Annotated in this window: 100 protein-coding genes and 2 pseudogenes (2 of these 102 only partly in view); 52 read left to right on the top strand and 50 right to left on the bottom strand. The window is 70.2% G+C overall.

The genetic code is table 11. From position 1 onward, the window contains the following. Both ACIO3R_RS09635 and ACIO3R_RS09630 read left to right on the top strand, forming a co-directional pair. Positions 1-1,330, top strand: partial view of a Tox-REase-5 domain-containing protein gene (locus ACIO3R_RS09635; RefSeq protein WP_402104822.1) — the 3' portion only. It extends 1,196 nt beyond the left edge of the window; only the last 1,330 of its 2,526 coding nucleotides appear in the window; its start codon lies beyond the left edge, outside the window; the stop codon is at positions 1,328-1,330. 17 nt (positions 1,331-1,347) lie between these two features. Beyond that, positions 1,348-2,079, top strand: coding sequence for a hypothetical protein (locus ACIO3R_RS09630; protein ID WP_402104819.1), 732 nt, complete (start codon positions 1,348-1,350; stop codon positions 2,077-2,079). Between the two features lie 58 nt (positions 2,080-2,137). On the opposite strand, the gene ACIO3R_RS09625 is transcribed toward ACIO3R_RS09630, so the two are convergent. Continuing rightward, positions 2,138-2,728 (bottom strand): hypothetical protein, encoded by a 591-nt coding sequence (locus ACIO3R_RS09625; protein WP_385034137.1) that lies wholly within the window; start codon positions 2,726-2,728, stop codon positions 2,138-2,140. A gap of 403 nt (positions 2,729-3,131) precedes the next feature. Between ACIO3R_RS09625 and ACIO3R_RS09620 the strand changes: the two genes are divergently transcribed. The 5 genes from ACIO3R_RS09620 (at position 3,132) to ACIO3R_RS09600 (ending at position 7,850) form a co-directional block, all read left to right on the top strand. After that, positions 3,132-4,757: a Hint domain-containing protein gene (locus tag ACIO3R_RS09620; RefSeq protein ID WP_402104815.1), complete on the top strand. Its 1,626-nt coding sequence runs from the start codon at positions 3,132-3,134 to the stop codon at positions 4,755-4,757. 137 nt (positions 4,758-4,894) lie between these two features. After that, positions 4,895-5,254 carry a hypothetical protein gene (locus ACIO3R_RS09615; protein WP_402104812.1) on the top strand — a complete coding sequence of 120 codons (360 nt, stop codon included), beginning with the start codon at positions 4,895-4,897 and terminating at the stop codon, positions 5,252-5,254. Then, the gene (locus ACIO3R_RS09610; RefSeq protein WP_385353776.1) at positions 5,251-5,643 is read left to right on the top strand and encodes a hypothetical protein; all 393 of its coding nucleotides are present in this window, start codon (positions 5,251-5,253) and stop codon (positions 5,641-5,643) included. The genes ACIO3R_RS09615 and ACIO3R_RS09610 overlap by 4 nt, the downstream gene beginning before the upstream one ends. Before the next feature lie 114 nt (positions 5,644-5,757). Further along, positions 5,758-6,963 (top strand): hypothetical protein, encoded by a 1,206-nt coding sequence (locus tag ACIO3R_RS09605; protein ID WP_402104809.1) that lies wholly within the window; start codon positions 5,758-5,760, stop codon positions 6,961-6,963. Between the two features lie 107 nt (positions 6,964-7,070). Further along, on the top strand, positions 7,071-7,850 hold the full coding sequence (locus ACIO3R_RS09600) for a hypothetical protein (RefSeq protein ID WP_402104807.1): 780 nt from the start codon (positions 7,071-7,073) through the stop codon (positions 7,848-7,850). Between the two features lie 109 nt (positions 7,851-7,959). On the opposite strand, the gene ACIO3R_RS09595 is transcribed toward ACIO3R_RS09600, so the two are convergent. Further along, the gene (locus tag ACIO3R_RS09595; protein WP_385034154.1) at positions 7,960-8,343 is read right to left on the bottom strand and encodes a DUF192 domain-containing protein; all 384 of its coding nucleotides are present in this window, start codon (positions 8,341-8,343) and stop codon (positions 7,960-7,962) included. A gap of 103 nt (positions 8,344-8,446) precedes the next feature. On the opposite strand from ACIO3R_RS09595, the gene ACIO3R_RS09590 reads away from it, so the two are divergent. The 3 genes from ACIO3R_RS09590 (at position 8,447) to ACIO3R_RS09580 (ending at position 10,710) form a co-directional block, all read left to right on the top strand. Further along, entirely contained in the window at positions 8,447-9,304 is an 858-nt protein-coding gene (locus ACIO3R_RS09590; protein WP_385034157.1) for a prepilin peptidase, read from the top strand. A gap of 65 nt (positions 9,305-9,369) precedes the next feature. After that, positions 9,370-10,182, top strand: a complete 813-nt coding sequence (locus ACIO3R_RS09585; protein WP_402104803.1) for a class I SAM-dependent methyltransferase — start codon at positions 9,370-9,372, stop codon at positions 10,180-10,182. Between the two features lie 69 nt (positions 10,183-10,251). Next, complete coding sequence (locus tag ACIO3R_RS09580) at positions 10,252-10,710, top strand: hypothetical protein (RefSeq protein ID WP_385034163.1); 459 nt, start codon at positions 10,252-10,254, stop codon at positions 10,708-10,710. A gap of 338 nt (positions 10,711-11,048) precedes the next feature. On the opposite strand, the gene mgrA is transcribed toward ACIO3R_RS09580, so the two are convergent. After that, the gene (gene mgrA, locus ACIO3R_RS09575; protein WP_385034166.1) at positions 11,049-12,089 is read right to left on the bottom strand and encodes an L-glyceraldehyde 3-phosphate reductase; all 1,041 of its coding nucleotides are present in this window, start codon (positions 12,087-12,089) and stop codon (positions 11,049-11,051) included. A 190-nt stretch (positions 12,090-12,279) separates the two neighbouring features. Between mgrA and ACIO3R_RS09570 the strand changes: the two genes are divergently transcribed. From ACIO3R_RS09570 to ACIO3R_RS09555, 4 genes are all read left to right on the top strand, one after another. After that, positions 12,280-13,041: an isoprenyl transferase gene (locus ACIO3R_RS09570; protein WP_385034169.1), complete on the top strand. Its 762-nt coding sequence runs from the start codon at positions 12,280-12,282 to the stop codon at positions 13,039-13,041. Positions 13,042-13,447: 406 nt separating this feature from the next. Next, entirely contained in the window at positions 13,448-14,770 is a 1,323-nt protein-coding gene (locus ACIO3R_RS09565; protein ID WP_363030732.1) for a PhoH family protein, read from the top strand. A 391-nt stretch (positions 14,771-15,161) separates the two neighbouring features. Then, complete coding sequence (locus ACIO3R_RS09560; RefSeq protein WP_385034173.1) at positions 15,162-15,866, top strand: transglycosylase SLT domain-containing protein; 705 nt, start codon at positions 15,162-15,164, stop codon at positions 15,864-15,866. A gap of 136 nt (positions 15,867-16,002) precedes the next feature. Further along, entirely contained in the window at positions 16,003-17,415 is a 1,413-nt protein-coding gene (locus ACIO3R_RS09555) for an AI-2E family transporter (protein ID WP_402104797.1), read from the top strand. 120 nt (positions 17,416-17,535) lie between these two features. On the opposite strand, the gene ACIO3R_RS09550 is transcribed toward ACIO3R_RS09555, so the two are convergent. Together ACIO3R_RS09550 and ACIO3R_RS09545 are read right to left on the bottom strand one after the other, a co-directional pair. Further along, positions 17,536-18,069: an alkyl hydroperoxide reductase gene (locus ACIO3R_RS09550; protein ID WP_123461342.1), complete on the bottom strand. Its 534-nt coding sequence runs from the start codon at positions 18,067-18,069 to the stop codon at positions 17,536-17,538. 12 nt (positions 18,070-18,081) lie between these two features. Next, positions 18,082-18,636, bottom strand: a complete 555-nt coding sequence (locus ACIO3R_RS09545; protein ID WP_356535201.1) for a peroxiredoxin — start codon at positions 18,634-18,636, stop codon at positions 18,082-18,084. Positions 18,637-18,768: 132 nt separating this feature from the next. Here ACIO3R_RS09545 and ACIO3R_RS09540 point away from each other — a divergent pair, with 132 nt between their 5' ends. After that, positions 18,769-19,734, top strand: a complete 966-nt coding sequence (locus tag ACIO3R_RS09540) for a hydrogen peroxide-inducible genes activator (protein ID WP_385353792.1) — start codon at positions 18,769-18,771, stop codon at positions 19,732-19,734. 22 nt (positions 19,735-19,756) lie between these two features. On the opposite strand, the gene ACIO3R_RS09535 is transcribed toward ACIO3R_RS09540, so the two are convergent. The 5 genes from ACIO3R_RS09535 to ACIO3R_RS09515 form a co-directional block, all read right to left on the bottom strand. Further along, on the bottom strand, positions 19,757-22,153 hold the full coding sequence (locus ACIO3R_RS09535; RefSeq protein WP_402104793.1) for an ABC transporter permease: 2,397 nt from the start codon (positions 22,151-22,153) through the stop codon (positions 19,757-19,759). After that, positions 22,150-22,836, bottom strand: a complete 687-nt coding sequence (locus ACIO3R_RS09530; RefSeq protein ID WP_385034187.1) for an ABC transporter ATP-binding protein — start codon at positions 22,834-22,836, stop codon at positions 22,150-22,152. The genes ACIO3R_RS09535 and ACIO3R_RS09530 overlap by 4 nt, the downstream gene beginning before the upstream one ends. Next, positions 22,833-23,357, bottom strand: a complete 525-nt coding sequence (locus ACIO3R_RS09525) for a PadR family transcriptional regulator (RefSeq protein WP_024492144.1) — start codon at positions 23,355-23,357, stop codon at positions 22,833-22,835. Before ACIO3R_RS09525 ends, ACIO3R_RS09530 begins: the two co-directional genes overlap by 4 nt. Positions 23,358-23,445: 88 nt before the next feature. Then, entirely contained in the window at positions 23,446-23,688 is a 243-nt protein-coding gene (locus tag ACIO3R_RS09520; RefSeq protein ID WP_402104789.1) for a hypothetical protein, read from the bottom strand. Beyond that, positions 23,685-24,656: an SPFH domain-containing protein gene (locus ACIO3R_RS09515; protein WP_385353796.1), complete on the bottom strand. Its 972-nt coding sequence runs from the start codon at positions 24,654-24,656 to the stop codon at positions 23,685-23,687. Before ACIO3R_RS09515 ends, ACIO3R_RS09520 begins: the two co-directional genes overlap by 4 nt. Positions 24,657-24,878: 222 nt before the next feature. Here ACIO3R_RS09515 and ACIO3R_RS09510 point away from each other — a divergent pair, with 222 nt between their 5' ends. Further along, positions 24,879-27,176 (top strand): transglycosylase domain-containing protein, encoded by a 2,298-nt coding sequence (locus tag ACIO3R_RS09510; RefSeq protein WP_385034194.1) that lies wholly within the window; start codon positions 24,879-24,881, stop codon positions 27,174-27,176. A 78-nt stretch (positions 27,177-27,254) separates the two neighbouring features. Here the strand turns inward: ACIO3R_RS09510 and ACIO3R_RS09505 are convergent, their stop codons facing one another. The 4 genes from ACIO3R_RS09505 to ACIO3R_RS09490 all read right to left on the bottom strand — a co-directional run bounded on the left by ACIO3R_RS09505 (position 27,255) and on the right by ACIO3R_RS09490 (position 33,390). Further along, positions 27,255-28,724: a catalase gene (locus ACIO3R_RS09505; RefSeq protein WP_385038899.1), complete on the bottom strand. Its 1,470-nt coding sequence runs from the start codon at positions 28,722-28,724 to the stop codon at positions 27,255-27,257. 123 nt (positions 28,725-28,847) lie between these two features. Next, complete coding sequence (locus ACIO3R_RS09500; RefSeq protein ID WP_385038896.1) at positions 28,848-30,764, bottom strand: SpoIIE family protein phosphatase; 1,917 nt, start codon at positions 30,762-30,764, stop codon at positions 28,848-28,850. A gap of 386 nt (positions 30,765-31,150) precedes the next feature. After that, positions 31,151-31,870, bottom strand: coding sequence for a DUF402 domain-containing protein (locus ACIO3R_RS09495; RefSeq protein WP_385355391.1), 720 nt, complete (start codon positions 31,868-31,870; stop codon positions 31,151-31,153). 95 nt (positions 31,871-31,965) lie between these two features. Beyond that, positions 31,966-33,390 carry a class II fumarate hydratase gene (locus tag ACIO3R_RS09490; RefSeq protein WP_402104781.1) on the bottom strand — a complete coding sequence of 475 codons (1,425 nt, stop codon included), beginning with the start codon at positions 33,388-33,390 and terminating at the stop codon, positions 31,966-31,968. Positions 33,391-33,507: 117 nt separating this feature from the next. On the opposite strand from ACIO3R_RS09490, the gene ACIO3R_RS09485 reads away from it, so the two are divergent. After that, positions 33,508-35,034: a ricin-type beta-trefoil lectin domain protein gene (locus tag ACIO3R_RS09485; protein ID WP_402104779.1), complete on the top strand. Its 1,527-nt coding sequence runs from the start codon at positions 33,508-33,510 to the stop codon at positions 35,032-35,034. Positions 35,035-35,101: 67 nt separating this feature from the next. Here ACIO3R_RS09485 and ACIO3R_RS09480 read toward each other — a convergent pair whose 3' ends face one another. Further along, positions 35,102-36,403 (bottom strand): M18 family aminopeptidase, encoded by a 1,302-nt coding sequence (locus tag ACIO3R_RS09480; RefSeq protein WP_402104776.1) that lies wholly within the window; start codon positions 36,401-36,403, stop codon positions 35,102-35,104. Between the two features lie 478 nt (positions 36,404-36,881). Then, positions 36,882-38,066 (bottom strand): MFS transporter, encoded by a 1,185-nt coding sequence (locus ACIO3R_RS09475; protein WP_402104890.1) that lies wholly within the window; start codon positions 38,064-38,066, stop codon positions 36,882-36,884. Between the two features lie 199 nt (positions 38,067-38,265). Here ACIO3R_RS09475 and ACIO3R_RS09470 point away from each other — a divergent pair, with 199 nt between their 5' ends. Beyond that, the gene (locus ACIO3R_RS09470; RefSeq protein ID WP_402104773.1) at positions 38,266-39,282 is read left to right on the top strand and encodes a LuxR C-terminal-related transcriptional regulator; all 1,017 of its coding nucleotides are present in this window, start codon (positions 38,266-38,268) and stop codon (positions 39,280-39,282) included. Positions 39,283-39,324: 42 nt separating this feature from the next. On the opposite strand, the gene ACIO3R_RS09465 is transcribed toward ACIO3R_RS09470, so the two are convergent. Further along, on the bottom strand, positions 39,325-40,992 hold the full coding sequence (locus tag ACIO3R_RS09465; RefSeq protein ID WP_402104771.1) for a fumarate hydratase: 1,668 nt from the start codon (positions 40,990-40,992) through the stop codon (positions 39,325-39,327). A 240-nt stretch (positions 40,993-41,232) separates the two neighbouring features. Between ACIO3R_RS09465 and ACIO3R_RS09460 the strand changes: the two genes are divergently transcribed. Then, positions 41,233-41,898, top strand: a complete 666-nt coding sequence (locus tag ACIO3R_RS09460; RefSeq protein ID WP_402104768.1) for a DUF1707 domain-containing protein — start codon at positions 41,233-41,235, stop codon at positions 41,896-41,898. A gap of 161 nt (positions 41,899-42,059) precedes the next feature. Beyond that, on the top strand, positions 42,060-42,431 hold the full coding sequence (locus ACIO3R_RS09455; RefSeq protein ID WP_123461359.1) for a WhiB family transcriptional regulator: 372 nt from the start codon (positions 42,060-42,062) through the stop codon (positions 42,429-42,431). Positions 42,432-42,579: 148 nt separating this feature from the next. Here the strand turns inward: ACIO3R_RS09455 and glpX are convergent, their stop codons facing one another. Then, positions 42,580-43,611 (bottom strand): class II fructose-bisphosphatase, encoded by a 1,032-nt coding sequence (gene glpX, locus ACIO3R_RS09450; protein WP_402104764.1) that lies wholly within the window; start codon positions 43,609-43,611, stop codon positions 42,580-42,582. 141 nt (positions 43,612-43,752) lie between these two features. Between glpX and ACIO3R_RS09445 the strand changes: the two genes are divergently transcribed. Continuing rightward, the gene (locus tag ACIO3R_RS09445; protein ID WP_385027217.1) at positions 43,753-44,271 is read left to right on the top strand and encodes a DUF4245 domain-containing protein; all 519 of its coding nucleotides are present in this window, start codon (positions 43,753-43,755) and stop codon (positions 44,269-44,271) included. A gap of 190 nt (positions 44,272-44,461) precedes the next feature. Here the strand turns inward: ACIO3R_RS09445 and ACIO3R_RS09440 are convergent, their stop codons facing one another. From ACIO3R_RS09440 to ACIO3R_RS09425, 4 genes are all read right to left on the bottom strand, one after another. Then, complete coding sequence (locus ACIO3R_RS09440; RefSeq protein ID WP_385027220.1) at positions 44,462-45,052, bottom strand: malonic semialdehyde reductase; 591 nt, start codon at positions 45,050-45,052, stop codon at positions 44,462-44,464. 124 nt (positions 45,053-45,176) lie between these two features. Then, the gene (locus tag ACIO3R_RS09435; protein ID WP_402104760.1) at positions 45,177-45,455 is read right to left on the bottom strand and encodes an exodeoxyribonuclease VII small subunit; all 279 of its coding nucleotides are present in this window, start codon (positions 45,453-45,455) and stop codon (positions 45,177-45,179) included. Between the two features lie 199 nt (positions 45,456-45,654). Further along, the gene (xseA, locus tag ACIO3R_RS09430) at positions 45,655-46,866 is read right to left on the bottom strand and encodes an exodeoxyribonuclease VII large subunit (RefSeq protein WP_385027226.1); all 1,212 of its coding nucleotides are present in this window, start codon (positions 46,864-46,866) and stop codon (positions 45,655-45,657) included. 183 nt (positions 46,867-47,049) lie between these two features. Then, positions 47,050-48,438, bottom strand: a complete 1,389-nt coding sequence (locus ACIO3R_RS09425) for an APC family permease (RefSeq protein WP_402104757.1) — start codon at positions 48,436-48,438, stop codon at positions 47,050-47,052. A 74-nt stretch (positions 48,439-48,512) separates the two neighbouring features. Between ACIO3R_RS09425 and ACIO3R_RS09420 the strand changes: the two genes are divergently transcribed. Both ACIO3R_RS09420 and ppgK read left to right on the top strand, forming a co-directional pair. Beyond that, positions 48,513-49,502, top strand: coding sequence for a 4-hydroxy-3-methylbut-2-enyl diphosphate reductase (locus ACIO3R_RS09420; protein ID WP_385027232.1), 990 nt, complete (start codon positions 48,513-48,515; stop codon positions 49,500-49,502). A 153-nt stretch (positions 49,503-49,655) separates the two neighbouring features. Beyond that, positions 49,656-50,393: a polyphosphate--glucose phosphotransferase gene (gene ppgK, locus ACIO3R_RS09415; protein ID WP_402104753.1), complete on the top strand. Its 738-nt coding sequence runs from the start codon at positions 49,656-49,658 to the stop codon at positions 50,391-50,393. 38 nt (positions 50,394-50,431) lie between these two features. Here the strand turns inward: ppgK and ACIO3R_RS09410 are convergent, their stop codons facing one another. Continuing rightward, a complete protein-coding gene (locus tag ACIO3R_RS09410) occupies positions 50,432-50,998 on the bottom strand; it encodes a DUF6542 domain-containing protein (protein WP_385027394.1) in 567 nt (188 codons plus the stop codon). Between the two features lie 338 nt (positions 50,999-51,336). Here ACIO3R_RS09410 and ychF point away from each other — a divergent pair, with 338 nt between their 5' ends. After that, on the top strand, positions 51,337-52,425 hold the full coding sequence (gene ychF, locus ACIO3R_RS09405; protein WP_123461369.1) for a redox-regulated ATPase YchF: 1,089 nt from the start codon (positions 51,337-51,339) through the stop codon (positions 52,423-52,425). Positions 52,426-53,187: 762 nt separating this feature from the next. On the opposite strand, the gene ACIO3R_RS09400 is transcribed toward ychF, so the two are convergent. Together ACIO3R_RS09400 and ACIO3R_RS09395 are read right to left on the bottom strand one after the other, a co-directional pair. Next, a complete protein-coding gene (locus ACIO3R_RS09400; RefSeq protein ID WP_385027238.1) occupies positions 53,188-53,451 on the bottom strand; it encodes a type II toxin-antitoxin system RelE/ParE family toxin in 264 nt (87 codons plus the stop codon). Continuing rightward, positions 53,444-53,713: a type II toxin-antitoxin system Phd/YefM family antitoxin gene (locus ACIO3R_RS09395; protein WP_385027241.1), complete on the bottom strand. Its 270-nt coding sequence runs from the start codon at positions 53,711-53,713 to the stop codon at positions 53,444-53,446. The genes ACIO3R_RS09400 and ACIO3R_RS09395 overlap by 8 nt, the downstream gene beginning before the upstream one ends. A gap of 691 nt (positions 53,714-54,404) precedes the next feature. On the opposite strand from ACIO3R_RS09395, the gene ACIO3R_RS09390 reads away from it, so the two are divergent. The 4 genes from ACIO3R_RS09390 (at position 54,405) to ACIO3R_RS09375 (ending at position 56,210) form a co-directional block, all read left to right on the top strand. Next, positions 54,405-54,656, top strand: coding sequence for a type II toxin-antitoxin system VapB family antitoxin (locus ACIO3R_RS09390; RefSeq protein ID WP_148020499.1), 252 nt, complete (start codon positions 54,405-54,407; stop codon positions 54,654-54,656). Beyond that, entirely contained in the window at positions 54,653-55,069 is a 417-nt protein-coding gene (locus tag ACIO3R_RS09385; RefSeq protein ID WP_385027245.1) for a PIN domain nuclease, read from the top strand. The genes ACIO3R_RS09390 and ACIO3R_RS09385 overlap by 4 nt, the downstream gene beginning before the upstream one ends. 461 nt (positions 55,070-55,530) lie before the next feature. Next, the gene (locus ACIO3R_RS09380) at positions 55,531-56,013 is read left to right on the top strand and encodes a hypothetical protein (RefSeq protein ID WP_402104747.1); all 483 of its coding nucleotides are present in this window, start codon (positions 55,531-55,533) and stop codon (positions 56,011-56,013) included. Between the two features lie 32 nt (positions 56,014-56,045). Further along, the gene (locus tag ACIO3R_RS09375; RefSeq protein WP_385027251.1) at positions 56,046-56,210 is read left to right on the top strand and encodes a hypothetical protein; all 165 of its coding nucleotides are present in this window, start codon (positions 56,046-56,048) and stop codon (positions 56,208-56,210) included. A 718-nt stretch (positions 56,211-56,928) separates the two neighbouring features. Here the strand turns inward: ACIO3R_RS09375 and ACIO3R_RS09370 are convergent. From ACIO3R_RS09370 to ACIO3R_RS09355, 4 genes are all read right to left on the bottom strand, one after another. After that, positions 56,929-58,167 (bottom strand): hypothetical protein, encoded by a 1,239-nt coding sequence (locus tag ACIO3R_RS09370; protein ID WP_385027253.1) that lies wholly within the window; start codon positions 58,165-58,167, stop codon positions 56,929-56,931. After that, entirely contained in the window at positions 58,164-60,137 is a 1,974-nt protein-coding gene (locus ACIO3R_RS09365; RefSeq protein ID WP_385027256.1) for a hypothetical protein, read from the bottom strand. The genes ACIO3R_RS09370 and ACIO3R_RS09365 overlap by 4 nt, the downstream gene beginning before the upstream one ends. Further along, on the bottom strand, positions 60,134-60,928 hold the full coding sequence (locus tag ACIO3R_RS09360; RefSeq protein ID WP_385027259.1) for a toll/interleukin-1 receptor domain-containing protein: 795 nt from the start codon (positions 60,926-60,928) through the stop codon (positions 60,134-60,136). Before ACIO3R_RS09360 ends, ACIO3R_RS09365 begins: the two co-directional genes overlap by 4 nt. 273 nt (positions 60,929-61,201) lie before the next feature. After that, positions 61,202-62,428 carry a helix-turn-helix domain-containing protein gene (locus ACIO3R_RS09355; protein ID WP_385027262.1) on the bottom strand — a complete coding sequence of 409 codons (1,227 nt, stop codon included), beginning with the start codon at positions 62,426-62,428 and terminating at the stop codon, positions 61,202-61,204. 336 nt (positions 62,429-62,764) lie between these two features. On the opposite strand from ACIO3R_RS09355, the pseudogene ACIO3R_RS09350 reads away from it, so the two are divergent. Next, positions 62,765-63,177 (top strand): annotated as a pseudogene (locus ACIO3R_RS09350) (ATP-binding protein); the annotation flags it as partial. 12 nt (positions 63,178-63,189) lie between these two features. On the opposite strand, the pseudogene ACIO3R_RS09345 reads toward ACIO3R_RS09350, so the two are convergent. Together ACIO3R_RS09345 and ACIO3R_RS09340 are read right to left on the bottom strand one after the other, a co-directional pair. After that, positions 63,190-63,360 (bottom strand): annotated as a pseudogene (locus tag ACIO3R_RS09345) (CPCC family cysteine-rich protein); the annotation flags it as partial. A gap of 291 nt (positions 63,361-63,651) precedes the next feature. After that, positions 63,652-64,269 (bottom strand): Uma2 family endonuclease, encoded by a 618-nt coding sequence (locus ACIO3R_RS09340; RefSeq protein WP_402104888.1) that lies wholly within the window; start codon positions 64,267-64,269, stop codon positions 63,652-63,654. Here ACIO3R_RS09340 and ACIO3R_RS09335 point away from each other — a divergent pair. After that, positions 64,152-64,553, top strand: a complete 402-nt coding sequence (locus ACIO3R_RS09335) for a DUF234 domain-containing protein (RefSeq protein ID WP_402104742.1) — start codon at positions 64,152-64,154, stop codon at positions 64,551-64,553. The two genes, ACIO3R_RS09340 and ACIO3R_RS09335, sit on opposite strands and share 118 nt — an antisense overlap. A 162-nt stretch (positions 64,554-64,715) precedes the next feature. Here ACIO3R_RS09335 and ACIO3R_RS09330 read toward each other — a convergent pair whose 3' ends face one another. Further along, positions 64,716-65,576 carry a helix-turn-helix transcriptional regulator gene (locus tag ACIO3R_RS09330; protein WP_402104739.1) on the bottom strand — a complete coding sequence of 287 codons (861 nt, stop codon included), beginning with the start codon at positions 65,574-65,576 and terminating at the stop codon, positions 64,716-64,718. A gap of 126 nt (positions 65,577-65,702) precedes the next feature. On the opposite strand from ACIO3R_RS09330, the gene ACIO3R_RS09325 reads away from it, so the two are divergent. Then, entirely contained in the window at positions 65,703-66,698 is a 996-nt protein-coding gene (locus ACIO3R_RS09325; RefSeq protein ID WP_385027271.1) for an aldo/keto reductase, read from the top strand. A gap of 617 nt (positions 66,699-67,315) precedes the next feature. Continuing rightward, positions 67,316-68,104 (top strand): SDR family oxidoreductase, encoded by a 789-nt coding sequence (locus tag ACIO3R_RS09320; RefSeq protein WP_402104736.1) that lies wholly within the window; start codon positions 67,316-67,318, stop codon positions 68,102-68,104. Positions 68,105-68,176: 72 nt separating this feature from the next. Here the strand turns inward: ACIO3R_RS09320 and ACIO3R_RS09315 are convergent, their stop codons facing one another. Together ACIO3R_RS09315 and ACIO3R_RS09310 are read right to left on the bottom strand one after the other, a co-directional pair. Beyond that, positions 68,177-69,103: a LysR family transcriptional regulator gene (locus ACIO3R_RS09315; RefSeq protein WP_402104732.1), complete on the bottom strand. Its 927-nt coding sequence runs from the start codon at positions 69,101-69,103 to the stop codon at positions 68,177-68,179. After that, on the bottom strand, positions 69,100-69,345 hold the full coding sequence (locus ACIO3R_RS09310) for a hypothetical protein (RefSeq protein WP_402104729.1): 246 nt from the start codon (positions 69,343-69,345) through the stop codon (positions 69,100-69,102). Before ACIO3R_RS09310 ends, ACIO3R_RS09315 begins: the two co-directional genes overlap by 4 nt. Positions 69,346-69,495: 150 nt before the next feature. Here ACIO3R_RS09310 and ACIO3R_RS09305 point away from each other — a divergent pair, with 150 nt between their 5' ends. The 3 genes from ACIO3R_RS09305 (at position 69,496) to ACIO3R_RS09295 (ending at position 72,362) form a co-directional block, all read left to right on the top strand. After that, positions 69,496-69,816, top strand: a complete 321-nt coding sequence (locus tag ACIO3R_RS09305) for an ArsR/SmtB family transcription factor (RefSeq protein WP_385027284.1) — start codon at positions 69,496-69,498, stop codon at positions 69,814-69,816. Next, entirely contained in the window at positions 69,813-70,406 is a 594-nt protein-coding gene (locus tag ACIO3R_RS09300) for an SRPBCC domain-containing protein (protein ID WP_402104725.1), read from the top strand. Before ACIO3R_RS09305 ends, ACIO3R_RS09300 begins: the two co-directional genes overlap by 4 nt. Positions 70,407-70,736: 330 nt before the next feature. Next, positions 70,737-72,362, top strand: coding sequence for an FAD-binding oxidoreductase (locus ACIO3R_RS09295; protein ID WP_402104722.1), 1,626 nt, complete (start codon positions 70,737-70,739; stop codon positions 72,360-72,362). A gap of 53 nt (positions 72,363-72,415) precedes the next feature. Here the strand turns inward: ACIO3R_RS09295 and ACIO3R_RS09290 are convergent, their stop codons facing one another. Both ACIO3R_RS09290 and ACIO3R_RS09285 read right to left on the bottom strand, forming a co-directional pair. After that, complete coding sequence (locus ACIO3R_RS09290; RefSeq protein ID WP_385350739.1) at positions 72,416-73,306, bottom strand: LLM class F420-dependent oxidoreductase; 891 nt, start codon at positions 73,304-73,306, stop codon at positions 72,416-72,418. Positions 73,307-73,543: 237 nt separating this feature from the next. Continuing rightward, complete coding sequence (locus ACIO3R_RS09285) at positions 73,544-74,080, bottom strand: MarR family winged helix-turn-helix transcriptional regulator (protein ID WP_385027296.1); 537 nt, start codon at positions 74,078-74,080, stop codon at positions 73,544-73,546. Between the two features lie 39 nt (positions 74,081-74,119). On the opposite strand from ACIO3R_RS09285, the gene ACIO3R_RS09280 reads away from it, so the two are divergent. Continuing rightward, on the top strand, positions 74,120-75,046 hold the full coding sequence (locus ACIO3R_RS09280) for a DMT family transporter (RefSeq protein ID WP_402104717.1): 927 nt from the start codon (positions 74,120-74,122) through the stop codon (positions 75,044-75,046). Here ACIO3R_RS09280 and ACIO3R_RS09275 read toward each other — a convergent pair. From ACIO3R_RS09275 to ACIO3R_RS09265, 3 genes are all read right to left on the bottom strand, one after another. Beyond that, positions 75,033-77,684, bottom strand: coding sequence for a discoidin domain-containing protein (locus ACIO3R_RS09275; protein WP_402104715.1), 2,652 nt, complete (start codon positions 77,682-77,684; stop codon positions 75,033-75,035). The genes ACIO3R_RS09280 and ACIO3R_RS09275 overlap by 14 nt on opposite strands. A 128-nt stretch (positions 77,685-77,812) precedes the next feature. After that, the gene (locus ACIO3R_RS09270) at positions 77,813-78,925 is read right to left on the bottom strand and encodes a threonine synthase (protein WP_402104713.1); all 1,113 of its coding nucleotides are present in this window, start codon (positions 78,923-78,925) and stop codon (positions 77,813-77,815) included. A gap of 115 nt (positions 78,926-79,040) precedes the next feature. Continuing rightward, positions 79,041-80,468, bottom strand: coding sequence for a glycoside hydrolase family 18 protein (locus tag ACIO3R_RS09265; RefSeq protein ID WP_402104710.1), 1,428 nt, complete (start codon positions 80,466-80,468; stop codon positions 79,041-79,043). 284 nt (positions 80,469-80,752) lie between these two features. On the opposite strand from ACIO3R_RS09265, the gene ACIO3R_RS09260 reads away from it, so the two are divergent. The 6 genes from ACIO3R_RS09260 (at position 80,753) to ACIO3R_RS09235 (ending at position 87,779) form a co-directional block, all read left to right on the top strand. After that, on the top strand, positions 80,753-81,505 hold the full coding sequence (locus tag ACIO3R_RS09260) for a GntR family transcriptional regulator (protein ID WP_385037652.1): 753 nt from the start codon (positions 80,753-80,755) through the stop codon (positions 81,503-81,505). A gap of 259 nt (positions 81,506-81,764) precedes the next feature. Further along, the gene (locus ACIO3R_RS09255; protein WP_385037649.1) at positions 81,765-83,522 is read left to right on the top strand and encodes a purine-cytosine permease family protein; all 1,758 of its coding nucleotides are present in this window, start codon (positions 81,765-81,767) and stop codon (positions 83,520-83,522) included. Positions 83,523-83,725: 203 nt separating this feature from the next. Next, on the top strand, positions 83,726-83,926 hold the full coding sequence (locus ACIO3R_RS09250; RefSeq protein WP_385037646.1) for an SPOR domain-containing protein: 201 nt from the start codon (positions 83,726-83,728) through the stop codon (positions 83,924-83,926). 65 nt (positions 83,927-83,991) lie between these two features. Next, complete coding sequence (locus ACIO3R_RS09245) at positions 83,992-84,396, top strand: (deoxy)nucleoside triphosphate pyrophosphohydrolase (protein ID WP_385037643.1); 405 nt, start codon at positions 83,992-83,994, stop codon at positions 84,394-84,396. Between the two features lie 190 nt (positions 84,397-84,586). Continuing rightward, on the top strand, positions 84,587-85,015 hold the full coding sequence (locus ACIO3R_RS09240) for an ATP-binding protein (RefSeq protein ID WP_385037640.1): 429 nt from the start codon (positions 84,587-84,589) through the stop codon (positions 85,013-85,015). A 193-nt stretch (positions 85,016-85,208) separates the two neighbouring features. Further along, positions 85,209-87,779, top strand: coding sequence for a SpoIIE family protein phosphatase (locus ACIO3R_RS09235; protein ID WP_402104886.1), 2,571 nt, complete (start codon positions 85,209-85,211; stop codon positions 87,777-87,779). Positions 87,780-87,825: 46 nt separating this feature from the next. On the opposite strand, the gene ACIO3R_RS09230 is transcribed toward ACIO3R_RS09235, so the two are convergent. The 6 genes from ACIO3R_RS09230 to ACIO3R_RS09205 all read right to left on the bottom strand — a co-directional run bounded on the left by ACIO3R_RS09230 (position 87,826) and on the right by ACIO3R_RS09205 (position 95,521). After that, positions 87,826-88,539 (bottom strand): PspA/IM30 family protein, encoded by a 714-nt coding sequence (locus ACIO3R_RS09230; protein ID WP_402104704.1) that lies wholly within the window; start codon positions 88,537-88,539, stop codon positions 87,826-87,828. Positions 88,540-88,622: 83 nt separating this feature from the next. Further along, on the bottom strand, positions 88,623-90,746 hold the full coding sequence (locus ACIO3R_RS09225) for a TPM domain-containing protein (protein ID WP_402104885.1): 2,124 nt from the start codon (positions 90,744-90,746) through the stop codon (positions 88,623-88,625). Between the two features lie 301 nt (positions 90,747-91,047). Next, positions 91,048-92,250, bottom strand: coding sequence for a glycoside hydrolase family 1 protein (locus ACIO3R_RS09220; protein ID WP_385037631.1), 1,203 nt, complete (start codon positions 92,248-92,250; stop codon positions 91,048-91,050). Positions 92,251-92,364: 114 nt separating this feature from the next. Continuing rightward, the gene (locus ACIO3R_RS09215; RefSeq protein ID WP_385037628.1) at positions 92,365-93,276 is read right to left on the bottom strand and encodes a carbohydrate ABC transporter permease; all 912 of its coding nucleotides are present in this window, start codon (positions 93,274-93,276) and stop codon (positions 92,365-92,367) included. Next, positions 93,273-94,265 (bottom strand): carbohydrate ABC transporter permease, encoded by a 993-nt coding sequence (locus ACIO3R_RS09210; protein ID WP_385037625.1) that lies wholly within the window; start codon positions 94,263-94,265, stop codon positions 93,273-93,275. The genes ACIO3R_RS09215 and ACIO3R_RS09210 overlap by 4 nt, the downstream gene beginning before the upstream one ends. Positions 94,266-94,270: 5 nt before the next feature. Then, positions 94,271-95,521 carry a sugar ABC transporter substrate-binding protein gene (locus ACIO3R_RS09205; RefSeq protein WP_402104699.1) on the bottom strand — a complete coding sequence of 417 codons (1,251 nt, stop codon included), beginning with the start codon at positions 95,519-95,521 and terminating at the stop codon, positions 94,271-94,273. Between the two features lie 256 nt (positions 95,522-95,777). Here ACIO3R_RS09205 and ACIO3R_RS09200 point away from each other — a divergent pair, with 256 nt between their 5' ends. After that, the gene (locus ACIO3R_RS09200; RefSeq protein WP_402104696.1) at positions 95,778-96,758 is read left to right on the top strand and encodes an acetylxylan esterase; all 981 of its coding nucleotides are present in this window, start codon (positions 95,778-95,780) and stop codon (positions 96,756-96,758) included. 80 nt (positions 96,759-96,838) lie between these two features. Here ACIO3R_RS09200 and ACIO3R_RS09195 read toward each other — a convergent pair whose 3' ends face one another. Then, on the bottom strand, positions 96,839-97,894 hold the full coding sequence (locus ACIO3R_RS09195; RefSeq protein ID WP_402104693.1) for a LacI family DNA-binding transcriptional regulator: 1,056 nt from the start codon (positions 97,892-97,894) through the stop codon (positions 96,839-96,841). Between the two features lie 177 nt (positions 97,895-98,071). Between ACIO3R_RS09195 and ACIO3R_RS09190 the strand changes: the two genes are divergently transcribed. The 4 genes from ACIO3R_RS09190 to ACIO3R_RS09175 are packed head-to-tail and all read left to right on the top strand — an operon-like array spanning position 98,072 to position 100,555. Continuing rightward, entirely contained in the window at positions 98,072-98,527 is a 456-nt protein-coding gene (locus ACIO3R_RS09190; protein ID WP_385038988.1) for a MarR family winged helix-turn-helix transcriptional regulator, read from the top strand. Continuing rightward, positions 98,524-99,261 carry an MFS transporter gene (locus ACIO3R_RS09185; RefSeq protein ID WP_402104690.1) on the top strand — a complete coding sequence of 246 codons (738 nt, stop codon included), beginning with the start codon at positions 98,524-98,526 and terminating at the stop codon, positions 99,259-99,261. The genes ACIO3R_RS09190 and ACIO3R_RS09185 overlap by 4 nt, the downstream gene beginning before the upstream one ends. Before the next feature lie 2 nt (positions 99,262-99,263). Then, entirely contained in the window at positions 99,264-99,968 is a 705-nt protein-coding gene (locus ACIO3R_RS09180; RefSeq protein WP_402104687.1) for an MFS transporter, read from the top strand. A gap of 35 nt (positions 99,969-100,003) precedes the next feature. Further along, a complete protein-coding gene (locus ACIO3R_RS09175) occupies positions 100,004-100,555 on the top strand; it encodes an isochorismatase family protein (RefSeq protein WP_385038982.1) in 552 nt (183 codons plus the stop codon). Positions 100,556-100,576: 21 nt separating this feature from the next. On the opposite strand, the gene ACIO3R_RS09170 is transcribed toward ACIO3R_RS09175, so the two are convergent. The 4 genes from ACIO3R_RS09170 to ACIO3R_RS09155 are packed head-to-tail and all read right to left on the bottom strand — an operon-like array spanning position 100,577 to position 104,436. Then, positions 100,577-101,353, bottom strand: a complete 777-nt coding sequence (locus tag ACIO3R_RS09170) for a succinate dehydrogenase/fumarate reductase iron-sulfur subunit (protein WP_385038979.1) — start codon at positions 101,351-101,353, stop codon at positions 100,577-100,579. Beyond that, on the bottom strand, positions 101,350-103,263 hold the full coding sequence (locus ACIO3R_RS09165; protein ID WP_402104684.1) for a fumarate reductase/succinate dehydrogenase flavoprotein subunit: 1,914 nt from the start codon (positions 103,261-103,263) through the stop codon (positions 101,350-101,352). Before ACIO3R_RS09165 ends, ACIO3R_RS09170 begins: the two co-directional genes overlap by 4 nt. Further along, complete coding sequence (locus ACIO3R_RS09160; RefSeq protein WP_385038974.1) at positions 103,264-104,151, bottom strand: hypothetical protein; 888 nt, start codon at positions 104,149-104,151, stop codon at positions 103,264-103,266. A 36-nt stretch (positions 104,152-104,187) separates the two neighbouring features. Further along, entirely contained in the window at positions 104,188-104,436 is a 249-nt protein-coding gene (locus ACIO3R_RS09155) for a hypothetical protein (RefSeq protein ID WP_385350787.1), read from the bottom strand. 306 nt (positions 104,437-104,742) lie between these two features. Between ACIO3R_RS09155 and ACIO3R_RS09150 the strand changes: the two genes are divergently transcribed. The 5 genes from ACIO3R_RS09150 to ACIO3R_RS09130 all read left to right on the top strand — a co-directional run. Beyond that, positions 104,743-107,139, top strand: a complete 2,397-nt coding sequence (locus tag ACIO3R_RS09150; protein ID WP_402104681.1) for an ABC transporter family substrate-binding protein — start codon at positions 104,743-104,745, stop codon at positions 107,137-107,139. Between the two features lie 513 nt (positions 107,140-107,652). Beyond that, a complete protein-coding gene (gene typA, locus ACIO3R_RS09145) occupies positions 107,653-109,524 on the top strand; it encodes a translational GTPase TypA (protein ID WP_385038968.1) in 1,872 nt (623 codons plus the stop codon). Positions 109,525-110,181: 657 nt separating this feature from the next. After that, a complete protein-coding gene (locus ACIO3R_RS09140; RefSeq protein ID WP_385041388.1) occupies positions 110,182-111,822 on the top strand; it encodes an ABC transporter substrate-binding protein in 1,641 nt (546 codons plus the stop codon). A gap of 169 nt (positions 111,823-111,991) precedes the next feature. Further along, positions 111,992-112,924: an ABC transporter permease gene (locus ACIO3R_RS09135; protein ID WP_363027625.1), complete on the top strand. Its 933-nt coding sequence runs from the start codon at positions 111,992-111,994 to the stop codon at positions 112,922-112,924. After that, positions 112,917-113,594, top strand: the 5' portion of a protein-coding gene (locus tag ACIO3R_RS09130) for an ABC transporter permease (RefSeq protein ID WP_385041391.1). 273 nt of this gene lie beyond the right edge of the window; 678 of the gene's 951 nt are visible here — the first part of the coding sequence; it begins with the start codon at positions 112,917-112,919; the stop codon falls past the right edge of the window. Before ACIO3R_RS09135 ends, ACIO3R_RS09130 begins: the two co-directional genes overlap by 8 nt.

Raw genomic sequence — 113,594 nt, 5'->3', positions numbered from 1 at the left:
AGGCTTCTTCAAGGGCCTGGGCGCGGACGGCTTCTGGGGCGATGTCACCGGCACGGTCGAGACGGTCTTCCATCCCGTCAAGGCCTGGAACGGCATCAAGGACTACGGCAAGAGCCTCGGGGAGAAGTGGAGCAAGGACTCCGAGGGCGCGGGCGACAAGTGGTCCAAGGGCGACTACTTCGGCGCTGCCTGGGACTGGACCAAGGCGTCCGGGTCCACCGGCCTCAAGGTCGCGGACGACATGTTCATCGGCGACGAAGTCCGCGACATGTGGAAGAACGGCAACGAGGGCCAGGCGATCGGAACCGGTCTCTGGAACGTCGGCTCCCTCTTCATCCCCGGGTACGGCGAAGCCAAGCTGATCGGCAAGTTCGGAAAGCTCGGCAAGCTGGGGAAACTCGGCAGGCTGGGGGAGGTCGCCCAGAAGGCCTCGGAAGCCGCGGCGAAGGCCAGGAAGCTGGCCGAGGCCGGCGACGTGAAGGGCGCGGAGAAGGCCGCGAAGGAGGCGCGGGAGCACGCCGACGAGGCCGGGAAGAAGGTCAAGGACAAGGGCTGCCCCGTCGGCGCCGGCCCCCTCGGACGCGAGCGGCCGGCCGCCGGCACGATGAGCGCGGCCTCCCTGCACACGCCCACCGGTCCGGGAAGCCTCCGCACCGGCGTCACGACGGCCACGGTCACGGCCACGGCCGTGCGGTCGTCGCCACGCGTGGTGCCGACCGCGTTCCGTGCCGAGGGCGACTGCCAGGCGACGCCTGAGGAGGTCGAAGCCGCCAAGAAGGCGGACAAGGACGCGGACGACGCCGAGAAGGCCGCCAAACAGGCCAAGCGGGAGGCGGAGAGGAAGCGCCTGGCGAAGATGGAGAAGCCGTCCTGGTACGACAAGCTCAAGAACCCGCGCGCCGCCACCAAGGACCGCGGCGACGGGAAGTGGAAGGCGAAGAACCCCGCCACGTACGCCTATCCGCAGGAGATGGGCGCCCGCTACCAGGAACAGATCTCCGGGGTCAGGCGTGGCAAGGAGTACGAGGTCCCGCTCAACGAACTGAAGGGCAAGCCCGTCGAGTTCGACGGCTGGGACTCCGCGAAGCAGACGTTCATCGAGACGAAGTGGGGCTATCGCGGTCCGCGGTTCTACGACGAGGCGACCGGCGAGCTCACTTCGCTGGCCACGAAGCGCTGGGTGGACCAGGCGACCCGGCAGCTCGACGCGGCGCGGGGCAAGCCGTTGGTCTGGCATTTCGCGGATCCCGATGTGGCCAAGGCGGCCGGCAAGATGTTCAGGGACCGAGGCCTGGACATTAAGGTGATCCATACGCCAGTAGTGCCGTGAGGCCGAAGGGGTTCGCCGTGTTGGATGTGGTGGTGCACGCCATGTGGGGTGTTCGCGAGCAGAGCCCCGATCAGCTGGCGGAGCGATGGCTCGTGCTGCTCCGCAGGCTGGCGGCGATCGACGGTGACACCTGTGGTCAGTGGTACGAGGCGGTCGAGTACGACGAGACGCCGCCCGCCGTCCGGCTCACCGAGTCGGCCGTCGCCGCGTACATCGACCGGGAGAACCCCGCGTCCGACGCGGACTACATCGGGCGGGTGGCGTCGCTGAGCACCGCCGTCGTCCCCGGCCGGCCCCGGGTGTCGACGTGGATCAACGCGGGAGGTTCGGCGAACCGTGTTCCTGACAGCTTCGTCGTCAAGTTCCGTTCGCGGGAACTCGACGAGTCGGTGGACCTGGTGCGCCGCTCCGGAGAGGTGATGGCCGCAGTCGGCGCGAGCTGGGACGCCGACTGGGGCGAGGTCTACAACGACGACGAGTACGAGGCCGTGGCCGACGAGTTCGGCCTCTCGGTCACCGTTCCGCGCGGTGGCCGGTCCGTGTACCTCTCGCCCGGCCGCGCGGCGCTCGCCCCCGAGGGGCTGCCGGGGACGTACACGCGCAACGCGGCCGGCGGTCTGGTCATCGACCTCACCCGTGGCGGTACGGCGGAACCCTCCGTCGCGTCGATCGTCGAGGCCAACCGCGAGCTGCGCGCCGCCGGTGCGCTCGATCCGCTCCCCGTCCCCTTCGACCGCGACAGGTTCTGACGCGGGGAGCGAGCGCCGGCCCGCACGACTGCTCGCCCCACCGCGTACCCGGTCGGGTTCAGAGGCTGCTGCCGACACCGACCGTGGCCACGACGAGCAGGACGACCCCCAGGTAGTCCATGGCGGCCGCGCCGCCGTCGCGCCAGGAGTACGAGCCGGGGACGGGCGACTGCGTCCCTTCGTCCTCCACCAGCCGGTCGACGGCCAGGCCGACGGCCGAGCCGGTCACCAGAGTGACGACGGGCAGCAGCACGCCCTCGGCCCCCACGGCCTCCCACGGACCGGTGTATCCGTAGCCGAGCACCACCAGCGGAACGGCGAGCGAGGCGAGCGGATACAGCAGACGGGACGAGCGCTGCTCGGCGGGCAGGACCCGCGCGGCGGCGAGAACCGCCAGCGCGGTGGTGATGACGGCGGGCACGTACACCAGGGCCAGCCGCCAGGTGAACACGTCGAGCCGCCCGTCGGAGTCCAGCTGTTCGACGATCCCGCGCGAGATCAGATATCCGGCGATGAGGTGGACGAGGGCGCCGACCGCCCAGCTACGGGCCAGCGGGAGGAGCGGGCCGCTGCCACCGGGTCTGCCGCGACCGGGCCCGGGAGGAACATGCCCCGTGCTTCCGCTTCCCCAGCCGCTGCCACCGCTCACGGTTCTCCCTCTCGCTCTCCGACGTCCACTCGCACGGCCTGTGCCTGGCCCGCCCCGACCACGGGGCGCGGCACGAGCGTACGGCGGGTGAGCCCCGTTGACCTGGGCCGTTGGCCCCAAAGCCGGGCCCAAGTAAGGGAGACGAGAGAGCCGTCGAGGCCGTCGATCCGGTGCGTTGCGAGTGGTGTGCGCGGCCGGAATGACGCGAACGGGAACAGTCCGGGCGCGCGGGGCCGGGTGCGGATGGGGCCGGATTGACCGGGCTTGATGGGTCCAGGGGCCCAAGACGCTTGTCCCGTCTGCTCGTTACTGTCGTGGTATGACACGGGTGGGGGAACTACGTCGTCGTGCGCTTCGGTGGTCGCGGAGGTCTGTCCCGCGTACGGGTGTGCGGTTGTTGGGATTGCGCGGCAGGCGCGGGCGCCGGGGGCGGTGTGACCGGGGTCAGGGTGCGCTGGAGTATCTGGGTCTGGTCCTGGTGGTCGTGGCCGTCGTCGGTGCGTTGGTCGCGACGGGGATCGGCGCTGATCTGACGGAGAAGATCGGCGTCCAGGTCTGCCGGATCGGTGGCGGCGGGAACTGCGGCGGTGACGGCAACGCCGAGGCACAGGACGGTCCGAACCGGCCGGGCAACGGCGATCCGGCGTCGGACAGGAACGCGGACGGTTCGCCGAAGTCTCCGGCGCAGACCGAGTACGACGAGGCCGTCAAGGCCCTCGACGACGCGAAGAAGGACGAGAAGTCCAACGGTGACAAGGCACTTGAGGCCGCGAAGGAACTCGCGAAGATCCTCGCCGACGAGCTGGGCATCACCGACGCCCTGGACTGCATCACCAAGGGCGACATGGGCGCCTGCACCGAGACCCTCATCAATGTGCTGCTGAGCCTCATCGGCGGCGCGGTCGGGAAACTCGGGGCGAAGTACGGCGCGCCCTGGAAGTGGAAAAAGGCCTACAAGCTCATCAAGAGCCTGAAGAAGCACGGCGGCGACCTCTACGACGGCCTCAAGGGCCTCATCAAGAGCCGCAAGAAGGTCAAGGACGCCGAAAAGGCCCTGGAGGACGCCGGAAAGAAAGTCGACGGCGAGAAGAAGTCCCCGCCGAAGAAGGACAAGCCGGAAGAGAAGAAACCGCCGAACTGCGCCGTCAAGCACAGCTTCCTGCCGGGCACCCCGGTGCTCCTGGCCGACGGACGCCGCATCGCCATCGAGGAGGTACGGGTCGGCGACCGGGTCGAGGCCACGGACCCGTACAGCGGCCTGACCCAGGCCCGACGGATCACGCGGACCTTCACCACGCACGATGACAAGGCCTTCGTCCGGCTGACCGTGCGTACCGCGTCCGGCACGGCACTGCTGGACGCCACAGACACCCACCCGTTCTGGCTCACCGACCGGCACCGCTGGACGGACGCGGCCGACATCGGGCCGGGCGACACGCTGCGCACGGCGGACGGCGGGACGCTGCGCGTCCTCACCGCCCGTGCGTACACCGGCCGGCACACCACGCACGACCTGTCCGTGGACGGCATCCACAGCTACTACGTCGGAGTGGGCGTCGGAAGCAGCGCCCTGGTCCACAACAACGACCCCTGCGACAACCCGGACTACGACCCCGATCCGAACTACGGGATCAAGGACGAGGTCTACGACAGGATCGACAAGAAGTACGGGCCCGATCTGGCCCGTGGCGTGGACTACCAGGCACAGGTCATCAAGACCATGCGGCAGGCGAAGCCGGGCGAGACGGCGGAGGAAGCGGCGAAGCGGATCAAGCGGGCGCAGGACCACGTCCTCCCCGGCACCAACGGGGACCCGACGAAGATGGCCGAGTACCTGGCGAAGTTCAAGAACCGGAAGTTCACCCACCACGACGCCAGGCCGCCCGACCCGAACAATCCGAGCGCCCAGGTGGACGCGCTCTGGGAGAATGGCGTGGTGATCATCAAGGACGGCACGATGATCCACGGGTACAAGATGTCGGAGGCGGCGTTCAAGGCCCGGTTCACGGCAGGAGCGAAGCGCAATTGACGCATGCTGAGTCACATTCCCCATCGGATTCCCGGTCGGATTCCCGGTCGGATTCCCGGGCCGAGGTCCGCATCAGGCGGATCGACGCGGACGGTACGGACGGCGCGGACCGTCCGGACCGTCCGGGCGGGCGGTACGTGCTGGACGTGACCGAGGGGCAGTTCCACCTCCTCCGGCGGGCGGCGCTCACCCTAGCGTACGACGAGACGTCCCCCGCCGTGCGCGCGCTCGTGCTGGGTTCCGGCGACGTGTCCCTCGACGAGCCGCTCCAGCTGGCGCTCTCGTACGACGACGCGGTGCCCGGCCCCCTCACCCTCACCTTCGAGCAGTTGCACGCGCTCCACGCGATCCTCACCACGCTTCCGGCCGCGACGATCTGGCCGGAGCCGGAGTTCGTGGAGCGGGTCGGCGACTTCCGGGAGACCGTGCTCCGGATGGCCGGCCGACTGCGGTGGGCGTTCGGAGAACAGCGGACGGCGCGGGGGGAGCACGGGTGAGGGCGCGTCTGCGGGTCCTGCGGGCGGACGACGGGGCGGGCTGGGTGCTGAGGCCGGGATCCGACCAGCTGGCACTGCTGCGCCGCTGCACCGAGGCGTTCCGCACGGAGATGCCCGACGCCGAGCAGCGGGCCTTCGTGCTGGGGGCGGGCGGCGAGACCCTCCCGGCCCTCTTCGCGGCCGATCCGGTGGCCGCCGCCGATGCGGGCCTTCCGGTGACGGCGGACGGGCTGCGGGCGGCGCACACCCTGCTGGTCACCCTCCTCGCGCTCATCCCGTCGGAACAGGCCTTCATGGAGCGGACCGGCCACTACCGCGACCACGTGGCGATGATGGCTCTCGGACTCCGGCGCGGATGCGCCGCACCGCCCGCGGGGCAGGGCCGGTGACCGGACCGCGGACGTGCGGCCGGTGACCGACCCGGTGGACCGGGCCCACCGGGGACCGCCGCCCGGCCCGGGGCGGCCGCCGCCGAGGACCCCGGCACGGAGATAATCGGCCGTATGTCCGCAGAACCTTCCTCGCAGGCCACCCGCTCCGGGGCGCACCCGCGGCCCCCGGAGCACCGGCCGGTCCGCGGACGTGCCGCCGCCGCCCTCGCCTCGGCCGCCCCGGCGCTCGGCGCCTACGCGGCCGTGCGCGCCGTCGGGCTCGTCGTCTTCTGGGCGGCCGCGGCCGGCGCCGGGAAGGACGCCTTCCACCTGCTCGCCGAGCGCTGGGACTCCGTCTGGTACCAGCGGGTCGCCGAGAACGGCTACGGGTACACCGTCACGCTCGCCGACGGCGGCATCCACTCCGACCTGGCCTTCTTCCCGCTCCTGCCCGCGCTGGAGCGCGGCATCGCGGAGGTGACCCCGCTCGGTCTCGCGGGCGCCGGACTGCTGGTCGCGTGGGTGGCGGGCCTCCTGGCCGCCTGGGGGATCTTCGCGGTCGGCGCGCGACTGTACGGGCGCCGGGCCGGGGTGGCGCTGGCCGCGCTGTGGGGGGTGTACCCGACGGCGTTCGTCCAGTCGATGGCGTACACCGAGACCCTGTTCACCGCGCTCGCCGCCTGGTCGCTGTACGCCGTGCTCACCCGGCGCTGGATCGTGGCCGGTGCGCTGTGCGTACTCGCCGGGCTGACCCGGCCGACCGCAGCCGCGCTGATCGCCGCCCTCGCGATCACCGCCGCCGCCACCCTCGTACGCGAGTACCGGGCCGGCGCCACCGACGGCATCGTCCGCCGCAACGGCAGGATGCTGGCCGGGGTGGTCCTGGCGCCGCTGGGCTGGCTCGCGTACGTGGTCTTCGTCGCCGTGCGCGAGGGCAGCCCGTTCGCCTACTTCGACGTCCAGGCGCAGTGGGGCAACAGCATCGACGGCGGCGCGGCCCTCGCCTCGTTCATCCTCGGCCTTCCGCTGCCCGGGGCACTCGGGCTGTGCGCGGCGCTGGCCGGTCTGGGGTGGCTGGTGTACCTGTGCGTACGGCAGCGCCAGCCGCTCCCCGTACTCGTCTACGGCATCGCCGTCGTCGTCGTCTCGCTGATCGGATCCGGCTACTTCGGCTCCCGGCCCCGGCTGATGATGCCCGCGTTCCCGCTCCTGCTGCCGCCCGCCGTCGCGCTGCTGCGGCTGCGCTCCACGGCCCGCACGGCGACGGTCCTCGCGGTGCTCGCCGCGGCCTCGGCGGCGTACGGGGCATGGACGCTGCTCGGCTCCGGCCCGCCGTGAGTTGGGCCCACGGACCCTCGCATCCGCGGCGCGTCAGTTGTTAGCGTGCGGAGTACACAGGGGACGAGCGTCGGCGCAGCGGTCCGCCGGGCAGGAACGGGGAGAAAATGAAGGCACGTACGGCAGCCATGGCGGCCACCACAGCAGTGCTCTGCCTCGCGGCCGTCGCCTGCGGGCCCTCCGACGAACCGTCCGAGAAGGACGGCAAGGCGGCCGGCACGTCCGCGAAGCCGAGCGGCGCGGACACCCCGGACCCGGCCGCCAGTGACTCCGCCGCCCCGGACGCCACTTCCACCCCCTCCAGCAGCGGCAAGGTCCTCAGCAAGGCAGAGCTGGCCAAGGCCGCCCTGACCACCGGCGAGGTGGCGGACTACGAGGTCACGCCGATGCAGGGCGGCGACGAGACCGGCACCGAGAAATCCGAGAACGAGGACTGCCGGCCCCTGGTCGCCGTGATCAACGGCGCCCCCGAACCCGCCGCGACCGCCACCGTCTTCCGTACCGTCATGGACAAGTCGGAAGAGGGCAAGGACGACCAGACCGTCGTCACCGAGATCCTCACCTCGCACCCCGACGGCTCGGCGCAGCAGCTCATGCGCGGTGTCCGCGACGCGGTCCAGGCCTGCGCGGGCGGATTCCGGACGTCGAGCGCGGACGGCCCCTCCTCGTACACCCAGGTCAAGCAGCTGAACCTGCCCCGGGCGGGCCAGGAGAGCATCGCCTACCAGGTGACCGGGAGCATCGAGGGGGACAAGGTGCCGCTGGTCTTCCAGCTGGTACGGACCGGGTCGACCGTCGTCACCTTCTACGTGGCCAACTTCCTCGACGCGAAGACCCCCGAGCTCCCGGCCGAACTGGTCACCGCCCAGGCCGCGAAGCTGCCCTGACCGGCGGGCGGGCATCGGCGGGCAGGTGTCTCTCGCGTCCTTCCGTCGCGCACGCCCGGCGTTGCCGTCAGACGACCGGAAGCTCCACCGGGCTTTGCACGGAGCCGCTTCAGCCGGCCGGCGCGTCGTTCTGCGTGATCCCCACCCGCACGCCCGGCCGCAGCCCCCACTTCGCCATCGCGCCGGCCTCCGACTCGATCACGTGCCGGGCCCGGAGCCGGGGGAGGCCCAGCCGTCCCGGCTTCATCGTGTGGACCGCCACCACGTTCAACTTCCGGTCCAGATAGGCCACATCGATCGTGAACCGCATACGGAAGGAGTGCACACTCCCGCACGGCGTGATCAGCAGTGCGCCGTCGATGCCGTCCTGTCCGAGCAGCCCACGGCTCCGGTGACGGTACGAGGCCGCGATCCGCAGCGGTATCCCTGTCTCCCGTTCCCCCTCTTGGTCCGTGATCGTGAGTGTCCCTGTGCCATTGCGCCATCGAGCCATGGCCATGACGGTAGCGCCACGTGATGGTCTGTGGGCCCGTAACGGCGTGCGGTGGGCCCCAGGGCCCATGACCGCCGTGTGCCCGGAGCCTAGGGTCGGTGATGTGTACGCCATCCTGATCGGGGTCGCCGCCCTCTGGGGTGCCGCGACCGGACTGCTGGTCCCGCGCGCCGCCTACCGGTTCTCCGTCGAACCCGAGGACGCGTGGCGGGACGCCTGCCCAGCCGGCCACGCCCTCACCGGGCCGGGCCGCGGCTGGCTCGGCTCCACGCGCTGTGCGACCTGCGCCGAGGTGGGGGCTGCCGTCGCCGTGCGCACGGCCAACGGAGCCGAGACCGCCCGTCCGGGCCCGGACACCGGCGCGGATACGGACGCGGACACGGGTGCCGGCGGCGCCACGCCCGCCCGGAGCGGCCCGCGCTACGCGCCCGCCCTCCTCGTCCCCGTCGTCACCGCCCTCGGCTGCGCCGCCGTCGCCGCGACCACCGGGGCCCGCCCCGAGCTCGCCGTATGGCTGCTGCTCGCCCCCGTCGCCGTGCTCCTCGCGGCCATCGACCGCCGCGTCCACCGGCTGCCGGACCAGCTGACGCTGCCGGCCGCCGGGGCCGCCGCCGTCCTCCTGGGCATCGCCGTACTGCTGCCGGAGCACGGCGGCTCCTGGCTGTTCGCCCTGCTCGGCGGTGTCGCCCTCGGCGGGTTCTACTTCCTGCTCTTCCTCATCAACCCGAGCGGAATGGGCTTCGGCGACGTCAAGCTCGCGCTGTCGCTGGGCGTGGCCCTCGGCTGGTACGGCTGGGCCGTCGTGTTCGCCGGCGGCTTCGCCGGGTTCCTGTTCGGCGCGGTGTACGGCCTCGCGCTGATGATCACGCGCCGCGCCGGGCGCAAGACGGGCATCCCGTTCGGCCCGTTCATGATCGCCGGGGCGCTGCTGGGGATCCTCGTCGGCGGCCTGGCCGCCTGAGCCCGCCCCGCTGACCCCGCCCTATTTCGGTCGCGCGTCGCGGTGCCGGGCTGAGACCATGCCGTATGCCCGGAACACCCGAAGACACACACGCGGCGGAGGCGGCCCGGCGCGCCCGGTTCGACGCCCTGGTCACCGAGGCGGACACCGTCTCCGTGGCCGGGTGGGACTTCTCCTGGCTCGACGGCCGGGCCACCGAGGAACGGCCCTCCTGGGGTTACGCCCGTGCGATGGGGGAGCGGCTGGGCCGGGCGAGCGCCGCGCTCGACATCCAGACCGGCGGGGGCGAGGTCCTCGCGTCCGCGCCGAAGCTGCCGCCGCTGACCGTCGCCACCGAGTCCTGGCCGCCGAACATCGCGCGCGCCACCGCCCTGCTGCACCCGCTCGGCGCGGCCGTCGTCGCGGACGCGGACGAGCCGCCGCTGCCGTTCGGTGACGCGGCCTTCGACCTCGTCGTCAGCCGGCATCCCGTGACCACCTGGTGGGACGAGATCGCCCGGGTCCTGGCGCCCGGCGGCACGTACTTCTCGCAGCAGGTCGGCCCCGCCAGCGTCTTCGAGCTCGTCGAGTACTTCCTCGGCCCGCAGCCGCCGGAGGTACGTGGCGCACGCGACCCGGAGCAGGCGCGCGCCGCCGCGGAGGCGGCCGGTCTCGAAGTCGTCGCCCTGCGGCCCGAGCGGCTGCGTACCGAGTTCTTCGACATCGGCGCCGTCGTGTACTTCCTGCGCAAGGTGATCTGGATGGTGCCGGGCTTCACCGTCGAGCGGTACCGGCCACAACTCGCCGCGCTGCACCAGCAGATCGAGGACGAGGGCCCGTTCGTCGCGCACACGACGCGCTTTCTGATCGAGGCGCGCAAACCGGAGCGGCTTCTCTGAGACCGTATGCCCTTCCCGCGCCCGAAGGATGGCACTCTGGTCGCTGAGCCCACGGGGAAGGAGCAGGCCATGAGGGTCGGCAGCGACGAGGAAGCCACGCGCAGCCCGCGGCAGGGGAACTCCGAATGGCTCAGAGGCGCACGGATCGTCGGCGTCCTCGGTGTCTTCTACCGCCCCGAGGGACGGATGGGTGAGCCGGAGGCCGTTGAATTCCTGCTGTCCGACAGCCAGTCGGTGCTTCTGACGTGTGCCTCCGACGGCACCCTGCACGTCGGCGCCGGTACCTGGCCGCGCCTTCCCGACTGGTGCGTACCGGCCGCGCAGTGGGAGTTCGCCACGATGGCTCAGCTGCCGCAACCGCCCGACGGCGGCTGGACGGTGCTGAGCACCGAGGAGCGCCGGGACGAGCGGGGTGAGGTCCACGAGGCCGTCATCCGCTGCGAGGGCGGCCGCTTCGTGGTCATCGGCGGCGACACCGTGGCCATCAGGTTCACCCGGGGCCACCGGGGCGCGGCGTCCGCGACCTGACGGCGGGCGGCGGCCGGGCGCCGCGGACCCCGTCGGCGGCCGCGCACGGCCGGAATGTGTACGTCCTGTGCATGTCTCGTGGACGCTTCCGGCGTCAAGGCGACACCCCCGGGTGTCCGCGCAGGTCCCGGGGCTCCGGAGCCCCGTATTCCGTGCTCACAACGGAGTCCCGCACATTCGGAGAGTAATTATTCGGCGGCGATGCACGCAGCATCACTTACGAAGGGTTATGGTGGAAACCCCCCCTCGGGCCGGTCCGTAACCCCCCCCACGGACCGGCCCGTTTTTTTGTGCCCCGGCGCAGACGGGGCGCGCGGCCCCCGCCGAGGCGTGGTCCGTCAGGACCGTCCGGCCCAGATGTTGGTGCCCGCGGTGTCCACAGCGAAGGTGTCGATCTCCTTCAACTCCCCTGCGGACAGAGCCGGACCGGCCAGCGCCGCGACGTTCTCCTCCAGCTGCCGCACGCTCGACGCGCCGATCAGGGCCGACGTCATACGGCTGTCGCGCAGCACCCAGTTGAGGGCCAGCTGGGCCAGCGACTGGCCGCGCCCGCGCGCGATGTCGTTCAGCCCGTTGAGCCGGCGCACCACCTCGTCGGAGAGCAGGTCCGGGTTGAGGGACTTGCCCTGGGTGGCGCGCGAACCCTCCGGGATGCCCTTCAGGTACTTGTTGGTCAGCAGCCCCTGGGCGAGCGGCACGAAGGAGATGCAGCCCATGCCGGCCGCCTCCAGCGTGTCCAGCAGGCCGTCGTCCTCGGTCCAGCGGTTGATCATCGAGTAGGACGGCTGGTGGATCAGGGCCGGCACACCCATCTCCCTGAGCAGCCGGGCCGCCTCCGCGGTCTGCTCGGAGGTGTAGGAGGACACCCCGACGTACAGCGCCTTGCCCTGCCGCACGGCGGAGGCCAGGGCCCCCATCGTCTCCTCCAGCGGGGTGTCCGGGTCGAAGCGGTGCGAGTAGAAGATGTCGACGTGGTCGAGGCCCATCCGCCCGAGGGAGGCGTCGAGCGACGACAGCAGGTACTTGCGCGAGCCCCACTCGCCGTAGGGACCGGGGTGCATGTCGTACCCGGCCTTGGTGGAGATCACCAGCTCGTCGCGGTACGGGGCGAAGTCCTGCCGGAAGAGCTTCCCGAAATTGAGCTCGGCCGAGCCGGGCGGCGGGCCGTAGTTGTTGGCCAGGTCGAAGTGGGTCACGCCCAGGTCGAAGGCGCGGCGCAGGATGGCGCGCTGCGAGTCGAGCGCGCGGTCGTCGCCGAAGTTGTGCCAGAGGCCGAGCGAGACAGCCGGGAGCTTGAGGCCGCTGCGGCCGGTGCGCCGGTACTCCATGGAGTCGTAGCGCGTGCCCGCGGCGCGGTAATAGGAAGAGGATTCAGTCACGTTTCCCTCTTTATCACGGACTTGTGACAGGCCGGGTTGGGCCGGTGCGGCGCCTGCGCAGTAATGTGGCCGCTTCGGGACTGCCACGGCACGGCGGGGCGATCGGCCCCCTACCGGTGCGACGATCCCCAGGGGGACAGCCCCGGGCGAGGCGGCGGGCGGGCCCGCACGGAACCGAGAGGTGGACTCAGTGAACTTGCGCGACCTGGTGTACGGGCTCTACGCCCGCCGGGTGGAGGCCCGCCTCGATCACACCCAGGTGCCCAAGCACATCGGTGTCATCCTCGACGGGAACCGGCGCTGGGCGAAGGCCTCCGGCGGCACGGCCGCCGAGGGACACCAGGCCGGTGCGGACAAGATCAAGGAACTCCTCGGCTGGTGCAGCGAGACCGACGTCGAAGTCGTCACCCTCTGGATGCTGTCCACCGATAACTTCGACCGGCCCGAGTCGGAGCTCATCCCGCTCCTCGGCATCATCGAGAACACCGTGCGCGACCTCGTGGCGGACGGCCGCTGGCGGGTCCACCACGTCGGCACGCTCGACCTGCTGCCCGCGCACACGCAGATGGTCCTCAAGGAGGCCGAGCAGGACACGGTCGGGGTCGACGGAATACTGGTCAACGTAGCCGTCGGCTACGGGGGCCGGCAGGAGATCGCGGACGCGGTGCGGTCACTGCTGCTCGACCACTCCTCGAAGGGCACCTCCTTCGAGGACCTGGCGGAGATCGTCTCGACCGACCTGATCTCCGAGCACCTCTACACCCGGGGCCAGCCCGACCCGGACCTGGTCATCCGGACCAGCGGCGAGCAGCGTCTGTCCGGCTTCATGCTCTGGCAGAGCGCGCACTCGGAGTACTACTTCTGCGAGGTCTTCTGGCCGGCGTTCCGCCGGGTCGACTTCCTGCGGGCCCTGCGTGACTACGCGGCCCGTCACCGCCGCTACGGCGGCTGACACCACACTCCCGGCGTCCCGCCCGCCCGCCCGGCCGGCCCCTGGCGCCCCGGGGGCGGCAGCGGAAGCCACCGTTCGGGTGGTGTTCCCGGCCGGTGGCCCCGTGTGCGGTGCGCTCTCCCACCCCGCCCGCCCCGGGCGGCATGGCTTCGCGTGTTCGAGGGAATACCCCTGACAGGTCGACGTCCGGTCAGGAACCAGGCGGACGTCGTCACCAAGTGAGCGGCGTCGAGTCCGCTCGCCCGGGAGGCCCTTTGCACACGAAGGACCGTACATACAGTGCGGCTGACGTCGAGGGCCGGCGCTCGGCCCGCGCAAGGTGGCCGAAGCCCGGTCCGTCCTCTCCCTTTGGGATGCTCCGCGACGTCGTCGCACCCCAACCTCGTCCGAGGGGGTACGTCCTTCCGTGGTGACCAGCACAAAGCGCCGCATGCCCGACAGGCGCACCTATGTTCTCGACACCAGCGTCCTGCTGGCCGATCCGAACGCCATGTCCCGGTTCGACGAGCACGAAGTCGTGCTCCCGATCGTCGTGGTCACGGAACTGGAGGCCAAACGGCACCATCCGGAGCTGGGGTACTTCGCCCGGCAGGCCCTGCGCCTGCTGGACGACTTCCGGGTCCGGTACGGCCGGCTGGACGCCCCGATCCCGCTCGGGGATCTGGGCGGGACGCTGCGCGTCGAACTCAACCATTCCGATCCCGGCGTACTGCCCGCCGGCTACCGGTTGGGGGACAACGACTCACGGATTCTCGCGGTCGCGCGCAACCTCCAGGCCGAGGGGTACGACGTCACGGTCGTCTCCAAGGACCTGCCGCTGCGCATCAAGGCGTCATCGGTCGGCCTCCTGGCCGAGGAGTACCGCGCCGAACTCGCCATCACCGACTCGGGCTGGACGGGGATGGGTGAACTGCCCCTCTCCGCCGAACAGGTGGACCTGCTCTTCGGGGAGGAGACGCTGTACGTCCCCGAGGCCGCCGATCTGCCCGTGCACACCGGTCTGGTCCTCCAGTCCGAGCGCGGGAAGGCGCTCGGCCGGGTGACGCCGGAGGGCAATGTCCGGCTCGTCCGCGGTGACCGGGAGGCCTTCGGCATCCACGGCCGCAGCGCCGAGCAGCGCATCGCCCTGGATCTGCTGCTGGACCAGGACGTCGGCATCGTCTCGCTCGGCGGCCGGGCCGGCACCGGTAAATCCGCCCTGGCGCTCTGCGCCGGTCTGGAGGCGGTGCTGGAGCGGGGGCAGCACAAGAAGGTGATGGTCTTCCGTCCGCTGTACGCGGTCGGCGGGCAGGATCTCGGCTATCTGCCCGGTTCCGAGGCCGAGAAGATGGGCCCCTGGGCGCAGGCCGTCTTCGACACGCTCTCGGCGGTCGCCGGGCGCGAGGTCATCGAGGAGGTCCTGGGGCGCGGGATGCTGGAGGTGCTGCCGCTCACCCACATCCGGGGCCGGTCGCTCCACGACGCCTTCGTGATCGTCGACGAGGCCCAGTCGCTGGAACGGAACGTCCTGCTGACCGTGTTGTCCCGGATCGGGGCGAATTCCCGGGTGGTGCTCACGCATGACGTGGCCCAGCGGGACAACCTCCGGGTCGGCCGGTTCGACGGAGTGGTCGCCGTGGTCGAGAAGCTGAAGGGCCATCCGCTCTTTGCGCACATCACGCTCACCCGGTCCGAGCGTTCCCCCATCGCCGCGCTGGTGACCGAAATGCTGGAGGAAGGCCAGATCTGACACGGGATAGGACAGTTGGTGCCGCCCGGCGAGCCAAGGAGCTTAGCCGGGCGGCACCGTGTTGCGGTGCCATTTCCGCAATTCACATGCTCCAAACGAGGTGTGAGCTTTCACACCCAACAGAGAATTGCTTCACGGCGTCCCGTTCCGGCAGAGTCTTGCTTCCGTCAGGCCCCGCATACGGCACCCCCGCACCTCCAGAGGTGCAACGCACTTCACAACTCAACAACCGCCGTCCGTATGCCGCCCGCGAGCACCACGCGGCGCTCCCTCCGGGGAGTCGCCCACCGGGCCCGTGCCTCCCGTGACCCAAGCAGTAGGGAGGCCAGCGTTCAGGGGCACGATTGCGCCCGCGAGGTCACCTAAGCGGGCGATGCTGGAAGGACACCGTGTGAGCCGGATCTCGGTCCGGGGGTTCGCCGTGGCATCTGCCACAGCGGTAACCACCGTAGGCGCCGTCGTAGGAGTTGCAGCGGGCAGTGCCCCTGCTGTCGACGACAACAACTTCGAGGCCACCGCAGCCGACGCCACGCTGCTCGCCGACATCCCCGCCGGCCAGCAGGCCCAGGTTCAGACCGCTTCACTGACGCAGCAGGCCGACGCCCAGGCGTCCGCGGCCGACGCGACGGCGAAGAAGTCCGCGGAGGAATCGGCCCGCATCCAGGCGGCCAAGGACGCCAAGACGAAGAAGCAGGCGGCCGAGGACCAGCTCGCGAAGGAGCGGCAGGAAAAGAAGGACAAAGAGGAGCGCGCCAGCCGTTCCGAGGTCCGCAGTGCCTCCTCCTTCGTCGCCAAGAGCTCGTACACGGTGGCCGAGATCCAGGCGATGGCGCGTCAGATCGTGCCCGCCGACCAGTTCCAGTGCTTCAGCAACATCGTGGACCACGAGTCGACGTGGAACTACCAGGTGAGCAACCCGTCCTCGGGTGCCTACGGCCTGGTCCAGGCGCTGCCCGGCTCGAAGATGGCGTCCGCCGGCGCCGACTGGCAGACCAACCCGGCCACGCAGATCAAGTGGGGCCTCAGCTACATGAACGGCCGCTACGGCAGCCCGTGCGGTGCCTGGTCCTTCTGGCTGGAGCACCACTCGTACTAGAACCCCAGGCGGTTCACGTCTCAACCTCTCGAAGCCCCGCACCGTCCTACGGTGCGGGGCTTCGCGCGTGTACGGTCATGCGGGACCGTTCCCGGGGGGAGCGGTGGGGAGCGCGGACGGGGGTAGAGGAACCGTTATGTCAAAACTGCCGGGATGGCTCGGACAACTGGGTGCTGAACTGACCAGGATGGGTGAGCGCCTGGAGGAACGCCGCGTCGAGGCCGACGACGAGGACGACAAGGCGGCGCACGAGGCTTCACCGGCGTCGGCCGGCAGGGAGCGGGGGGACGGGTCCGCGAAGGGCGCCGCCGACCATGTGCCGCCGCCGCCCGACTACGCCCCCTCGGTCGCCGCGCGCCCCGATCCGGTCGCCGCGATCCCCTGGGGGATGCGGGTCGCCGCGGAGGCCGGCTGGCGGCTGCTCGTGCTCGCGGGCACCCTCTGGGTGCTCATGCGGGTCATCAGCGCCGTACAGCTGGTGGTGCTGGCCTTCGTCGCCGCACTGCTCGTCACCGCGATGCTCCAGCCGACGGTCGCCCGGCTGAGGCGGTACGGGCTGCCGCGCGGCCTGGCCACCGCGGTCACCGCCGTCCTGGGCTTCGTGATCATGGGCCTGGTCGGCTGGTTCGTGGTCTGGCAGGTGATGGACAACATCGACACCCTCTCCGACAAGGTGCGCACGGGTATCGAGGACCTGAAGAACTGGCTGCTGGACAGCCCGTTCCACGTCACCGACCAGCAGATCAACGACGTCGCGAAGAACCTCAGCGACACCGTCGGCACCAACACCGAGGCCATAACCTCCGCAGGGCTCCAGGGCGTCACGGTGATGGTGGAGCTCCTCACCGGGATGCTGCTGGCGATGTTCTCCACGCTCTTCCTGCTCTACGACGGCAAGCGCATCTGGCAGTGGGTGCTGAAGCTCGTGCCCGCCCAGGCGCGGCCGGGCGTCGCCGGCGCCGGTCCACGCGCCTGGCGGACACTGACCGCCTATGTGCGGGGCACGGTCATAGTCGCGCTGATCGACGCGATCTTCATCGGCCTCGGGATCTACTTCCTCAATGTGCCGATGGCCGTACCGCTGGCCGTCTTCATCTTCCTCTTCGCCTTCATCCCGCTCGTCGGAGCGGTGGTCTCCGGGGCGCTGGCCGTGGTGGTCGCGCTGGTCACCGAGGGCGTGTTCACCGCGCTGATGGTGCTGGTGGTGGTCCTGGCGGTGCAGCAGATCGAGGGCCACATCCTGCAGCCGTTCATTCTGGGCCGCGCGGTGCGCGTGCACCCGCTGGCCGTGGTGCTCTCGGTCGCCGCGGGCGGCATGATCGCGGGCATCGGGGGTGCGGTCGTCGCGGTGCCGCTGGTCGCGGTCACCAATACCGTGGTCGGCTATCTGCGGTCGTTCGGGCAGGAGGAGTCCCGGCGCCACTCGCCGCCCCCGCACGGCTCGACGGCACTGGACGCGGCGCCGACCACGGCGCCCGGATCGCCGCCGGAGGACAGCGACGACGGCAGCGACAGGAAGCCGGTGGCGGACGCGCCGAAGGAACTCTGAACGGACGCAGAAAGAACGGACGCAGAAAGAACGGACGCGGAGAGAACGGACGCAGAAAGAAGGGCCCCGTGGACGGTCGGTCGTCCTCGGGGCCCTTCTCGTACAGGGGTACTGCGGGTGTTACTCGGCGAGAACGGCCTCGGCCTCAAGGGTCACGCCGACCGCCTGGATCACCGAGGCGATCTTGACGGCTTCCTGAATGGTCTCACGGTCCACGCCGGCCTTGCGCAGCACCTGCTCGTGGGAGTCCAGGCACTGGCCGCAGCCGTTGATCGCGGAGACGGCGAGCGACCACAGCTCGAAGTCGACCTTCTCCACGCCCGGCTTGCCGATCACGTTCATCCGCAGGCCCGCGCGGAGCGTCCCGTACTCCGGGTCCGACAGCAGGTGCCGGGTCCGGTAGAAGACGTTGTTCATCGCCATGATGGCGGCGGCCGACTTCGCGGCGGTGTACGCCTCCGCGGAGAGGTTGGCCTTCGCCTCCGGCTCCAGCTCGCGCAGCACCTTCGGCGAGCGCGAGGCGATCGCGCAGGCGAGGACGGTGCCCCAGAGCTGCTGCTGCGGCAGTTCGCTGTTCCCGATGACCGAACCGAGGTTCAGCTTCAGGTCCTTGGCGAAGTCCGGAACGGCGGCCTTCAGTTCGTCGAGTGCCATAGCGGTGTCAGCTCACTCGCCCGAGAGGAGCGCGACCGGGTCCAGGGTGGTCTCGCCCTTGGTCCAGTTGCAGGGGCACAGCTCGTCGGTCTGCAGGGCGTCGAGGACCCGCAGGACCTCCTTGGGGTTACGGCCCACGGAACCGGCGGTCACCATCGTGAACTGGATCTCGTTGTTCTGGTCGACGATGAAGACGGCGCGCTGCGCGAAGCCGTCCTCGCCCTCGATGCCGAGGTCCCGCATGAGCTCGTGCTTCGAGTCGGCCAGCATCGGGAACGGCAGGTCGGTCAGGTCCGGGTGGTCCTTGCGCCAGGCGTGGTGCACGAACTCGGAGTCACCGGAGAAGCCGAGAACCTGGGCGTCACGGTCGGCGAACTCCTCGTTCAGCTTCCCGAACGCGGCGATCTCGGTGGGGCACACGAAGGTGAAGTCCTTCGGCCACGCGAAGACGATCTTCCACTGACCCTCGTAGGTCTTGTGGTTGATCTGCTCGAACTCCTTGCCGCTCTCCAGCGAAACACAAGCAGTCAGGTCGAACTCGGGGAACTTGTCACCGACAGTGAGCACGCGCTCTCCTTGCAGCGTAGGAATTCCCTTTTTGGGGGAGTTCCTGAGGGTTGGACGAGCCCCACTGTGGCACAGAGTGCATTGATCACGGAAATAGCTACACTCGGTCGTGATGATCGGAGGTGCCTATCAGTGGCGCAGATGAACCAGGGCAACCGGCCCAAACAGCCCAGTCTCTCGCAGCTGCGCGCCTTCGCGGCGGTGGCGGAACAACTGCACTTCCGGGACGCGGCGGCGGCAATCGGGATGAGTCAGCCCGCGCTCTCCGGGGCCGTGTCGGCCCTGGAGGAGGCACTCGGTGTCCAGCTCATCGAGCGTACGACGCGCAAGGTACTGCTCTCGCCGGCCGGTGAGCGGCTCGCCGTGCGGGCCCGCGCCGTGCTGGAGGCCGTCGGCGAGCTGATGGAGGAGGCCGAGGCGGTGCGGGCGCCCTTCACAGGGGTGCTCAGGCTCGGCGTGATCCCGACCGTCGCCCCGTATCTGCTGCCGACCGTGCTGCGGCTCGTCCACGACCGCTACCCGGACCTCGACCTCCAGGTCCACGAGGAACAGACCTCGTCGCTCCTGGAGGGACTCGCCGCGGGGCGGCTCGACCTGCTGCTGCTCGCGGTTCCGCTCGGGATGCCCGGGGTGACCGAACTCCCTCTCTTCGAGGAGGACTTCGTCCTGGTGATGGAGCGCAGCCACTGGCTCGGCGGCCGGGCCGACATCCCGCGCGAGGCGCTGCGGGAGCTGCCGCTGCTGCTCCTGGACGAGGGGCACTGCCTGCGCGACCAGGCCCTCGACATCTGCCGGGAGGCGGGCCGTACCGAGGGCGCGCCGGTCACCACGACCGCGGCCGGGCTCTCCACGCTGGTGCAGCTCGTGGCCGGCGGGCTCGGGGTGACGCTGCTGCCGCGCACCGCGGTGACCGTCGAGACCGCCCGCAACGAGGCGCTGACCACCGGCTACTTCGCGGATCCGGCGCCCGCCCGGCGGGTGGCGCTGGGGATACGGACGGGGGCGGCCCGGCACGAGGAGTTCGAGGAGTTCGCGGGGGCGCTGCGCGGGGCGATGGCGAAGCTGCCGGTGCGCGTGGCGACGGCCGGCCGGACCTGAGCACAGGCCCGGCCGGCCGGTCTCACTCGCTGCGCAGCCCGTCGGAGCGCATCATGCGCCACAGCGGCGGCAGGGAGAACAGAGTGACCAGGAGGATGAGGGCGGCCCCCGCTCCCACCATCGGCAGGAACAGCCACCAGCCGGTCACCTCCTTGCCGACCATCCAGCACAGGGTGGCACCGAGGGCGAGGCCGCCCGCCACGGCCACCGCGAGCCCGATGACCACCGGGACGGCGGTCTGCCACAGCACCGACCAGCCGAGGGTGGTCCGGCGGGTGCCGAAGGCGACCAGGACCGACAGCAGCCGCTTGCGCTCCCGCAACTGCTCCAGCTGGGAGACCAGCATGGACGCGGCGATCAGCAGCAGCGTGGCGGTCGCGCCGACCTGCAGACCGGTCTGGATGCTCGCGTACTGCCGGTCGCGCTCGACCGAGTTGATGGTGGCCAGGCGCATGCCGGGGTCGAGCCGCGCCGCCGTGTTGCGTACGTACTCGGCGGCGTCCGGGACGTCCTCGTCGATGCGGATCTGCGAGACGGTCGAGGCTCCCGGCAGGGTCTGTGCGTCGATCGCCCCCGGCGTGACCAGGATCCCTGAGTGTTCCTCGCCCATCGGGTCGGTCCGGGCCCTGACGGTCCGGGAGCCGGCCGGCAGCGTCCAGTGCAGCGGCTTGCCCCGGCCGTAGGTGTCGAACTCGATCACCTTGCCCTTGCGGGCGGTCCGGTCGACCCAGCCGGCCTGCCCCTTGTCGACGGGGTGGGAGACGAAGGTGTCGCCGTCCCGGCAGGACGTGATCCGGGCGAGCTCGCGCAGGGTCGCGCAGTCCCCGATGGTGAACGAGGTGGTGGGCTGGATCTCGTCGTCCTTGTACGTTCCCGGCTTGGTCGCGTACGCCTCGACCGTGCCGATGACCTGGATGACGCCCTCGGTGGCGCGGAACTCCTTGATCGAGTGCAGGGCGGCGTCGCCCCTGACGATCTCGGACTGGGCGTAGAACTGGGCGCGGGACGGGTCCTGTCCGGTGATCCTGTTGAAGTCGTCGTTCATCGCGGCGAACAGCATCTGGAGGGCCACCGCACCGGCCACGGCGACGGTGACGCCGCTGACCGCGCGGGAGGCCGCCCCGCTGCTCAGCTGGAGCCGGCGGGTGGCCAGCTGCCAGGGGACCGGGCCGCCGCGCAGCCGGTTGACGCAGGCCTCGACCAGCCAGGGCAGGAGCAGGGCCAGCCCGACCAGGACCAGCACCGCGCCTCCGGCGACCGGGTACGGGTTGACGGGGCCGTACTCCTCGACCTTGCCGGTGAGTCCGAAGACCGCGAGCCCGGCGACCGGCAGCAGCAGCCGCCACCAGAGGCGGCGCCTGCCGCCGCGGCTGTTGCGCACGACGCCGAGCGGCTCGATCACCACGGACCGCATGGCCACCAGGGTGACGAGCACCGCGATGAGCGGAACGGCGAGGGCGATCAGCACGCACAGCCGGGCGTCGGGGGCCAGGTCGGACGGGAAGGCGCTGGCGTCCCAGACCTCGACGTGCCCGACGAACCGGCGCCCCGTCAGGAACACGGCCACTCCGATGAGGAGGCCGAGCACCGAGCCGAAGAGCGCCTCACCGGCCGCGATCCTCCGGGTCATCCGGATGTCCGTACCGACCAGGCGCAGGGCGGCGAGCCGGCGGTCGCGGCGGTCGCCTCCGAAGCGCACGGCGGTGGCGATGAAGATGGCCACGGGGGCCAGCAGCACCACACAGATCATGATGACCAGCACGATGAGCATCGGCGGCAGCGGATCGGACGGTCCGGGGTCGCCGTATCCGGCGATCCGGTGGCCGCCCGCCGCGCTGGTCAGGGTGTCGCTGCCGGCGTAGAACCAGAGCTCGCCGGGCGAGCGCAGCCCCGCCTGCGTGATCGTGTCGGTCACCTTGTACGGCAGCCGCTCCTTGAGCAGCGCGTTCTCCGGGGCGTCGAGGAGTTTCCGGAGCGCGGGGGAGACCGCCATCTCGCCGGGGGCGGGGAAGGCGGCGATACCCGGGGGGACGACCGGGTGGCCGCCGTCCGCGCGCATGAGGAATCCCGTGATGGAGCGGTCGCGGAACTCGGTGCTCGCTTGTATCCGCAGGACCGTGCTGTCCGACTTCTTCGCCGAGGCGTCGGGGGAGTCGGAGATCTTGGTCTCGGAGCGGGCCTGGTCCCGGGCGGACCGTTCGTCGAGCATGTGCGGCACGGAAGCCGCGGTGAGCAGCAGTGCCACGCCGAGTCCCACGCCGACGGCGGTGAGCAGCGTGCGGGTCCAGCCCTCGCGGCCGCCGCCGGCGGCGAACCGGATGCCGAGCGCGAGATCGCGCAGCCAGGGAGCGGTGCGGGAGCGGGGTCCCCGAGGAGGCGCCGGGGCGGCCGGGGGCCTCTTCTCGTCGAGCAGCGTCATGCGGCGTGCTCCAGGTCGCGGGCCCGGCCGTCGCGGACGGTGACATCGCGGTCGGAGTAGGCGGCGACCCGGGCCTCGTGGGTCACCAGGACCACGGCGACGTTGGCGGACCTGGCCGTCTCGGTGAGCAGCTGCATGACGCGCTCGCCGTTGAGGGAGTCCAGGGCGCCGGTCGGCTCGTCCGCGAAGATCACCTTCGGGGAGGCGGCCAGTGCGCGGGCCACGGCGACGCGCTGGCCCTGGCCGCCGGACACCTCGCCGGGGCGCTTGGCACCGAGGTCCTCGACCTCCAGGCGCTCCATCCACTCCAGGGCGGTGCGCTCGGCGGCCTTGCGCCGGGTGCCGTTCAGCCGGAGAGGCAGGGCCACGTTCTCCACGCAGGTCAGCTCGGGGACGAGCTGGCCGAACTGGAACACGAAGCCGAACTCGCTGCGGCGCAGGGCGCTGCGCTCGGCGTCGGACATCGCGGACAGCTCGCGGCCGGCGTAGGTGATGGTGCCGGTGTCGGGGGTGATGATCCCGGCGAGGCAGTGCAGCAGGGTGGACTTGCCGGAGCCGGAGGGGCCCATCACGGCGACGACCTCGCCGGGGTGGACGGAGAACGAGGCGCCGTCGAGCGCGGGGGTCGACCCGTAGGTCTTGTGCAGGTCGTGGGCGGTGAGCAGGGAGCCGGCGGGGGTCACGGGGCCACCACCTCGGCGAGCTTGTCGAGCCGTGCGGCGGTCAGTTCCAGCCAGCGCAGATCCGCTTCGAGGTGGAACAGGGCGTGGTCGCAGATCAGCTGGTCGGCGAGGTCGCCCCGGCGCTTGCGGTCGGTGAGGATACGCATCAGGCGCAGGTGCTCGGAGCGCTGGGCGTCCAGCACGTCGGCGGCGCTGCGGCCGGTGAGCATGGCCAGGACGACCTTGGTGTACAGGGTCGACTGGAGGTACGGCTCCGGCTTCTCCGGCTGCGCCAGCCAGGCGGTGACATCGGTGATGCCGGCGTCGGTGATGGCGTAGCGCTTGCGCTCGGGACCGCCGCCGGTCTCCACACCGTCGACCTCGACGAGGCCGTTCTTGAGGAGCCGGGACATGGTCGAGTAGACCTGTCCGTAGTGCAGCGGGCGGTCGTGACCGAACTTCTCGTCGAAGGTCCGCTTCAGGTCGTAACCGTGGCGGGGACCGGACTCAAGGAGTCCGAGCAGGGTGTGGCCGATAGACATGCGGAGCACTGTACACGGCGTGTATACCTGGTGTGTATACCGGCTGTTCCGTGATCCGCGGGCCCGGCCCCGCGGCCGGGGGCCGGAGTCATTCCGGCCCGGGAGCCTTCGGCGGACGCCCCCGGCGCGGGATCGGCGCCGCCCCGCCCGGCAGCCGGCCCGCCTCCGCGAGCGCCCGCCGCAGCAGGAACTCGATCTGCGCGTTCGCGCTGCGCAGCTCGTCCGACGCCCAGCGCGCCAGTGCGTCGTGTACCGCGGGGTCCAGCCGCAGCAGCATCTGCTTGCGCTGCTGCGGCTGCGGCGGTCGGCGCCGCGGCGTTTCCCCGGTCACTGGTAGAGGGTGCCCGTGTTGAGGACCGGCTGCACCGCGCGGTCACCGCACAGGACCACCATCAGGTTGCTCACCATGGTCGCCTTCCGTTCCGCGTCGAGCTCGACGATGTCCTGCTCGGCGATCCGGGTGAGTGCCATCTCGACCATGCCGACGGCGCCCTCCACGATCTGCTGCCGCGCCGCGACCACGGCGCCGGCCTGCTGGCGCTGGAGCATCGCGGAGGCGATCTCGGGGGCGTACGCGAGATGGCTGAAGCGCGACTCGATGATCCGCACGCCTGCGGCCTGCACCCGTGCCGTCAGTTCCACGGCCAGCTTCTCGGTGATCTCCTCGGCGTTGCCCCGCAGCGAGAGGCCGCCCTCGTCGTGGGCGTCGTACGGGTACTCGATCGCGATGTGCCGGACGGCCGCCTCGGTCTGGGTGGCGACGAACTCCAGGAAGTCGTCGACCTCGAAGAGGGCCTGCGCGGTGTCCTCGACCTTCCAGACGACGATCGCGGCCAGCTCGATCGGGTTGCCGTAGGCGTCGTTGACCTTGAGGACCGCGGTCTCGTGGTTGCGGACCCGGGTGGAGATCTTGCGGCTGGAGGTCAGCGGGTTGATCCAGCGCAGACCGTCGGAGCGGATCGTGCCCACGTACCGGCCGAAGAGCTGGATGACCCGGGCCTCGCCCGGTGCGACCATCTTCACACCGCCCATGCAGAAGAACGAGGCGATGGCGAGCAGCACTCCGAGGACGCAGACCGGGATGCCGACGCCGTTGTTCCCGTTCGACCCGACGACGCCGCCGACGATGGCGAGACCGACGCCGACGATCACCCCGATCACCGTCAGCAGCAGCCCGAGGCCACCCGCGATGCTGTGTGCCGTCGTCTCGCGGACCTGCGGTTCCGGCATCTGTGGCGCGTCCGGCGTGAGGTCGGCCGACGGCGCGGTGGGTGTGGTCGGAACCTGTGGATCGGTCATGGAATCCCCCGTTTGTGCGGGCTAGCTCAGCGCTAGCAATGTGATTACACATTAACTGATGCGGCAACCTTGCGCACCCCTCGTGAGTCGGTTCCCTTGAAGGCAGGTGCTGATTGTCACGTCCGGAAAAGGGTGGATCGTTGGCTTTCTGTCCTTGCCAACGGTGTTAGCTGGCAGGTCCGAGCTGATCCGGTCGAGCAGAGAAACGGGAGCAACACAGCAATGGGTCGAGCGGATGCGCGACGAGCCCAGCGGCACGGGTCGCGGCGGGCCGTGAAGAGCGGCGGCATACGCAGACTCTTCACCTGGCGAAAACTACTGGGCACGGCCTTCGGGATCTGCCTGCTGGGCATGGGCGCGTTCGCCGTGCTCTACATGGTCGTGCAGGTGCCGGCGGGCAACGCACAGGCCAAGCTCCAGGCCAACGTCTACAAGTACTCCGACGGCACGCTGCTGGCCCGGACCGGCGAGGTCAACCGGGAGATCGTGAGCCTCGCCGAGGTGCCCAAGGACGTTCAGCGGACCTTTGTCGCCGCCGAGAACAAGTCCTTCTACGACGACCACGGCGTCGACTTCAAGGGCACCGCCCGCGGCCTGATCAACACCGTTTCCGGCAAGGGCAAGCAGGGTGGCTCGACCATCACCCAGCAGTACGTCAAGAACTACTACCTCGACGCGGACCAGACGGTCACCCGCAAGCTCAAAGAGCTGGTCATCTCGCTGAAGGTCGACCGCAACAGGAGCAAGTCCGAGATCCTCGCCGGGTACATCAACACCAGCTACTACGGCCGCGGCGCCTACGGGATCCAGGCCGCGGCACAGGCGTACTACGGCAAGGACGCCAAGGAACTGAACGTGCCCGAGGGCGCCTACCTCGCAGCCCTGCTCCAGGCCCCGAGCCAGTACGACTGGGCCGTCGCCACCGACAACGGGAAGGCGCTCGTCAAGGAGCGCTGGAACTACGTGCTGAACAACATGGTCGACGAGAAGTGGCTGGACGCCGGGGCGCGCCAGGAGATGAAGTTCGAGATCCCGAAGACCCCGAAGCCGGCGGAGGGGCTCTCCGGCCAGAAGGGCTACATCGTCAACGCGGCCCGCGCGGCGGTGCAGAAGCAGGAGAACATCACCGACGCGCAGTTCGACGCCGGCGGCTGGACGATCACCGTCAACATCGACCGGAAGAAGCAGCAGGAGCTGGAGAAGTCGGTCAAGACCAAGCTGACCGACAACCTGGACACCAAGGGCCGCAAGCTCGACCAGGACGTCCAGGCCGGTGCGGCCTCGGTCAACCCGAAGACCGGAGCCGTCGTCGCCCTGTACGGCGGACGCGGCCTGACCGAGCACTGGACGTCGAACGCCACCCGGCGCGACTACCAGCCCGCCTCCACCTTCAAGCCGATCATCCTCGCGGCCGCGCTCGACCAGGAGTCGCAGACCCAGGACGACCAGCGGATCACCGCCAACACCCGCTACGACGGCACCAGCAAGCGCCCGGTCAAGGGCAGCGACATCGGCTTCGCGCCGGAGAACGAGGACGACCAGGACTACGGCCAGGTCACCGTCCAGACCGCGATGAACAAGTCCATCAACTCCGTCTTCGCGCAGATGGGCGTGGACGTCGGCATGGACCGCGTGATGCAGACCGCGGGCAAGCTCGGCATGGACGTGAAGGGGCTCGAAGCGGTACCGGCGCAGACGCTCGGCTCCATGGGCGCGAGCCCGATGGAGATGGCCGGGATCTACGCGACCCTCGACAACCACGGCAAGAAGGTCACCCCGCAGATCCTGAAGTCCGCCCAGAAGCAGGGATCCTCGGCGATCGAGGTGCCCGACGCGATCGGCGACCAGGTGATCACGCGCCAGGCCGCGGACTCCGTGACCTCCGTGCTGACCGGTGTGGTCGACGACGGTACGGCCCACCAGGCGGTGCGCAGCGCCGAGGGACTGGCCGACCAGCAGATCGCGGGCAAGACCGGCACCTCGGACGACAACAAGTCGGCCTGGTTCACCGGCTACACCCCGAACCTCGTCACCTCGGTGGGCCTCTTCGGTGAGGCGGCTTTCGATCGCACCAATGACGACGGCAAGAAGGTGCACAAGTCCGGCCAGGTGCCCCTGAAGGGCGCCGGAGGCGGCGGCAGGGTCAACGGCGGTGGCTTCCCGGCCGAGGTCTGGGCGGACTTCACCGCTCAGGCGATGGGCAATCCGGGCAAGTTCGACCTCGACACCGACATGGGCGCGGCGGTCACCCCGCCGCCGGACACCAGCTCGCCGAGCCCGTCGACCTCGCCCTCCGACAAGGCCTCGCCCCCGGACACGCCGTCCAGCCCGCCCGCGTCGTCCGCTCCGCCGAAGGAGTCCGATCCCCCGTCGACTCCGCCGCCGGCCACCCCGTCGGGTGACCCGACGAGCGACCCGCCCCCCGACCCGTCGACCGATCCGGGTCCCACCGACACGGCCGACCCCCCGCTGACCCCGGGGGACAACCGGCCGAACAGTGAGAACAGCGTGCCGCGCTGACCATCGGAACGCCGGAACGGGCGGTGTACGAGGAGAACTCCTCGTACACCGCCCGTTCCGGCGTTCCGGCGGCCGGGATCAGCCGCCGTTGACCTTCTTCGCGACCCGGTCGCCGAGGTCCTTGTCCACGTTGCGCCAGTACTGCAGCGCCCGGTCCAGGACCGGTCGGCTCACACCGTCCAGGAGATGGCCGGAAATGTTCGACACCAGCCGCTCGCGTGCCGCGTCGTCGAGGACGGTGCGCACCATGGTGCCCGCCTGGCCCCAGTCGTCGTCGTCCCGGCGCAGCGTGTACGCCTCGTGCACCATCTCGCCCGCCGTGGCCCAGCCGGCCGGCTCGCCGAAGCGGTCGGTGTCCGCCGCCGGACCGCCGTACGAGTTCGGGGCGTAGACCGCGCCCGTGCGCGACGGCTCGTACCGCATCGCGCCGTCCTTCGCGTACGAGTTGCGCGAGAAGCGCGGCCGGTTCGGCGGGAGCTGCGCGTAGTTCGCGCCGATCCGGTACCGGTGGGTGTCCGGGTACGAGAAGAGCCGGCCCAGCAGCATCTTGTCGGGCGACGGACCGATGCCGGGCACCAGGTTCGACGGCTCGAAGGACGCCTGCTCGATGTGGACGAAGAAGTCCTCTGGGTTCTCGTTCAGCGTCATCCGGCCGACCTCGGTCAGCGGGTAGTCGCCGTGCGGCCAGACCTTGGTCAGGTCGAACGGGTTGAACCGGTAGTCCGGGGCGTCGTCGAACGGCATGATCTGGACCGAGAGCGTCCAGCTCGGGTGGTCGCCGCGCTTGATCGAGTCGAACAGGTCCCTGCGGTGCACGTCACCGTCGGTCCCGGCCATCGCGTCGGCGTCGTCCTGGGTGTAGAACTCGATGCCCTGGTCGGTCTTGAAGTGGTACTTGACCCAGAACCGCTCGCCGCCCGCGTTCACCCACATGTAGGTGTGCGAGCTGAAGCCGTCCATGTTGCGGTACGTCTTCGGGATGCCCCGGTCGCCCATCAGCCACGTCACCTGGTGCGCGGACTCGGGGGAGAGGGTCCAGAAGTCCCACTGCATGTCGTGGTCGCGCACCGCGCTGTCGGGGCGGCGCTTCTGCGAGCGGATGAAGTCCTGGAACTTCATCGGGTCCCGTACGAAGAAGACCGGCGTGTTGTTGCCGACCATGTCGTAGTTGCCGTGCTCGGTGTAGAACTTCAGCGCGAAACCGCGGGGGTCGCGCCAGGTGTCGGGGGAGCCCTGTTCGCCGGCGACCGTGGAGAAGCGGGCCAGCATGGCGGTCTGCTTGCCCGGCTGGAAGAGGTCGGCCTTGGTGAACTGGCTGACGTCGTTGGTCACCTGGAAGACGCCGTACGCGCCGGACCCCTTGGCGTGGACCACGCGCTCGGGGACCCGTTCACGGTTGAACTGGGCCATCTTCTCGATGAGGTAGTGATCCTGGAGCAGGATCGGGCCGTCCGTCCCGACGGTGAGCGAGTGTTCGTCGCTCTCCACCGGGATTCCGGCGTTGTTCGTGGTGTAAGGGGCGTTCTTGGTCCTGGGTTCCTCGGCCACGAGCGTCCTCCCGTCGGTGGGGGTATCGGTCAGGTCGCGTCGTACACGACTGAAGTCAATCCCGCCGACAGGAGGTCGGCAACATTTGGATACCGTCCGTGACGGTCCCCGTGCGGGGCCCGGCTACTGCCCCCGCGTCGGCATCTCGAACCAGACGACCTTGCCCGTCGACAAGCGCGTCGCACCCCACCGCCGGGCCAGCCGGTTCACCAGGAACAGCCCGCGGCCGCCCTCGTCCATGTCCCGCGCGCGGCGCTGACGGGGCAGCTGCGGGGAGTCGTCGCCGACCTCGCAGCGCAGGATGTCGGTCCGCAGCAGCCGCAGCGTCACCGGCCGCTCCGCGTACCGCACGGCATTGGTCACCACCTCGCTGACCAGCAGCTCCACCGAGTCCGACATGTCGTCCAGACCCCATCGGCTGAGGGCGCGGCGGGCCAGCCTGCGGGCCCGGCCCGGGGCGGAGTCCTCCGGTTCCAGGAACCAGTACGCGACGTCGCTCGGCGCGATCCCGTCGAAGCGGGCGGCCAGCAGCGCGATGTCGTCGTCCCGGTCGCCGGGGCCCAGCATGTCCAGCACGTCGTCGCAGAGGGCCTCCAGCGGCGGCGAGTGGTCGGGGCCGGTCAGCCGGGCGGTGGTGGCGAGCCGCTCGCGCAGCTGCTCGATGCCGGTCCAGACGTCCCGCAGCCGCGACTCCACCAGGCCGTCGGTGTACAGGAGCAGGGTGGCGCCCGCGGGCGCGTCCAGCTCCACGGCCTCGAAGTCCACTCCGCCGACGCCGATCGGGGCGCCGGGCGGTACCCGCAGGACCTCGGCACGGCCGCCGAGGTGGAGCAGCACGGGCGGCGGGTGGCCGGCGTTGGCGATGGTGATGCGGTGCGCGACCGGGTCGTACACCGCGTACAGGCAGGTAGCCATGCGGTCGCTGCCGAGCCGCTGCGCCTGTTCGTCCAGGTGGTGCAGCACCTCCTGCGGCGGCAGGTCGAGCCCGGCCAGGGTCTGCGCGGTGGTGCGGAGCTGGCCCATGATCGCGGCGGAGGTCATGGAGTGGCCCATGACGTCGCCCACGACCAGGGCGACCCGGCTGCCGGGCAGCGGGATCGCGTCGTACCAGTCGCCGCCGACCCGGGCCGTCTCCGCGGCGGGGAGATAGCGGGAGGCGAGCCGGACCCCGGTGGGCTGGGGCAGCGAGTCGGGCAGCATGGTGCGCTGGAGCTCGTCGGCGATGTAGGCCTCGCGCCCGTACAGCACGGCCTTGTCGATGCCCAGCGCGGTGTGCGTCGCCAGTTGGGCCGCGACCAGCAGGTCGTTGGCCTCGAACGGCGGGCGCTCGGTCCCGCGCAGGAAGACGGCCGCGCCGATCACCCGGCGCCGGCCGCGCAGCGGGGCCAGGATCGCCCGGTGCCCGGACGGCACCGTACGGCCGGCGCCGAGCAGCTCGGGCAGGGCGGCACGGGCCGCGGCGGAGTCACCGAAGACGGGCCGCACCCCGCGCAGCACCTCGGCCAGCGCACCGCCGGGGCGGACCTCGCACAGTTCGGCCGCGGGTGTCAGATCGGTCTGCGGGTCGATGGCGGCCGGCCTGAGCCGCTCGCTCTCCGACATGCCCTCGGTGATCTCGTCGCTCAGCCGCAGCCGGTCGGAGCGGCGCAGCCGCAGCACGAACGGGTTGACGGGACGCTCGTCGCCGACCGGCAGCGGGTCGCGGAGGTAGACCAGTATGGCGTCGGAGAACGTCGGCACGCTGGCCCGGCACAGGCCCAGGACGATCTCGTCGAGATCTATCCCGCGGGCGATGCGGCGGGTCGCGGCACCCACGAAGCGGAGCCGGTCGCCCTCGCGGCGGGCCGCCGCCTGTGGGTCGGGGCCTGCCGCGGGGCCGGGCCCGGCAGCGGCCGGGCCGGGGCCCTTGGCCGGGGTCGGGATCGCTTTGGCGGCAGCGGCGGGCGCCGACGCGGCGTCCCGCTGCCGCGGCCGGGTGCGTTCCTGCGAGCGGGCGGCGAGAGGCTGCCGGCCTTCGTGGGAGGTGGGGTGCTCCGTCACGCTTGGGGTTCCGTCCGTCCGGGCCGGTTGTATGAGGCAATCACCTTGTGGGGCGCTACTGTGCCCCGGCATGAGCGGCAATAACAACGGCTGACATCGCATGCCCCGGAACAGCGGGCCGAAACCGGACGTCCGTGAACGGGAGCGGTGACAACGTTTTCTACGGTGGAGCGGCGAGCGGTGAGCACGTCTCCACCCCCTCGTAGTGGCTCATGCGATTCGGGCAACTCGTGCGACTCATACGACTGATGCGGGTCATGAAGCGTGCGACCAGTGCGATGACTTGATGATTTACGGTCAGCTCGTGTGCGGCGCCCGCCGGTTGGGGCGGATCGGCCGTCCTCGGGACGATCCTACGTTTGTCCCCACGGGGTGCATCAAGGGTCTCACGACGGCATGGCGGAGGGGGTGCGGTACCAGTCATCCGGAAGCCGGTCCCAGTCGTCCGGAAGCGCCGGTACCCGCCAGTGCGGATCGGGCCGCCAGTCCTCCCAGCCGTCCCGGAACGGCGCTCCCCAGTCGCGGATCACCCCGACCGCGGCGCGGCCCGCCTCCCGCACCCGCCGCGCGGTCTCGGGGGTCATCAGGCCGACCCGCTGGGCCTGGGCGAACTCGTCCTCGTCCCGCCAGAGCCAGCTGCGGTCCGGGTAGACGGAGATGTCGAGGAAGTGGTCCTCCGAGTCGATGCCGCCGGCCCAACGGGTACGCGGCTCCTCCAGGTTCACGTACCAGCTGCGGAACTGCCAGCCGGTCTCCCAGAACAGCCACACCGACCACGGCTCGCCCGGCCGGGCCAGCTTCAGCACCCCGTTGCCCAGCCAGGGCGAGCGGGCGGTGGTGCGCGGCGAGGTGTACCGGGTGGCGAGCGGCTCCGCGTGCACCTCGGTGCCGTCCGCCAGTACCGGCTTCACACACTCGGTGCCGGGCGCCACCCAGACGGCGAGCAGGTCCTCGGTGTCCTGGGCGACGGTCACGGGGCGGCAGATGTGTACCGGGTTCGGCGCCCGGCCGGGCGCCGAACCCCGCCGCAGCGGTCCGTTGCCGCGGTAGCGCCACAGGATCTGATCACCCGGCGCCCAGCGCTCGGTCTCTCCCGTACCTGTCATGGAGGGATCTTACGACCTGGTCCACGGCAACCAGCGGGTTCCCGACGCCCCGGGACCCAGCCTCCGGCACTGTCGTCGGCCCATGGCGCCCCGCGTCACGGACGGGTCATCCGCAGCACGTCCAGCGCCTCGTCGAGCTGCTCCACGGTGAGGTCCCCGCGCTCGACGTAGCCGGAGGCCAGCACCACCTCGCGGATCGTCAGGCGCTCCGCGAGGGACTTCTTGACGACCTTCGCCGCCTCCTCGTACCCGATGTACTTGTTCAGCGGGGTGACGACGGACGGGGAGGACTCCGCGTACTCCCTGGCCCGCTCCACGTTCGCGGTGATCCCGTCGACCGTGCGGTCCGCGAGCAGCCGGGAGACGTTGGCGAGCAGCCGCACCGACTCCAGCAGGTTCTTCGCGATGACCGGGAGCATCACGTTCAGCTCGAAGTTGCCGGCGGCCCCCGCCGTCGCGACCGTCGCGTCGTTCCCCATCACCTGGGCGGCGACCATCAGCACGGCCTCTGGAATGACCGGATTCACCTTCCCCGGCATGATCGACGAGCCCGGCTGGAGGTCGGGGAGGCTGATCTCCGCCAGTCCGGTGCGCGGCCCCGAGGCCATCCAGCGCAGGTCGTTGGAGATCTTGGTGAGCGAGACCGCGACGGTACGGAGCTGGCCGGAGGTCTCCACGAGACCGTCCCGCGCGCCCTGCGCCTCGAAGTGGTCCCGGGCCTCGGTGAGCGGCAGCCCGGTGACGCGGGCGACCTCGGCGATCACGGCGGCCGAGAAGCCGGGCGGGGTGTTGATGCCGGTGCCGACGGCCGTGCCGCCCAGCGGCAGCTCGGCGAGGCGGGGGAGCGAGGCGTGCAGCCGTTCGATGCCGTGGCGGATCTGCGCGGCATACCCGCCGAACTCCTGGCCCAGGGTCACCGGGGTGGCGTCCATCAGGTGGGTGCGCCCCGACTTCACGACCGCCGCGAACTCGACGGACTTGCGCTCCAGGGCGGCCGCGAGGTGGTCCAGGGCGGGGATCAGCTCGCCGGTCACCGCGCCCGTCGCGGCGATGTGGATGGACGACGGGAAGACGTCGTTGGAGGACTGCGAGGCGTTGACGTGGTCGTTGGGGTGGACCTCGCGGCCGAGGCGCTCGGTGGCGAGGGTGGCCACCACCTCGTTGGTGTTCATGTTCGACGAGGTGCCGGAGCCGGTCTGGAAGACGTCGATCGGGAAGTGCGCGTCCCAGCGCCCCTCCGCGACCTCGGCCGCGGCGTCCTGGATGGCCTGGGCGATCTCCGGGTCGATCACCTCCAGATCGGCGTTCACCTTGGCGGCAGCGGCCTTGATGCGGGCCAGGGCCTCGATGTGGGCCCGCTCCAGGCGCTGTCCGGAGATCGGGAAGTTCTCCACGGCCCGCTGGGTCTGGGCCCGCCACCTGGCGTCCGCGGGGACCCTGACCTCGCCCATCGAGTCGTGCTCGACGCGGTACTTCCCGTCGGCCGCCGTGCCGTCGTCCCGGCCCTGTACGTCGTTCATGCGCGTTCAACCTCCGTTGGACATGAAAAAAAGATGAGCACTTGTCTTGTTCTATGTATTCCCAAGTCGCCTACCGACCAGTAAATACCGTGGGTAACAACAATCTCGGGAGGCGCAATGAGGCGCACAGGGTTCAGACTCCGATGTACCGTCGCGGCCGTCGCCGCCACGGCGGCGGCACTGGGCGGGATGACCGCGGCCGCCGGACCGGCGGGCGCGGCGCAGTCCGGTACCACCGCCACCTCATCCACCGCACTGTCGCCGGAACTGGAGGCCGTCCGCGCCACCGAGGCCACCCGGCTGTACGGCGACCCGGCCGAGCGCCCGCTCGCCGACCGCAAGACCGGGCTGATCTCGCTCGGCGACAGCGAGATCTCGGGCGAGGGCGTCGGCACGTACGAACCGGGCACCAACGGCCCCGACAACTGGTGCCACCGCTCGCCCGACTCCGCCATCCACCGCACCGGCATCCCGGCCGACGTCACGTACAACGTCTCCTGCTCCGGCGCGTACACCGGGAACATCGTCATCGGCGGTTCGAAGCAGTACGCCGACGAACTGGTGCAGAGCGACAACCTCGCCATCAAGGCGCGCAACACCCGCATCAAGATGATCGTGCTGGTGGCGGGTGCCAATGACGACCTCCAGTTCGGCCCGGTCATGACGGACTGCGTCGAGCGCTGGGTCCTCCTCCAGGGCACGTGCGAGCCGAAGTACAACGGCGGCTGGCAGGCCCGCGTCGACGCGCTCGTCCCCAAGGTCGAGAAGACCGTGGGCGATCTGCGGACCGTCATGTCGAACGCGGGATACGCCAACGGCGACTACAAGCTCGTCGTCATGGGCTACCCGAGCCCGATCGGCCCGGACTTCTACGACAACCCCAACTTCCCCGGCAAGCTTCCCGGCGGCTGCGCCGGATACGACTCCGACGCCGCCTGGGGCCGCAACACCGCCGTTCCCGCCTTCGAACGCGGGATGCGCAAGGCCGCCGCCGACACCGGAGCCGTCTACCTCGACAACTCCCGGCTCTTCCACGGCCACGAGGTGTGCAGCGAGTCCACCTGGGCCCGCGGCCTCTTCATCGACCTGTCGCACTTCCCGCCGGACTCCAACTCCGTCCGGCAGTCCTTCCACCCGAACGCCGCGGGCCACGGCGCCTTCGCCTCCTGCCTGACCCAGATCTACAACTCGGGCCTGCGCGAGGCGAGCTGCGCCGACCCGGCGAGCACCGGCACGCCCGTGCTCCAGACCGCCGCCTGGGACGACGTCTTCAAGCCGCTGCGCAACGAGGCCACCAGCAGCTGTCTGGACGCCCCGGCCTCGGTCACCCGCAACAACACCGGAGTGACCGGCTGGGACTGCCACGGCGGCCGCAACCAGGGCTGGTGGTACGACTCCGGCACCAGGACCGTCCGTACGGCACTGAGCCACGACCGCTGCCTGGACGTACCGGGCGCCGACTACAAGGCGGGCGCCGCCCTCGTCCTCTACAACTGCTCGGGCGCGGCCAACCAGAAGTTCGTCCGGCAGTCGGGCACCCTGAGCCCGGCCGCCTCCACCGGGCTGTGCGCGACCCTGGCGGGCGCCCACGACCCGCTGAGGCTCCAGGCCTGCAACGGGAGCGCGAGCCAGCGCTTCGCGTAACGGGCCCTTTGAGGATCGAGCACAGAAGTGCGGGGGGGGCGTACGCGGTCCCTCCCCGCACCCCCGGTCAGCCGGACGTCACGAACGCGCCCAGGATCGCCGCCAGGTGACCCGGGTCGGCCGCGCCGCACAGTTCGCGCGCCGAGTGCATCGACAGCCCCGGAACTCCCACGTCCACGGTCGGGACACCCAGCCGGGCCGCGGTGAGCGGGCCGATCGAGGTACCGCACGGCATCGCGTTGTTGGAGACGAACGGCTGCCACGGGGCGCCCGCCCGCTCACAGGCCGACGCGAACACCGCGATGCCGGTCGAGTCGGTGGCGTAGCGCTGGTTGACGTTGACCTTGACCGTCGGGCCGCTGTTGGGCAGCGGGCGGTGGTCGGGGTCGTGCCGCTCCGCGTAGTTGGGGTGCACCGCGTGCGCCATGTCGGCCGATACGCAGAAGGCGCCGGCCAGCGCCCGCGACCAGTCCTCCGGGCTTCCGCCGCGCGCCGTGACCGAACGGCTCAGGACGCGCTCCAGCAGCGGGCTCTGCGCCCCCGTGTCGGAGCCGCTGCCGACCTCCTCGTGGTCGAAGGCCGCCAGGACCGGGATGTACGCGGGCGCCTCTGCCGCCGTCGCCGCACCGGCCAGCGCCGTGACGCCGGCGTGCACCGACACCAGGTTGTCCAGCCGGGAGGAGACCACGAACTCCTGGTCCGCGCCCAGGTATCCGGGCGCCTGGATGTCGTGGAGCATCAGGTCCCAGCCCAGCACCTCCGCCGGATCGGCCTCCGCTGCCGCCGCGACCCGGCGCAGCAGCGCCCCCTCCTCGGCGTCGCCGAGCGACCACACCGGGGCGATGTGGCGCTGCCGGTCCAGGGCCAGGCCGTCGTTGACGGACCGGTCCAGGTGGATGGCCAGCTGGGGCACCCGCAGCAGCGGTTCGTCGATCTGGACGAGCCGGGAGTCGGTCGTGCCGCCGGGGCCACGGAGGGCGAGGCGGCCGGAGATGCCCAGGTCGCGGTCGAGCCAGGTGTTGAGCGGGACCCCGCCGTAGATCTCCACCGCGATCTGCCGCCAGCCCGCGGACCCGGTGTCGGGGGTGGGCTTGATCCGCAGGTTCGGCGAGTCGGTGTGGGTGCCGATGATCCGGAAGGGCGTGTGGGCGGGGGTGCCCTCGGGGGCGTACCAGGCGATCAGCGCGCCGCCGCGGACGACGAAGCTGCCGCCCGTGGTGCCCGTCCAGTCGTCCGTACCCCGCAGTTCACGGAAGCCGGCCTTCTCCAGCCGCTGGGCGGCGCTCGCGACGGCGTGGTAGGGGGAGGGGCTGGCCCTGATGAAGGAGAGCAGATCGTCGACGTGGCTGCGGTGGTGGACCGGCGTCATGCGGTCTCCGCCTTTCCGGTGTGGGACGTTGAAGGTGGTTCGGTCGTGCGGATTCGGATGCTTCGGACGGGCGGACGGGGGCTGCCGGGCGCGGCGGCCGTGGGCAGCGGGGATCGGTGACGGGCGGGCGGAGACGGTGCGGCCGGGGTCGCGCGGCGGCATCCGTACCGGGGGGTCGGGCGGGGCGGGTTCTCCCGCGACGCGGACAACTCACCGCATCGGCCCGGCCCCCCGCAAGCCCGGCCGGCGGCCCGCTGCGCGAATGCGGCGGTACGACGCCGGCGCCCGCGGCCGGCGGGGACCGTCCTGGGGCCGCGCCGCAGGGCCCGGCCGGCACCGGAACGGCGACCGGCGTGCGGCTCGCCGCCCGTACCCGTTCCGGTACCCGGGCGCGCGAGCCCTCGCGGCGGCTCCGCGGCGCCCTCCACAGGATTGGCTGAATTCAGTCGTACGTGGACCGTCCAGGCACCGGGCCCGGTCACGGGGACGGCGGGACCGGCGGAGCCTTGCGCAGGCCCCGGACCCGGATCAGGAACACCGCGGCGACCACGAGAGCGGCACCGTGGGACCAGCCGACGACCGTCAGCGGGGTGTAGTGGTCGAGCGCGGCCGCGACCAGGATCATCCCGGCGCCGAACCCGAGGTTCTCCACCGTGGCGGAGAGCCCGAAGGCGTGCGCGCGCAGCCCGGCCGGCAGGGTCTGCAGATGCGAGGTGTACGAGACCTCCGTGAGCCCGTCCGCGGCCCCCGCGACCAGGGCGATCGCGGCCGTGGCCACCAGCGGGAACCCCGCGAAGGCCAGGATGAACGCCCCGGACATGAGACAGGTGCCCCAGCCGAAGCCCAGCGCCCCGACGGACCGGCCGGTGCGCCGCGCGTACCGCTGGATCAACTGCTGCACCACGATGTTGCCGAGCGCCCACAGGCACCAGAAGGCGCTGACGAACACGGCGGGGCGCGAGGCGTCGAGCCCGCTGGAGTAGACCGGCAGCGCCGCGTTGTGCGAGGACGAGCCCAGCGCGTCCACACCCCGCAGCGCCACCATCAGAGCCAGACCGGGCGCGGCGGCCAGGGCGGCGAGCGCGGCGGGCCCGCGCCGGCGGGCGGGCGCGGCCTCGTCCCCCGGTCCGACGGCCGGCTTCTCCCGGCCGCCCCTCCTGCCGTCGCCTCCGCCGCCGCCCGGAATGGGGAGCAGGGCCACCGTCACCGCGCACACCGCGAAGGTGGCGGTGTCCACCACGAACGCGGCGGTGTACCCGACGAGCGAGACGACGACGCCCGCCGACGCGAAACCGGCCACCATGGCCAGCGAACGGCCGGTGATGGAGAGGGAGTTGGCCCAGGAGCGCCGGTCCTCGCCGACCATCTCGGGAATCGAGCTGCGCAGGGACACCATGAACAGGGTCCCGCAGGAGCCGACCACCACCGATACGGCGACCAGCGCGGCCGTCCGCAGCCCGTCCGGCGCGAGGACCAGCAGCAGCATCACCGACGCCTGCGCGATATTCGTCCAGAGCATCACGCTCTTCGCCGTGAAACGGGCGAGCAGACCTCCCGCCGCAAGCCCGGCGGCAAATCCCGACGCCAGCCGCACCGCCATGAACAACCCCATGGCGAGAGCCCGCCCCGTCGTCTCATAGACGAACAGATTGAGCGCCACCATATTCAGGAAGGTGCCGTACGAAGAGACGGCGTAGCCGGCCACCAGGAATCGATAACGCCGAACTCCGTACCGCGAGTCGGCCGATTCGGCGGTCGGCCGGCTGAGGGTGTGGTCGGGGCCGGGCGTCACCCGTTCATAGTCGCCGAACCGCCGAACTCCCGGCCCTCATCCGGTATGTACAAAGGTAATCTGCATACTTGTGAAGGACGATCATTCCAGCCCACCGGCATGCGATTGCCGCGCATCGTCGGCGGACAGCTCCGCACGGGCCGACTCCACCCCGCAACAGCCGTGCGAGAGCGCGCTCGCGGCCTATCGGCGCGCACTGGTGGCGGGCCGGCTTCCCGCGCACGAGGTGGCCGGATGTCTCCGGGACCTGCACCTGATGGTGGCCGACCGCCGCTCACCGGGATTCATGATCCCCGTACCGCCGGAGACGGCGTCCCACGCCGTGCTCGCCCCGCTCCAGGAGGCCGTCCTCGACCGGCGCCGCGCGCTGCGCGCCTCCCGCGCCGCGCTCAACGTCTTCGAGGCCCTGTACGCGGATGTGCACCGGACCGAACAGCCCGCGCTCACCCGGCTGTCCGGGGAGGCCGTCATCAGCAAGGCGCTGGACGCGGCGGTGGACGGCTGCCGGGAGCAGGTCCGCACCGCACACCCCGGGGGCGGCCGTCCGGCGCCCGTGCTCCAGGAAGCGCTGATCCGGGACCTGGGCAACCTGCGGCGGGGGATCCGGCAGCGGACGATCTACCAGCACACCGTCCGCTCCGACCGCACGACCCTCGCGTACGTCGAGCAGGTGACCGCCGCCGGAGCGGAGATCAGGACGCTCGCCGAGGTGGTCGACCGGGTGATCGTGTTCGACCGGGACCTGGCGTTCGTCCCGTTCTCCGACGAGCCGCACCACGCGCTGCGCGTCCAGCACCCGTCACTGGTGCGGTTCCTGGCCCGCGGCTTCGACGAGGCCTGGGCCCGCTCGGTGCCGGTCCGCCCGGAGCGGGCGCCGCTGCGCACCCCCGTCGTCACGTCCGACCTGCAACGCGCCATCCTGCGGGCGGTGGTCAACGGGGAGACGGACGCCGCGATAGCCCGGCGGATCGGGATGAGCCGCCGCAGCGTCGCCGAGCACATGCGGAAGGTCTCCGAGCAGCTCGGCAGCACCAGCCGGGCCCAACTCGGCTACCTGGTCGCCACCTCGGGCCTGCTCGACGCCTGAACCCCGGCCGGGGACGCGCGGCCGGGGTTCAGGCGGGACGGGTCAGCCGAGGCCGGGGCCGCGTACCGGAATGCTGGTGAACGTCGGGGCGGGGGCCGGCTCGGTGAAGAAGTCGTTGCCCTTGTCGTCGACGACGACGAACGCCGGGAAGTCCTCGACCTCGATCCGCCAGACCGCCTCCATGCCGAGCTCCTCGTACTCGACGACCTCGACCTTCTTGATGCAGTCCTGCGCCAGCCGCGCCGCCGGGCCGCCGATCGAACCGAGGTAGAACCCGCCGTGCGCGTCGCACGCGTCCGTGACCTGCTTGGACCGGTTGCCCTTGGCCAGCATCACCTTGGAGCCGCCCGCCGCCTGGAACTGCGCGACGTAGCTGTCCATCCGGCCGGCGGTCGTCGGACCGAAGGAGCCGGAGGCGTAGCCGGCGGGCGTCTTCGCCGGGCCCGCGTAGTACACCGGGTGGTCCTTGAGGTACTGGGGCATCTCCTCGCCCGCGTCCAGCCGCTCCTTGATCTTGGCGTGCGCGATGTCGCGCGCCACGACCAGCGGGCCGGTCAGCGAGAGCCGGGTCTTGACCGGGTACTTGGTCAGCTCCGCGAGGATGTCGTCCATCGGGCGGTTGAGGTCGATCCGCACGACGTCCCCCGCCTCGTCGAGGTGCTCGTCGGTCGTGTCGGGGAGGAAGCGCGCCGGGTCCTTCTCCAACTGCTCCAGGAAGACGCCCTCGGCGGTGATCTTCGCGGTGGCCTGGCGGTCGGCCGAGCAGGACACGGCGATCGCGACGGGCAGCGAGGCGCCGTGGCGGGGCAGGCGGACCACGCGCACGTCGTGGCAGAAGTACTTGCCGCCGAACTGCGCCCCGATGCCGATCCGCTGCGTCAGCTCGAAGACCTTCTCCTCCAGCTCCTTGTCACGGAAACCGTGACCCGTGGGGGAGCCCTCGGCGGGCAGCTCGTCCAGGTAGTGCGCGGAGGCGTACTTCGCGGTCTTCATCGCGAACTCGGCCGACGTACCGCCGACGACGATCGCCAGGTGGTACGGCGGGCAGGCGGCCGTGCCCAGGGAGCGGATCTTCTCCTCCAGGAACTTCATCATGGAGGCCTCGTTGAGGACCGCCTTGGTCTCCTGGAAGAGGAACGACTTGTTGGCCGAGCCGCCGCCCTTCGCCATGAAGAGGAACTTGTACGCGCCGCCGTCCGTCGCGTACAGCTCGATCTGGGCCGGGAGGTTGGAGCCGGTGTTCTTCTCGTCCCACATGTTCAGCGGCGCCATCTGCGAGTAGCGCAGGTTGAGCTTGGTGTACGCGTCGAAGATGCCGTGCGACAGCGCCTCCTCGTCCCCGCCCTCGGTGAGCACGTTCTGCCCGCGCTTGCCCATGACGATCGCGGTGCCGGTGTCCTGGCACATCGGCAGGACACCCGCGGCGGCGATGTTCGCGTTCTTCAGCAGGTCGAGCGCGACGAACTTGTCGTTGGACGACGCCTCGGGGTCGTCCACGATCCGCCGCAGCTGCGCCAGGTGCGCGGGCCGCAGGTAGTGCGAGATGTCGTGCATGGCCTCGGCGGCCAGGGTGCGCAGCGCCGCCGGATCGACCTTGAGGAACGTACGGCCGTCGGCCTCGAAGGTGGAGACACCCTCGGAGGTGACCAGACGATACGGCGTGGTGTCCTCTCCCAGGGGGAGCAGATCGGAGTACGCAAACTCTGGCATTACGGCCATTCCTCACTCGGTGACGGCGGCTGACCTCCCTTGGGCAGCGCACCCACCAGGGTAGGACCCCGCCGGGGCGGCGGGTCTGTGAGGTAGGGCTCACTCGAACAGGATCCCGATCGCGACCCCGCTTCGCCCCGAACGATGCCCCGCTTCGTCCCGATCGCGGCCCCGTTCCGCGCCTCGCCGTCACCGTGCAAGGCCTAGTCGCGATCTATCGCGTTTGGGTACGCTGGGCCGGTGGACCTCGAAAAGCACCCCCAGCAGCCCACCGCACGGGCGGAACCCGACGTCATCCGTGCCTCCGACGCCGACCGTGACCGGATCGCGGACATCCTGCGGGAAGCCATGGTCGAGGGCCGGCTGACCGCGGAGGAGCACGGCGAGCGGGTCGACGCGGTCTACCGCGCCAAGACCGTCGGTGAACTGGAGCCGCTGGTACGGGACCTGCCCGCCCCGGGCGGGAGTGCCAGGCCCTCCGCCGCGCCGTACGCCTACGGCCCCGAGGGGGCGTCGGGCCCGGCCGACAACCTGGTCGCGGTCTTCAGCAGCTCCACCCGCAAGGGACGCTGGCGGGTCGGCGGCCGGACGAACGCGTTCTCGTTGTTCGGCAGCGTGGAGATCGATCTGACCGAGGCGCTTTTCGGACAGCGTCTCACCGTGATCAACGCGACCTCCATCTTCGGAAGTGTGGAGATCCGGGTTCCCGAGACCATCTCGCTGCGCGGCAGCGGAACGGGAATCTTCGGCAATTTCGAAGTCGTCACTCTGGAATCCGGTGATCCCGAGGCGCCAGTGGTGGTGGTCAACGGTTATTCGGTGTTCGGCAGCGTCGAGGCAAAGCCCAAGCGCGGCAAGTTCATTGCGGATCTCCAGGACCGCCTGCGCAAACACCTCGGGCACTGACGGCGAGCCGGCCGCGGAAGGAACTGATTCCAGCCGAAATCACGTGCGACGGTAATTTCGCGGAACGGGCCTGAGTGCCACTCAGTGCATAGGCGCGCGCACAGCGGGTAGGGAGTGCTGCATCGTCTTCTCGCCCGCGAAGCCGTCGTCAGGAGTGGACCGTGCTGCAACTGCCGCATCAGCCCCTGCAGGTCGCCGCCGTGCCTTCCCAGCGGACCCCCGCTCGGGAGGACCAGGCCGGCCCCTGGCATTCGGAGGCGGTGTGCCGCCGGGATGAAGCCGGGCTGTTCTTCGCCCCGTCCAAGGAGCCGACCGCTGCCCGGCTCTCGCGCGAGGAGTCCGCGAAGCGGGTCTGCGCGCGCTGTCCGGTCATGGTCGAATGCCGGGAACACGCCCTGCTGCAACCCGAGCCGTACGGGGTGTGGGGTGGCCTCACGGCTGCCGAACGCCGCGTGGCACTCGCCCGCCGCCGGCGGCGCGAGGCCGAGCTCAAGGCCTCCGGCGCGGCCGGCCACATCGCCGCGGCCGGCTGACGGAGACACCGTCACACCGTCACGCCGCATCCGTTGTCACACCGCATCCGGTCGCGCGGCCCGTCCGGTCGCGCGAAACATCCGGCTGCTGCGCGAAAAGGCGCCCCCACCGCACATGGGGGCGCCCCTTCACTTGGACGTGCCTACGTCACTTCGCGCGGTCGAAGTCGATCGCGCTGTAGGCACGCAGCTTTGACAGCCGGTGGGTCGAGTCGATCTTCCGGATGGTGCCCGACTTGGACCGCATCACGATCGACTCGGTGGTCGCCGTCTCCGCGCGGTACCGCACCCCGCGCATCAGCTCGCCGTCCGTGATGCCGGTCGCCACGAAGAACACGTTGTCGCCGCTGACCAGGTCGTCCGTGGACAGCACCCGGTCCAGGTCGTGCCCGGCGTCCAGCGCGCGCTGGCGCTCGGCCGCGTCCTTCGGCCAGAGCTTGCCCTGGATGACACCGCCGAGGCACTTTATGGCGCAGGCCGAGATGATGCCCTCCGGGGTGCCGCCGATCCCCATGAGCAGGTCGACGCCGGTGCCGTCGCGGGCGGCCATGATCGAGCCCGCGACATCTCCGTCGGAGATGAACTTGATCCGTGCGCCGGTCTCCCGGATCTCCTTGACGATGCCCTCGTGGCGCGGGCGGTCCAGGACGACGACGGTGACGTCCTCCGGGGTGGAGTTCTTCGCCTTCGCGACCCGCCGGATGTTCACTGAGACGGGGGCGTTGATGTCCACGAAGTCGGCGGCCTCGGGGCCGGTGACCAGCTTGTCCATGTAGAAGACCGCGGACGGGTCGAACATCGCGCCCCGGTCGGCGGCGGCCAGCACGGCGATCGCGTTCGGCATGCCCTTGGCGTTCAGGGTCGTGCCGTCGATCGGGTCGACGGCGATGTCGACCTCGGGGCCGGTGCCGTCACCGACCCGCTCACCGTTGAACAGCATGGGGGCCTCGTCCTTCTCGCCCTCACCGATGACGACGATGCCGTTCATCGACACGGTGGAGACGAGGGTCCGCATGGCCTTCACTGCGGCGCCGTCGGCGCCGATCTTGTCCCCGCGGCCGACCCAGCGCCCGGCGGCCATGGCGGCGGCCTCGGTGACCCGGACAAGCTCCAGCGCGAGGTTGCGGTCGGGGGCCTCCGGGGAGACCTCCAGCTGGGACGGCAGATGATGCTCGGACATCGGAGCGCACCTTTCTGTACGACGACGACCGGATGAGGGTGATGTGACTCTATCGTCAGGTCGATAAAATGAGCAGACCGGGTCACGTATGAGCGGATGCCCCCGATTCGGTCCCGAGGGGGCTGATGCGACGATGGACCCGTGGCAAGCAAGCGAGGCAAGCAGACCGTGCGGGACATGTTCCTGTCGTTGGTGGTGATCGTCGCCGTGGCCGGCGTCGTCTACCTCTTCATCCCGCACGACGACAAGGCCGACCCGGTCAAGGCGGTCGACTACCGGGTCGAGCTCCTGACCGCGAGGCGAGCGGCCCCGTACCCGGTGGCCGCACCCAGCGGTCTGGCCGAGAAGTGGAAGCCGACCTCCGTCAGTTACGAGCAGGAGGCCGGCAACAGCTGGCACCTGGGCTTCCTCGACCCGGAGGGCAAGTACGTCGCGGTGGAGCAGTCCACGGCTCCGGCGGAGAAGTACGTCACCCAGGTCAGCCAGGACGCGAAGAAGACCGGGCGCACGCAGCAGGTCGCCGGTGAGACCTGGCAGCACTGGGAGGGCCCGAAGTACGACGCCCTCGTGCGCGAGGACAAGGGCGCGACCACGGTCGTCACGGGGTCCGCGTCGCCGGAGCGGCTTGCGGAGATGGCGGCGGCGCTCAAGACGTCCTGACGTCCTGACCGCCTGGCGTGCTGGCGGGCTGACGGGCTGACGGGCTGACGGGATCGTCCGGCAGGCTGGCGGGGCGGCAGAGTCAGAGCAGGGCGCGTAGGTACGGGAAAGGCCCTGGAGCGGGTGCTCCAGGGCCTTTCCCGTGCGTTTCCGGCCGGTGCCGGTGCCGGTGCCGGTGCTGTGGTGCGGCTCAGACGCTCTTGACGGCCTCGTCGTAGGCCAGGCGCGGCAGACGCGGGAACCAGGCGTCCTCGCCCGGCTTGCCGATGTTGACGACCATCAGCAGGCTGTGGTCGCCGTCCAGGAACTCCTTCTCGATGCCCGCGGCGTCGAAGCCGGTCATCGGGCCCGCGGCCAGGCCGGCGGCGCGGACGCCGATGATGAAGTAGGCGGCCTGCAGCGCGGCGTTCAGCGAGGCGGCCGACTCACGGACCGGGCGCTCGGAGAAGAACGCGTCCTTGGCCTGCGGGAAGTGCGGCAGCAGCGCCGGGAGCTCCTCGTGGAACTCGTTGTCGGCGGCCAGGATCGCGACCAGCGGCGCGGTCGAGGTCTTGGCCTGGTTGCCCTCGGCCATGTGCGTGACGAGGCGCGCGCGGGCGTCGTCCGAGCGGACCAGGATGACGCGCAGCGGCGACTGGTTGAACGCGGTCGGACCGTACTTGACCAGGTCGTAGATCGCCTGGACCTGCTCCTCGGTCACCGGCTCGTCGGTGAAGGTGTTGGCGGTGCGGGCCTCACGGAAGAGGAGGTCCTGGGCGGCGGGGTCAAGAACGAGGGACATCTTGCGTATTACCTTCCGGACGTACAGGGGGGTCGGACAACGTCGACCACCGTACGGGAGAGGTAGGTTAACTTTCAACTAAAACTCGAGCGGAGTGATCCAGTCCACAGTGAACGCGGACTGCTCAGCCCGCGTCGGCCGCCGTGTCCTCGGCGCTGTCGTCGGAGCTGTCGTCGGCGGGGGCGGCCGGTGCCGCCAGCGCGGCGTCCAGCCGGGCGCGCGCGCCCTCCAGCCAGTGTCGGCACACCTTCGCCAGCTCCTCGCCCCGCTCCCACAGCGCGAGGGACTCCTCCAGGCTCGTCCCGCCGGCCTCCAGCCGGCGCACCACCTCGATCAGCTCGTCGCGCGCCTGCTCGTATCCGAGCGTGCCCGTGGCCGCAGCCGTCGTCCCGTCGTCCGTCATGTGATCCACCTTATTGCGAGAGCATGTCCGTCGATATTGCCGAAGCCCTGCCGGCCACCGTCACCCGGCCACCGTCACCGGGCCACGGCCACCGGGCCACGGTCACCCGGCCACGGCCACCCGGCCACCGTCACCGGGCCGCAGTCACCGGGCCACCGTCACCGGGCCACCGGCCGTAGGCCGCTGTCACCCGCCGCCGTCACTCGGCCACCCGCACCATGAACTCGCCGCCCGAGACGCGGGCCCGCAGCGCGTCCCCGGCCGCCCCCGCATCGGCGGGATCGCGCACCACGTGCCCGTCCGCCCGCTGGAGCACCGCGTATCCGCGCTCCAGCGTCGCCGCGGGCGACAGCGCGACCACCCGGGCCCTGGTGTGGGCGAGCTCCGAGTCCGCGCGGTCCAGGAGATGCCCCAGGACCCGCCGGCCGCGCCCGATCAGCGCGTCGACCTCCGCCGCGCGCTCGTCCACCATCCGCTGCGGATGCTCCATCGAGGGCCGCCCCAGCGCGTGCGCCAGACCCCGTTCCTCCCGGTCGAGCAGCCCCCGTACGGTGCGCAGGGACCGGTCCCGCAACTGCTGGACCCGGTCCAGCTCCTCGCCCACATCGGGCACGATCCTCTTCGCCGCGTCCGTCGGCGTGGAGGCCCGTACGTCCGCGACCAGGTCGAGGAGAGGGGAGTCGGGCTCGTGCCCGATCGCGGAGACCACGGGGGTGCGGCACGCCGCGACCGTCCGGATCAACTCCTCGTCCGAGAACGGCAGCAGGTCCTCCACACTGCCCCCGCCGCGCGCCACTACGATCACGTCGACCTCCGGGAGCCCGTCCAGCTCCTTCACCGCCTGGACCACCTGATTCACCGCGTGCACCCCCTGTACCGCGGTGTTGCGGACCTCGAAGCGGACCGCGGGCCACCGACGCCGCGCGTTCTCCAGGACGTCGCGCTCCGCCGCCGACGCGCGGCCGCAGACGAGCCCGATCAGCTGCGGCAGGAAGGGCAGCGGCTTCTTGCGGTCGAGGGCGAAGAGGCCCTCCCCGGCCAGCGACTTCTTCAGCAGCTCCAGCCGGACCAGCAGTTCGCCGATGCCGACCGGCCGTATCTCCGTGGCACGCAGCGAGAGCTGTCCGCGGGGGGCGTACCACTCGGGTTTGGCGAGGACGACGACCCGCGCCCCCTCCGTGACCACGTCCGCGATCCGGTCGAAGACCTGCCGGAAGCACGTCACACTCACCGAGATGTCGTGCGAGGGATCGCGCAGGGTCAGGAACACGACTCCGGCCCCCGGGCGCCGCGACAGCTGGGTGATCTGCCCCTCGACCCAGACGGCGCCGAGCCGGTCGATCCAGCCGCCGATGAGCCGTGACACGTCACCGACGGGCAGCGGAGCTTCCGCGGATGTTTGGAGAGCCATACGGGCGAGCGTATCCGCCACGACCGACAACGCGGCGGCTCCGCCCGGCAACGGCCGGGCCCCTCCGTGACCCGCGGAGAGACCTCACCCCCTCCGTAACCTCGCCCGTCCCCTCCGTAACCTCACACCGCCCGTCCCCTTCGTAACCTCACACTGCCCGTCCCCTCCGTAACGTCACAAACCTCACACCGCCCTGCGGTGCCTCTGCTGCACGGCGAGTACCGCCAGCCCCACCACGAGCCAGCAGGCCCCCACCACCTGTGCGCTCGATGTCGCCTCCACGATCACCGCGATCAGCACCCCGGCGCCCACCACCGGGACCAGGACGTGCCGCCACCAGCTCGGCGCCCCCTCCATGCGGCGCACCACGAACCAGCCGACCACCGAGGCGTGCAGCAGCACGAACGCGGTCAGCGCGCCCACGTCCACGACCGACACCAGATGGTCCAGGCCGTCGTCGCGCCGGGCCGCCCAGACCGCTGCCACCAGCGTCACGACCGCCGCGATCAGGATCGCGATCCGCGGCACCCCCGAGCGCGGATCGACCTTGGACAGCAGCGCGGGCAGCCGCCGCTCCCGGGCCATCGCGAACAGCAGCCGGCCCGCGGCCGCCTGCCCGGCCAGCGCCGCGAAGGCCGCCCCGATCGCCTTGCTGGCCGCCACCAGGTCGTGCAGCCAGGACCCGACCGCGGAGTCCACCGTGTCGTAGAAGGCCGACCCCTGGGCGGCCGGATCGGCGGCCAGCTCCGCCGACGTCATCGGCTCCAGCAGGGCCGCCAGGTACGCCTGCGCCACGAACAGGAACCCCGCCAGCACCAGGCAGAACAGCAGGGCCCGCGCCACCTTCGCCGAGCCGCCCGTCACCTCCTCCGCGAACGTGGCGATGGCGTCGAAGCCCAGGTAGGACAGCACGGCCACGGACACCGCCCCCAGCACCGCCGCCGCGGAGAAGCCCGCATCGCCGTTGAGCGGGGTCAGCCAGCCGCGCTGCGCCCCGTCCTGCACGAGCACCACCACCGCGGACCCCAGGAACACCAGCAGCACCACGATCTCCATGGCGAGCACCGCGAAGCCGACCCGGGCCGCCGCCCGGACGCCCCAGAGATTCAGCAGGGTCGTGAGGAGCACCGCCAGCGCCGTCCACACCCACCGCGACACCTCGGGCACCAGCGAGTTCATCGCGATCCCCGAGAAGAGATAGGCGACCGCCGGGATCAGCAGGTAGTCCAGCATCGCCATCCAGCCCGCGATGAACCCCGGCCCCTCCCCGAGCCCCTTGCGCGCGTACGCGAAGACCGAACCCGCCAGGGGCGCGACCCGCACCATCTGGGCGTAACTGAAGGCGGTGAACGCCATCACCACGGTCGCCGCGACGTAGACCAGCGCCACCGCTCCGTGCGATTTCGCGTCGAGCGTGCCGAAGACGCCGACCGGGGCCATCGGGGCGATGAACAGCAGCCCGTAGACCACCAGATCCCGGAAGCCCAGCGTCCGCCGCAGTCCCGCCCGGCCGGTGGTGCTGCCGGAAGCGGGGCCGCTGCCGGGATCGCTGCCGCTGTCGCTGCCGGCCATGAGTCCTCCGTTGTTCGCGTGGTGATCAGTCTCCCGACCCTGTCGGCCCCGCGCCTGTTCGGTACGGCCTTACGATGGGACGCATGACTGCTACGACACCCCGACGCGTCCTGCTCGCCGCTCCCCGTGGCTACTGCGCGGGCGTGGACCGTGCCGTGATCGCCGTGGAGAAGGCCCTGGAGCAGTACGGCTCACCGGTCTACGTACGCCACGAGATCGTTCACAACAAATACGTCGTACAGACGCTGGAGAAGAAGGGCGCGATCTTCGTCGAGGAGACCGCGGAGGTCCCCGAGGGATCGATCGTGATGTTCTCCGCACACGGCGTCGCACCGGCCGTGCACGACGAGGCGGCCGAACGGAAGCTCGCCACGATCGACGCGACCTGCCCCCTGGTCACCAAGGTCCACAAGGAAGCCGTCCGCTTCGCGCAGGACGACTTCGACATCCTCCTGATCGGCCACGAGGGCCACGAGGAGGTCATCGGCACCTCCGGCGAGGCCCCCGAGCACATCACGCTGGTCGACGGCCCGGAGGACGTCGCGAACGTCGAGGTGCGCGACCCGTCCCGGGTCGTCTGGCTCTCCCAGACCACGCTCTCGGTCGACGAGACGATGGAGACCGTCGGCGCGCTCAAGGAGAAGTTCCCGCTCCTGATCTCGCCGCCCAGCGACGACATCTGCTACGCCACGCAGAACCGGCAGATCGCGGTGAAGCAGATGGGCGCGGACTGCGACCTGGTGATCGTCGTCGGTTCCAAGAACTCCTCCAACTCGGTCCGCCTGGTCGAGGTCGCCCTCGGCGCGGGTGCGAACGACGCCCATCTGGTCGACTTCGCCGACGAGATCGAGGAGTCCTGGCTGGACGGCGTCTCCACGGTCGGTGTCACCTCCGGCGCGTCCGTTCCCGAGGTACTGGTCGACGGCGTCCTGGCCTGGCTGTCCGAGCGCGGTTTCGAGGACGTGGAGATCGTGAAGGCGGCCGAGGAGTCCATCATCTTCTCGCTGCCCAAGGAGCTCCGCCGGGACCTGCGCGCGGAGGCGGCGGCCATGTCCGCCGAATGACGGCTCCAGGGCCCGGCATCCGCGCGGGACGCTGAACGGTTTCCGCCCGGCTTTCCTTTCCGCCTTCCTCTCCGCCTTCCTTCCCTCTCGGGTTTCCGCTCGGGTTTCCGCTCCGGGGAGTGAGCCGGGCCGCCTGCCCGTACCGTGGATCACATGGAGATCTTCGGCGTGGACATCGGCGGATCCGGGATCAAGGGTGCTCCCGTGGACCTGGACCGCGGGGACCTGGCGCAGGAGCGCCATAAAGTACTCACACCGCACCCGGCCACACCCGAGGACGTGGCCGGGTGCGTGGCCGAGGTCGTCGGCCATTTCAACTGGTCGGGCCCGGTGGGCATCACGTACCCGGGCGTGGTCACCAGCGGCGTCACCCGTTCCGCGGCCAACGTCGACAAGGGCTGGATCGATCTGGACGCCCGTACGCTGCTCAGCGACAAGCTGGGCCTGCCGGTCACCCTGCTGAACGACGCGGACGCGGCCGGCATCGCGGAGATGACCTTCGGCGCGGGGCGCGGCCGCAAGGGCACGGTCATCGTGCTGACACTCGGTACGGGCATCGGCAGCGCGCTCTTCATCGACGGCAGGCTCGTCCCCAACACCGAGCTCGGCCACCTGGAGCTGAACGGTCACGACGCGGAGAAGCACGCGTCGACCAAGGCCAAGGAGGACGAGGACCTGAGCTGGCACCACTGGGCGCACCGGGTGCAGAAGTACCTGGTCCACGTGGAGATGCTGTTCTCGCCCGAGCTGTTCATCATTGGCGGCGGTGTCAGCCGCAAGGCCGACAAGTTCCTGCCGCTGATCGAGCACGTGCGGTCCGAGATGGTGCCCGCGGAGCTACAGAACAACGCGGGCATCGTGGGCGCGGCGATGGCGGCGGGGAACAGCTGACGGCAGGCCCTTTCGGCGGCGTCCCCGGGGCACGTCGGTCAGCGCTGCCGACGCCGGGGTGCCTGTCCGGCGGGTCGAGGTGCCTGCCCGGCGGGCCGGGGTGCCTGTCCCGCGGGCCGGGGGGACTGCGGCTGACCGGCCGCCCGTGAGGTCTGTGCGGCCAGCAGCATCCGCCGCTGCCGGGCCCGCATCAGCCGGACCTTCCGTACGGTCGCGATGAGCCCGGCGACGAGCGTGCCGCCGTACAGCCAGCCCGCGTGGACGGCGAGCGCGGTGACGACGGCCATCATCTGCCCGCCGAAGCCGCCCGTGCCGCCCGAGATCGGGATGATGCCGACGGCGAACGCGATCGGCACGCTGATCGGCGCGGTCACCAGGTCCGCGGGCCGCACCCAGAACGCGGTCAGCGCGCTGACCGGCAGGAACAGCACACCGAACACGACGGCTGAGGCATCGAACAGCAGCCGGTCCGCACAGGCCAGCACGAACATGGTGGCGGCCGCGAAGAGCCCGCCGCCGATACCGGTCAGCCGGGGATTCGGCAGCCGCCGCAGGGCGAGCACGGCAGGTGCCACCGGGCGGGCCCGGCCTGCGGGCGTGCTCATCACCCGGTAGACGGCGGCGCCGTCGCCGACGGTTCCCTTGGCTCCCCTGGTCCCCAGCGGGGACAGCGGGGCCTGCTGGGTCTGGCTGCGCTGCGGGGGACGTGTCCTGTGCTGCTCCACCGGGACAACGTAGGTCGCCGGGCGGCAGGAATCACGTGCGGGACACGCCCTTTGGCCGACCTTGGCGATGAGTTCGATGCCACACGGCCCAACGGGAACCGGATCGGCACCCGGTGGGACCCGTGGTTACGCGCTCGCCCCCGCCCGTAAACTGGAGAATCGGCCCACCGGGGCCGGACCTCATTACGAGCCCGCCCACCCCTCAGGAAGTCGCCAACGTGTCGCTCACGATCGGAATCGTCGGCCTGCCGAATGTCGGCAAGTCGACCCTGTTCAACGCCCTGACCAAGAACGACGTGCTGGCGGCCAACTACCCGTTCGCCACGATCGAGCCGAACGTCGGCGTCGTAGGCGTCCCCGACGCACGCCTGAACACGCTCGCCGAGATCTTCAGCTCCCAGAAGCTGCTCCCGGCGACGGTCGACTTCGTCGACATCGCGGGCATCGTGCGCGGCGCGAGCGAGGGCGAGGGCCTGGGCAACAAGTTCCTCGCGAACATCCGTGAGTCGGACGCGATCTGCCAGGTCATCCGCGCTTTCAAGGACGAGAACGTCGTCCACGTGGACGGCAAGGTCTCACCCAAGGACGACATCGAGACGATCAACACCGAGCTGATCCTCGCCGACCTCCAGTCCGTCGAGAAGGCCGTCCCGCGCCTCACGAAGGAGGCCCGCCTCCAGAAGGAGAAGGTCGCGGTCCTGGCCGCCGTCGAGGAGGCCCAGAAGATCCTCGAAGCGGGCGACACCCTCTTCCACGCGGGCATCACGGCCGGCACCGAGAAGGGCCGCCTCCTCCACGAGCTGCACCTCCTCACCACCAAGCCGTTCCTCTACGTCTTCAACGTCGACGAGGACGAGCTGGTCGACGAGGACTTCAAGAACGAGCAGCGCGCCCTGGTGGCCCCCGCCGAGGCGATCTTCCTCAACGCCAAGATCGAGTCCGAGCTGATCGAGCTCGACGACGACGAGGCCCTGGAACTCCTCCAGTCCATGGGCCAGGAAGAGCCCGGCCTCGCCACCCTCGGCCGCGTCGGCTTCGACATCCTGGGCCTGCAGACCTACCTCACGGCAGGCCCGAAGGAAGCCCGCGCCTGGACGATCAAGAAGGGCGCCACGGCCCCCGAGGCGGCCGGTGTGATTCACACCGACTTCCAGAAGGGCTTCATCAAGGCGGAGATCATCTCCTTCGACGACCTGGTCGAAACGGGCTCGGTCGCCGAGGCCCGCGCCAAGGGCAAGGCACGTATGGAGGGCAAGGACTACGTCATGCAGGACGGGGACGTGGTGGAGTTCCGCTTCAATGTGTAGTGGGTGACATACCACCACGTCGCTGATGTGGCAAACAAGCAGATCAGAAGGGGCCGGGCTCTTGAGGGCCCGGCCCCTTGGTCCATACCGTGCTGGTTCGGTGCTGGATTTTCTGACGATTAGTCACCTCTGCTGGGCCCTGGGGATGGAACCGCTGTGACGACCTGATCGGTTGCGTCAGCTCCTGCCTTCCGGCGCCGCCAGCGGCGGACGGCCCAGCTGCCCGCGGCTGCCAAGCAGCCAGCGATCAGGGATGCAGGTAGCTGAGTGAGTAGGCCCTCGATTAGAAGCCGTTGCAGAGCCATGTCGCGTCCTCTCGCTCGATGTTGACGCATCAAGCGTGGCCCGCCGCGCGCGCAGTTTTGACAGTTCTGGACAACATCAGACGTCACTGGACGGGATCAGACGCGTGTCACGCGCAGTGGTCGAGGTTCGCCTCGGAGGGGGAGACCGTGGCAAAGCTGAGGGCGCCAGGGCTGCCGGATGGGCCCATGCAACGGCTGAGTGAAGAGCTGCATGCGCTGCATCGAAAGACCGGATTTCCGTCAACGCGTGAACTGGCCCGCAGGACGAACGGGATCGGTAGTCACGGGCGCGTGCACGACCTGTTCTCAAAGCCGGTGCTCCCCGACTGGGGTTTGGAACAGCGCTCAGTGGGAACGGAGTAATGAGACAGAATAGCGCCCGCATGTATGTGTAGAAGGCTAAGGGTTTTCCTCTGCTGGACCTGTGCTGGATGTTCAGACGCTGGATCAGTCGGGATCAGGTGTCGTAAACGGTGGAGCGATGCCCGACGTGGACGACCCACACCACGACCTCTCCCTTGTCGATCGTGTAGACGACCCGGTAGTCGCCGACCCGCAGTCGACGGCGTTCTGGCTGTGACACGAGCGCGGTGGTGTTAAAGCCGAGGGGGTCGCTCTCCAGTTCGGTCAGTTTGGTCAGGATGCGTAGGGCCATGTCGCGAGGGATCTTCCGGAGCTCGGCCTGTGCCTCTGGCCGGAAGACGGTTCGGTACTCACTCACCGCGCGCCAGCGTCTCCCTCATGATGTCCTCGATCGGGACGCCGGGTGCGGGGTTGGCCATGCGCTCATCGATGATCCGGTTGATCTCGCGCTCTTCCCACTCCTGGTACTTGCGCAGCACCTCGATGGAGACGACGGCGGCGACTTCCTTACCTCGGCGGGTGATGACTGTGGGTACGTCTTCGCGGTCCGCGCGCTCCACGACTTCCGCCAGGTGGGCGCGCACGTCGCGGATGGACTCTATGGGCAGCGGCTGCGTCATGCGCTCAAGTGTACCGAGTGTGCCATGTGTACACCACTCTCCCGTGGTGCTGGATGAGCTGGATGAACCCGCACTGTGCTGGATCGGTGCTGGATAGCCACTTTCAGAACCGCGTTTTCGCAGGTCGGAGCGCTGCGCTGAACGTTCCGCTGCAACGTGTAGTGGCTGAGTTATCACCACGTCGCTGATCTGGCAAACATGCAGTTCAGGAGGGGCTCGACTCTTCGGAGTCGGGCCCTTTGCTTTCTCCGGTGCTGGGATGGTGCTGAGTTACCTGACCCCTCGTCACCTGCCGTCATCCCTGGTCGTTCGTACCGTGCTGGGTTTGCGCTGGGACGCGGATGCGCCGACGGTGCCAGGTTCCACTCTGATGGGCCCTCCCGAGACTACGAGCCGATCGTCGCGGGGAGCGCAGTCTGCCGTGCCCGGGTTCGTTCCTGCCGGCTTCCAATGTCTTGCGGAGTGGCCGCTCCGGCAACATGGCGTCGATTCGTTCGCCGAGTCCCAGTTCAGGGAGTTCGTACAGGGTCTCGTCCAGGGTTGCTCGCCGATCGGAAAGCTGATCAACCAGTCCAGGTCGTGCTCCTGGCTCTGATCGAGGCACCCCCGACGCGCTCCAGCATTTTGATGCCATTTCTTACTCTCAATTGATATCGTTTGTTGGAGCGTCGAGCTGTGAAGGGGACAACTGATGGCCAGGACTGTGATCGATCTGGACGAGGAGATCGTCGAGCAGGCGATGCGGGTGTATGGAGCGAGGACGAAGGCCGCCGCAGTGCGGGCGGCCATGGAGGAGGGGGTGAGGCTGCGGCTGCGCCGGGAGCTGTTCGATGCCATTGATGATGGTGAGTTTGATGACGTGTTCGCGGAGATCCGGTCGCAGACGGGGCCGCGGAATCCGGACGGCTCGCTTAAGCGCGAAGACGGGGCTTCGGCGGCGTGAAAGGGCGCTACCTCATCGACAAGTCCGCGCTGGCCCGCCGGGGCAAACCGGCAGTGCGGGCGCGGCTGGATGCACTGGACCGCGATGGACTCCTGGCAGTGTGCGCCCCGACCGAGTATGAGGTTCTGTACTCGGCGCGTGGAAAGCCCGAGGCGCTGCGCCTGCGTACTCTGCTCCGTGGTTTCGACTACTTGCCCTGCAACGACGAGGAGTTCGAGCAGGCGCTCGCGATCCAGGCGCTGGCGCTGAACGCTGGCTTTCACCGGGCGCTGTCGCTGGCCGACGTCCTCATCGCGGCAACCGCAGAACGGCATGGGGCCACGGTCCTGCACTACGACGGCGACTTCGACATGATCGCCTCGGTGAGCGCGGTGCAAACCGAGTGGGTCGTGGAGCCCGGCACCGCCGACTGACCGGGAACGCCACATGCCGTGCCAGCGAGTGCCTCGATGGTCTGCATTTCCGCAGGCCACAAGTTCCACTTCGATGTGTAGTCGATTTCCTGTCTAACCTCTGGTGCGAAGAAATAGGGAGATGTTGAATGGCTGATGTCACTTTTCTGAGCGGCTGAACCAATCGATGAGTACGGTCGCGCTCTTTATGCGGTGTCGCGATCGATTCTGAGGGCCCACTTCGATGAGTTGTCGCAAGCGGATCTCGAAGACCTCAATTGCGATCGGGTGGACGTCACGTTTCGCAACTCGCTAAGCTCGCTCGCCTGCACCGCGACAAGGGATCGCCCGGAGATGGGTTTGAGTGGGCCGTTCGCGAGGCGATTGTCGGCGGTGAGCCACGCGTTGTCGATCTGGTCAGCGAAGCTCTCAGGAAGGTGAGTCCTAGGTCATTCGCCGACTTGGACAGGCCAACTTCCCTGATGTTCGGGAACGAGCGTGCACGCCATCTCGGGTTCACTGATGCTGTCGTCAACAATGCGAGTGGCGACGCGGTGTTGCTGCCCGACGGCTCAGGTCGCCCATTCGCATTTGGATCCTGGGTGCCGATCGCTGCTCGTGGCGTCGCCGCCGAGGCTCAGCTCCGGGACCGGATCAAGAAGGTGTGGAAGACTGATCTGTTCTTGAGTAGTGCTGAGAAGGCGCGGTTTGCCGCCGCTACCATCAAGAGTAATTGGCATCAACTCGAAGACGGTAACGAGATCCGAGTGGCGATTGTCCCCCAGGCGATAGACCTTCCGGCGGGTTATCAGAGGTGGCAGAGCCTACACCTGGTTGCGCTACCAGACCCGGATGGCTTTATGGGCTTGTTTGACGATGCATACGAGGCGGTCGCCGAAGCGGTTCTGACAGTTGGTAGGCGCGATCGTGCACCCTATTATTACAAGCCGAGTGCCAAGGCGTAGAGGATTCAGCGCAACTTGAGAAGTATGGGAAGGTGAAGGTGGTCGACATTCTTGACTCCCTGAACGAAGCGGCGCAGCAGAACCTAATTACCATCGAGCGAAAGCTCATGTCGGTGGAAGCGCCTACGTGGCTCAATATCAACGAACAGCGCACGCCCATCATTGCGCCGAGACCGTCGTTCGAGAAGCTCGATTGATCTCGCAGTGACACGCCATCGTCCTGTCTGCGGGAAGCTGAACCTCCCGTGGTGTGCTTGTCCACCGGGACATTCGTGAGCGTGGATCCTGAGCGTCAAGGGCCAGGCGGACCCCTTCTTGCGGGTCCAGCGAGGTGCACCTGCTGCCCAGCGCGTGGAGCCGTTGCAGGCAAGTGCGTCACGCCCTGCGGCCACCCCCTCGACGAAGCGTCCCACCCCTCAAAGGGTGCGAGCCGGAGTGGTGGCACGCAAGCTGCGTGGGAGTGCATGAGGGGCGCCCGGCCTGCATGGTGCCGGGATAGAACGCCCGTGCTGGGATGGTGCTGGGATGCCCCTCTCCGGAACTGCATTTCCGCAGGTGGGAGCTCTGCGCTACGGATTCCGCTTCAACGTGTGAGCGGATGAAATGACGCCACATCGCTGACATAGCACGCATGCAAGTCAGGAGGGGGTTGGACTCTGCCGAGTCCAACCCCTTCGTCGTAACTGTGCTGATCGTGCAGACGAGGCGAGAAGTTCCCACGCGCAGTCGACGTTGTTCGGGAGGGGAGACGAAGCTGCGCCACGACGTACGACGGAAGTCCGGTTCGAGGAGCGCCCTCCTCTGCCCGAGTGAGACGGTCTACGAAGAACTGTGCCGCGGGGGACGCCGGGCCGAGCCGAGGTTCGCCGCGATGGCCACGATGGGCAGGCGGTGTCCGGACAGGAGGAGGCCGCCTCAGAACCCGCCGAGGTTGTCCTCCTCGCGGGGATATGCGGCACTTTCCGGCGCCCAGCGTGTGAAGGGGTCGGTATCCGGGACGGATTCCGAGGCCGAGGGCGACGAAGGAGGTGGTTCAGATGCGGGGGAGCGAGGTGGCCACGGGCCCGTGGAAGGGTTGCCGGCCGGAGCGGGGTTCTCCGGCGTTTCGTCGGAGGCCGGGCCGAAGCCCTGTGCGATGTCGTCGGCGGCGTCGTTCAGACCCTCAGCCTTCAGGGATCGCATTACCCGGTGCACCAGGACTGTGTACCCGTCCATGTCCGGCTTAAGGCCCACGGCGTCCAGCAGCAGGCGGAGCCGATCGGCGACCCCCACTTCCTCCTCGCGGTCGAACATCTCCTGCTCGGGGCCACCCTCGTCCCACAGAGGTGCCCCGAGAGAGGCCTCTCCGGATGTTCCGGCGGGCGGGATGAGGAGATGGCGGAAGAGCTCGGGCACTTCCTCGTCGTTGGCCGCGGACGCGATCTGGGCCAGCGGGCCGATCATGGTGACTGCCTTCTCGATCTCGTCCTCGTGGCGGGCCAGCCACCACACCACCGCGCTGCCCGCGCTCTTGAGGACGTCGTCGCCGAGGTAGCGTCGCTTGCTGCGCTCGTACTGACGTTCGTGTTCCCAGAGCTCTTCGTCCTTGCGCAGGTTGTTCAGTTTCCGCAGACGTTCCCCGTCGGCGGGGGCGAGGGTCAGTGTCACATCGGCCGCCATGACCACTACCCGTTCGTACCGGTCCGGACGTGCGACGCCCAACTCCCCGTCCAGGAGGTACTGCGCAAAGTTTGCCCGGCCGGGTTCCTCGTGGCGGACGAGCTCTCGGGCCCGCGTGACGACCGAGGACACGGCGAGGGCGGGGGAAGAGTCCTCGGACCGGCCGATGTGATCGGCGATGGGCTTCCACCACACGGTGGCGGAGAAGCGGAAATCGTAGCCGTCGGCCGCGCTGGGCAGTGCCGCGTCGGTCACATGGGTCTCCCGGTACGGCTCCTCCACCGGACCAGGCGATTCGGGTTGCTCGGGTTCGTACGAATCATCTGTCGTGCGGTCGGAGCCGAGGACCGTCACCAGGAGCAGCAGCGAGCCTGAGGTCGTGACCATGGACATGAAGCCCCACTGCCACACCGACCAGTGCAGGAGGTTGCCGAGCGCGGCCGGTGCGAGGCCGCACACGGCGACGAACAGAATGCGGGCGAAGGGATGCCTCATCGTGTCTCTTCCGTTGTCCGTTGTCCGGCGTCCGCGCGGCCGTACTGCGCGTGGTCGATGTGCTCCCAGAAGAGGGTGGCCACCGCTGACCGGTTCGAGTGGTGCTCCGCCCCCACCCAGGCACAGGCCAGGGTGTAAAGGCGGTGCAGGGCGGCTTTGCCACCTCCGGTCGCCCTGACCATCAGGTCGAGTGCCGTCCACTGCGTGCCGTCGTGGGCGACGGTGTTCAGCCAACTGTTCACCAGAGGTCCCCAGAGCTCCGTGGGCTGCCGGGAGAAGACCCCCACCCAGCCCACGAACAGGTCCGGCCACGTTCGTGACTCCGGCGCCCGGTCGCTTCGCAACAGTTCCGTGAGCAGCCGGAGATGAGGTTCGGCATCAGGTGCCTCCTGAACCAACCGAGCCCGCAGGCGGTCGATCAGCAGCCGGTAGAGCCTGCGGTCGCGGCCGGCGAGGTCGAACAGCGCCTCCCGGACCTCACTCGCGGCTTCCCCCTTACGGACGGCCAGGTGATGGAGCCGTACCACGGCTTGGGCTGGGTGTGTCGCGCCGAGGCTCTGGACGCAGACTGTCGTCAGAACACGGGTGAGACCGTCCGGCAAGGAGCCGGATCTCACGCACTCGTACATCCGTCTGCGGAACCATCCGCCGAACCGCTCATGAATCAGCCCGAGTTCGAGGGCGGCCACGGCACATTTGGCGCGTTGCGGCCCCCCGGGCTGGTCGGTCCATCGTGTCACCAGGTCGAAGAGGTCGTCGGGCCGGCCCGTGGCCAGCGCCTGCTCGCCGAACCGGACGACAACGCCGACCCGGTCGTCGGCGGTCAGCCCCTCCAGCCCGGCGGCGTCACCGATCCAATTCCTGAGGTCGTTGCGCACTCCGGGAAAGTTCGCCCAGAAGTACGTGCGCACCGCGTCGGCGTACGCGAGCTGTGCGAAGCGGAGCCGTCCGTCCGGAGCTCGCTCGATCCCGAGCCCGTCCAGCCGCTCCCCGAAATCCGACCGTGCGAGTTCGGTCGTCGCCTCCTCCTCGTGCCGGACCATCCTCATCAGACCTCGCCACGCCGCGTAGACGGTGTCGGACGGGGTGCCCTCGAACATCGCGGCCGCGAGGAGCAGGGTCCGCGCGGGGGCGGATCGGGCCGCGGCCACCTGCCGGCTCACCTCTCCGGCACGATCGGTGACCGCGTGCATGGCCTGGTCGAGCCAACCTGGGAAGCCGGAACCGAACCGGCCGCTGTCCCGCGCATCCCGCACCAGGCTCGAGAGCTTGGCCAGCTCCTGCATGGGGGACCTGTCGCACAGTTGCCGGAGGCCAGCCCTTTCCAGATCGGCGTAGCGAAAGGGCATCCGGTCCATGCGGAGGTAGCGGGTGACCATCGCGATGCCTCTGGGGCGCCCGAGTCTCACCGTGTGTGGTCCGAGCTCCGGCAGGTGAGCGTGCTCCATGCCCGCCGGAAGGACGACGACCATATGGGCCTTTGCCCCCTGGACCTGTGCACGGTTTGCGGCCAAGCGGTGCTGGGCCCGGTGGTAGGTCTCCTCGTCCGCGAATCCCGAGAGATCGACGAGAAAACGGTCTCCCGCGCCGGGCGCCAGGGGACTGTCGTTCTTGCCCATGACGGGAAATTCCTCGAACCGGATCTCTTCTCCGGCGGCGCCCTCGTTCCCACCGATCTCGTGCAGCAGCATGATTGCCGCAGCGCGGCGTCCGCTGCCCGGCTGTCCGTGCAGTAGCACCACCGAACCGGGCGTCTCCAGGCGTTCGGCGGCGATGCGGTACCCCGTCGGCGGGACGAAGCGGTCGGCCAGCCACACCCGGTCCTCGCGGGTGATGCGTACGGACTCGGTGCCCTTGCGATTCGGCCGGTCCGATGCGGTGTTGTAGTAGGTGTAGACGTTCTGGGGCCCCGTGCCGTTGTTGACCGGGCCGCTTGCGTCATTGACCGTGACGCGCTCCTGTTCGCTCATCGCGCGTCGTCCGAGCGGCGGCGCTCGCGCTCGAAACGCTGGTGGACCGTGCCGCTGTGGTCGCCCGCCGTGAACTGGACACCAGTGTTGTCGCCCTCGAGGTGGGGCGCGTTGTGCTGGTGGCCTTGGCCGGTGTTGACGGGCCCCTGAGGTCTGTTGACGAAGGTGCCGGACAGATTCCCGTTGAGGTTTCCGATGCCGCCATCCACGCGCTGTTCGACGTCACGAGTCCGCATCCTGGTATGTCCGGCGTTTCGTTCTGACTCCTCGCGGGACTCCGCCTCCGTCCGCTCCTGCTTCGCGTGGGCGTCCCGGTCCGCCTGACCCAAGTCGGGCAGGAGGCGGCCAAGGGCGTCGCCGAGCGACGCCAGGTCAGGTCCGGCGTTGCGGTGGTCGAACCGCCGGTACTGGCAGTCCGCCAGTTCCAGCAGATCCTCCGGGAGGATGGCGCGGTCGATCCGTGTGGCCCTGCCCACGAGTACGGGGATCACCAGGACGCCGCGGTCCAGCGCGGTCTGGATCTCGCGACGGGTCCAATCCTGTTCGGCTTCGAGAGCGGGGCGGCCGTCGGCGCCCGGCACCTCCGCCCAGCGCGGGCCGATCACGGCGAGGAGAGCCTGGCACTCCTCGACTGCCGTAAGCAGTGCTGTCGGAAAGCGGTGGCCGGGCTCGATCGAGCTGCTGGCGAAGAAGATCCGCTCTTCGCCAAACCGGCGGACGAGTTCCCGGACGATCATCGTCGCTACGGATTCCTCGTCGCCTGTGCGGTAGTTGACGAATACGTCGGACATGAAGGTTCCCTTCGAGAGAGGAGCATGGAATGGACGGGCACGGGATCGTGGCCTGGGGTCCGGTCCGCCCGGCCATGCGGTCCCGGCCGTGCCATGGCATGGTGCGTCCACGGAGCCGTTCGGAAGCGGGTGGCAGAAGCGGCCGGGGCCTGGACGAGACCGGTGGGCAGGCGAGGAACCGGGGCCGGAAGGCCACCGGGGACGGGGAACGACCCCGGGGCCAGTGCGACGAGGGCCGTACAGGTGTCCCAGCGGTGGGTCGTGAAGGGGCCGTCAGCCCTGTGTCGGGGCGAGCACGCGCGCCAGCGCGGGCTGCACACCGCGGACGGCACGGTTGTTGTGGAAGCGGGAGAGTTCCCGGGCAAGACGCCGCACGTCGCTGTTCACGGTCGCGGAGGGCACAGCAGGCATTACGGCCAGAAGGTCCTCGGCGATTGCACACGCGTGCTCGACCTCGCCTGATGCGGCGTGGGCAAGGGAGCGGCGGAATCCGTACCGGGTGCGAGTACGCAGGGCGTGCGAGGGGAGCCGGTGCCACTCCCGGTCGAGCACCTCGGCGGCGGCCTTGGGACGGCCGAGGTCGTACAGGCACCAGCCGGTCGACATCGTCGCCTGATCGGTGACATGGGTGGTGCCGATGACGGGTTCCGTGCCGTCGGCGACGCCCGCGAGCAGTTCCCGGGACCGGTCGAGGCTGCGGAGGCAGTCGGCTTCGTTGCCGACGAGCGCGTGTCCCTGGGCCTCCCGGCCGGCGGCGAGTCCCCGGATGCGTGGCGGGAGAGAGCTGTTCTGCGCACGCCGGGCGAGGGCGACGGTGGCCGCGGCGTCCCCGTCGTACATGGTGACCAGGGCACGACGCACCAGTGCGTACGAACCGAGGTACGGGTCGCCTCCAGCGCGCGCCAGTTCCGCCGCCTCGCCAGTCCAGCCGAGGGCGGCGTGGCTGTCCCCGGCCTCCTGGGCCATCCAGCCGGTGAACTCGGCGAACCGCGAGGCGAGCAGGAGAGCGGGGCCGCGGGATGCCGACCGGGCATCGGCGGCCAGCCCGGCGATCATGAGGGTCTGGGTCTCCAGCAGGGGCAGCAGCACCCTCGGCGCCGTGGACTGCCCGAGCTTCCGCAACTGCTCGAACTGCAGGCGGAGCGAAGGCAGGAGAGGGTCGACGGCCGAGATCCGGCTCTGTCCGCCGAGCTTCATCCCGAGATCGGTCAGCGCCCCCGTGCCGGCCGAGAGCACCGCTCGGCGTCCGACTGCCCAGAGGTTCGGGCCGGAGCCCGGGTCCGTCGCGGGAGGGGCAACCAGACGCTGCAACTCGCCGTCCGCACCGAGGAAGGCGTCGCACCTCCGGGCCAGTTCGGCGGAAGCGGAACGTTCGCCGCGTTCCACCTTGCTCAGGTATCCCTTGTCGTAGTTCAGCGCCACGGAGAACTCGGTCAGCGTCAGCCCCGCTTCCACGCGTAAACGGCGGAGCTCCGGGCCGAAACCTGAAGTCGTGTTCATCGTCAACCTCCCCTTGGGCCGTGTCCGTGAGAACCGTCCGCCCTCACGGGAACCGCGGCGTCGGCGATCACCGAGCGATGTGCCGCCGGTGGTGGATACGCGCTGTAACGGTGTGATGTCACTGCGGATCCGAAAGGAGTTTGGCACGAGGCGTGGCCGAGGGATTGGGGTTCGGGGGCGTTGCCTGTTGCCTCTCATGTTCTCCGTTGTTCCTCGTCCGTTCCGGGGAGACAAGGCTGCGTCTGTTTCAGGCCAGGCGCTCTCGGAGGGTGAGTGCCCGCGGTATCGGGGCAGGTGGTGATGGGCAGTCCTGCTGTGGGGAATTCCGAACGGCGCCCGGTCTTGTCCATGCTGGTGTCGGCAGAGCGTTCCCTGGCTGCCGAATCCCCGCAGGGCCAGGCATGCACGTCGGCGGCTATCGGCAGTGGTGAGCGGGCCTTCACCGAGATCGCTCGTGCAGCTGGTGGAATCGGGGCCAAGCCGCTGCAACAAGCGTTGGGGCTGCTCACGGACAAGCGGATCTTCGCCGCCGACTGCCTGTATCGCTGGTGGCTGGGCGATCTGGCCTTGGCGCGGATCCGGGAGAGCTGAGCCAGTTGGCGCGGCTCTGGTCGAACCGCTCATCGCGAGGCGCTTGCCCGGGCCGACGACCAGCTCCCCGCAGCCCCCGCAGTGGGCGGCTCTGGACATGCACCGACGACGTCGAGATGGATGTCGGTGCGGACCGCACCCCCAAGTCCAAGGAGCTCACCTAAATCCTGATAGTTGCGCTGGGCCTCGATCAGGGAGATCTTGTTCGCCCCGCCTGCCATGGTCGGCCTGCGGAACTGGACCCCGTCGTCCTCCCAGAAGCAGACGGGGCAGATCTCGTGCGAGCCAGGCATCGCGTCCAGTACGCGGTGTCCGCAGCACGGGCAGGGGTAGTCGCTCACCTGCGCAGTCTCCTTGCAGGTCCTGTCGGCGTGCCAGGGATTTCGCCGCCGCGGCACCCCGCCCAGTCCGCAGGGCACCCGTAAACGGCCGTCGGGAGCCAATGCATGCCAACGAAGAAACCCCAGTTCAGAGCCCTGCACGGGGCTCCACCGCAGGTCAGGATCAGACCGCAGACATTCCGCTTCAACGTGTAGCGGGATGGCTGCTGCCAGCTGACTATTTCGTCAAGAAAGCTGGTCAGAGGGGTCGGACTTGGTTGAGTCCGGCCCCTACCGCTTTTCCGTGCTGACTCAGCCGCGGCTGGGTGGGGCGAGCTTCTCCAGGTCGAGGTTGACCTCGAAGGGCACCGGGCGGTTGAGTGAGCCCCTGAAGATGCCAACGGCTACATAGGTGGCGGTTGGCTCGTCAAGTTCGTAGACGTGGACGATGGGTGCTCCGTCCTCGTCCTCGATGCGCCAGTAGTGCGGGATGCCGGCCTCTGCGTATTTGTGGAGCTTTACCGTGCGGTCCCGGTGTGCGGACTCGGGGGAGACCACCTCGACGGCGAGTCGTACTTCATCCGGTGCGAACCAGGTGCGGTCACCGTCGAAGTCGGCCGTTGTCACCAGCAGATCCGGCTCGGGCCGATTGCGTTGATCGAGTTTGATGGTCATCTCCCGTCCGACCCTTACGTCGGCCGGCGCCTGCTCCATGAGAGCCACGGTGAGCATCGTGACGAGATGGCCGTGCCACCACCGCTGCGGGGACCTCATGAATACGATGGCTCCGTCGATCAGCTCGGTGTGGCGCGGTGCCTCTGGCCCTGGCGCGTATCCGGGAGAACTGGACCAGCTGGCGCGGGAGGGCGATCGAACCGCTCGTCCGCGAGGCGCTCGCCCGGATACTGCCCGATGACCGGCTTCCCGCAGCCCACGCAGTGGGCGGCTGCTGGAGCCGCACCAGCGATGTGGAGATCGACATCGTCGGTGCGGACCGGGCTCCCATTGCCGAGGAACTGCTCTTTGTCGGCTCCATCAAGTGGCTGGAGCGGTCGCCTTTCGACCGTCACGACCTGGCAGCCCTTCATCGGCATCGGGCCGCCCTCACCAGTGAACCTGTTCCGGTCGCAGCGGTCTCGCGCGGCGGTGTCGACTGCCCGGGGCCCGATGCCGCCTACGGCCCAGGGGATTTGCTGACCGCTTGGCCGGTGTGAGTGGCGGATTGCGACGAGGGCGCGAAGGTGGTTCCCGCGGTGCGGCCAGTACGGCGATCCTGATGACGCCGGCCGGTCAGATCGCTGGCGGGTGAGCAGAAGGACAGTGTTTCCGCAGCAGGTGGTGTGGGGCTCTGTCGCAGGGCAGGGGCGGCCGTCGGGTCACCGTGCGGGCGGGGTGGTGTGATCCGTGGGGAATGACTGGGTGCCGAGCACGCGCAGCAGGTCCAGCCGCTCGCGGGTCTCGGGGTCCGCCGGAGTGAGGACGAGCAGTTGCTGGCCCAGGTCGGGCGTCAACAGGGTCTCGCAGTCCATCAGCAGCGGCCCCACTCGCGGGTGCAGGACGGTCTTGCGGTCGGCGCGCCTGACCGACACCTCGTGCTCGGCCCACAGGCGGCTGAAGTCGTCACTCGCGGCCTGCAGCCGCTCCACCAGGCCGGTGACGACCGGGTCGCCGGAGCGGCGGCCGGCCGCGGCGCGCAGGTCGGCCACGAGCTGGCGGGCGAGATGCTCCTGCTCCTCGGCCGGGGCGCCCGACCGGGCGGCCGGGTCGGTGAACCAGCGGTAGACGGTGTAGCGGCGGTCACCCGTGAAATCGACGTGGTCGCCCGTGAGCAGGGCGGCTGCCCGGTTCTGGGCCAGGATCTCGCCCAGGTCGGACAGGACCATGGCGGGGGTGTCCCCCAGCAGGTCGAGCATGCGCATCAGGCCGGCGCGGGCCAGGCGGGCCACCCCGTCGGCGGGCGGGGGCTGGTGGCCGGCCAGGTGGAACAGGTGGTCGCGCTCGTCCTCGGACAGGCGCAGCGCACGGGCCAGGGCGCCCAGGAGCTGGACCGAGGGCCGGCTGCTGCGGCCCTGCTCCAGGCGTACGACGTAGTCCGTCGACATGCCGGCGAGCATGGCCACCTCCTCCCGGCGCAGACCGCTGGTGCGGCGGCGGGGGCCGTCCGCCACACCGGCCTCGGCGGGACGGATCGCCTCGCGACGGCGGCGCAGGAAGTCGGCGAGCTGTTCACGTTGCATACCTCCATGGTCGCGCCCGGACGGTGGACCATCCAGGGAGCGCCGCTCCCTGGATGAACGCTCCTCTCCCGCACATGCCTGATTCCACTCACTGTGGAAGGCGGACCGACAACGAAGGAGAGCGCGATGCAGATGCGAACCCTGGGCCACACCGGCCCGACCGTCTCCGCCCCGGGCCTGGGAGCGATGGGCATGTCCGGCGCGTACGGCGAGGCCGACCGCGAGGAGAGCATCGCCACGGTGCGTGCCGCACTGGACGCCGGCGTGACACTGATCGACACGGGCGACTTCTACGCCATGGGCCACAACGAACTGCTGCTCGCAGAGGCGCTGCGCGGCCGGAACCGGGACAGCTACCGGCTGAGCGTCAAATTCGGGATGCTGAGCGGACCCGGCCCGACGTTCGGCGGGCAGGACGGCCGTCCCGAGGCGGTGAAGAACTTCCTGGCCTACTCGCTCACCCGGCTGGGCGTCGACCACATCGACATCTACCGTCCCGCCCGGCTGGACCCGGCGGTACCGATCGAGGAGACGGTGGGGGCGATCAAGGAGATGATCGACGCCGGCTACGTGCGCCACCTGGGTCTCTCGGAGGTCGATGCCGCGACGATCCGCCGGGCGCACGCCGTGCAGCCCGTCTCCGACCTGCAGATCGAGTACTCGTTGATCTCCCGCGCGGTGGAGGCGGAGATCCTGCCCACGCTGCGGGAGCTGGGCATCGGAATGACCGCCTACGGCGTTCTCGGCCGGGGCCTGATCTCCGGACACTGGTCGGCAGGCCGCAGCGCGGGCCCCGGCGATTCGCGCGGGCGCAGTCCGCGGTTCTCGCAGGAGAACGTGGCGCACAACCTCGCCCTCGTGGAGGCGCTGCGCCGGGTCGCGGAGGCGAAGGACTGCACCGTCGCCCAACTGGCCATCGCCTGGGTGGCCGCACAGGGCGACGACATCGTGCCCCTGGTGGGTGCGCGCACCCGGCAGCGGCTGACCGAGGCGCTGCCCGCACTGGACGTACGCCTCACCCCCGAGGACCTCGCCGGGATCGAGGAGGCGGTACCGCTCGGCGCGGCACGCGGCGACCGCTATCCGGCCGCGTTCATGTCCGCCCTCGGCGCGGGCAACTGAGCGAGGCCATCGGGGACGGGGTCCGTGCGGGAACCGGTGTTCTCCCGGCGCTGCCCGCGCGGCGCGGCGGACCCGCCACCGCACGGCGTGATCCGCCGGACCGATCGATCGTGCTCTGGATTATCGGAAGGCGGCAGGCTTAATCGTCGTGGAGTGCCTTCTCGCTGGGATAAGCAGGCCGGGTGGGGGAATTGATCGGCCTGCTTGTTCTGTGTTCTGTGTCTGTGTGCGTGGGGGGTGGGGTGCGAGATCGGGCATGTTCTGCATGTCGCGTTCGGTGGTGATGGGTATTCGGTGAACTCTCCGGCGGCGAGTGCCTGCGCGCTCGCGCCGCCGCGTACGCAGTCCGCGCACCGGCATCGCACCCGGCCTGGCGTCACGCCTTACGTCGCACGAGCCGCACCTGGACGCGCCGTTCCGTGACCTCCGGGAACCGGATGCCATAGGAGCTCCCTATAGCGTCTGCTGACATTTCGTCTTTGCTTCTCTTTCCTTTCCGGCCGTACCGTAAAACGGGCTCGACGAGATGCGCACCGCGAATTCCTCGGAATTCGCGCGTTGTGCGCGTCGATCCATTTCCGTCGAGCGGACTGAAAGCGATCGAGAGGACCAGTGGCATGACCACAGTCGAGAACGGGCCGGGAACACACGAACTCGCAGGAAAGCGTGCCCTGGTCACGGGTGGATCCCGCGGCATCGGAGCAGCCGTCGTGCGCCAGCTCCTGGACGCGGGTGCCGACGTGCTCACGACCGCCAGGTCGGCGACGGGCACGGTGCCGGAGGGGGCCGGTTTCGTGGCGGCCGATGTGCGGACACGGGCCGGAGCGGAGGCACTCGCCGCGACCGCGCAGGAGGTGCTCGGCGGGGTGGACATCGTGGTTCACAACGCGGGTGGGGCGCAGCCTCACGAAGGTGCCCTGGCCATCCCCGACGAGGAGTGGCAGGACGCGCTGGACCTGAACTACCTGGCGTCGGTGCGGCTGGACGCGCTACTGGTACCGGAGATGCGGGAACGGCGTTCGGGGAGGATCGTGCACATCTCGTCGGCCGCGGTCCTCACCCCCGTGGGACCGTTCCTGCACTACGTGGCGGCGAAGGCGGCGCTGGAGACGTACAGCAGGGGACTGGCCCTGGAACTGGCCCCGTTCGGCATCCGGGTCAACACCGTGTCTCCCGGCCGGACAGCCACCCCCGGCGGCGAGACGACCCGGGAGCAGTGGGCGAAGGTGTCCGCGCGCATGGGCGCGGGCTCGGACCTGACCAACGCGGCCGACACCACGCCGCTGGGGCGCGACGGCCGGCCCGAGGACATCGCCGACGCGGTGCTGTTCCTCCTGTCCGACCGGGCGAGCTGGCTGACGGCGAGCAACCTCATCGTGGACGGCGGCGAATTCCCCAGGGGCTGACGCCAACGCCGACGGCGTTCCGGAACGCGGTTCTCCGGAACAGGCGCCCGCGTCCGTTCCTCCCCCCGGCCCTCAGGGCACCGGGGAGAAGGCGGCGGACCCGGACTCGGGAGTGGCGGCGGACTCGGCGGCGGGTTCGGACCAGGTCTCCCGGCGCAGGAGTTCGAGCAGCGCCGTCTCCGCCGGGCCCGCGGCGTGCCGGAGCACGGCGATGACCGGCTGGGACACGGCCGGGAACACCGGACGGACGAGGTGTTCGTGACCTGGGGGCACCGCGGAGGCCGGGACGAGCGTGGCTCCCAGCCCTTGCGCGGCCCAGCGCACCGCCGTCGCCGTCTGGGACACGCGGGCGGCCGTGGTCGGGTCGTCGTCCCGCAGCACGTTCAGCAGCACGCTGTCGAGCGCGCTGTCGCGGTCGAACCTCACCCACGGTTCCCCCTCCAGCTCGCGCGGCTCGACCCGGTCCGCGGCGAGCAGCCGGTGGCCGGCGCCCAGCACCACGACGAACTCCTCGTCGCCCAGGTGGTGGGCGTCGGCGGGGCTCCGCTCGCACGCCGCCATCAGGGCCAGGTCCAGCACGCCCCGGCGGCACAGCCGCTCCAGCTCGGCGGAGCTCGGCTCCTCGAACACCGTGACCTCCAGCCGCGGGTAGCGGCGGCGCAGCGCGCCCAGCGTGCGCGGCAACTGCCGTGTGCCGAAGCCCATCTGCGCCGCGACCGTCAGCTCGCCGACCAGCTCGTCGGCACCGGCCCGCGCCGTCGCCGTCGCCCGCCGTGACGCGCTCACCGCGACCTCCGCCTCCCGCAGGAACGCGTGGCCGACCGCGGTGGGCACCAGGCCGGCCGGGGTGCGGGTGAACAGTTGGACGCCGAGGTCCCGCTCCAGGCCCCGGATCTGCTGGGACACCGACGGTTGGGCGACGCGCAGCCGCTCCGCCGCCGCCGTCACCGAGCCCTCCTCGGCGATGGCGAGGGCGTACTCGAACTGGCGGAGGCTCATCGGCTCGCACTCTTCTCTGCGGTGGCGTCGTGTGCGGTGCGGACCGTGGGCGTGAGGCCGTGTTCGGCCTTGGCCGGCACGGTGGCCCATACGGTCCGGATCGGCGAGCCGTCGCGTTCCGACCTACGCAGATGCACGGTGAACATGCTGGTGCTGGTGCTGGTGCCGGTGCTCGTGCCGGCACCGGTGTCGGCGATCGGGCGTTTCGGATCGCCGGACACATCGGTGCGACTGGGCGACATGGAAGTGTCTCCTTCCGCCGGACGTCGTGGGTTACAGAGGATGAGGACGCCCTCTGCGATAAGTCGTGCACCCTGGGAAGGATTCCCCATGGGCGGATCGGTCTCGTACATGCGGTTGCGGGCATATAGCTGGTGTCGTATATTCGTCTGGTGAGTACTCCGGCAAGTGACGTCATCGCAGTACTCGCCGAGCCCAACCGCCGGCGCATACTCGACCTCCTCAAGGACGGCGAGCGGCCCGTTGGTGAGCTGGTCGACGAGCTGGGGCTGACGCAGCCGGCCGTCTCCAAGCACCTGCGCACTCTGCGCGATGCCGGACTGGTCGAGGCCAGGGTCGACGCCCAGCGACGGCTGTACCGGATACGCCCGGAGCCGCTGGCCGAGCTCGATGCGTGGCTCGCCTCCTACCGCAGTCTGTGGAGCGCGAGCCTGGACCGCCTGGGCCGGCATCTGGAGGAAGGAGCATCATGAACACCCCCACAGGACCCACAGGACCCGCGGACTTCACGGGACCCACGGACTCCGCAGAACTCGCGGGTTCCGCAGGCCCCACAGGGCCCCCGGACCCGGCCGAAGCCACGCTGAGCACGGGCGGCGCCCGGCCGGTTCTGCGCTTCGAACGCGTTCTGGCCCGGCCTCCCGAGGCGGTCTGGCGGGCGATCACCGACCGCGAGGAACTCAAGGCGTGGTTTCCGTCCGAGGTCATCGCCGACGCCTGGGAACCCGGTGCCGAGATCAGCTTCCCGTTCCCCGGGACCGACATGACCCTCACCGGCACCGTTCTGGAAGCGGAGGAGCCTCACACGCTCGCGTACACCTGGGGTGAGGAAACCCTCCGCTTCACCCTGACACCGGAGCCGGACGGCCGCACCCGTCTGGTGTTCACCGACGAGACGCCCCCGGACATCGCTGCCCGCAACGCGGCCGGCTGGCAGATCTGCCTCGGCCGCCTCGCTGGTCAAACCGTCGCCGCCGATGCCTGGAAGAGCCACTTCGACCGCTACAGCGCCGCGTTCGAACCGGCTCTCGGCCCGCAGCAAGGCCCCCCGGCCGGGAGCTGAGAACACGGCGGGACTCACCGGACACCCCCACGCCGTCGCGCGAGCCCTCGTGCGGTGGTGCGCCGGTCCGCAACTCCCGGAATCGGGTGAACTCGCCCGCGCGTGCGCACGGTGGCGCGAATGATCAGGACTGCTCCGTGTGTAGTGACTGGAATGGACTCAGGGGCAGAACCACACACGGACTCAGGGGCAGAACCACACACGGACGCAGGGGCAGAACCACACACGGACGCAGGGGCAGAACCACACACGGACGCAGGGGCAGAACCACACACGGATTCAGCGGCAGAACGACACACGCACGCAGGGAACAGCCCGGACGGTCCGCGAGTGAACCGGCGCGGCCTGTTCGTCGCCGCTGCCGGGGCACTGGCCGCCGGCGGTGCCGTGACAGCGCCGGCGACCGGCCGCGGAGCGAGTACCGCCGCCGCGGCAGAACGGTCCGGGCGAACGGCCGAGCCGGTCTCGGTCCGGCCGGCGGACCCCCGCTATGACAGCCTGCTACGCGGCAACAACTGGCGCTTCACCGGGCGGCCGGACGAGATCCGTGTCGTCAGCTCCACGGAACAGGTCGTGCGGGCCGTATCGGAAGCCGTACGGTCCGGCCGCCGGCTCGCGGTGCGCAGCGGCGGTCACTGTTTCGAGGGTTTCACCGCCGACCCGGGGGTGCGCCTGCTGCTGGACCTCTCGCCCATGAACGCGGTCGGCCACGACCCGGAGCGGCGCGCGTTCGAGGTGCAGCCCGGGGCCACGCTGGGACACATCTACCGGACCCTGTTCACGCGATGGGGTGTGACGGTGCCCGGGGGCGGCTGTCCGGACGTCGGAGCGGGCGGGCACTTCTGCGGGGGCGGGTACGGGCCGCTCTCGCGCCGGTACGGATCCGTGGTGGACCACCTCTACGGCGTCGAAGTGGTGGTCGTCGACGGACACGGCACCGTACGCACCGTGGTCGCCACCCGCGAACCGGACGATCCGAACTCCGACCTGTGGTGGGCGCACACCGGCGGCGGAGGCGGCAACTTCGGGGTCGTCACCAAGTACTGGCTGCGCTCACCGGACGCCGCCGGTACCGACCCCGCCCGGTTGCTGCCGCGCGCCCCCGCCAGGCTCCTGGAACGCGCGGTCGTCTGGGCCTGGGACGAGCGGATGACCGAAGGGGCGTTCACCACACTGCTGCGCAACTTCGGGACCTGGCACGAACAGAACAGTGCGGCCGGCACCCCGGAGGCCAACCTGTACGCGATCCTGCAAGCGCCGCACCGCAGCGCGGGCAGTTTCCAGGTGATCGTCCAGATCGACGCGGACGTTCCTGGCGCGGAGGGCCTGGTGGCGGATTTCGTGTCCGCCGTGACCGCCGGCGCCGGCGTCGAACCGACGGTCGACGCCAGTCGGACCATGCCGTGGCTGCACCCCGTCACCTGGCCGGGCACGGGTGAGGCCGGTGACGTGATCACCCGGCGGTACAAGATCAAGGCCGCCTGTCTGCGCCGCTCACTGACTGATCCTCAGCTCGCCACGGTCTACCGGTACTTGACCGATCCCGCCGGGACCCCGGACGGGAGTCTGGAGCTGTTCGGATACGGGGGCCGGGTGAACACGGTCCCGCCGGGACAGACCGCGGTGGCCCAGCGCGACTCGGTCATGAAGGCCGACTTCCACGCTGTCTGGCTCGACGAGGCCGACGACGCGGCCCGTCTCGCCTGGGTCCGTGACTTCTACCGGGACGTGTACAAGGACACCGGAGGTGTCCCCGTACCCGGCAGGGTCAGCGACGGGTCCTACATCAACTACCCCGACGTCGACCTGGCCGATCCCGACTGGAACACCTCCGGAGTGCCCTGGTACACCCTCTACTACAAGGACAACTACCCCAGGCTCCAGCGGGCGAAGGCACGTTGGGACCCGCTCGACGTGTTCCACCATCCGCTCGCGGTCCAGCGGCCCGCACGCTGACGTTCGCGACCAGCCGTGCCGGCCCTCACTCCCTCCCTCCCGGACCGGCACGGCTACAACGCGTCGCCGAAGGCCTCGGCCAGCTCGCGCCATTCGGCCAGGGGCAGCCCGGCGCCGCCCTCGTCCGCGGTGAGCACTTGCAGGGCGACGTGGTCGGCACCGGCATCCAGGTACTGCTGGGTCCGTGCCTTCACCTGCTCGGCGTCGCCCAGGGCGAAGAGGGAGTCCAGCAGGCGGACGCTGCCGCCGCCCTCGAAGTCGCTCTCCACGAACCCCAGGCGCAGCAGGTTGTCCGTGTAGTTGGGCAGCTGGAGATACATTCCGAGCATGGTTCGCGCGGTGGTGCGGGCCCGGTCGAGGTCGGTGTCGAGTACGACGGAGAGCTCCGGCGCGAGCAGCGCGTCGGGGCCGAGCGCCTCGCGCGCCTCCGCCGTGTGTTCGGCGGTGACGAGGTAGGGGTGCGCGCCCAGCGCCCTGTCAGCGGCCAGCCTCAGCATCTTCGGGCCGAGCGCCGCGAGAACCCGGTGCCCGGAGCCCACGGGCGGGGTGGCGGCGTCCAGCGCGTCGAGGTACGCGACCATCGCGCTGTACGGCTTCGCGTACCGCGGCACCATTGGGCCGTGGCTGACGCCCAGGCCGAGGACGAATCGCCCGCGCGCCCGCGCGTCGATCTCCGCGATCCGCGCCGCCACGTCCTGCGCCGGGTGGTCCCAGATGCTCAGGATGCCGGTGGCCACCGTGGCCTTGCGGGTGGCGGCGACGACCGCGGCGGCGTCGCCGGGCGAGGGACTGCCGCCGATCCAGAGCGTGCCGTACCCCAGGTCTTCGAGTTCGGCGACGGCTTCCGCGATGGCTCGCCCGCCCGCGGCGTCCGTCCGCGACCCGTGCAGGGCGCCGCTCCAGATTCCGACCCGTCCGAATGCCTCACGCGTCACAGAAGTCATGCAGTGGCCAACAGCGGCCCGCGCCCGCTATTCCCGGCCGGGCCGGTATTCACCCGAGTGCACGCGGGGCGGTGTGCGTGGGTGTCGCGGACACTCCCTGGCTTTGGGGTTCGAGCGGAGCCGCGAGTGGTGCCGGTGGCGGGATACCGAGACGCGCACGGGCCTGGTGGTCCGGGCCGACCGCGCCCGCCGTCCTGCGGGCGGGACGTTCCGGCGCCCGCCGCCCCACCACCGGGTTCAGCCCTCCTGCGGGGGTTCCACCCGTGCCAGCCACGCGGTCAGGAGCGGCTCCAGGGCCGCCGCCTCTTCCCCGGTCAGCGCGTCCAGGAGGCGGCGTTCGTTGCGCATGTGCTCCGTGAACGCCTGGTCGATCAGCTCCCGGCCCGCGTCGGTGAGGGCGACCACCCGGCCCCGGCCGTCCCCGGCCGCGCGGCGGCGGGTGACCAGGCCGGCGTGCTCCAGACGGTCGATGCGCTTGGTCATCGCGCCGGTGGTGACCATGGTGTGCGTCGCCAGCTCCCCGGGGGCCCGCTCGAACGGGGTCCCGGCCCGCCGCAGAGCGGCCAGCACGTCGAACTCGCCCTCGCTCAGGCCGAATCGCCGGTACACCACGCAGAGTTCCTCCGTGAGCAGCCCGCCGAGCCGGTGCAGCCGTCCGATCACGCCCTGCGGGCTCACGTCGAGGTCCGGGCGTTCGCGGTGCCACTCCGCCTGGATGCGCGCGACATGGTCCAGGGGCCGAGGGGTGGGGGCGGCGGCGGAGGAATCCTGCATGGCTTCACTGTAGCTTCCGCGGAAGGCATAATAGTTTCCATGGAAGCTACATTGCGATGGGTGCTGATCACGGTGATCGCGCCGGTGGCCTGGGGCACCACCTACTACGTCACCCACGCCTACCTGCCCGCCGAGACCCCGCTGTACGGTGCCGCGATCAGGGCCCTCCCCGCCGGGCTGCTGCTCCTGGCCGTCCGGCGGGAGCTGCCCCGCGGCTCCTGGTGGTGGAAGGCCGCGGTCCTCGGCGTCCTCAACATGGGCGGGTTCTTCGCCCTCGTCTACGTCGCCGCGCAACTGCTCCCGACCAGCACCGCCTCGACGATCATGGCGGCCTCGCCGGTGGCGATGATGCTGATCGCCTGGGCGCTGGTCGCGGAACGGCCGGGCCTGCTGCCCCTGCTGGGCGCCGCCGCGGGCATCGCCGGGGTGTGCCTCATGCTGCTGACGGGTTCGGTCTCCGTCGACGCCCGCGGAGTGCTGGCCTCGGTCGCCGCCATGCTGATGTCGTCCCTCGGCTACATCCTCGTCAAGCGCTGGGGTGCCGGTGCCGACGTGCTCGCCTCGACCTCCTGGCAGCTGATCGCCGGTGGCCTCCTGCTGCTGCCCCTCGCCGCCGTGGTGGAGGGCGCGCCGCCCGTACTCGACGGGCCGGCCGTCCTCGGGTTCGGGTACGTCGCCGTGGTGGCGACCGCGGTCGCGTTCGCCGCCTGGTTCACGGGCCTGCGCCATCTGCCCGCCGCGACCGTCGGCCTGGTCGGACTGCTCAACCCGGTGACCGGGGTGCTGCTCGGCACCCTGATCGCCGGGGAGTCGCTCACCCTCAGGCAGGTGTGCGGGCTCGTCCTTGTGCTGAGCGGAATCCTCCTCGGCCGTCCGACGGCCCGCCGGCCGGCCGAGGCGCGCCCCACCGCGGCCGGGCGGCCCGCAGAGCCCACCGGGGCGCCCGGATCCTCTACGGCTGGGTGACCCTCAACTCCCTTACACCCGTGGGCTCGTCCGCATCCGCGGAGCGGACCGTCACCCGCACCTCGCGGGCCACCGCCCCCGCCCGGTAGGGCTCCCAGCGTTCCCCGTCGGCCGAGGTCTCCAGCCGGTGGGCGGCGGGGCGTACGCCCGTCCACTCCGGCTCCATCGCCGTCACCGCCGCCGTCCGCCCCAGATCCACGGTCAGCGTGCCCGTCGCCCCGTCCGGGGACCAGGCCGTCGCCGCACTGCCGTCCACCGCCGCCGCCGCGTACAGGCCGGGGGACTCCGAGGTCGCCGTCGCCGGGCGGCAACGGGACGCGTCGGTGGTCGGGGCGAGGTCGGGGCGGCGGGTCGGCAGGGTGAGCGCGGTGGACAGCAGACGCGGGCCGGCGGGCGTGTCCAGGGTGAACGGGGTACCCGAGGTCAGCCTGACCTCCGTCGTCCGGGGGCCGATCGCGATGTCATACGTACGCCCCTGATGGCGCAGGCCCGTCAGCGTGACCCCTTCGCGCAGCTGCGGCGGCAGCATCGGGTCCAGCCGTACCCCGTCCTCCCGCAGCCGCAACCCCGTCAGCCCGTGCGTGAACACCTGGAGGAAGCCGCCCTTTCCGGTGAGGAAGTCCTCGGCGGGGAACCCGGACAGGGGATCCTGCGCGCCCGACTTCGCGCCCCGCGCCTCGCTGAAGAGGGCGTACGGACCGCGCGTGAACGGGCGCACGGCACGCTGGAGATAGGTGTACGTGGCGCAGCCGGGCTCCCCGATCGCGGCCGCGTCGATCGCGTGGACCGAATCCGTCATCGCCGGGCCGTCTGGATCGGTGCGAGCCGCGTAGTAGTCGAGCGTCGCGGCCGCCGCACCCGGCTCCATCGGCCACTCCAGCGGGTAGATCAGCAGCACGGTGTCGGCCTGTTTGATCGTCGAGCCGTCGTAGCCCGCGTACTGGAGGAAGAGCTTGCGCTTCGGGTCGTACGGGATGCGCAGACTGTCCGCGACCTTGTTCCACTCGGCCGGAGCGGGGTGGCCGAGGAGCTGCGCCGCGCGGGTGGCGTTGCGCAGGGCGGTGGCGGCGACGGCGTTGGTGAACACCCCGTCGGTGACGCCGTTGCTGTACTCGTCCGGGCCCGCCACCTCCTTCACGGACGCGCTGCCGTCGTCGTTCGCGGTGGCGCGCGAGACCCAGAAGTCCGCGATGCCCCGCAGGAGTTGCCAGCCGTGTCCGGCCAGCCAGTCGCGGTCGCCGGTGGCCAGGTAGTACTGCCAGACGGCCAGGGAGACATCGCCCTGGAGGTGGTTCTGCGTGACGCAGTGCGGCGGGTTCCAGCTCTGGCACTCCGACCAGAGGGCGCCCTTGCTCGCGCTCGTCCAGGGGTAGAACAGCCCCTTGAACCCCAGCTTCTCCGCGTTGGTACGGGCCTGGTCACGGGTGCGATAGCGGTACTCGACCACCGAACGGGCCAGCTCGGGACGGGTGGCGAGCAGCCCGGGGTACATCCAGGTCTCGGCGTCCCAGAACACCATGCCCGCGTAGTTGTCGCTGGTCAGCCCGGCCGGGGCGATGCTGTCGCGGGAACCGGTGCGGGTGGACGCGAGGAGCCCGTACTGCGCGGAACGCAGCCACTTCTGGAGGTCGGGGCTGCCCGGAACCAGGACGTCCGCGGCCCAGTCCCGGCGCCAGACGGCGGCGTTCTCGGCGAGGACGGCGGACCAGCCGAGCCGCGCCGCGCGCCGGGACGCCTCACGCGCGGTGGTGCGCGGGGCGCGCGAGGTGAGCGCGGTGTCGACCCCGACGTACTTCTCGAACGTATACGTGCGCCCGGCGCTCACCCGGGACGGATGCGCGTTCCCGGCAACCAGGGGCGTGGTGTCGGTGGTCCGGCCCGTGACGCCGGAGTCCCGGTGCATCGTCTGCACGATCGCGCCGGCCGTTCCGGTGCCCCGCGTGCGGAACGTCCCGTCGTCGTCGAGTGCGATCCGGCGTGCGCCGCGCGGGTCGAGCCGGCCGGTGACGGTCGCCGTGCCGCTCCAGTGCGGGGTCATCCGCAGCCGTACGGCGCCGGTGTGCACGGAGGCGCGGTCGGTCAGCACCTCGTACGTCAGGTCGGTCGCGCGGCCGTCGGCGGTCGTCCAGCGCAACGACGTACGCACGAGTCCGCAGCGCAGGAACACTGTCTGGCGGTACCGGGAGATCCGGCCCGCCGGGGTGGCGGAGCCGTACGTCTCGTCGCCCACGCGCACGTCGAGGGTGGTCCAGCTCGGCAGCGCGGCGGCCACCTCGCGGCCGGCCGCCAGGTCGGGGTCGCGGCCGAAGAGCCCGGAGACGAAGGCCCCGTCGTAGCGCGGCGTGTACAGCGGCCAGCCGGTCTTCTCGCCCGTCTCCGCGTATCCGGCGCCCGCGGCGGGGACGCGGTGGCCCAGGTAGCCGTTCCCGACGTAGGGGTCGTAGCCCGCGGCCTCGCCGAACGTGGTGGACGTCGGGGCCCAGGCGGGATCGGTGTCGCGGCCGCAGGCCACGTCGGGACCCGGACCGGCGGCAGCGGGCGCGGCCTGGTGGGAGGAGGCGTAGGAGACGGGCGGCAAGGGCGCGATCAGCGCACATGCGACCAGCGACGTGAGGAGAGGGATGCGCGAGAGGCTCACGGTACGAACGTAGGGAAACGGGACCGGCACGGCGGCGCACGGCGCGCGGGTGAACGGCTGATGAGGCAGTCGGCTGAACCAGGATCCGGCCGAGGGCGGTGCGCCTCAGGGCGCGCGAGTGGCCCGGCTCAGGCCGCGAGGCCCGTCTTGAGGCCCGCGCCGCACAGCGGTACGACGACGCTGCGGTCGGTCCAGCCACCGACCGCGGCCCAGCAGGCGACGCCCGTCGTCTCCACGTAGAGGCCGCGGGCGGCCAGGTCCAGCTGTGCGCCCCGGAGCTGATCCTCGGTCACGGTCAGGAAGGTGCCGCCCGACTCGCGCACCGCCGCCAGGATCGCCCGAGCCCGCGGCGGACGCGGAATGGCGATGCCCTCGGCGAGGGTGGGGGAGGCGGGGCCGGGCGGGGTGCCGGGGAGTACGTCCGCCCCGGCGTGGAAGGCGGCGGCCAACGGGGAGACGGCCTCGGCCTGCACGGCGATCAGGGCCGGAACGGTGTCGATCAGGCCCTGATCGCGGAGCTCCGCGACGGCCAGTGCCGCGCCCAGGAGCAGGGTGCCGTTGCCGACGGGTACGGCGATCGCGTCGGGGAGCCTGCCGCCGAGGTCCTCCCACAGCTCGTACACGTAGGTCTTCGTGCCGTGCAGGAAGTACGGGTTGAAGACGTGCGAGGCGTAGAAGGTGCCGGGCGCGTCGGCGGCGGCTCGGGCGGCCAGGGCGGTCGACTCGCGGTCCCCGGGGACGATGTCCAGCCGGGCTCCATGGGCCCGGATCTGCTCGGTCTTCTTCGGGGACGTGCCCTCGGGGACGTACACCGTGCAGGGCAGCCCGGCGCGGGCGCAGTAGGCCGCGACGGCGGTGCCCGCGTTGCCGCTGCTGTCGGCCACCACGCGCTCGGGGGAGAGGCGCCGGGCCAGTTCGGCGAGCATCACCGCGCCGCGGTCCTTGAAGGAGAGCGTCGGCATGAGGAAGTCGAGTTTGGCCGAGACCGTGTCGGTGAGCGGCACGAGTGGGGTGCGGCCCTCGCCCAGGGTGGTCGTGGGCGACGCGAGCGGCAGCACCTCCTCGTAGCGCCAGAGGGAGTTGACCCGGCCGGACAGGGCCGCGGGACGGAGGGGTCCCGAGACCTCGAAGTCGAGGTCCCAGGGGCCGCGACAGACCGGACAGCACCAGGTCAGCGAAGCGACGTCGGCACGGGTTCCGTCCTGCGGGCAGCGGTATGCGGTGGCCATGGCAGCCAGCATGTCAGCAGGAGGGCGGGAACCCGGGACCGGTGACGGGGGTTCGGTGACAGGGGTCCGGGGCGGCCGCACCGTCGCAGCCACCCCGGACCCGCACGTTCCGGATCCGTGCGAGCTCCTACCGCCGCCCGGACAGCCCTCGGTCGACGGTGGCCATCAGTTCGCCGTCGTCCGTGTCCCCGTCCAGTGACCAGAACATCGCGCCGCCGAGCCGGTGGTCGCGGATGTAGGCGGTCTTGGTGCGCAGGACCTGCGGGTCGTCGTACGTCCACAGGGTGGTGCCGTCGAACAGCCAGGCGCTGCCGTCCCGGACGTTGCGGTGGACCTTGTACGTACCGGATTCGGCCAGTTTCCTGAGGGCCTTGTAGTCCTCGTAGCCGGCGGCCCAGGTGGCGGGTGCGGGCCTCGCGGCGGGCCGGCCCATGCCGTCACCGCCGCCGGTCACACCGGTCCAGCCCTGACCGTAGAACGGCATTCCCATCACCAGCTTGCGGGCCGGGGCGCCGCGTCCCAGCCAGTCGCGCACGGTCCGGTCGACGCTGAAGTCGCCCTTCGCGTACAGCGCGGACTGCTGGGCGGTGGTCTTCTCGCCCGAGACGTGGAAGTCGTAACCCTGGAGGTTCACGAAGTCGAAGTCCCGCATGATGCGGGGGACGTCGAAGCCCGCGTCGATCTTCTCGGGGGACGCGGGGACGAATGCCGAGAGGTCGTAGTGCTTGGGCTTGGGCTTCGAGCCGTGGCCCCGGCCCTTCGGCCGGCTCTGCTGGCTCTGCTGGCTTTTCGCGTAGGCGTCGAGCTGAGTGCGGAACTCGTGCACCAGGGCGGTGAAGTTCCGCTTGTCCTCGGGTCGGTACACCGTGTCGGTGTCACCGGCGGATCCCGGCCATTCCCAGTCGATGTCGATGCCGTCGAAGAGGCCCGCCGCGGCGCCCTGCCCGCCCCGGGTCCCGTCCACCGGCAGGTTTCCCTTGATGTACAGGTCGATGCAGGAGGAGACGAACGCCTTGCGGGAGGCCGCGGTGCGGGCCGCGTCCGAGAAGTGGGTGGACCAGCTCCAGCCGCCCAGCGAGATCATCACCTTGAGCCCGGGATGCTTGGCCTTGAGCTCGCGCAACTGGTTGAAGTTGCCCGCGAGGGCCTGCCCGTCGGTGTCGGCGACTCCGTCCACCGAGCCTGCGGCGTCCAGCGGACGGACGTAGTCCGCCCACGCGTCCGCCTCGCCCGGAACGTTGCCGGTGAAGCACGTGCCGTCGGCGCCGACGTTGCCGAAGGAGTAGTTGACGTGGGTGAGCCTGGCCGCCGTGCCGCTCGTCTCCAGGTCCTTGACCTGGAAGTCGCGTCCGTAGACGCCCCATTGGGTGAAGTACCCGACGCGCTTGTAGGCGGGAGCGGAGGTGTGGTGACCGCTGTTCCCGCGGTCCTTGGTGCGACTCGTGCTCTGGTCCGTGCCGTGTCCGGCGGCGTTGGCGGTGGGGATGACGGTGGCTGCCAACGAGAAGAGGGCGCAGACGGCAATGGCCGGTGCGGACAGGGTTCTTCGACGCATGGGGCCCATTCCTGTACGTGTGCCGAGAGGTGCGTGAGCCGTGCTGTGTGGAGAGGAAGTTATTGGTCTGGACCAAACCGGGTCAAGGGGTGAGGCGAATCCGGCCCCGGGTCGCGCGACCGGGGCGCGGCAGGGGGCGGTCGCACGCGCCCTGGCGGCCGGCGCCGGGTATGCGCACGTCGGCGGCGAATCATCACTTCGAGTGAATCTCTGGCCTGCGCTTGCGGTCCGGAACCGACGGTTGCGACGCTGTTGCAGTCTGTCAACCTCTTGGGGAGTGGCCTGTGACTTTCGGTGAGCAGCCCGCCTATCTGCGCGTTGCGGGCGATCTGAGAGAGAAGATCGTCAACGGTTCGCTGCCGCCGCATACGCGATTGCCGTCGCAGGCGCGCATCCGCGAGGAGTACGGGGTCTCCGACACCGTCGCGCTGGAAGCGCGCAAGGTGCTGATGGCCGAGGGGCTGGTCGAGGGCCGCTCGGGCTCCGGTACGTATGTGCGCGAGCGCCCGGTCCCGCGCCGGATCGCCCGCTCCGGCTTCCGTTCGGAGACCGGCGCCAGCCCGTTCCGGCAGGAGCAGACGGCGGAGGGGGCGCGGGGGACCTGGGAGTCCCGGAGCGAACAGGAGGGAGCGAGCGCGGAGATCGCCGAACGGCTCGGGATCGAGCCGGGCGACCGTGTCATGCGGACGCGCTACGTGTTCCGGGAGGCGGGCGAGCCGATGATGCTCTCGACCTCCTGGGAGACCCTCGCGGTCACGGGGCGCACGCCGGTGATGCTGCCGGAGGAGGGCCCGTTGGGCGGCTGCGGGGTGGTCGAGCGGATGGCCGCGATCGACGTGGTCGTGGACAACGTGGCCGAGCAGGTCGGCGCACGCCCGGGGCTGGCGGAGGAGCTCCTGGCGCTCGGCGGGGTGCCCGGTCATGTCGTGATGGTGATCGAGCGCACGTACTACGCGTCGGGGCGGCCGGTCGAGACCGCCGATGTGGTGGTGCCCGCCGACCGCTACCGGATCGCCTACCACCTGCCTGTCAGGTGACCGGCCGGCGAAGGCCGCGTCCGTGGCCGACGGCCCGTACGCGCACGCGCTGTTCCTGCTGGGCACGCCAAGCCCGGAGGTGTGATTCCTGTCGGGTGACCGATACCCGGTGGTGCCCGTCCGGCGCCCGTGACGACAAGTTAACGACTGCCCCGGTCCCTTAACAGCCGGGCAATCGTCACCCGCGCTGGCTTGTCATGTCCTGCTCCTAACTTCCCGTTCGAACCCGCACACCGGACTGCCGAACGGGAAGTCACCGATGACGGACACAGCCCTGCCCAAGACGGCCGGACCCGCGAAGGCCGGACCTCCCGAGGCGGCCGCCGTTGCCTCAGGAGGTCCGGAGGGCGGAGCCGGCACCCCGCCGCCCAGGCGCAGTTACGCCAGGCTCGCCGCCGACGAGAGCCGCGAGGACTACTCCCTCCGCTACGCACCGCACTCCTATCGGCGCTGGTCGCCCGGCGTGGTCGCGGGCACCGCGCTCGGTGGGATCGCCTATCTGGCCGACTTCGCCATCGGCGCCTCGATCGTCTTCACCTACGGCTTCACCAGCGGGTTCGCCTCGATCATGGCGGCGGCGACGATCATCTTCCTCACCGGCATCCCCATCGCACGGGCCTGCGCGAAGTACGGCCTGGACATGGACCTGGTCACCCGGGGCGCCGGGTTCGGCTACTTCGGCTCGACGCTGACCTCGCTGATCTACGCGTCCTTCACCTTCATCTTCTTCGCCCTCGAAGGCTCGATCATGGCGCAGGCCATGCATCAGGCCATCGGCCTGCCGGTCGAGGCGGGCTACCTGATCACCACCCTGATCGTCATCCCGATCGTCTTCCGCGGGATGGGCGCCCTCGCCAAGGTCCAGGCCTGGACCCAGCCGGTCTGGATCATCGGCATGGTGCTGCCGTTCGTCGTCCTCGCCTTCGAAGCGCCCGACGCCTGGGGCGCGTTCGGCTCCTTCGGCGGTACGGAGGGGGCGGGTTCCGGCTTCTCCTGGGTCGGGTTCGGGCTCGGCACGGGCGTCGCGCTCTCGCTCATCGCCCAGATCGGCGAGCAGGCCGACTACCTGCGCTTCATGCCGGCGAAGACGGAGGCCAACAAGCGCCGCTGGAACATCGCGGTCCTCGCCGCCGGTCCCGGCTGGGTGATCATCGGCGCGGCCAAGCAGCTCGGCGGTGCGCTGCTCGCCTTCGTCGCCCTCGAAGCGGTCGGCAAGACGCACGCGCTGGAGCCCATCGCACCGCAGATCGAGGCGCTGAAGCCCTGGCTCGGCTCGTTCGCGCTGCCCGCCGCCGCGCTCTTCGTGATCGTGTCGCAGATCAAGATCAATGTGACCAACGCCTACAGCGGCTCGCTGTCCTGGTCGAACTTCTTCTCCCGGCTCACCCACCGTCACCCCGGCCGGGTCTGGTACATCTTCCTCAATCTCGTCATCGCGCTGACGCTGATGGAGATGAACATGTTCGCGGCCCTCAACAAGCTGCTGGGCTTCTACTCGAACGTCGGCATCGCCTGGATCGCCGCGGTCGCCGCCGACCTGGTCATCAACAAGCGGATCGGGCTGAGCCCTCCGTACATCGAGTTCAAACGGGCCTACCTGTACGCGGTGAACCCGGCGGGATTCGGCGCGATGGTGATCGCCTCGACCGTCTCGATCCTCGCCTTCTTCGGGCTGTTCGGTACGTACGCGGAAGCCTTCTCCACGTTCATCGCGGCCGGGCTCTCGCTGACCCTCTGTCCGCTGATCGCCTGGGCGACCCGGGGCAGGTACTACCTGGCCCGGCCCAATCCGGTGAACGGCCCGGGAGCCGAGGTCGCGGACATCACCGCCACCCACACCTGCGCGGTCTGCGAAACGGCCTACGAGCTGCCGGACATCGCCGACTGCCCCGTGCGGTCCGGGCCGATCTGCTCGCTCTGCTGCTCGTTGGACGCGGAGTGCGGGGACATCTGCCGCAAGGAGCCGGCCGGAACCCCGGTCCTCATGCCGATGCCGGTGCTGCGCACGGAGGCGTAGGGCGTCCGGTGCGGCGCGAACCGGCCAGGGGGCGCATCCAGTTGGATGCGCCCCCTGGAGTTGGTCCACTCCTGGCCGGATCCGTATCTCTTTGTGCAATTACGTATTCGTTCCGTGAAGGTCAGGCGTACGCTCGGGCATATGCGTACTGCGGTTTCCTGGGGATCCTTAGAAACATGCACGCCGTTCAGGGGAGGGGCGCAATGCTCGGGAGGAGCACGATGAGCGACAGCGGGGCCGTGCTCCCGTGGCTGGTGATACGGCAGGACGACAACGGCAGCCGCTACCGCGTGGGCAGGTACGCCACGCAGGACGAGGCGCAGCGGACCGCCGACAAGCTCGATGAACGCGGACACAAGCAGCTCTACTGGGTCGAGCGCGTCGGGCAGACCGCGCGGCCGTAGTGCGCCGGTCGGGCCGGGGGCCGCACCCCCGGCTCCGGCCGGAGCCGGGTACTACGCTCCGGGGCATGAGTGATCGTGTGGTGGTGGCCGGGGCTGTCTACGACCGGGGGCGGCTGCTCGCCGCGCGCCGTAGCGCCCCGCCCGAGCTGGCCGGCCGCTGGGAACTGCCCGGCGGCAAGGTGGAGCCGGGGGAGAGCGGCGAGCAGGCGCTCGTGCGCGAACTCCGCGAGGAGCTCGGCATCGAGGCGGAGCCACTGGAGCGCATCCCCGGTGAGTGGCCGCTGAAGCCCGGCTATGTCCTGAGGGTGTGGACGGCCCGTCTGGTGTCCGGCGTGCCCGCGCCGCTGGAGGACCACGACGAGCTGCGCTGGCTCGGCCCCGGCGAGAGCGACACCGTCGACTGGCTGGACCAGGACCGGCCCGCCGTCGCCGAAGCCGTACGGCGACTGCCTGGAGGCGCACACCACTGAGCGGGGTGCCTGCCGTGCGGCGCGCACAGGCGGTCCCGTGCGCCCTTTCTCTGCGCGCACACCCGTTCGTGCGCATGGCCTTACACCCGTACGCCCCACGTGTCGGCGCCGGGCGGTATCCCGTGATGAATATCGGGTATGTCCTGTTTAACCCCCGTAAACAGGACGTTCCCGCTGCTGGTCTTGGGAAGTGATCGGCGTGATCGATACCGAAGGCGACCGCGCCGAGTGGAGCTTTCCGGCTGTTCCCGGCGCCGTGCGCACGGCCCGGCACGCCGTCCACGAGGCGCTGTGCGGCTGGGGGCTCGACGCGGCGGTCGGGGATGTGGCTGTACTCCTGGTCAGCGAGCTGGTGACCAACTCCATGCGCTATGCCTCGGGGCCCATCGACGTGCGACTGGTGCGCCCTCCCCCCGACGGTGACGGGCCTGCCGCTCACCCCGGCCTGCTGGTGGAAGTCTCCGATCCGCTTCCGGATCCGCCCACCGCACGTACGGCGGGACCCGATGACGAAGGCGGCAGGGGGTTGCAGCTCGTGGCCTGTTCCGCCCGGCGTTGGGGGATCCGGCACGGAAAGAGCGGGAAGACGGTGTGGTTCGAGCTGGCCCTGCCTGGTTAGGAGTGGGGTGGGACGGTCGGCGATCACCAGAGGTCATACAGAACCTGGCTGAAAGGGACTGAGACCGTGCTGTGATCGTGAACGCCGTGTCGGTGAGGGCCGTAGTGCTGAATACTGCGGGCAGGACCGGTCCGGTGTGTGAGCTGGAGGGGACGGTCGCGTGAGCGAAATACCTGGGACAGCGGGCGACGTCGTGTGGCAGAGCAGTCCGCCTGGCTCGATCTACGACTACATCAGAGTCGCCTCCTTCTCGATCGGCCCCGATGGTCTGATCGAGCAGTGGAGCCGCCGGGCCGCCGGCCTCTTTGGCGTTGCCGCCCACCAGGCGGTGGGTAAGGACCCGGTCGAGGCCTTCATGCCCGGCGAGCTGCGCCGCGACGGGCACCGCCGGATCGGCGAGGTGCTCGACGGCAAGGAGTGGACGGGTCTCGTCCCCTTCCGGATGCCGGGCGAGGACGGACTGCACGGGCTCGCCGAGATCTATGTGATGCCCAGTGAGACGGCGACGGGCGAACGGGCCGCGGTCTGCATCGTCGTGGACGTCCGCGCGCTCCGCGGCATCGAGACGGACCTCGCCGCCTCGCAGGCGATTTTTGGACAATCTCCTTTTGGTTTCGTGCTGTTCGGCACCGACTTCACCGTTCTGCGGGCCAACGATCGCTTCGCCACCGTCTTCGGCGGCCGGGCCGACGACCACCGCGGCCGCACCGTGTACGACTATCTCGCCGGTGCGGAGGCCGACCGGCTGGCCGCCACACTCAGCCGCGTCCTGGCGACCGGCGAATCCGTCACCGACCTCCAGCTCGTCGGCACCACCCCGGGCGACACGGAGCGCCGCCACTGGTCGATGAACCTCTACCGGGTGCACAGCGGAACGGGCCGCCCCATCGGCGTCGCCGGACTGGCCACCGACGTCACCCGGCGCCATATCGCCGCCCGCGAGGCCGCCAGCGCCCGGCGCAACCTCGCGCTGCTCAACGAGGCCAGCGCGCGCATCGGCAACTCCCTCGACCTGGAGACCACCGCACGCGAACTCCTCGACGTCGCCGTACCGGGCTTCTGCGACCTCGCGTCCGTCGACCTCTACCAGGCGCTGGTCACCGGCGAGGAGGCGCCGCCGGGCAGTTGGAGCTCACTGCGCCAGGAAGCGGTCGGCGGCTCCGCCGAACTGCGCCGCGTCGCCTTCGCCAGCGCGGTGTCGGACGCCATGCCCGACACCGCCCCCGGCCTCGCCGGTGACGCCCCGCACGCCGGGGCGGCCGCCGGACCGCCCGCGCTCGGCGCGGTGCACCGCTACCCGTTCAACTCGCCCTGTGCCGTGGCCCTGCGCACCGGCCATGTCGAGGACGTACCCGGCGACGACCGCGGATTCGTCCAGTCCACCTTCGCCGTGCCGATGGTCGCCCACGACACCGTGGTGGGCCTGGTGCAGTTCTCCCGTACCAAGGGCAGCGAGCCCTTCGGCGAACGGGACCGGGCCCTGGCCACCGAACTCGCCGCCCGCGCCGCCGTCTGCATCGACAACGCCCGCCTCTACCGGCGCGAGCACGAGCGCGCCCTGATACTCCAGCGCAGCCTGCTGCCCCCCGGCGACCCCGAGGCCGTCGGCCTCGACATCGCCTGCCGCTACCTGCCCGGCAACACGGCGACCGAGGTCGGCGGTGACTGGTTCGACGTCATCGAGCTCCCCGGGCACCGCACCGCCCTCGTCGTCGGCGATGTGATGGGACGCGGACTGCGCGCCGCGGTGGCCATGGGGGAACTGCGCACCGCCGTGCGGACCCTGGCCCTCCTCGACCTGGAACCCGCCGAGGTCCTCTCCGCGCTCGACGAGGTCGCCCGGGGCCTCGGCACCCCCGGGGGCAGCACCTCGTCCGACGGGACCGGCGGCGCCCAGTGGCCCTCGCGGGCCGCCCACAAGTCCCGCGAGGCGGACCTCTCCGAGGTCTATCTGGCGACCTGCATCTACGCCGTCTACGACCCGGTCACCCGGCGGTGCACCTTCGCCAACGCCGGCCATCTTCCCCCCGTCGTGGTCGAGCCGGGTGAACCGGCGCTGCTGCTCGACGTGCCGCCCGGGATGCCGCTCGGCGTCGGCGGCGAACCCTTCGAGGAAGTCGCGGTCGAACTCAAGGAGGGCGCCCTCCTCGCCCTCTACACCGATGGCCTCGTCGAGTCCCGCGACCATCCGCTGGACGAGGGTCTCGAAGCGCTGCGCGGCGCCCTCGTCGAACCCGCGCGGCCGCTCGAGGACGTCTGCGACCGGGTGCTGAGCACCCTCGACACCCGCCACGGCGAGGACGACATCGCCCTGCTGATGGCCCGCATACAGGGGCTGCCGGTCGAGGCGGTCGGCGACTGGCGGCTGCCCCCCGAACCCCGCTCGGTCGGCCGCGCCCGCGAGCTCGCCCGCGGCCAGTTGCTCGCCTGGGACCTCGACGACCTGGTGGACACCACCGAACTGCTCGTCAGCGAGCTGGTCACCAACGCCCTGCGGTACGGCGAGGGCGAGATCCGGCTCAGGCTGCTGCGCGACCGCACCCTCGTGTGCGAGGTGTGGGACGCGGGCCTCGTCCAGCCGCGACGACGACGGGCACGCGACACGGACGAGGGCGGTCGCGGTCTGCAACTGGTCGGGCTGCTGAGCGCGGCCTGGGGATCGAGGCGGACGCCGCGGGGCAAGACGGTCTGGTTCGAACTGCCGCTGCCCGATGGCCGGCCGGCCGCGGAGCGCACGGTCGAGGAGCTTCTGAGCATGTTCTGAACAGGGCCCCGACCGGTCTCAAGAGGCCTGGCTCACGAGGCCCGGCTCATGAGGTCGTCTTCAGCGCCGCGAGACGCGCCTCGACCTCGGCGCTGGCCCCCAGCGTGTCCAACTGCTCGAACTGGGCGTCCAGGGACGACGCGGCAAGCTCCTGCTTCCCCACCGCCTTCGCCTCCTCGCGCCGCACCTTGTCCTCGAACCGGCTGATCTCACTGGTCGGGTCGAGGATGTTGATGTTCTTGACGGAATCCATCATCTGGTTCTGCGCCTGGGCGGACTTGGCCCGTGCGACCAGCTCGTCCCGCTTGGACTTCAGCTCCGCCAGCTTGGCCTTCATCTGGTCCAGTCCGGACTTGAGCTTGTCCACCACCTCGGTCTGCGCGGCGATGGTGGGCTCCGCGGTCCTCGCCTCCTTCTCCGACTGGAGCTGCCTGCCGAGCGCGACCTTGGCCAGGTTGTCGAACTTGTCGGCGTCGGCCGCCGATCCGGCCGCCCGCAGCTCGTCCGCCTTCCGGCTGGCGGCGAGGGCCTTCTCGCCCCACTCCTTGGCGGCCCCGACGTCCTCCCGGTGGTCCTCCTCCATCAGCCGCAGATTGCCGATCGTGGCGGCCACGGCCTGTTCGGCCTCCGAGATGTTGGTCGTGTAGTCGCGGATCAGCTGGTCCAGCATCTTCTGCGGATCCTCGGCCTGGTCGAGCAGCGCGTTGATGTTGGCCTTCGCCAGCTGGGTGACGCGTCCGAGAACGGTCTGCTTGGTCATGGCACCTCTCCTGTGTGTCCAGTGCTGCGTATGCGTCCTGGTGGTACGAGTGATCCGCACGCTGCCGCCGCGGGTGCGGGCGGTCAGAACCGGCCGCCACCGCCCCGCCGGCCACGGGTGCCCCCGCCGCCGAAGCTGCCCGGCCCGCCGCCCCCGCCGAACCCCCCGCCGCCGAGGCCGCCCCCGCCGAATCCGCCCCCGAACCCGCCTCCTCGGCCGCCCCCGCCCAGGAGCCCGCCGAGGATGATCCCGCCGAGGACCGCACCGCCCATGCCCCCGCCGCCTTGCGGACCGCCAGGACCGTTGCTGTTCCCGTACGCCCGCACGTCCTGCTCCGCCGCGCTCTGGGCCTGCCTGGCCAGCGAGTCCGCCTGGTGCGCCTCGGCCAGTGCCCCCTGCGCGTCATCCGTCCCGGCCAGCTCGATGGCCCGCTCCAGCCTCCGCTGCGCCTCCGCCAGCCGGGTCCGGGCCTGACTGCCGACCGCTCCCCGGTGGGTGCTGATGTAGTCGGCGGCGGCGCCGATCGCCGAGCGCGCGGTGAGCATCGCCTGGTCGAGGAGCGAGCGGGCCCGCCGGTTGCCCTGCTCCTGCTCGCGCGCACCGGCCAGCGCCTCGTCCAGAGCGGCGTCCGCCTCCTCCACCCGGCGCAGCGCGTCGATCGGGTCGTACGGACCGGCCCGCAGCTCCTCCCGCACATCGCGGACCACGGACTGCGCACGGGCGATCCGGCCCCGGAGGTCCGCCGTGGACACCCCTTCCGCGGTGCCTTCCAGCAGCCCGCCCGCGTCGGCCAGGTCCGTCTCCGTCTCGGTGAGCGCGGCCGGCAGCCTGCCCGCCGCCTCCTCGACCTCCCGGGCGCGCCGGTCGACGGCGTCGACGAGGGTGGCCGCCTGGCCGACCGCGCCCTCGGCCGCCCGTACGTACACGGCGGCGGCGGCGCTGTCCCCGCCGTCCACCGCCTGCCGGGCCTGATTGAGCGACGACGTCGTGAAGAGGAGCCGGTCCTTGGCCTGTTCGATGTCGCCGGCGACGGGGGCCGAGGCCGACTCCGCGTAACGGCTGCGCAGCGAGGTCAGGGTCGCCTCGGCCGCGGCGGCCCGGCCCGCGAGCGAACGGAACGCGGTCTCGGCCGCGGCGAGTGCCTGCGGGGCGTTGCGTTCGAGCGCACGGAGCCGGTCGAAGTCCTCGGAGACCGCGTCCAGGCGCGTGTTGGCCGCCTCGCAGCGGCTGATGATCTCGTCCAGCATCTGCCGGCGGGTGGCGTCGTCCTCGGGGAAGGCGTCGTCGAGCTGCTGGCGCAACCGGAACGCGGCCGTCAGCTCACCCCTGGCGTAGGCGACGGCCTCGGTGAACGGTGCCGCGGCCTCTTCGCCGAACTGGGCCGTGGCGAACCCGAGCTCCTCGTCGCTGGTGCGGACCGCGTCGTCCGTGTCGACCAGTGTCTCCTTGGCCCGTGCGTCGAGCTCCGGCAGCGCAGCGAGCGGTTCCGGTGGCGTGCTTGGGCCGGTGCCTCCCGGCCCCCAGCCGGTCGCACCGGGCGTCGTACGGGTGGCGGTGCGCCGTTTGCGCCGGGTGTACGCGTAGGCGGCGGCCGCCCCGGCTCCGACGACGACCACGATCGGCAGGACCAGGTCCCCGACGCTCGTCCCACCGGAGTTCCCCGTCCCCGGGTCGTCGGCGCCCGGGGTGATCGCCGGGGTGGGCACGGCCGCGCCGGCCAGGACGGCGGAGTAGCCGTTGGCGGCCCCGATCGCGGCCCCCGCCCAGTCGTTCTCCCTGAGTGCCGGCTCGATGGCGGTGCTCGCCACGTCGTGGAGCTGGGCGTCGGTGAAGCGGGAGTCCTGGTCGACCGAGTACGCGTACTGCCGGTCATGGGTGGCGACGGCGAGCAGGATGTCGTCGCGTCCGAGCCCGTTGCGGTCGGCCGTGTCGTCGGCCCAGCTCTGCGCGGACCGCCCGGAGAAGTCACGGACGTACGCCACGAAGAGCTGGACGCGGCGCTTGTCGTACAGCTGGTCCAGTGCGGAGACGACCTGGTCCTTGCGGTTTCCCAGCGCGCCGACCTTGTCGGTGATCTGTCCGTCCCTGGACAGGGTGACGGGGTCCTCGGCGCGCGCCGTCAGCGCGGCGGGAAGGGCCAGCCAGCACACCGCCATCAGGACGGCGAGCAGGGCCCGGCCCGGTATGAGGGTCCGGGTTCGACTCACAGGCGGGATCACGTTTGTGAGGCTATGTCCACGTTCGGTGACCCGCGACCCGGCGATGATCCACGTTCGGTGACCCGCGAGCCGGAGGGGCGGACCACGGCGGGGCCACCGTCCCCGGCCGCGTCGGGCGGTGTGGCTGCCGGTGTGGCCCGAGCCGTGGGGCCAGGGCCTGTACAGGGCTGTCCCCATACAGGCCCTCGGGCCACACCGGGTGGATCGGCGCGAGGTCCGGCGGCCGTCAGGTACCGCCGGTCCCCGCACGGTCGGGAACCGTCAGGAGTTCCCGGTCAGGGGGCCGGCGTCAGTCGGCGATACGCGGCAGCGTGCGGGTGCGGCCCATCTCGCCCAGCCAGGCGGCGGACGGCTTCGGCAGCCGCTCGAAGGTCTCCGGGTCCCAGCCGATGAGGCCGAAGGTCGGCGCGTAGGAGCCCCACTCGTAGTTGTCCAGGGCGCTCCACGCGAGGTAGCCCTCGACGCGCAGGCCGTCCTGGATGGCGGCGGCGACCTCGTTCAGCGCACCGGTGTAGTAGTCGATCCGGCGGCTGTCCTGGTCGGTCGCGATGCCGTTCTCGGTCACGATCAGCGGGACGTCGTGGCCGACGACCTCGGCGGTGTGGCGCAGCGCGTGGCCGACGGCGGAGGGGTAGTACTCCCACTGCGTGAGGGTGCGTTCCACGTCGTCGGCGGTGGGGATCGGTCCGTCCGTGCCGATCCTGGTCCGGGTGTAGGACTGCACCCCGATCCAGTCGTCGCCGCGGGCGGCCTCGATGAAGATGTCCTCGCGGGGGTGGCGGTAGGCCGCGGTGACCTCTTCGGCGCCGGGGAGGGCCTGGTAGACCTGGTTGGCGATGGTCCAGCCGACCTGGATGTCGGCGTTGATCGCCTTGACCTCCTTGACGGCCGCGTGGTGGGCGGCGATGACGGCCTGGCTGGTCTCGTCGTCGGGGGTCGGCAGACCGGCGGGCGGGAAGCCGATGTCGCCGCGCTTGGCCTGGCCCGCCATCACGGCGATCATGTTCGGCTCGTTGATGGTGCAGACGTGGCTGACGCCCTCGCTGATCACCGGTGCGCAGGCGGCGACGTAGCGGGCGAACAGCTCGGTCGCGCCCTCTGCGGTGAAGCCGCCACGTGCCTCGAACCACTGCGGCACGGTGAAGTGGTGCAGGGTGATCATGGGGCGCAGGCCGCGCTCGATGGCGCCCTCGACCATGCGGCGGTAGTGGGCGAGCTCGGCCCGGGAGAACTGCCCCTCCGCGGGCTCGATACGGGCCCACTCGATGGAGAACCGGTAGTCGGTGAATCCCAGTCCGGCCAGCACGTCCATGTCCTCGTGCCAGCGGTGGTAGCTGTCGCAGGCGTCCAGGCTGGGCTCCTGGATGTGGGTGCCCGCGGTGTGCTCCTTGACCCACCAGTCGCTGTTGGTGTTGTTGCCCTCGATCTGGTGGGCGGCCGTGGAGGCGCCCCACAGGAAGCCTTCGGGGAACGGGACCTGGGTGTGAGTCATCGCAAACTGTCTTTCTGGGTGCGGGAAGGGGGTGGCCGGCGGGATGTGGGGCGCGCGGCCTCGTACGTGTCGATGCGGCGGCCGGGGGCGGGGCGGGCCGCCCCCGGGGGCGGACTACTTCATGCCGGCGGTGGCGATGCCCTGGGTGAAGTGCCGCTGGAGCGCGATGAACACGACCAGGACCGGCAGCACGATCAGGAAGGAACCGGCCATCAGCATGCCGTTGGATCCACCCGCCTTGTTCGGGTCGGTGGCGAAGGTGGCCAGGGCGACCGGAAGGGTGTACTTGTCGGGGTCGTTGGTCGCGATGAGCGGCCAGACGAAGTTGTTCCAGGAGCCGAGGAACGTGAAGATCGACAGCGTCGCCAGGGCGGGCTTCACCAGCGGCATCACGATGCGCCAGAAGATGTACCACTCGCCGGCGCCGTCCATCCGGGCCGCTTCCAGCAGCTCGTCCGGGATCGACTGCATGAACTGGCGCATCAGGAAGACGCCGAACGCCCCGGCGGCGAAGGGCAGGACCAGCCCGGCGTACGAGTCGATCAGCTGGAGCTTGCTCATCAGGACGAAGAGCGGCAGCAGCATCAGGTTGCCGGGCACCATGAGGGCGCCGAGAACCAGACCGAAGATCTTGTTGCGGCCCGCGAACCTCAGCTTGGCCAGCGCGTACCCGAGCATCGAGCAGAACACCAGGTTCGACACGGTGACCAGCACCGCCACGATCACCGAGTTCATGAAGTACAGCGGCAGATCGAGCTTGTCGAGCAGGTCCCGGAAGTTGTCCAGGGTCCATTCGGTCGGGATCCAGACCGGCGGGCTCGCGGTCAGTTCGCTCGTCGTCTTGAACGAGGAGAGGGCCATCCACAGGAACGGCGCCGACATGATCAGCAGACCGAGCGAGAGCAGGACGTAGACGAGGATCCGCCTCACGGACCTGGGCTGCTTGACCCGGCCCTTCGGCCAGTCGTCCCCGGGCTTCTTCGACGGCGCCGTCGAGACGGCGCCCGGTGCATTGGTGGCGCTCATTTCGTGTTGTCCTTCAGCAGTCGGAGCTGCAGCACCGTGATGCCCATGATCACTACGAAGAGGACATACGCCATGGCGCTCGCATAGCCCATGTGGAAGAAGTTGAAGCCCTCGCGGTACATGTTCAGCGAGACGGTGAGCGTCGAGTCCGAGGGCCCGCCCTGCGTCATCACGAAGGGCTCCTCGAAGACGTTGAGGTAGCCGATCGTGGTGATCACGGTGGCGTAGAGCATCGTGGGCCGCAGGAGCGGCACGGTGATGCCCCTGAACTCCTGCCAGAGGCCGGCGCCGTCCAGCCGCGCCGCTTCCCGCACCTCGGTGGGGATGGCCTGAAGACCCGCGATGAAGAGCACCATGACCGTGCCGACGTTGCGCCACACCGCCATCGCGATCATCGACGGCATGGCGAGCGTCTCCGAGCCCAGGAAGTCCGGAGCGGTGAGGCCAACTTCGGAGAAGAGGCCCGCGACGAGACCGTCGCTCGGGTCCAGCACGAAGCGCCAGACGACGGCGACGGCGACGATGGTGGTGACGACCGGGGCGTAGAAGCCGACGCGGAAGAAGGTCCGGGCCCGGTCGATGCCGTTGTTCAGCAGTACGGCGACGACCAGTCCGAGGAGGATCGTCAGCGGGACGCCGACGACCACGAAGTACGCCGTGTTGAACAGCGACTTGAGGAACTTCTCGTCGCTGAACAGCTTGGTGTAGTTCTCGAACCCGATGAAGTTCGCGTCCAGCGGGTGCGTCACGTTGCGCAGCCCGAAGTCCGTGAAGCTCATCACCAGGGTGGCGATGATCGGGACGGCCATGAACACGAGGAAGAGAACGAGGAAGGGAGTGGAGAACAGCCAGCCGGCCATGTTCTGCATACCCAACGAGGGCTTCCTGCGCATACGCGAACCCTTGGGCCCGGCGGCCGGGGACTCAGCGGTCCCCGGTCCGGCCTGCACCTTGGCCGACTCTGCGGCCTTTCCGGTCGTGGTGCTCATGGCTCCTACTTCACGAGGCCTTCGATCTGGGACTGCGCCGTCTTCAGCGCGTCCTCGGCGGAAGCCTTGCCCTGGGTCACCTTCGCGATGGCCTGGTCGACCTTGTCGGTGACCTCGGTCCAGTTGGGCAGCGACGGGGAGGACTTGGCCGTGTCCATCTGCTTCTTGAAGACCTGCAGATCGGTGTCGTCGGCGAGGTCACCGGAGGTCCAGGCGGCGGTGTTGGCCGGCAGGTCCTTGGTGCGCTTGTACCAGTCGGCCTGGCCCTTGGTGTCCGTCAGGTACTTGATGAACTGGGTGGCCGCGGCCTTGTGCTCGCTGTCCTTGGAGATCACCAGGGAGGAGCCGCCGGCCATGGAGACGGAGGACTTGTCGGCGGGGACGTTGGCCACCGCCCACTTGCCCTTGAGCTGCGGCTGGCCCTCGTTCAGCAGGGTGACGTGCCAGGGGCCGCCGAAGAACATCGGGACGCGGCCGTTGCCGAAGTCCTTCACCACGTCGTAGCCGGGCTGCACGGACTTGTTGGAGAGCCCCTTGGAGAAGTACGAGCCGTACTCCTTGAGCGCCTTGACGGCCTCGGGGCTGTCGATGACGGCCTCGCCCTTGTCGTTGACGATCTCGCCGCCGGCCGAGTACAGGAAGGAGTAGAAGTTCTGCACCGTGTCCAGGCCGCTGGGCTGGATGGACAGGCCCCACTTGGTGCCCGCCTTCTTCTGGTAGGCGGTGGCGAGGTCCTGCATCTCCTTCCAGTTGGTCGGAGCCTTGGTGATGCCGGCCTGCTTGGCCAGGTCGGTGCGGTAGTAGAGGACGCGGGTGTCGACGTACCACGGCACGCCGTACGCCTGGCCGTCCACCTCGCCCTGCTCCCAGCCGGACGGGAAGAAGTCCTTCTCCTGGAAGGTCTTGGTGTCGACCGGCTCCAGAACACCGAGCTCGGAGAACTCGCCCATGTAGCTGCCGCCCATCTGCGCCACGTCCGGCATGCTGCCGGCGGCGGCCGCGGAGACCAGCTTCTGGTGGGCGACGTCCCAGCCGACCGGGGTCACCTTGACGGTGACGTTCGGATTGGCCTTCTCGTAGACCTTGGCCACATCCGCGAGCTTCTCGCCCTCGGCCCCCATGGCCCAGACGGTGAGCGTCTGCTTCTTGTCCGCGGCGACGTCGTCGCCACCGGAGCTGCCGCACGCGGTGAGACCGAGAGCGAGCACGACGGCGATACCGATGCCGGTGGAGGCGGTTCTGGCGGTGCGGGGCATGGAGGGCTCCTCCTTGAGCAATCCGAATGTATGCGCTGCCTGTAAGCGCATACATCACTGTGCGGCAGAGATTCGGGAATCCGCAAGAGGGGTCTAGGTCACACTCGTGCAACGTGTGGGACATCTGAATGTTCAACTTGGAACGGTAAGTGTGCTGTTTGCGAAAAAGGGGGCGATGTGACCGATTTCGCATGGTTGACGAAGAGGTGGCCGGTGACCTGAGGTGCGGCGCGGGAGAGGGGATATTGTCGTGGTCATGTCTTCATTCGTGCATGATTTCCCTTTTGACCCGGCTTACGGCTGCACGCTCGACGACCTGTCGGCCATCCCCGCACCCCCCGCGCCGGACGGCTTCGCCGACTTCTGGCGGGCCCGGTACGAGACCGCTCGCGCGGTCGCCACGGAGCCGGAGATCGGCCCCCTGGAGGACGAGCGCGACGGCGTCCGGATCCATGGAGTGACCTTCACCTCGGTGGGCGGGGCACGCCTGGGCGGCTGGCTCGCGCTGCCCGCGGACGGGCCGGCCCGCCGCGGGTTCGTCATCGGCCACGGCTACGGGGGCCGGCAGGGGGCGGGCTCCGATGTGCCGCTGCCGCTGCCCGGGGCCGCCGCGATCCTGCCCTGTGTACGGGGGATGGGGGCACGCGGTCGGATGGCGGGCGTCCCGGACGTCGCGGACGCGCATGTGCTGCACGGCATCGAGTCACGCGAGACGTATGTGATCGGTGACTGCGTGGCGGACCTGTGGTGCGCGGCGTCGGCCCTGCACGAGCTGGTCCCCGAACTGGCGGGGGCGGGTCCGCTCGGCTACCTCGGGGAGAGCTTCGGCGGGGGCCTCGGGGCGCTGGCCCTGCCGTGGGACGACCGCTTCGGCGCCGCACAGCTGACGGTGCCCACCTTCGGGAACCACCCGCTGCGGCTCACGCTGCCGTGCGTGGGCAGCGGGGAGTCGGTGCGGACGTACCACCGGGAGCACCCCGGGGTCACCGAGGTGCTGAGCTACTTCGACGCCGCGACGGCCGCCGGGTTCCTGGAGCGGCCGACGCTGGTGGCCGCGGCGCTGTTCGACCCGTCCGTGCCGCCGCCGGGGCAGTTCGCGGTGTACAACGCCCTTGCCGGGGAGCGGGAGCTGCTGGTGCTGAGCGCGGGGCACTTCGAGCACGCGGGGTCGGCCGAAGAGACGGCCGGGCTGGTCGCGGAGCGGCGGCGGTTCTTCGGGGAGCGGCTGCGGGGGTGACGGGGGACGGGCCGGGCGGGGCAGGCCGGTCGGGGCGTAACCGGGTCCCGTCCGGTCCCACGCGGTTCTGCCCGTGCCCGTCAGCCGCAGCCGCAGCTCCTGCGGCGGATCAGGGAGACCGGGAGGGTGAGCGAAACCGGTTCGCGGCCCGCGTTGTTCAGCCGCTGCACCAGCAACTCGACCGCCTGCTCACCGAGTTGACGTATCGGCTGGCGCACCGTCGTCAGCGGCGGCTGGACGATCCGGCTGAGCGGGATGCCGTCGAAGCCGGTCACCGCCACGTCCTCCGGCACCCGCACGCCGCGTCGCGCCAGCGCGCGCAGGGCGCCCATCGCCATCTGGTCATTGGCGAAGAGCATCGCCTCCGGCCGCTGTCCGCCCCCGTCCAGGAGCCGTTCGGCGGCTCCCGCGCCCTCGGACTGCGTCATCATCGTGGTCCGTACGGCCGGCGCGTCCGGCGCCGCGATCCCGGCGTCCAGGCATGCCTCCCGGAAGCCGTGGAACCGCGCCTCCGCGTCCGGTGACTCGGTGTCGCCGCCGATGAAGGCCAGTCGGCGCAGCCCGTGGTCCTCGATCAGGTGACGGGTCAGTTCGCGTTCGCCGTCGACGTTGGCGACGACGATGTGGTCGAGGTGGTCGATCTCGCGAGGTCCGGCGAGCATCACGACCGGCAGCCGGCGCGATATCACCTCAAGGTCCTCGGTCGGCACCGTCTGCGCCAGCACGGCGAATCCGTCGACCCGGCCCGCGACCTTCGCGACCAGGCTCTCCGGCCCGCCCTCCAGCGATGCCGCGATCAGCAGGGCGTACCCGTGCCGCCGCGCGGCCCGCTCCATGCCGCGGATGATCTGGTCGGAGTAGAGCATCACCGCGTCGTCGGCGTCGCTGTCCGCCTCGGCGTCGGCCTCTGCGTCCGGGTCGGCGTAGTCGGGGAAGCACAGCCCGAGCACTCCGGTGGTGCGGCTGGCCAGTCCCCGGGCGTTTCCGCTCGGTACGTAGCCGAGCTCGCGCGCCGCCTCCAGCACCCGCTCGCGGGTCTGGGCGCGCACCGAATCGGGGGTGCGGTAGACCCGCGAAACCGTGGCAATGGAGACGCCGGATCTCTCGGCGACGTCGTACACCGTTGGGGCGCTCACTCGACCGACCGTCCGCTTCTTCTTCCGTACCGACCCGTACCGACCCGTGTCGACATGCGTCGACAGGCACCTCATGAAAGCGCATTCACCCTAGATCGCGGGTCGGATGCGAGCAAGGTCGTGTCGGAATCGACAGGCTACCTTGCAAGATGCCCTGTACATCTTTACGGTGGACGCATGACGCAACCGCCCGGTCCCGCCCCCGCCGACCCCACGGCCGAACAGGTCGCGAACGACCTCGCGGCCGTCGTCGGCAGGCTGCTGCGGCGGCTGCGTTCCTCGTCCTCGGAGAGCCTGCTCACGCCGACCCAGCGCTCGGTGCTGGCCCGGCTGGACGACGGAGGCCCGGCCACCACGGCCGCGCTGGCCCGCGCCGAGTTCGTACGCCCGCAGTCCATGCGGCTGACCCTGGGCGTACTGGAGGAGCAGGGGATCGTCCGGCGGGCACCCGATCCGGACGACGGCCGCAAGTCGGTCATGTCGATCACCGACGCCGGGCGCACGACGCTCGCGGAGGTCCGGGCCGCCAAGCGCAACTGGCTCGCCGAGGCCATCGCCGCCGAACTCGACGGGGCCGAGCGCCGCACCGTCGCCGAGGCGACCGCCCTCCTGGACCGCCTGGTCGGTTCATGACCGGAGGCGACACGGTCCCCGAAGCGATACCCCGGGTGCCACCGGCACCAGCGACCACCGGAACACAGGAGGCGGGCGCGCCCGGGTTCAGTGGCCGGCTCACCGCCCCGCTGCTGATCGGCTCGCTGCTCAACCCGCTCAACACCACCATGATCTCCACCGCTCTGGTGGCGATCGGGCGCCACTTCGAGACCGGCGCAGCCGACACCGCGTGGCTGATCTCGGTCCTCTATCTCGCGAGCGCCGTCGCCCAGCCCGTACTGGGCAAACTCGCCGATGTGCTCGGCCCCCGCCGTGTCTTCCTCGCCGGTCTGGTCGTCGTCATCGCCTCCGGCCTGGTCGGGACGGTGGCGCCGGACTTCGGCTGGCTGATCGTGTCCCGGCTGCTGCTCGGCATCGGCACGTCGGCCGCCTACCCGGCCGCCATGGCGGTGCTGCGCGACGAGTCCGCCCGGATCGGCCGGGCCACCCCGCGTTCCGTCCTGGCCAGGCTCTCCTTCGCCGCGCTCGGCAGCGCGGCCGTCGGGCCCACGCTCGGCGGGCTGCTGGTCATGGTCGTCGGCTGGCGCGGCATCTTCGCCGTCAACGTGCCGGTCGCGCTCATCGCCTTCGGCGCCGCTCTGCGCTGGATCCCGGCCGACCCGCCGCGCGGCCGCGCGGCCGCGCGGCCGACGGCAGTACGCCGCGGCTCGACCTGGACCCGCTCGGCATCGGGCTCTTCACCGCCGCGCTGACCGTGCTCGTCTTCTTCCTGCTCGATCTCGCGCATCCGATGTGGTGGCTCCTCGCGCCCTTCGCGGTGCTCACCGCCGCCCTGGTCCGGTGGCAGCTGCGCCGCCCGGACCCCTTCGTCGATCTGCGGATGCTCGCGGGAAACGCCGCGCTCTCACGGACGTATCTGCGGCACGGAGTCAGTTATCTGCTGATCTACTGCGTGATGTACGGGTATACGCAGTGGCTGGAGGAGGCCCGTGGCTATTCGTCCGGGCACACCGGTCTGCTGATGCTGCCGATGTCCGTCGCCGCGCTCGTCTGCTCGCTGCTCGGCGCCCGCACGAAGGGCATCCGCGGCCCGCTCGCCCTGGCCTGCGTCCTGCTCACCGTCGGGGCGGGCGTGCTGATGTTCCTCTCCGGGGACACCCCGCTCGCCGTCCTGCTGCTCGCCGGGGCCTGCTTCGGCATCCCGCAGGGGCTGATCGGCACGAGCAACCAGGCGGCCGTCCAGCTCTACGCCCCGGCCGAGTCCATCGGCTCCGCCGCGGGCCTCCAGCGCACCGCCCAGTACATCGGGGCCATCACCGCGTCCAGCCTGATCGCGCTCGCGTACGGGCAGTCGGCCGACGACCGCGGCCTGCACCTGATGGCCGGGGTCGCCGCCGTACTGGGCGTCCTCCTCATCGTCCTCACCGTCACCGACCGCGCCCTGCGCGGCCGTACCTGAAAACCGTTCCGCACCACTCAGCGAGGAGCACCACCATGAGCGCCACCACTCTCGACCCGAAGACCGCACTGGTCGTCGTCGACCTGCAGAAGGGCATCACCGGTCTGCCGGCCGTCCACCCCAGCACCGATGTCATCGCGCACGCCGCGACGCTCGCCGACGCGTTCCGGGCCAAGGGCCTCCCGGTCGTCCTCGTCCGCGTCACCGGCGGAGCCCCCGGCCGCACCGAGGGCCCCGCCCGTTCCGGGCAGCCCGCCGCCGACTGGGCCGACATCGTCCCCGAGCTCGGCCCGCGGGAGGGCGACATCGTCGTCACCAAGCTGACGTGGGGCGCCTTCCACGGCACCGACCTCGACCTTCAGCTGCGCCGCCGCGGCGTCACCCAGGTCGTGGTGGCCGGGATCGCGACCAGTATCGGCGTCGAGTCCACCGCCCGCTCGGCGTACGAGCACGGCTACCACGTCACGGTCGCCACGGACGCGGTGACCGACATGAGTGCCGAGGCCCACGAGAACAGCGTCGAGCGGATCTTCCCGCGCCTCGGCGAGACCGACACCACCGCCGCGATCATCAAGCTGCTGGGCTGACCGCCCGCGCGGCGGGGCCCCTCAGGACGACGGGTCCCGCCGCCGGATCTTGTTCCCCAGCCACACCAGCGGGTCGTACTTGCGGTCCACGGCCCGCTCCTTCAGCGGGATCAGCGCGTTGTCGGTGATCTTGATCTGCTCGGGGCACACCTCCGTACAGCACTTCGTGATGTTGCAGTAGCCGAGACCGTGCTCCTCCTGGGCCGTCGCCTTCCGGTCGAGCCCGGACTCGGCGGCGGCGTCCAGCGGATGCATGTCCAGCTCGGCGACCCGCATCAGGAAGCGCGGTCCGGCGAAGGCCGCCTTGTTCTCCTCGTGGTCCCGCACCACATGGCAGGTGTCCTGGCACAGGAAGCACTCGATGCACTTGCGGAACTCCTGCGAGCGGTCCACGTCGACCTGCTGCATCCGGTACTCGCCCGCCTTGACCCCCGCCGGCGGCACGAAGGCGGGCACCTCCCGTGCCTTGGCGTAGTTGAACGACACATCGGTCACCAGATCCCGCACCACGGGGAAGGCCCGCAGCGGGGTGACCGTGATCGTCTCCTCGCGGGTGAACACCGACATGCGCGTCATGCACAGCAGCCGCGGCCGCCCGTTGATCTCCGCGCTGCACGAACCGCACTTGCCGGCCTTGCAGTTCCACCGCACCGCCAGATCGCCCGCCTGGGTCGCCTGGATGCGGTGGATGATGTCGAGGACGACCTCGCCGTCGTTGACCTCGACCGCGTAGTCCTCCAGACCGCCGCCGTCGGTGTCCCCGCGCCACACCCTGAACCGTGCGTTGTAGCTGCTCACTCGTACAGCTCCTCTTCGGCGAGGTACTTGACCAGCTCCTCCTTCTCGAAGAGGGAGAGCAGGTCCGGACGGATGGGTTCGGTGGCCTCGCGCACGAGATCGATCCGGCCCTCCAGCGGGTCGGCGGAGGCGCCGGCCGGCCGGCACAGCAGATTGACCGGGCGCCAGGAGCGCTCCATCGTGGGGCAGTCCTCGCGGGTGTGGCCGCCGCGGCTCTCGGTGCGCTCCAGGGCCGCCCGTGCGATGCACTCGCTGACCAGCAGCATGTTCCGCAGGTCGAGGGAGAGGTGCCAGCCGGGGTTGAACTGCCGGTGCCCCTCGACCCCGGCCCGCCGGGCCCGCTCCCGCAGCCCGGCCAGTCTCTCCAGTGCCTGTTCCATCTCGGGGGCGCGGCGGATGATGCCGACCAGGTCGTTCATCGTCTGCTGGAGTTCCTGGTGCAGGGTGTACGGGTTCTCCGTCGGCGCGCCCTGGGCGAGCTCCTCCGCGCTGAACGGACGCAGCGCCTCCGCGGCCGCCGCGTCGATCCGGGCCTCGTCCACCACCGGCGGGGTGTCGACGGACCCGGCGTACCCGGCGGCGTGCAGCCCGGCCCGCCGGCCGAAGACCAGCAGGTCGGAGAGGGAGTTCCCGCCGAGCCGGTTGGAGCCGTGCATGCCGCCGGCGACCTCGCCCGCCGCGTACAGACCGGGCACGTCGAGGGCGGCGGCGGTGTCGGAGTCGACGGCTATGCCGCCCATCACGTAGTGGCAGGTCGGGCCGACCTCCATCGCCTCCGCCGTGATGTCGACGTCCGCCAGCTCCTTGAACTGGTGGTACATCGACGGCAGCCGGCGCCGGATCCGCTCCGCGGACATCCGGGTCGACACATCCAGGAACACCCCGCCGTGCGGCGATCCGCGGCCCGCCTTCACCTCGGAGTTGATGGCGCGCGCGACCTCGTCGCGCGGCAGCAGTTCGGGTGGGCGGCGGTTGTTGTCCGGGTCCTCGTACCAGCGGTCGCCCTCCTCCTCCGACTGCGCGTACTTCTCCTTGAACACGTCGGGGACGTAGTCGAACATGAAGCGCTTGCCCTCGGAGTTCCGCAGCACCCCGCCGTCGCCGCGCACCGACTCGGTGACGAGGATGCCCTTGACGGAGGGCGGCCAGACCATGCCGGTCGGGTGGAACTGCACGAACTCCATGTTCAGCAGCGGCGCGCCCGCCAGCAGGGCGAGCGCGTGGCCGTCGCCGGTGTACTCCCAGGAGTTCGACGTCACCTTGAAGGACTTGCCGATGCCGCCGGTGGCGAGGACGACCGCGGGCGCCTCCAGCACGAAGAACCTGCCCGTCTCGCGCTCGTAGCAGAAGGTCCCCGAGACCCTCTCGCCGTCCTTGAGGACCTGGGTGACCGTGCACTCCTGGAAGACCTTCAGCCGCGCCTCGTGGTCACCGAACTCGCGCTCGTCCTCCTGCTGGAGCGAGACGATCTTCTGCTGGAGGGTGCGGATCAGTTCGAGGCCGGTACGGTCCCCGACGTGCGCCAGGCGCGGGTACTCGTGGCCGCCGAAGTTGCGCTGGGAGATCTTCCCCTCGGGGGTGCGGTCGAAGAGGGCGCCCCAGGTCTCCAGCTCCCAGACCCGGTCGGGCGCCTCCTTGGCGTGCAGTTCCGCCATCCGCCACTGGTTGAGGAACTTCCCGCCGCGCATGGTGTCGCGGAAGTGCACCTGCCAGTTGTCGCGGGAGTTCACATTGCCCATGGAGGCGGCGATTCCGCCCTCGGCCATGACCGTGTGCGCCTTGCCGAAGAGCGATTTGCAGATGACGGCGGTACGGGCCCCGCGCTCCCGGGCCTCGATCGCGGCGCGCAGCCCGGCGCCTCCGGCACCGACCACGACGACGTCCCACTGCTGTCGTTCGAGCTCTGTCATTCAGAAAAACCTCGGATCGTCGAAGGCGCCGGAGGCGACGAGGTACACGTAGAAGTCGCACGCCGCCACGCTGATCAGCGAGGACCAGGCGAGCAGCATGTGACGGGTGTTGAGCCGCCCCACCCAGCCCCAGAGCCGGTAGCGCACGGGGTGCTTCGAGAAGTGCCGCAGCCGGCCGCCGATGATGTGCCGGCAGGAGTGGCAGGACAGGGTGTACGCCCAGATCAGGACGATGTTGACAACGAAGATCAGTGAGCCGAGACCCATGTGGCCCCAGGCGTAGTGCTCGTCGCGGAAGGAGAGCACGGTGTCGTACGTGAGGATCCCGGCGACCGGCACGGCGGCGTAGAAGAAGTACCGGTGGATGTTCTGCATGATCAGCGGGAAGCGGGTCTCGCCGCTGTACGCCGTGTGCGGCTCGGCGACCGCGCAGGCCGGGGGCGAGGCCCAGAAGCCCCGGTAGTAGGCCTTGCGGTAGTAGTAGCAGGTCAGCCGGAAGCCGAGCGGGAAGATCAGGATCAGCAGGGCGGGGGAGAGGCCCCACCAGCTGCCGAACAGGTCCCAGTTCGGCCCGTGCCGCATGGGGGCGCAACTGTCCGCCAGGCAGGGCGAGTAGAACGGCGAGACATAGGGGGCGGCGTAGTAGTCGGCGTTCGAGAACGCCCGCCAGGTCGAGTAGATGATGAAGGCGAGGAGCCCGCCCGCCGTCACGGCGGGCGCCAGCCACCAGCGGTCGGTCCGCAGGTGGCGGGCGGCGATGGCGGCCCGCGAGGGGTGGTGCACACCCGCCGTCCGGGTCGCCGCTCCGCCCGGCGGGGGCGGCTTCGTGCCCGGAGCGCCGACGGGATCACTGCCGGGATCCGTGCCTGTTTCGGTACCGGTGGCCAAGGAACTCTCCTAGGGGGCATTCGTCAGACACTCCCTTCAGGGGGCGTGCCTGCCGCGGACGCCGAGACCTTCGTCGTCCGAGTCCGTCCACAGCGCGGTGTCGTAGGGCGCCTCGGTGATCGTGATGACGCCGTCGACCGGGTCGGCGTGGCCGTCCGGGGCGAGCGGGTCCGGCGCGGAGTCCGCCTCGCGCAGCTGCGCGAGGCTCCGCTCCAGTCGCCCGACGGTGCGGACCAGGTCATCGAGACAGTGCTGAACTGCCGTCAACTCGTCCTGTAGTGACATGACTTGATCTCACTTCCGCAGTCGCGGGTGGCCATGCTCATGCGGAAGCGAGTGTCGCGCGTCACATCCCGTTTGGGAAGGGAGCGGGCCGCCCCGTCTTGTGGCGGTGGTGGCTCGTGCGGGTGCCGGGACTCCGCCGCACGGGTGAGGTTCGGGGCCGTTGCGCCGTGTCTGCGGCGCCCCTCGCGCGTGGCCGCTTTCAGTGGATGGGCGGAACCAGTGTGATCAACTGCAAATGCCACCAAACACGCATGATCCGGTCCATTCGGGTACGGGTGGTCCGGGCCGTCTCCGGAGGTATCAGCCATGTCCCACGTCGGCGTCCCGCGCGGGGCAGCCCGAAAGCGCCGCTCGCTCGCGCTCTTCACCACGGGTGTGCTCACGCTCCCCGTACTGGCCGGCTGCAGCTCGGGCGAGAAGGAGGCCACCACCGCCGTCGTCCCGCAGGACGTCGCGCCCGCGGCCCGCACCCAGGTCGCGGACGGCGGCACGGTCAACTGGGCGATCGACGCGATGCCCGCCACCCTCAACGCCTTCCAGGCGGACGCCGACAGCGCCACCACCCGCATCACCGGCGCCCTCCTGCCGACCCTCTTCCCGCTGGACGCCCAGGGCCGGCCGCGGCTGAACCCGGACTACCTGGAATCCGCGAAGGTGGTCGGGCACGAGCCCCGGCAGGTCGTGCTCTACCGGCTCAACCAGCAGGCGGTGTGGAGCGACGGCCGGGAGATCGGGGCACCGGACTTCGTCGCCCAGTGGCGGGCGCTGAGCGGCAAGGACTCCGCGTTCTGGACCGCCCGCAACGCCGGGTACGAGCGCATCGAGAAGATCGAGCGCGGCGCCGACGACCTGGAGGTCAAGGTCACCTTCGCCAAGCCGTACGCGGACTGGCGCTCCCTCTTCTCCCCGCTGTACCCGAAGCAGGTGACGGGTTCCCCGGACGCCTTCAACGACGGAGCGCGCTCCACGCTCAGGGCGACCGCCGGACCGTTTCGGCTGCGCGACATCGACAAGGAGAAGGGCTCCGTCACGCTGGCCAGGAACCCGCGCTGGTGGGGCAGCCCGGCCAAGCTCGACTCGCTGGTCTTCAAGGCGGTCAAGCCGCAGGACCGCACCCAGGCGCTGACCGAGGGAAAGGTCGACGTCGCCGACATCGACGCGGCGGCCGCCCACCGCATCGTCCAGGCCGCCCGGGACGCGGGCAACAACGGGGCGCCGCCCGCCCACGGCCCCGGCTCCGAGATCACCCCGGCCGCGGCCCTGCGGTCCTGGGCACTGGCGCGCGGCTCCGACGAGAAGGCGGCCGAGGAGGCGCAGGCCGCCCGGGACGAGAAGGCCCGTGCCGCCGAGGCGTACGCCGCCGAGCAGAACGATCTGCGCGGCTACGTGGTCCGCAAGTCCCTGGAGCCCGCGTACACCCAGCTCGCCCTGAACGGGGAGACCGGCCCGCTCGCCGACGACCGGGTACGCCGGGCCGTGGCCCGCGCCCTGGACCGCCAGGAGCTCGTCGACACCGTACTCAAGCCGCTCGGCCTGCCCGCGAACCCGCTCGGCAGCCACCTGGCCCTGGCCGGACAGCCCGGGTACAAGGACAGCAGCGACGCACTCGGCGGCCAGGACACCAAGGAGGCCCAGGCGCTGCTGGCCGACGCGGGCTGGACGCGCGAGGGGGCCCTCCAGAAGACGGACGGCACCAAGGCGGGCAGCGAGGGCGAGAAGCAGACGGACAAGAAGAAGGAAGAGAAGGAGAAGGAGAAGGGGGAGAAGGAGGGGGACAAGGCCGACGAGAAGGCGGCCGAGGAGAAGAAGGCCGACGGCGCCAAGGACGACGGCAGGACCGACAACGCCGCCCGCCGCGAGCCCGCCAAGGACGACGGCCTCTACATCGTCGGCGACGACAGCAAGCCCGGCGAGGCCGAGGGCGCCGTCACCCGCGCCCTGGCCACGGCTCCCGCCGCCGCCGCGCAGAGCGCCGCGCTGCTGCGCCAGGCCGGACACCTGGGAGAGACGGGCACCTCCGAGGACGCCCCGGCCAGGATCACCGCCCAGGACCGGCAGCCCGGTGGCGCCGCCGGCGCCTACGCACCGGTCGGCACCGCGGCACCCGCCCAGGCCCCCGACTCCGCCCGCGGCCCCCTCGGCAAGGACGGCAAGCCGCTGTCCCTGCGGTTCGTCCTGCCCTCGGGACCGGGCTCCGAGCCGCTGCGCAGCGTCGGGGACAAGATCGCGGCGATGCTCGACACGATCGGGATCCGCACCGAGATCACCAAGGTCTCCGACGAGAGCTACTTCCGGGACCACGTCGCGTCCGGTGACTACGACCTGGCGCTCTACTCCTGGCCCGCGACCGCCTACCCGGCCACCGACGACCGCCCGATCTTCGCCAAGCCGGTGCCCGCGACCGACGGGTCGCTGCTCGTCGAGCAGAACTACACCCGAGTCGGCACGGACCACATCGACCAGCTCTTCGACCAGGCCGCCGGGGAGCTCGACGAGGGCTCGGCCAGGGACCTGATGAAGAAGGCGGACGCCAGGATCTGGGCCGCCGCAGGATCGATTCCGCTCTATCAGCGCCCGCAGCTCGTCGCGACCGACAAGAAGCTGGTGAACGTGGGTGCCTTTGGCTTCGGGGTGCCCCACTACCAGGACATCGGCTTCAAGAAGCCGCAGGCGGCCGGCGCCCCCGCCAACCCCATGAAGTAGCAGGTCAGCGCAGCACGGAAAGCTCAGAACTGGCTCAATTCCCTTGCCCGCCGGCCCGCCGGCGGGCAAGGCTGTGTGCACCCGCTGACCCGGGTAGCCGCTCCGCCTCCCGGTCCCGGGGCCCCAACCCCGGCGACTGCGGCGCACCGGCACCGCTCCGGGCTCCCCCTCGGAGCCGCGGCTTCGGAGCCCCACCTCCGAGGTCGCGCCCGTCCCGCGTCCGCTCGGACCGCCACGGGACCGTGTGCACGGCCACCCGGTGAAATCCGCCGGAAGAGCGGAGCACGGGGGCGGCAACATCAGGCGGACGCGGAGCTCGGCAAGGGGGCCGCGGCGGCCGCGAGCGGGGGCCGCGCACCCGTCCCGTGGCCGGTAAGACTTGCCCGGGAAGCCGCAGGGGCGCCCGGCCCGTACCATGGGACTAGCCGTGGCGCGTCCGCCCGGCGGGCGTACGAGGACTCAAGACCGACTAAGACGCCTGAATCCCCGATCCGAGAGAAGCGCAAGCCACCCATGCCCACGCGCCACGATATCCGTAACGTAGCCATCGTCGCCCACGTCGACCACGGCAAGACCACGCTGGTCGACGCCATGCTCAGGCAGGCCGGCGCCTTCGCCGCGCACGCCGCCGAGAACCTCGACGAACGCATGATGGACTCGAACGACCTGGAGCGTGAGAAGGGCATCACGATCCTGGCCAAGAACACGGCCGTCAAGTACCACCCCAAGGATGGCGGCGACGTCATCACCATCAACATCATCGACACCCCCGGCCACGCCGACTTCGGTGGTGAGGTCGAGCGCGGCCTGTCGATGGTGGACGCGGTCGTGCTCCTGGTCGACGCCTCAGAGGGCCCGCTCCCGCAGACCCGCTTCGTGCTCCGCAAGGCGCTGACGGCCAAGCTCCCGGTCATCCTCTGCATCAACAAGACGGACCGCCCGGACTCCCGGATCGCCGAGGTCATCGACGAGACGTACGACCTCTTCCTGGACCTGGACGCCGACGAGGACCAGATCGAGTTCCCGATCGTCTACGCCTGCGCCCGTGACGGCGTCGCCTCGCTGACCAAGCCGGAGGACGGTTCCGTCCCGCCGGACAGCGACAGCCTGGAGCCGTTCTTCAGCACGATCCTCTCCGCCGTCCCGGCCCCGGAGTACGACGAGGACGCCCCCCTCCAGGCCCACGTCACCAACCTGGACGCCGACAACTTCCTCGGCCGTATCGCGCTCTGCCGTGTCGAGCAGGGCGAGCTGCGCAAGGGCCAGACCGTCGCGTGGATCAAGCGTGACGGCACGATGTCCAACGTCCGCATCACCGAACTGCTGATGACGGAGGCGCTCACCCGCAAGCCCGCCGAGAAGGCCGGTCCGGGCGACATCTGCGCGATCGCCGGTATCCCGGACATCATGATCGGCGAGACCCTGGCCGACCCCGAGAACCCGATCGCGCTCCCGCTGATCACGGTCGACGAGCCCGCCATCTCGATGACCATCGGTGCGAACACCTCGCCGCTGGTCGGCAAGGGCGGCAAGGGCCACAAGGTCACCGCCCGCCAGATCAAGGACCGTCTGGACCGCGAGCTGGTCGGTAACGTCTCGCTCCGCGTCCTGGACACCGAGCGCCCCGACGCCTGGGAGGTCCAGGGCCGCGGTGAGCTCGCGCTGGCCATCCTCATCGAGACCATGCGCCGCGAGGGCTTCGAGCTGACGGTCGGCAAGCCGCAGGTGGTCACCAAGCAGGTCGAGGGCAAGACGTACGAGCCCATCGAGCGCATGACCATCGACTCGCCCGAGGAGCACCTCGGTGCGATCACGCAGCTCATGGCGAGCCGCAAGGGCCGCATGGAGACGATGACGAACCACGGTTCGGGCTGGGTCCGCATGGAGTGGATCGTCCCGTCCCGCGGCCTCATCGGCTTCCGTACGGAGTTCCTGACCCAGACCCGTGGCACGGGCATCGCGCACTCCCTGTTCGAGGGCCACGAGCCGTGGTTCGGCGAGCTGCGCACCCGTCACAACGGCTCGCTGGTGGCGGACCGCGCGGGCGTCGTGACGCCGTTCGCGATGGTCAACCTCCAGGAGCGCGGTGTCATCTTCACGGAGGCCACCACGGAGGTCTACGAGGGCATGATCATCGGTGAGAACTCGCGCTCCGACGACATGGACGTGAACATCACCAAGGAGAAGAAGCTCACCAACATGCGTGCGGCCTCCGCGGACACCACGGAGAACGTGGTGCCCGCCCGCAAGCTGTCGCTTGAGCAGTCGCTGGAGTTCTGCCGCGACGACGAGTGCATCGAGGTGACCCCGGAGACCGTGCGTATCCGCAAGGTCGTCCTGGACCAGAAGGAGCGCGGCCGCTCCGCGTCGCGCGCAAAGCGCTGATCCTCCGCTCGTCCCGCCGGCAGTTCCTGCCGGTGAAGGGGCCCGGCACCGCTCACCACGCGGTGCCGGGCCCCTTCGTTGCGCCTGCCGTGCCCGAGGTGCCCTCTGAGCCCGCCCGTGCGCCTCGTGGGGCGGCCGCTCCCCGTCCGGGCCGGTGCCCCGGTCCGAAGGTCCTGAATCAGCCATGTACGCCCGTTCATTGGCTTAGGGTTGAGCGGCCCGTGACCGGCGGACCGGAGTCCGCTCCCGGCGACCGCCCGGCCGTGCCGCCGCTCCGTGATGCGCGGGGTGTCGGAGGCGCTTACGGGGCCCGGCAGGTCAACCCGATTTTGGGGACCAAGCGTCCGGATATCGGGCGTCGCTCTCCGGAACATGTGTTAACAGTCCGTTTCGGGTGTGTCTGTCTGGGGTCATTTTGTCCGTATTTTGAACCACGCGACCAGGGGATGTTGTCAAACCGAGACCCTTTAAGTGTGGTTTACAGCCCAGTCGTACTTAATAGTTGGCTCCATTGAGCTCGGGTCAATGGGTCACGCACTGTGGGGAGTGCCGACTCACGAGCACACTCAGGGCACTGAAACGATCACCGTCAGGGGTGTCGGTGTATCAATCCAGTGCCCTTCTTGTAGTCAAAAGTGGACTCATGAGGAGGAACCCATGCGTGGTGCCAAGAGCGCCAAGTGGGTCGCGGGAGCGGCCATCATCGCCCTGGCTGCGACCGCTTGTGGCGGCGGGAACGACGACGCCGACAAGGGCAAGGGCGGCGACAAGGGCGCCGTCAACGCCGACGGCATCTTTTCCGTCGAGGTCGGTGAGCCGCAGAACCCGCTGCAGCCGGCCAACACGATGGAGTCGAACGGCAGCATCGTCACCGACTCGATCTTCTCGCAGCTGGTCGACTACGACCCGGCCGGCAAGCTTGAGATGATCAACGCCGAGTCTGTCGACACCAAGGACAGCAAGCTCTGGACGGTCAAGCTCAAGAAGGACTGGAAGTTCCACGACGGGACCCCGGTCACGGCCGAGTCCTACATCAAGGCCTGGAACTGGGCCGCGAACATCAAGAACAACCAGACCAACGCGTCCTGGTTCGGCGACATCAAGGGCTACTCCGACGTCCACCCCGATGACGCCAAGGCCAAGCCGAAGTCGGACGCCATGTCCGGTCTGAAGAAGGTGGACGACTACACGTTCACCATCGAGCTGAACTCCGCGCTGCCGTACTTCTCTTACAAGCTCGGTTACACGGTCTTCTCCCCGCTGCCCGAGTCGTTCTACGCGGACCCGAAGGCCGCCGGCGAGAAGCCGGTCGGCAACGGCGCGTACAAGTTCGTCAGCTGGGACCACAAGAAGCAGATCAAGGTCGTCCGCAACGACGACTACAAGGGTGCCGACAAGGCGAAGAACGGCGGTGTGGTCTTCAAGAACTACACCACCCTCGAGACCGCCTACGAGGACCTGAAGTCGGGCAACGTCGACGTCCTGCGTCAGATCGGCCCGAAGGACCTCCCGGTCTACCGGGCGGACCTCGGTGACCGCGCGGTGGACAAGGCGTACTCCGCCATCCAGACGATCGCCGTCGCGTTCTACACCAAGCAGTTCAAGGACATCGACCCGAAGGTCCTCCAGGGCCTGTCGATGGGCATCGACCGCGACACCATCACCAAGACCGTGCTCCAGGGCACGCGCGAGCCGGCCACTGGCTGGGTCGCCCAGGGTGTTCTCGGCTTCCAGAAGGACGCCGCGGGCGACGTCACCAAGTACGACCCGGCGAAGGCCAAGCAGCTCATCAAGGACGGCGGCGGCGTCCCGGGCAACAAGATCTCGATCCAGTTCAACGCCGACGGCGGCCACAAGGAATGGGTCGAGGCGGTCTGCAACAGCATCAAGCAGTCGACCGGTGTGAACTGCACCACCGACTCGAAGGCCGACTTCCAGGCCGACACGAACGCGCGTGACGACAAGCAGGTCAAGTCCCTGTACCGCTCCGGCTGGGTGCTCGACTACCCGGTGAACGCGAACTTCATCTCGGACCTGTTCCGTACCGGCGCAGCCGGTAACCAGGGTGACTTCTCGAACAAGGGTCTTGACGCGGAGATCAAGAAGGCTGACTCCGCTGCCTCCCTCGACGACTCCGTCGCGGCCTACCAGAAGATCGAGAAGGAGCTGGTGAACTACATGCCCTCCATCCCGCTCTGGTACTACAAGGTCAACGCCGGTTACTCGGAGAAGGTCCAGAACGTCGATTACGCGCAGGACGGCGACCCGATCCTGACCAAGATCGAAGTCAAGAAGTAAACATCCCGACGTAGTCCGCGCGCAGGCGCGGGACCGGTACTGAAAGACGGTCCGCGCCTGTCCGCACGCCGTGGCCGGGGGGCCCTTCCACACATCTGACGACCCTGCGGGGGAGTCCGGTGCGGGGGAGGGCCCGTCGGCTGCTGCTTGCCTATTACATGGAGGCATGATGGGGCGCTATGTCGCACGACGACTGCTCCAGATGATCCCGGTCTTCCTCGGGACAACCCTGCTGATCTTCCTGATGGTCTACACGCTGCCCGGTGACCCCGTGCGCGCGCTCTTCGGGGACAAGGGGGCCGATCCGGCCACTCTGGCGAGACTTCGCCATGAGAAGGGGCTCGATCTGCCGATCCTTCAGCAGTACTGGAATTACATGACAGGCATCGTCCTGCACGGTGACTTCGGTGAGCAGATAGCCAGCGGACGTCCCGTCACGGACGTCCTCGGCGACGCGTTCCCCGTCACCCTCCGGCTGGCCGGCATGGCGTTCGCCATCGAGATCGTCATCGGCATCAGCCTCGGCACCCTCGCCGGACTGCGCGCCGGCCGGCTCACCGACAACGTCGTCCTGGTCTTCACCCTGCTGATCATCTCGATCCCGGTGTTCGTCCTCGGCTTCATCATCAAGACGGTGTTCGCCTTCCAGCTCGACTGGATCTCACCGAACGTGTCCAGCGAGGCGAAATGGAGCGAACTACTGGCGCCGGCCATCGTGCTGGGCTCGCTCTCACTCGCCTACGTCGCGCGGCTCACGCGTACGACGATGGCCGAGAACCTTCGCTCGGACTACATGCGCACCGCCATCGCCAAGGGCCTTCCCAAGCGGCGCATCGTCGGTGTCCACCTGATGCGCAACTCGCTGATCCCCGTCATCACCTTCCTCGGCACCGACCTCGGTGCCCTGATGGGCGGCGCGGTCGTCACCGAGGGCCTGTTCAACGTGAAGGGCATCGGAGGCACGATCTACGAGTCGATCGTGAAGCGTGAGGGCACGACACTCGTCGGCCTCGTCACCATCCTCGTGCTCGTCTATCTCCTCATGAGCCTCATCGTCGACCTGCTGTACGCGGTCCTGGACCCGAGGATCCGTTATGCCTGACGTGACCAAGACCGCACCCGCACCCGAGGACGCCAAGGCGCCCCTCGCGGACCCGTCGGCGGTCGTCAAGGCCGAGAAGGCCCGCAGCCTGTGGGGCGACGCCTGGCGGGACCTGCGTACCAACTGGTACTTCATCATCTCGTCGGTGCTGATCGTCATCCTGCTGGTGATCGCCGTCTTCCCCGGCCTGTTCACGAGCGCCTCGCCGACCTCCGCCGACCTGGTGCACCACTACCTGGGCAAGCCGGAGCTGAGCAAGGTCGGCTCCGAGGGCTGGCTCGGCTACGACGGCCAGGGCCACAGCGTCTACGCGCGTGTCATCTACGGCACCCGCGCCTCGATCACCGTCGGTGTCTGTGTGACGCTCCTGGTGACGCTGTTCGGCGGCCTGATCGGCATGCTCGCCGGTTACTTCGGAGGCTGGGTCGACGCCCTGCTCTCCGGCTTCTTCACCAACGTCTTCCTCGGCATCCCCTTCCTGCTGGGTGCCATGGTCGTGCTCCAGGCGTTCACCGAACGGACGGTCTGGGTGGTCATCTTCGCCCTGGCGTTCCTCGGCTGGACCCAGATCGCGCGAGTGATGCGCGGTGCGGTGATCGTGATCAAACAGTCGGACTACGTGCAGGCCGCCAGAGCACTGGGCGCGGGTACCAGCCGGATCCTCTTCCGG

The sequence above is a fragment of the Streptomyces sp. NPDC087428 genome (genome assembly GCF_044744085.1).
In the GTDB taxonomy this organism is placed as follows: Bacteria; Actinomycetota; Actinomycetes; order Streptomycetales; family Streptomycetaceae; genus Streptomyces.
The sequence above is the reverse complement of the archived record's forward strand: the minus strand, read 5'-3'. Positions and strand labels throughout refer to the sequence as shown.

What these genes read in the sequence shown, in the direction of transcription:
- ACIO3R_RS09425 (WP_402104757.1), bottom strand. Translation starts at nt 48,438, where the DNA reads ATGGCCGGCAGCGACAGCGGCAGCGATCCCGGCAGCGGCCCCGCTTCC.
- ACIO3R_RS09465 (WP_402104771.1), bottom strand. Translation starts at nt 40,992, where the DNA reads ATGCCAGAGTTTGCGTACTCCGATCTGCTCCCCCTGGGAGAGGACACC.
- ACIO3R_RS09210 (WP_385037625.1), bottom strand. Translation starts at nt 94,265, where the DNA reads ATGAGCACCACGACCGGAAAGGCCGCAGAGTCGGCCAAGGTGCAGGCC.
- ACIO3R_RS09395 (WP_385027241.1), bottom strand. Translation starts at nt 53,713, where the DNA reads ATGACGCAGCCGCTGCCCATAGAGTCCATCCGCGACGTGCGCGCCCAC.
- ACIO3R_RS09320 (WP_402104736.1), top strand. Translation starts at nt 67,316, where the DNA reads ATGACCACAGTCGAGAACGGGCCGGGAACACACGAACTCGCAGGAAAG.
- ACIO3R_RS09290 (WP_385350739.1), bottom strand. Translation starts at nt 73,306, where the DNA reads ATGACTTCTGTGACGCGTGAGGCATTCGGACGGGTCGGAATCTGGAGC.
- ACIO3R_RS09185 (WP_402104690.1), top strand. Translation starts at nt 98,524, where the DNA reads ATGACCGGAGGCGACACGGTCCCCGAAGCGATACCCCGGGTGCCACCG.
- ACIO3R_RS09555 (WP_402104797.1), top strand. Translation starts at nt 16,003, where the DNA reads ATGTCAAAACTGCCGGGATGGCTCGGACAACTGGGTGCTGAACTGACC.
- ACIO3R_RS09525 (WP_024492144.1), bottom strand. Translation starts at nt 23,357, where the DNA reads ATGTCTATCGGCCACACCCTGCTCGGACTCCTTGAGTCCGGTCCCCGC.
- ACIO3R_RS09605 (WP_402104809.1), top strand. Translation starts at nt 5,758, where the DNA reads ATGTCCGCAGAACCTTCCTCGCAGGCCACCCGCTCCGGGGCGCACCCG.
- ACIO3R_RS09420 (WP_385027232.1), top strand. Translation starts at nt 48,513, where the DNA reads ATGGGACGCATGACTGCTACGACACCCCGACGCGTCCTGCTCGCCGCT.
- ACIO3R_RS09580 (WP_385034163.1), top strand. Translation starts at nt 10,252, where the DNA reads ATGAGGGTCGGCAGCGACGAGGAAGCCACGCGCAGCCCGCGGCAGGGG.
- ACIO3R_RS09315 (WP_402104732.1), bottom strand. Translation starts at nt 69,103, where the DNA reads ATGAGCCTCCGCCAGTTCGAGTACGCCCTCGCCATCGCCGAGGAGGGC.
- ACIO3R_RS09490 (WP_402104781.1), bottom strand. Translation starts at nt 33,390, where the DNA reads ATGAACGACGTACAGGGCCGGGACGACGGCACGGCGGCCGACGGGAAG.
- ACIO3R_RS09255 (WP_385037649.1), top strand. Translation starts at nt 81,765, where the DNA reads ATGACGGACACAGCCCTGCCCAAGACGGCCGGACCCGCGAAGGCCGGA.
- ACIO3R_RS09475 (WP_402104890.1), bottom strand. Translation starts at nt 38,066, where the DNA reads ATGGTGGCGCTCAATCTGTTCGTCTATGAGACGACGGGGCGGGCTCTC.
- typA (WP_385038968.1), top strand. Translation starts at nt 107,653, where the DNA reads ATGCCCACGCGCCACGATATCCGTAACGTAGCCATCGTCGCCCACGTC.
- ACIO3R_RS09480 (WP_402104776.1), bottom strand. Translation starts at nt 36,403, where the DNA reads ATGACGCCGGTCCACCACCGCAGCCACGTCGACGATCTGCTCTCCTTC.
- ACIO3R_RS09370 (WP_385027253.1), bottom strand. Translation starts at nt 58,167, where the DNA reads ATGAGGCATCCCTTCGCCCGCATTCTGTTCGTCGCCGTGTGCGGCCTC.
- ACIO3R_RS09190 (WP_385038988.1), top strand. Translation starts at nt 98,072, where the DNA reads ATGACGCAACCGCCCGGTCCCGCCCCCGCCGACCCCACGGCCGAACAG.
- ACIO3R_RS09155 (WP_385350787.1), bottom strand. Translation starts at nt 104,436, where the DNA reads ATGTCACTACAGGACGAGTTGACGGCAGTTCAGCACTGTCTCGATGAC.
- ACIO3R_RS09310 (WP_402104729.1), bottom strand. Translation starts at nt 69,345, where the DNA reads ATGTCGCCCAGTCGCACCGATGTGTCCGGCGATCCGAAACGCCCGATC.
- ACIO3R_RS09485 (WP_402104779.1), top strand. Translation starts at nt 33,508, where the DNA reads ATGAGGCGCACAGGGTTCAGACTCCGATGTACCGTCGCGGCCGTCGCC.
- ACIO3R_RS09355 (WP_385027262.1), bottom strand. Translation starts at nt 62,428, where the DNA reads ATGAACACGACTTCAGGTTTCGGCCCGGAGCTCCGCCGTTTACGCGTG.
- ACIO3R_RS09600 (WP_402104807.1), top strand. Translation starts at nt 7,071, where the DNA reads ATGAAGGCACGTACGGCAGCCATGGCGGCCACCACAGCAGTGCTCTGC.
- ACIO3R_RS09150 (WP_402104681.1), top strand. Translation starts at nt 104,743, where the DNA reads ATGTCCCACGTCGGCGTCCCGCGCGGGGCAGCCCGAAAGCGCCGCTCG.
- glpX (WP_402104764.1), bottom strand. Translation starts at nt 43,611, where the DNA reads ATGTCCGAGCATCATCTGCCGTCCCAGCTGGAGGTCTCCCCGGAGGCC.
- ACIO3R_RS09535 (WP_402104793.1), bottom strand. Translation starts at nt 22,153, where the DNA reads ATGACGCTGCTCGACGAGAAGAGGCCCCCGGCCGCCCCGGCGCCTCCT.
- ACIO3R_RS09380 (WP_402104747.1), top strand. Translation starts at nt 55,531, where the DNA reads ATGTTCGGGAACGAGCGTGCACGCCATCTCGGGTTCACTGATGCTGTC.
- ACIO3R_RS09325 (WP_385027271.1), top strand. Translation starts at nt 65,703, where the DNA reads ATGCAGATGCGAACCCTGGGCCACACCGGCCCGACCGTCTCCGCCCCG.
- ACIO3R_RS09300 (WP_402104725.1), top strand. Translation starts at nt 69,813, where the DNA reads ATGAACACCCCCACAGGACCCACAGGACCCGCGGACTTCACGGGACCC.
- ppgK (WP_402104753.1), top strand. Translation starts at nt 49,656, where the DNA reads ATGGAGATCTTCGGCGTGGACATCGGCGGATCCGGGATCAAGGGTGCT.
- ACIO3R_RS09440 (WP_385027220.1), bottom strand. Translation starts at nt 45,052, where the DNA reads ATGTCCCTCGTTCTTGACCCCGCCGCCCAGGACCTCCTCTTCCGTGAG.
- ACIO3R_RS09330 (WP_402104739.1), bottom strand. Translation starts at nt 65,576, where the DNA reads ATGCAACGTGAACAGCTCGCCGACTTCCTGCGCCGCCGTCGCGAGGCG.
- ACIO3R_RS09515 (WP_385353796.1), bottom strand. Translation starts at nt 24,656, where the DNA reads ATGACCGATCCACAGGTTCCGACCACACCCACCGCGCCGTCGGCCGAC.
- ACIO3R_RS09250 (WP_385037646.1), top strand. Translation starts at nt 83,726, where the DNA reads ATGCTCGGGAGGAGCACGATGAGCGACAGCGGGGCCGTGCTCCCGTGG.
- ACIO3R_RS09220 (WP_385037631.1), bottom strand. Translation starts at nt 92,250, where the DNA reads ATGACTCACACCCAGGTCCCGTTCCCCGAAGGCTTCCTGTGGGGCGCC.
- ACIO3R_RS09585 (WP_402104803.1), top strand. Translation starts at nt 9,370, where the DNA reads ATGCCCGGAACACCCGAAGACACACACGCGGCGGAGGCGGCCCGGCGC.
- ACIO3R_RS09135 (WP_363027625.1), top strand. Translation starts at nt 111,992, where the DNA reads ATGGGGCGCTATGTCGCACGACGACTGCTCCAGATGATCCCGGTCTTC.
- ACIO3R_RS09595 (WP_385034154.1), bottom strand. Translation starts at nt 8,343, where the DNA reads ATGGCTCGATGGCGCAATGGCACAGGGACACTCACGATCACGGACCAA.
- ACIO3R_RS09230 (WP_402104704.1), bottom strand. Translation starts at nt 88,539, where the DNA reads ATGACCAAGCAGACCGTTCTCGGACGCGTCACCCAGCTGGCGAAGGCC.
- ACIO3R_RS09550 (WP_123461342.1), bottom strand. Translation starts at nt 18,069, where the DNA reads ATGGCACTCGACGAACTGAAGGCCGCCGTTCCGGACTTCGCCAAGGAC.
- ACIO3R_RS09245 (WP_385037643.1), top strand. Translation starts at nt 83,992, where the DNA reads ATGAGTGATCGTGTGGTGGTGGCCGGGGCTGTCTACGACCGGGGGCGG.
- ACIO3R_RS09510 (WP_385034194.1), top strand. Translation starts at nt 24,879, where the DNA reads ATGGGTCGAGCGGATGCGCGACGAGCCCAGCGGCACGGGTCGCGGCGG.
- ACIO3R_RS09200 (WP_402104696.1), top strand. Translation starts at nt 95,778, where the DNA reads ATGTCTTCATTCGTGCATGATTTCCCTTTTGACCCGGCTTACGGCTGC.
- ACIO3R_RS09435 (WP_402104760.1), bottom strand. Translation starts at nt 45,455, where the DNA reads ATGACGGACGACGGGACGACGGCTGCGGCCACGGGCACGCTCGGATAC.
- xseA (WP_385027226.1), bottom strand. Translation starts at nt 46,866, where the DNA reads ATGGCTCTCCAAACATCCGCGGAAGCTCCGCTGCCCGTCGGTGACGTG.
- ACIO3R_RS09265 (WP_402104710.1), bottom strand. Translation starts at nt 80,468, where the DNA reads ATGCGTCGAAGAACCCTGTCCGCACCGGCCATTGCCGTCTGCGCCCTC.
- ACIO3R_RS09280 (WP_402104717.1), top strand. Translation starts at nt 74,120, where the DNA reads ATGGAAGCTACATTGCGATGGGTGCTGATCACGGTGATCGCGCCGGTG.
- ACIO3R_RS09410 (WP_385027394.1), bottom strand. Translation starts at nt 50,998, where the DNA reads ATGAGCACGCCCGCAGGCCGGGCCCGCCCGGTGGCACCTGCCGTGCTC.
- ACIO3R_RS09175 (WP_385038982.1), top strand. Translation starts at nt 100,004, where the DNA reads ATGAGCGCCACCACTCTCGACCCGAAGACCGCACTGGTCGTCGTCGAC.
- ACIO3R_RS09390 (WP_148020499.1), top strand. Translation starts at nt 54,405, where the DNA reads ATGGCCAGGACTGTGATCGATCTGGACGAGGAGATCGTCGAGCAGGCG.
- ACIO3R_RS09165 (WP_402104684.1), bottom strand. Translation starts at nt 103,263, where the DNA reads ATGACAGAGCTCGAACGACAGCAGTGGGACGTCGTCGTGGTCGGTGCC.
- ACIO3R_RS09140 (WP_385041388.1), top strand. Translation starts at nt 110,182, where the DNA reads ATGCGTGGTGCCAAGAGCGCCAAGTGGGTCGCGGGAGCGGCCATCATC.
- ACIO3R_RS09285 (WP_385027296.1), bottom strand. Translation starts at nt 74,080, where the DNA reads ATGCAGGATTCCTCCGCCGCCGCCCCCACCCCTCGGCCCCTGGACCAT.
- ACIO3R_RS09270 (WP_402104713.1), bottom strand. Translation starts at nt 78,925, where the DNA reads ATGCTGGCTGCCATGGCCACCGCATACCGCTGCCCGCAGGACGGAACC.
- ACIO3R_RS09215 (WP_385037628.1), bottom strand. Translation starts at nt 93,276, where the DNA reads ATGAGCGCCACCAATGCACCGGGCGCCGTCTCGACGGCGCCGTCGAAG.
- ACIO3R_RS09205 (WP_402104699.1), bottom strand. Translation starts at nt 95,521, where the DNA reads ATGCCCCGCACCGCCAGAACCGCCTCCACCGGCATCGGTATCGCCGTC.
- ACIO3R_RS09360 (WP_385027259.1), bottom strand. Translation starts at nt 60,928, where the DNA reads ATGTCCGACGTATTCGTCAACTACCGCACAGGCGACGAGGAATCCGTA.
- ACIO3R_RS09495 (WP_385355391.1), bottom strand. Translation starts at nt 31,870, where the DNA reads ATGACAGGTACGGGAGAGACCGAGCGCTGGGCGCCGGGTGATCAGATC.
- ACIO3R_RS09365 (WP_385027256.1), bottom strand. Translation starts at nt 60,137, where the DNA reads ATGAGCGAACAGGAGCGCGTCACGGTCAATGACGCAAGCGGCCCGGTC.